Origin of the sequence: Mesorhizobium sp. CA5 (assembly GCF_020165105.1) — a bacterium.
GTDB lineage: Bacteria > Pseudomonadota > Alphaproteobacteria > Rhizobiales > Rhizobiaceae > Mesorhizobium.
Map to the genome: position 1 here is coordinate 56678 of NZ_JAIUHJ010000003.1, position 111459 is coordinate 168136.

At 63.0% G+C, this 111459-nt stretch carries 117 protein-coding genes and 1 tRNA gene (2 of these 118 only partly in view); 84 read left to right on the plus strand and 34 right to left on the minus strand.

Annotated features, from left to right (window positions below):
- The 6 genes in view from LB529_RS05115 to LB529_RS05140 are tightly spaced (at most 60 nt apart) and all read left to right on the plus strand, a layout consistent with a single transcriptional unit that may run on beyond the window.
- Positions 1 to 136, plus strand: the 3' end of a protein-coding gene (locus tag LB529_RS05115; protein ID WP_095765263.1) for a proline iminopeptidase-family hydrolase. The gene continues 782 nt to the left of window position 1, outside the view; only the last 136 of its 918 coding nucleotides appear in the window; the start codon falls outside the window, past its left edge; the stop codon is at positions 134 to 136.
- Positions 137 to 140: 4 nt separating this feature from the next.
- Positions 141 to 1802: an ABC transporter substrate-binding protein gene (locus LB529_RS05120; protein WP_224710439.1), complete on the plus strand. Its 1662-nt coding sequence runs from the start codon at positions 141 to 143 to the stop codon at positions 1800 to 1802.
- Positions 1803 to 1862: 60 nt separating this feature from the next.
- Positions 1863 to 2858 (plus strand): ABC transporter permease, encoded by a 996-nt coding sequence (locus tag LB529_RS05125; protein WP_224532057.1) that lies wholly within the window; start codon positions 1863 to 1865, stop codon positions 2856 to 2858.
- Positions 2858 to 3829, plus strand: coding sequence for an ABC transporter permease (locus LB529_RS05130; protein WP_095765266.1), 972 nt, complete (start codon positions 2858 to 2860; stop codon positions 3827 to 3829). The genes LB529_RS05125 and LB529_RS05130 overlap by 1 nt, the downstream gene beginning before the upstream one ends.
- The gene (locus LB529_RS05135; RefSeq protein ID WP_224706546.1) at positions 3826 to 4785 is read left to right on the plus strand and encodes an ABC transporter ATP-binding protein; all 960 of its coding nucleotides are present in this window, start codon (positions 3826 to 3828) and stop codon (positions 4783 to 4785) included. Before LB529_RS05130 ends, LB529_RS05135 begins: the two co-directional genes overlap by 4 nt.
- Before the next feature lie 8 nt (positions 4786 to 4793).
- Positions 4794 to 5783, plus strand: a complete 990-nt coding sequence (locus LB529_RS05140) for an ABC transporter ATP-binding protein (RefSeq protein WP_224710440.1) — start codon at positions 4794 to 4796, stop codon at positions 5781 to 5783.
- 48 nt (positions 5784 to 5831) lie between these two features.
- Here LB529_RS05140 and LB529_RS05145 read toward each other — a convergent pair whose 3' ends face one another.
- The 4 genes from LB529_RS05145 to LB529_RS05160 all read right to left on the minus strand — a co-directional run bounded on the left by LB529_RS05145 (position 5832) and on the right by LB529_RS05160 (position 9601).
- Complete coding sequence (locus tag LB529_RS05145; protein WP_176476910.1) at positions 5832 to 6386, minus strand: hypothetical protein; 555 nt, start codon at positions 6384 to 6386, stop codon at positions 5832 to 5834.
- 99 nt (positions 6387 to 6485) lie between these two features.
- Positions 6486 to 7565 (minus strand): YcjF family protein, encoded by a 1080-nt coding sequence (locus LB529_RS05150; protein WP_224710441.1) that lies wholly within the window; start codon positions 7563 to 7565, stop codon positions 6486 to 6488.
- On the minus strand, positions 7562 to 9034 hold the full coding sequence (locus LB529_RS05155; RefSeq protein ID WP_224710442.1) for a YcjX family protein: 1473 nt from the start codon (positions 9032 to 9034) through the stop codon (positions 7562 to 7564). Before LB529_RS05155 ends, LB529_RS05150 begins: the two co-directional genes overlap by 4 nt.
- Positions 9035 to 9097: 63 nt before the next feature.
- Positions 9098 to 9601 (minus strand): SixA phosphatase family protein, encoded by a 504-nt coding sequence (locus LB529_RS05160; protein WP_095765607.1) that lies wholly within the window; start codon positions 9599 to 9601, stop codon positions 9098 to 9100.
- Between the two features lie 245 nt (positions 9602 to 9846).
- Here LB529_RS05160 and dksA point away from each other — a divergent pair, with 245 nt between their 5' ends.
- Entirely contained in the window at positions 9847 to 10263 is a 417-nt protein-coding gene (gene dksA / locus LB529_RS05165) for an RNA polymerase-binding protein DksA (protein ID WP_095765270.1), read from the plus strand.
- A gap of 116 nt (positions 10264 to 10379) precedes the next feature.
- Here the strand turns inward: dksA and LB529_RS05170 are convergent, their stop codons facing one another.
- The gene (locus LB529_RS05170; RefSeq protein WP_224602465.1) at positions 10380 to 11096 is read right to left on the minus strand and encodes a flagellar biosynthetic protein FliO; all 717 of its coding nucleotides are present in this window, start codon (positions 11094 to 11096) and stop codon (positions 10380 to 10382) included.
- Positions 11097 to 11307: 211 nt separating this feature from the next.
- Between LB529_RS05170 and cckA the strand changes: the two genes are divergently transcribed.
- Together cckA and LB529_RS05180 are read left to right on the plus strand one after the other, a co-directional pair.
- Positions 11308 to 13893, plus strand: coding sequence for a cell cycle histidine kinase CckA (gene cckA / locus LB529_RS05175; RefSeq protein ID WP_140841155.1), 2586 nt, complete (start codon positions 11308 to 11310; stop codon positions 13891 to 13893).
- 104 nt (positions 13894 to 13997) lie between these two features.
- The gene (locus LB529_RS05180; RefSeq protein WP_224710443.1) at positions 13998 to 14708 is read left to right on the plus strand and encodes a DeoD-type purine-nucleoside phosphorylase; all 711 of its coding nucleotides are present in this window, start codon (positions 13998 to 14000) and stop codon (positions 14706 to 14708) included.
- Here the strand turns inward: LB529_RS05180 and LB529_RS05185 are convergent.
- Entirely contained in the window at positions 14705 to 15010 is a 306-nt protein-coding gene (locus tag LB529_RS05185; RefSeq protein ID WP_224532021.1) for a ribbon-helix-helix domain-containing protein, read from the minus strand. The genes LB529_RS05180 and LB529_RS05185 overlap by 4 nt on opposite strands.
- A gap of 239 nt (positions 15011 to 15249) precedes the next feature.
- On the opposite strand from LB529_RS05185, the gene LB529_RS05190 reads away from it, so the two are divergent.
- The 3 genes from LB529_RS05190 (at position 15250) to LB529_RS05200 (ending at position 17889) form a co-directional block, all read left to right on the plus strand.
- A complete protein-coding gene (locus LB529_RS05190; protein WP_224532020.1) occupies positions 15250 to 15645 on the plus strand; it encodes a VOC family protein in 396 nt (131 codons plus the stop codon).
- A 75-nt stretch (positions 15646 to 15720) separates the two neighbouring features.
- On the plus strand, positions 15721 to 16269 hold the full coding sequence (locus LB529_RS05195; RefSeq protein WP_224710444.1) for a gluconate 2-dehydrogenase subunit 3 family protein: 549 nt from the start codon (positions 15721 to 15723) through the stop codon (positions 16267 to 16269).
- A gap of 48 nt (positions 16270 to 16317) precedes the next feature.
- Positions 16318 to 17889: a GMC family oxidoreductase gene (locus tag LB529_RS05200; RefSeq protein ID WP_224710445.1), complete on the plus strand. Its 1572-nt coding sequence runs from the start codon at positions 16318 to 16320 to the stop codon at positions 17887 to 17889.
- Between the two features lie 58 nt (positions 17890 to 17947).
- Here the strand turns inward: LB529_RS05200 and LB529_RS05205 are convergent, their stop codons facing one another.
- Positions 17948 to 18337, minus strand: coding sequence for a hypothetical protein (locus tag LB529_RS05205; protein ID WP_224710446.1), 390 nt, complete (start codon positions 18335 to 18337; stop codon positions 17948 to 17950).
- Between the two features lie 307 nt (positions 18338 to 18644).
- Here LB529_RS05205 and urtA point away from each other — a divergent pair, with 307 nt between their 5' ends.
- The 6 genes from urtA (at position 18645) to LB529_RS05235 (ending at position 24938) form a co-directional block, all read left to right on the plus strand.
- A complete protein-coding gene (gene urtA, locus LB529_RS05210) occupies positions 18645 to 19955 on the plus strand; it encodes an urea ABC transporter substrate-binding protein (protein WP_224710447.1) in 1311 nt (436 codons plus the stop codon).
- Positions 19956 to 20137: 182 nt separating this feature from the next.
- The gene (urtB, locus tag LB529_RS05215) at positions 20138 to 21754 is read left to right on the plus strand and encodes an urea ABC transporter permease subunit UrtB (protein ID WP_224710448.1); all 1617 of its coding nucleotides are present in this window, start codon (positions 20138 to 20140) and stop codon (positions 21752 to 21754) included.
- Positions 21751 to 22977, plus strand: a complete 1227-nt coding sequence (urtC, locus tag LB529_RS05220; RefSeq protein ID WP_224710449.1) for an urea ABC transporter permease subunit UrtC — start codon at positions 21751 to 21753, stop codon at positions 22975 to 22977. Before urtB ends, urtC begins: the two co-directional genes overlap by 4 nt.
- A 6-nt stretch (positions 22978 to 22983) precedes the next feature.
- Positions 22984 to 23730 carry an urea ABC transporter ATP-binding protein UrtD gene (urtD, locus tag LB529_RS05225; RefSeq protein WP_224710450.1) on the plus strand — a complete coding sequence of 249 codons (747 nt, stop codon included), beginning with the start codon at positions 22984 to 22986 and terminating at the stop codon, positions 23728 to 23730.
- Between the two features lie 70 nt (positions 23731 to 23800).
- The gene (gene urtE / locus LB529_RS05230; RefSeq protein ID WP_224710451.1) at positions 23801 to 24496 is read left to right on the plus strand and encodes an urea ABC transporter ATP-binding subunit UrtE; all 696 of its coding nucleotides are present in this window, start codon (positions 23801 to 23803) and stop codon (positions 24494 to 24496) included.
- 265 nt (positions 24497 to 24761) lie between these two features.
- Positions 24762 to 24938, plus strand: a complete 177-nt coding sequence (locus LB529_RS05235) for a hypothetical protein (RefSeq protein ID WP_095765283.1) — start codon at positions 24762 to 24764, stop codon at positions 24936 to 24938.
- Positions 24939 to 24961: 23 nt separating this feature from the next.
- Here LB529_RS05235 and LB529_RS05240 read toward each other — a convergent pair whose 3' ends face one another.
- From LB529_RS05240 to LB529_RS05280, 9 genes are all read right to left on the minus strand, one after another.
- A complete protein-coding gene (locus tag LB529_RS05240) occupies positions 24962 to 26107 on the minus strand; it encodes a GGDEF domain-containing protein (protein ID WP_224710452.1) in 1146 nt (381 codons plus the stop codon).
- A 113-nt stretch (positions 26108 to 26220) separates the two neighbouring features.
- Positions 26221 to 26478 (minus strand): hypothetical protein, encoded by a 258-nt coding sequence (locus tag LB529_RS05245; protein WP_095765284.1) that lies wholly within the window; start codon positions 26476 to 26478, stop codon positions 26221 to 26223.
- A 141-nt stretch (positions 26479 to 26619) separates the two neighbouring features.
- Positions 26620 to 27423: a DUF72 domain-containing protein gene (locus tag LB529_RS05250; RefSeq protein WP_263497126.1), complete on the minus strand. Its 804-nt coding sequence runs from the start codon at positions 27421 to 27423 to the stop codon at positions 26620 to 26622.
- Positions 27424 to 27449: 26 nt separating this feature from the next.
- Positions 27450 to 27914, minus strand: a complete 465-nt coding sequence (locus LB529_RS05255; protein ID WP_224601288.1) for a GNAT family N-acetyltransferase — start codon at positions 27912 to 27914, stop codon at positions 27450 to 27452.
- Positions 27915 to 27942: 28 nt separating this feature from the next.
- Entirely contained in the window at positions 27943 to 30864 is a 2922-nt protein-coding gene (gene uvrA, locus LB529_RS05260) for an excinuclease ABC subunit UvrA (protein WP_095765286.1), read from the minus strand.
- A gap of 799 nt (positions 30865 to 31663) precedes the next feature.
- Positions 31664 to 31942, minus strand: coding sequence for a hypothetical protein (locus LB529_RS05265; protein ID WP_224710453.1), 279 nt, complete (start codon positions 31940 to 31942; stop codon positions 31664 to 31666).
- Positions 31943 to 32017: 75 nt separating this feature from the next.
- Positions 32018 to 32620 carry an ATP-dependent Clp protease proteolytic subunit gene (locus tag LB529_RS05270; RefSeq protein ID WP_095765288.1) on the minus strand — a complete coding sequence of 201 codons (603 nt, stop codon included), beginning with the start codon at positions 32618 to 32620 and terminating at the stop codon, positions 32018 to 32020.
- A 27-nt stretch (positions 32621 to 32647) separates the two neighbouring features.
- Complete coding sequence (locus LB529_RS05275; RefSeq protein ID WP_224710454.1) at positions 32648 to 33124, minus strand: SRPBCC family protein; 477 nt, start codon at positions 33122 to 33124, stop codon at positions 32648 to 32650.
- Entirely contained in the window at positions 33121 to 33435 is a 315-nt protein-coding gene (locus LB529_RS05280; protein WP_224602448.1) for an ArsR/SmtB family transcription factor, read from the minus strand. The genes LB529_RS05275 and LB529_RS05280 overlap by 4 nt, the downstream gene beginning before the upstream one ends.
- Positions 33436 to 33671: 236 nt before the next feature.
- On the opposite strand from LB529_RS05280, the gene LB529_RS05285 reads away from it, so the two are divergent.
- The 3 genes from LB529_RS05285 to LB529_RS05295 are packed head-to-tail and all read left to right on the plus strand — an operon-like array spanning position 33672 to position 35065.
- The gene (locus LB529_RS05285) at positions 33672 to 34184 is read left to right on the plus strand and encodes a single-stranded DNA-binding protein (protein ID WP_224710455.1); all 513 of its coding nucleotides are present in this window, start codon (positions 33672 to 33674) and stop codon (positions 34182 to 34184) included.
- Between the two features lie 34 nt (positions 34185 to 34218).
- Positions 34219 to 34617 carry a DUF2306 domain-containing protein gene (locus LB529_RS05290; RefSeq protein ID WP_224710456.1) on the plus strand — a complete coding sequence of 133 codons (399 nt, stop codon included), beginning with the start codon at positions 34219 to 34221 and terminating at the stop codon, positions 34615 to 34617.
- Positions 34618 to 34639: 22 nt separating this feature from the next.
- Positions 34640 to 35065 (plus strand): OsmC family protein, encoded by a 426-nt coding sequence (locus LB529_RS05295; protein WP_140841187.1) that lies wholly within the window; start codon positions 34640 to 34642, stop codon positions 35063 to 35065.
- 22 nt (positions 35066 to 35087) lie between these two features.
- Here the strand turns inward: LB529_RS05295 and LB529_RS05300 are convergent, their stop codons facing one another.
- Positions 35088 to 35717 carry a MarC family protein gene (locus LB529_RS05300; protein WP_140546758.1) on the minus strand — a complete coding sequence of 210 codons (630 nt, stop codon included), beginning with the start codon at positions 35715 to 35717 and terminating at the stop codon, positions 35088 to 35090.
- A gap of 148 nt (positions 35718 to 35865) precedes the next feature.
- Complete coding sequence (locus LB529_RS05305) at positions 35866 to 36399, minus strand: hypothetical protein (protein WP_224710457.1); 534 nt, start codon at positions 36397 to 36399, stop codon at positions 35866 to 35868.
- Positions 36400 to 36484: 85 nt separating this feature from the next.
- Between LB529_RS05305 and LB529_RS05310 the strand changes: the two genes are divergently transcribed.
- Together LB529_RS05310 and gyrA are read left to right on the plus strand one after the other, a co-directional pair.
- Positions 36485 to 37315 carry an AraC family transcriptional regulator gene (locus LB529_RS05310; protein WP_224710458.1) on the plus strand — a complete coding sequence of 277 codons (831 nt, stop codon included), beginning with the start codon at positions 36485 to 36487 and terminating at the stop codon, positions 37313 to 37315.
- A 163-nt stretch (positions 37316 to 37478) separates the two neighbouring features.
- Positions 37479 to 40265 (plus strand): DNA gyrase subunit A, encoded by a 2787-nt coding sequence (gene gyrA, locus LB529_RS05315; protein ID WP_224528955.1) that lies wholly within the window; start codon positions 37479 to 37481, stop codon positions 40263 to 40265.
- Positions 40266 to 40306: 41 nt separating this feature from the next.
- Here the strand turns inward: gyrA and LB529_RS05320 are convergent, their stop codons facing one another.
- Positions 40307 to 40459 carry a hypothetical protein gene (locus LB529_RS05320; RefSeq protein ID WP_095765297.1) on the minus strand — a complete coding sequence of 51 codons (153 nt, stop codon included), beginning with the start codon at positions 40457 to 40459 and terminating at the stop codon, positions 40307 to 40309.
- Between the two features lie 191 nt (positions 40460 to 40650).
- Between LB529_RS05320 and coaD the strand changes: the two genes are divergently transcribed.
- The 8 genes from coaD (at position 40651) to LB529_RS05360 (ending at position 46872) form a co-directional block, all read left to right on the plus strand.
- Positions 40651 to 41151 carry a pantetheine-phosphate adenylyltransferase gene (gene coaD / locus LB529_RS05325; protein WP_095765298.1) on the plus strand — a complete coding sequence of 167 codons (501 nt, stop codon included), beginning with the start codon at positions 40651 to 40653 and terminating at the stop codon, positions 41149 to 41151.
- 17 nt (positions 41152 to 41168) lie between these two features.
- Positions 41169 to 41759 (plus strand): peptidylprolyl isomerase, encoded by a 591-nt coding sequence (locus LB529_RS05330; RefSeq protein ID WP_411962438.1) that lies wholly within the window; start codon positions 41169 to 41171, stop codon positions 41757 to 41759.
- Positions 41760 to 41788: 29 nt separating this feature from the next.
- On the plus strand, positions 41789 to 42301 hold the full coding sequence (locus LB529_RS05335; RefSeq protein ID WP_095765300.1) for a peptidylprolyl isomerase: 513 nt from the start codon (positions 41789 to 41791) through the stop codon (positions 42299 to 42301).
- 10 nt (positions 42302 to 42311) lie between these two features.
- The gene (locus LB529_RS05340; protein ID WP_095765301.1) at positions 42312 to 42761 is read left to right on the plus strand and encodes a DMT family transporter; all 450 of its coding nucleotides are present in this window, start codon (positions 42312 to 42314) and stop codon (positions 42759 to 42761) included.
- A gap of 90 nt (positions 42762 to 42851) precedes the next feature.
- Positions 42852 to 43940 (plus strand): tRNA preQ1(34) S-adenosylmethionine ribosyltransferase-isomerase QueA, encoded by a 1089-nt coding sequence (gene queA / locus LB529_RS05345; protein WP_224710459.1) that lies wholly within the window; start codon positions 42852 to 42854, stop codon positions 43938 to 43940.
- A complete protein-coding gene (locus LB529_RS05350) occupies positions 43930 to 44199 on the plus strand; it encodes a hypothetical protein (RefSeq protein WP_095765303.1) in 270 nt (89 codons plus the stop codon). The genes queA and LB529_RS05350 overlap by 11 nt, the downstream gene beginning before the upstream one ends.
- Entirely contained in the window at positions 44192 to 45322 is a 1131-nt protein-coding gene (gene tgt, locus LB529_RS05355; RefSeq protein ID WP_224710460.1) for a tRNA guanosine(34) transglycosylase Tgt, read from the plus strand. Before LB529_RS05350 ends, tgt begins: the two co-directional genes overlap by 8 nt.
- Before the next feature lie 92 nt (positions 45323 to 45414).
- Entirely contained in the window at positions 45415 to 46872 is a 1458-nt protein-coding gene (locus LB529_RS05360; protein ID WP_224710461.1) for a hypothetical protein, read from the plus strand.
- A 19-nt stretch (positions 46873 to 46891) separates the two neighbouring features.
- Here LB529_RS05360 and LB529_RS05365 read toward each other — a convergent pair whose 3' ends face one another.
- Positions 46892 to 47311 (minus strand): DUF4864 domain-containing protein, encoded by a 420-nt coding sequence (locus tag LB529_RS05365; RefSeq protein WP_224706529.1) that lies wholly within the window; start codon positions 47309 to 47311, stop codon positions 46892 to 46894.
- A 214-nt stretch (positions 47312 to 47525) separates the two neighbouring features.
- On the opposite strand from LB529_RS05365, the gene LB529_RS05370 reads away from it, so the two are divergent.
- The 17 genes from LB529_RS05370 (at position 47526) to LB529_RS05450 (ending at position 64516) form a co-directional block, all read left to right on the plus strand.
- Positions 47526 to 47762 (plus strand): Lrp/AsnC ligand binding domain-containing protein, encoded by a 237-nt coding sequence (locus tag LB529_RS05370; protein ID WP_040995065.1) that lies wholly within the window; start codon positions 47526 to 47528, stop codon positions 47760 to 47762.
- A 169-nt stretch (positions 47763 to 47931) separates the two neighbouring features.
- Positions 47932 to 49344, plus strand: a complete 1413-nt coding sequence (locus LB529_RS05375) for a circularly permuted type 2 ATP-grasp protein (protein ID WP_224710462.1) — start codon at positions 47932 to 47934, stop codon at positions 49342 to 49344.
- Positions 49345 to 49397: 53 nt separating this feature from the next.
- Positions 49398 to 49757: a four helix bundle protein gene (locus tag LB529_RS05380; RefSeq protein ID WP_224710594.1), complete on the plus strand. Its 360-nt coding sequence runs from the start codon at positions 49398 to 49400 to the stop codon at positions 49755 to 49757.
- Positions 49758 to 49820: 63 nt separating this feature from the next.
- A complete protein-coding gene (locus tag LB529_RS05385) occupies positions 49821 to 50762 on the plus strand; it encodes an alpha-E domain-containing protein (protein WP_224710463.1) in 942 nt (313 codons plus the stop codon).
- 20 nt (positions 50763 to 50782) lie between these two features.
- Positions 50783 to 51577: a transglutaminase domain-containing protein gene (locus tag LB529_RS05390; protein ID WP_224710464.1), complete on the plus strand. Its 795-nt coding sequence runs from the start codon at positions 50783 to 50785 to the stop codon at positions 51575 to 51577.
- A 32-nt stretch (positions 51578 to 51609) separates the two neighbouring features.
- Positions 51610 to 52341, plus strand: coding sequence for a peptidase (locus LB529_RS05395; RefSeq protein WP_095765311.1), 732 nt, complete (start codon positions 51610 to 51612; stop codon positions 52339 to 52341).
- A 58-nt stretch (positions 52342 to 52399) separates the two neighbouring features.
- Positions 52400 to 53812, plus strand: a complete 1413-nt coding sequence (locus LB529_RS05400; RefSeq protein ID WP_224710465.1) for a pyridoxal phosphate-dependent decarboxylase family protein — start codon at positions 52400 to 52402, stop codon at positions 53810 to 53812.
- 126 nt (positions 53813 to 53938) lie between these two features.
- The gene (locus LB529_RS05405) at positions 53939 to 54706 is read left to right on the plus strand and encodes a DeoR/GlpR family DNA-binding transcription regulator (protein ID WP_224706524.1); all 768 of its coding nucleotides are present in this window, start codon (positions 53939 to 53941) and stop codon (positions 54704 to 54706) included.
- Positions 54707 to 54833: 127 nt separating this feature from the next.
- On the plus strand, positions 54834 to 56360 hold the full coding sequence (gene glpD / locus LB529_RS05410) for a glycerol-3-phosphate dehydrogenase (RefSeq protein ID WP_224710466.1): 1527 nt from the start codon (positions 54834 to 54836) through the stop codon (positions 56358 to 56360).
- Between the two features lie 39 nt (positions 56361 to 56399).
- Entirely contained in the window at positions 56400 to 57479 is a 1080-nt protein-coding gene (locus LB529_RS05415) for an ABC transporter ATP-binding protein (protein ID WP_224710467.1), read from the plus strand.
- A 10-nt stretch (positions 57480 to 57489) separates the two neighbouring features.
- Positions 57490 to 58557: an ABC transporter ATP-binding protein gene (locus tag LB529_RS05420; protein WP_224710468.1), complete on the plus strand. Its 1068-nt coding sequence runs from the start codon at positions 57490 to 57492 to the stop codon at positions 58555 to 58557.
- Complete coding sequence (locus tag LB529_RS05425; protein ID WP_095765316.1) at positions 58558 to 59424, plus strand: carbohydrate ABC transporter permease; 867 nt, start codon at positions 58558 to 58560, stop codon at positions 59422 to 59424.
- A gap of 1 nt (position 59425) precedes the next feature.
- On the plus strand, positions 59426 to 60334 hold the full coding sequence (locus tag LB529_RS05430; RefSeq protein WP_140841221.1) for a carbohydrate ABC transporter permease: 909 nt from the start codon (positions 59426 to 59428) through the stop codon (positions 60332 to 60334).
- A gap of 4 nt (positions 60335 to 60338) precedes the next feature.
- Positions 60339 to 60626 carry a DUF2160 domain-containing protein gene (locus tag LB529_RS05435; protein WP_095765318.1) on the plus strand — a complete coding sequence of 96 codons (288 nt, stop codon included), beginning with the start codon at positions 60339 to 60341 and terminating at the stop codon, positions 60624 to 60626.
- Between the two features lie 76 nt (positions 60627 to 60702).
- Positions 60703 to 62433, plus strand: a complete 1731-nt coding sequence (locus LB529_RS05440; protein ID WP_140841223.1) for an ABC transporter substrate-binding protein — start codon at positions 60703 to 60705, stop codon at positions 62431 to 62433.
- Positions 62434 to 62525: 92 nt separating this feature from the next.
- Positions 62526 to 64016, plus strand: a complete 1491-nt coding sequence (gene glpK, locus LB529_RS05445; protein ID WP_224710469.1) for a glycerol kinase GlpK — start codon at positions 62526 to 62528, stop codon at positions 64014 to 64016.
- Positions 64017 to 64045: 29 nt separating this feature from the next.
- Entirely contained in the window at positions 64046 to 64516 is a 471-nt protein-coding gene (locus tag LB529_RS05450) for a DUF6882 domain-containing protein (RefSeq protein WP_224710470.1), read from the plus strand.
- Between the two features lie 81 nt (positions 64517 to 64597).
- On the opposite strand, the gene LB529_RS05455 is transcribed toward LB529_RS05450, so the two are convergent.
- The gene (locus tag LB529_RS05455; protein WP_224544455.1) at positions 64598 to 65053 is read right to left on the minus strand and encodes a BA14K family protein; all 456 of its coding nucleotides are present in this window, start codon (positions 65051 to 65053) and stop codon (positions 64598 to 64600) included.
- 292 nt (positions 65054 to 65345) lie between these two features.
- Between LB529_RS05455 and LB529_RS05460 the strand changes: the two genes are divergently transcribed.
- The 4 genes from LB529_RS05460 (at position 65346) to LB529_RS05475 (ending at position 68686) form a co-directional block, all read left to right on the plus strand.
- Positions 65346 to 65421: transfer RNA gene (locus LB529_RS05460), tRNA-Lys, on the plus strand.
- 160 nt (positions 65422 to 65581) lie between these two features.
- Complete coding sequence (locus LB529_RS05465) at positions 65582 to 66526, plus strand: hypothetical protein (protein WP_224710471.1); 945 nt, start codon at positions 65582 to 65584, stop codon at positions 66524 to 66526.
- 709 nt (positions 66527 to 67235) lie between these two features.
- The gene (locus tag LB529_RS05470; RefSeq protein WP_224528907.1) at positions 67236 to 67442 is read left to right on the plus strand and encodes a hypothetical protein; all 207 of its coding nucleotides are present in this window, start codon (positions 67236 to 67238) and stop codon (positions 67440 to 67442) included.
- A 98-nt stretch (positions 67443 to 67540) separates the two neighbouring features.
- A complete protein-coding gene (locus tag LB529_RS05475) occupies positions 67541 to 68686 on the plus strand; it encodes a hypothetical protein (RefSeq protein WP_224710472.1) in 1146 nt (381 codons plus the stop codon).
- A gap of 32 nt (positions 68687 to 68718) precedes the next feature.
- Here LB529_RS05475 and dprA read toward each other — a convergent pair whose 3' ends face one another.
- From dprA to LB529_RS05495, 4 genes are all read right to left on the minus strand, one after another.
- Positions 68719 to 69846, minus strand: coding sequence for a DNA-processing protein DprA (gene dprA / locus LB529_RS05480; RefSeq protein WP_224710473.1), 1128 nt, complete (start codon positions 69844 to 69846; stop codon positions 68719 to 68721).
- On the minus strand, positions 69843 to 70424 hold the full coding sequence (gene plsY, locus LB529_RS05485; protein WP_224710474.1) for a glycerol-3-phosphate 1-O-acyltransferase PlsY: 582 nt from the start codon (positions 70422 to 70424) through the stop codon (positions 69843 to 69845). Before plsY ends, dprA begins: the two co-directional genes overlap by 4 nt.
- Positions 70425 to 70610: 186 nt before the next feature.
- Positions 70611 to 71897, minus strand: a complete 1287-nt coding sequence (locus LB529_RS05490; RefSeq protein WP_224710475.1) for a dihydroorotase — start codon at positions 71895 to 71897, stop codon at positions 70611 to 70613.
- Entirely contained in the window at positions 71894 to 72859 is a 966-nt protein-coding gene (locus LB529_RS05495; protein ID WP_140545769.1) for an aspartate carbamoyltransferase catalytic subunit, read from the minus strand. The genes LB529_RS05490 and LB529_RS05495 overlap by 4 nt, the downstream gene beginning before the upstream one ends.
- A gap of 200 nt (positions 72860 to 73059) precedes the next feature.
- Here LB529_RS05495 and LB529_RS05500 point away from each other — a divergent pair, with 200 nt between their 5' ends.
- The 3 genes from LB529_RS05500 to LB529_RS05510 all read left to right on the plus strand — a co-directional run bounded on the left by LB529_RS05500 (position 73060) and on the right by LB529_RS05510 (position 75916).
- The gene (locus LB529_RS05500) at positions 73060 to 74688 is read left to right on the plus strand and encodes a DNA alkylation response protein (protein ID WP_224632012.1); all 1629 of its coding nucleotides are present in this window, start codon (positions 73060 to 73062) and stop codon (positions 74686 to 74688) included.
- A gap of 329 nt (positions 74689 to 75017) precedes the next feature.
- The gene (locus LB529_RS05505; protein WP_224710595.1) at positions 75018 to 75575 is read left to right on the plus strand and encodes a hypothetical protein; all 558 of its coding nucleotides are present in this window, start codon (positions 75018 to 75020) and stop codon (positions 75573 to 75575) included.
- Positions 75575 to 75916 (plus strand): DUF6105 family protein, encoded by a 342-nt coding sequence (locus tag LB529_RS05510; RefSeq protein ID WP_224710476.1) that lies wholly within the window; start codon positions 75575 to 75577, stop codon positions 75914 to 75916. The genes LB529_RS05505 and LB529_RS05510 overlap by 1 nt, the downstream gene beginning before the upstream one ends.
- Here LB529_RS05510 and ruvX read toward each other — a convergent pair.
- On the minus strand, positions 75858 to 76340 hold the full coding sequence (gene ruvX / locus LB529_RS05515; protein WP_224710477.1) for a Holliday junction resolvase RuvX: 483 nt from the start codon (positions 76338 to 76340) through the stop codon (positions 75858 to 75860). The two genes, LB529_RS05510 and ruvX, sit on opposite strands and share 59 nt — an antisense overlap.
- Before the next feature lie 116 nt (positions 76341 to 76456).
- Between ruvX and LB529_RS05520 the strand changes: the two genes are divergently transcribed.
- The 5 genes from LB529_RS05520 (at position 76457) to LB529_RS05540 (ending at position 80523) form a co-directional block, all read left to right on the plus strand.
- Positions 76457 to 77164 (plus strand): metal-dependent hydrolase, encoded by a 708-nt coding sequence (locus tag LB529_RS05520; RefSeq protein ID WP_224710478.1) that lies wholly within the window; start codon positions 76457 to 76459, stop codon positions 77162 to 77164.
- Positions 77165 to 77380: 216 nt separating this feature from the next.
- Entirely contained in the window at positions 77381 to 77668 is a 288-nt protein-coding gene (gatC, locus tag LB529_RS05525) for an Asp-tRNA(Asn)/Glu-tRNA(Gln) amidotransferase subunit GatC (RefSeq protein WP_095765337.1), read from the plus strand.
- A 3-nt stretch (positions 77669 to 77671) separates the two neighbouring features.
- Positions 77672 to 78130 (plus strand): GNAT family N-acetyltransferase, encoded by a 459-nt coding sequence (locus LB529_RS05530; RefSeq protein ID WP_224710479.1) that lies wholly within the window; start codon positions 77672 to 77674, stop codon positions 78128 to 78130.
- Positions 78130 to 79695 carry an amidase gene (locus LB529_RS05535; RefSeq protein ID WP_224710480.1) on the plus strand — a complete coding sequence of 522 codons (1566 nt, stop codon included), beginning with the start codon at positions 78130 to 78132 and terminating at the stop codon, positions 79693 to 79695. The genes LB529_RS05530 and LB529_RS05535 overlap by 1 nt, the downstream gene beginning before the upstream one ends.
- A gap of 30 nt (positions 79696 to 79725) precedes the next feature.
- A complete protein-coding gene (locus LB529_RS05540) occupies positions 79726 to 80523 on the plus strand; it encodes a YdcF family protein (protein ID WP_224710481.1) in 798 nt (265 codons plus the stop codon).
- On the opposite strand, the gene LB529_RS05545 is transcribed toward LB529_RS05540, so the two are convergent.
- On the minus strand, positions 80496 to 81212 hold the full coding sequence (locus tag LB529_RS05545; RefSeq protein ID WP_224710482.1) for a DUF599 domain-containing protein: 717 nt from the start codon (positions 81210 to 81212) through the stop codon (positions 80496 to 80498). The two genes, LB529_RS05540 and LB529_RS05545, sit on opposite strands and share 28 nt — an antisense overlap.
- 168 nt (positions 81213 to 81380) lie before the next feature.
- Here LB529_RS05545 and LB529_RS05550 point away from each other — a divergent pair, with 168 nt between their 5' ends.
- The 3 genes from LB529_RS05550 to LB529_RS05560 all read left to right on the plus strand — a co-directional run bounded on the left by LB529_RS05550 (position 81381) and on the right by LB529_RS05560 (position 84129).
- Complete coding sequence (locus tag LB529_RS05550; RefSeq protein ID WP_224710483.1) at positions 81381 to 82784, plus strand: L-serine ammonia-lyase; 1404 nt, start codon at positions 81381 to 81383, stop codon at positions 82782 to 82784.
- An 85-nt stretch (positions 82785 to 82869) separates the two neighbouring features.
- The gene (locus LB529_RS05555; protein WP_095765343.1) at positions 82870 to 83307 is read left to right on the plus strand and encodes a DUF1489 family protein; all 438 of its coding nucleotides are present in this window, start codon (positions 82870 to 82872) and stop codon (positions 83305 to 83307) included.
- 123 nt (positions 83308 to 83430) lie between these two features.
- Positions 83431 to 84129: a molecular chaperone DnaJ gene (locus LB529_RS05560; protein WP_224706511.1), complete on the plus strand. Its 699-nt coding sequence runs from the start codon at positions 83431 to 83433 to the stop codon at positions 84127 to 84129.
- A gap of 43 nt (positions 84130 to 84172) precedes the next feature.
- On the opposite strand, the gene LB529_RS05565 is transcribed toward LB529_RS05560, so the two are convergent.
- A complete protein-coding gene (locus LB529_RS05565) occupies positions 84173 to 85597 on the minus strand; it encodes an SPOR domain-containing protein (protein ID WP_224710484.1) in 1425 nt (474 codons plus the stop codon).
- A 288-nt stretch (positions 85598 to 85885) separates the two neighbouring features.
- Here LB529_RS05565 and LB529_RS05570 point away from each other — a divergent pair, with 288 nt between their 5' ends.
- The 3 genes from LB529_RS05570 to clpA all read left to right on the plus strand — a co-directional run bounded on the left by LB529_RS05570 (position 85886) and on the right by clpA (position 89291).
- Positions 85886 to 86215, plus strand: a complete 330-nt coding sequence (locus LB529_RS05570) for a phasin family protein (protein ID WP_095765346.1) — start codon at positions 85886 to 85888, stop codon at positions 86213 to 86215.
- 277 nt (positions 86216 to 86492) lie between these two features.
- Positions 86493 to 86819, plus strand: coding sequence for an ATP-dependent Clp protease adapter ClpS (clpS, locus tag LB529_RS05575; protein WP_036258315.1), 327 nt, complete (start codon positions 86493 to 86495; stop codon positions 86817 to 86819).
- Between the two features lie 6 nt (positions 86820 to 86825).
- Positions 86826 to 89291 (plus strand): ATP-dependent Clp protease ATP-binding subunit ClpA, encoded by a 2466-nt coding sequence (gene clpA / locus LB529_RS05580; protein ID WP_140841263.1) that lies wholly within the window; start codon positions 86826 to 86828, stop codon positions 89289 to 89291.
- Between the two features lie 90 nt (positions 89292 to 89381).
- Here the strand turns inward: clpA and LB529_RS05585 are convergent, their stop codons facing one another.
- The 4 genes from LB529_RS05585 to LB529_RS05600 all read right to left on the minus strand — a co-directional run bounded on the left by LB529_RS05585 (position 89382) and on the right by LB529_RS05600 (position 92453).
- Positions 89382 to 89810, minus strand: coding sequence for an HIT family protein (locus tag LB529_RS05585; RefSeq protein ID WP_095765348.1), 429 nt, complete (start codon positions 89808 to 89810; stop codon positions 89382 to 89384).
- 171 nt (positions 89811 to 89981) lie between these two features.
- A complete protein-coding gene (locus LB529_RS05590) occupies positions 89982 to 91196 on the minus strand; it encodes a GNAT family N-acetyltransferase (RefSeq protein WP_224710485.1) in 1215 nt (404 codons plus the stop codon).
- 55 nt (positions 91197 to 91251) lie between these two features.
- Positions 91252 to 91980 carry a glycerophosphodiester phosphodiesterase gene (locus LB529_RS05595; RefSeq protein ID WP_224632024.1) on the minus strand — a complete coding sequence of 243 codons (729 nt, stop codon included), beginning with the start codon at positions 91978 to 91980 and terminating at the stop codon, positions 91252 to 91254.
- A gap of 8 nt (positions 91981 to 91988) precedes the next feature.
- Positions 91989 to 92453: a RidA family protein gene (locus tag LB529_RS05600; RefSeq protein WP_224544466.1), complete on the minus strand. Its 465-nt coding sequence runs from the start codon at positions 92451 to 92453 to the stop codon at positions 91989 to 91991.
- 139 nt (positions 92454 to 92592) lie between these two features.
- On the opposite strand from LB529_RS05600, the gene LB529_RS05605 reads away from it, so the two are divergent.
- The 5 genes from LB529_RS05605 (at position 92593) to tsf (ending at position 96389) form a co-directional block, all read left to right on the plus strand.
- Complete coding sequence (locus LB529_RS05605; protein ID WP_095765616.1) at positions 92593 to 93423, plus strand: cell envelope integrity EipB family protein; 831 nt, start codon at positions 92593 to 92595, stop codon at positions 93421 to 93423.
- A gap of 82 nt (positions 93424 to 93505) precedes the next feature.
- Positions 93506 to 93784, plus strand: a complete 279-nt coding sequence (locus tag LB529_RS05610) for a DUF4031 domain-containing protein (protein ID WP_224710486.1) — start codon at positions 93506 to 93508, stop codon at positions 93782 to 93784.
- Positions 93781 to 94392: a LysE family translocator gene (locus LB529_RS05615; protein WP_224710487.1), complete on the plus strand. Its 612-nt coding sequence runs from the start codon at positions 93781 to 93783 to the stop codon at positions 94390 to 94392. The genes LB529_RS05610 and LB529_RS05615 overlap by 4 nt, the downstream gene beginning before the upstream one ends.
- A 175-nt stretch (positions 94393 to 94567) precedes the next feature.
- Positions 94568 to 95347, plus strand: coding sequence for a 30S ribosomal protein S2 (rpsB, locus tag LB529_RS05620; RefSeq protein ID WP_095765354.1), 780 nt, complete (start codon positions 94568 to 94570; stop codon positions 95345 to 95347).
- 121 nt (positions 95348 to 95468) lie between these two features.
- Positions 95469 to 96389 carry a translation elongation factor Ts gene (gene tsf / locus LB529_RS05625; RefSeq protein ID WP_224632026.1) on the plus strand — a complete coding sequence of 307 codons (921 nt, stop codon included), beginning with the start codon at positions 95469 to 95471 and terminating at the stop codon, positions 96387 to 96389.
- Between the two features lie 53 nt (positions 96390 to 96442).
- Here the strand turns inward: tsf and LB529_RS05630 are convergent, their stop codons facing one another.
- The gene (locus LB529_RS05630; RefSeq protein ID WP_224632027.1) at positions 96443 to 97369 is read right to left on the minus strand and encodes a LysR family transcriptional regulator; all 927 of its coding nucleotides are present in this window, start codon (positions 97367 to 97369) and stop codon (positions 96443 to 96445) included.
- Between the two features lie 114 nt (positions 97370 to 97483).
- On the opposite strand from LB529_RS05630, the gene LB529_RS05635 reads away from it, so the two are divergent.
- The 13 genes from LB529_RS05635 to lpxB all read left to right on the plus strand — a co-directional run bounded on the left by LB529_RS05635 (position 97484) and on the right by lpxB (position 110610).
- Positions 97484 to 98011 carry a nuclear transport factor 2 family protein gene (locus LB529_RS05635; protein ID WP_224544469.1) on the plus strand — a complete coding sequence of 176 codons (528 nt, stop codon included), beginning with the start codon at positions 97484 to 97486 and terminating at the stop codon, positions 98009 to 98011.
- Between the two features lie 36 nt (positions 98012 to 98047).
- On the plus strand, positions 98048 to 99157 hold the full coding sequence (locus tag LB529_RS05640; RefSeq protein WP_224632028.1) for an aldo/keto reductase: 1110 nt from the start codon (positions 98048 to 98050) through the stop codon (positions 99155 to 99157).
- Between the two features lie 168 nt (positions 99158 to 99325).
- Positions 99326 to 100048 carry a UMP kinase gene (gene pyrH, locus LB529_RS05645; RefSeq protein WP_095765617.1) on the plus strand — a complete coding sequence of 241 codons (723 nt, stop codon included), beginning with the start codon at positions 99326 to 99328 and terminating at the stop codon, positions 100046 to 100048.
- Positions 100049 to 100132: 84 nt separating this feature from the next.
- On the plus strand, positions 100133 to 100687 hold the full coding sequence (gene frr / locus LB529_RS05650) for a ribosome recycling factor (RefSeq protein WP_095765618.1): 555 nt from the start codon (positions 100133 to 100135) through the stop codon (positions 100685 to 100687).
- A gap of 31 nt (positions 100688 to 100718) precedes the next feature.
- Positions 100719 to 101438, plus strand: a complete 720-nt coding sequence (locus tag LB529_RS05655; protein WP_224710488.1) for an isoprenyl transferase — start codon at positions 100719 to 100721, stop codon at positions 101436 to 101438.
- 12 nt (positions 101439 to 101450) lie between these two features.
- On the plus strand, positions 101451 to 102266 hold the full coding sequence (locus tag LB529_RS05660) for a phosphatidate cytidylyltransferase (RefSeq protein WP_224544472.1): 816 nt from the start codon (positions 101451 to 101453) through the stop codon (positions 102264 to 102266).
- A gap of 104 nt (positions 102267 to 102370) precedes the next feature.
- On the plus strand, positions 102371 to 103513 hold the full coding sequence (gene rseP, locus LB529_RS05665; protein ID WP_140841291.1) for an RIP metalloprotease RseP: 1143 nt from the start codon (positions 102371 to 102373) through the stop codon (positions 103511 to 103513).
- A 218-nt stretch (positions 103514 to 103731) separates the two neighbouring features.
- On the plus strand, positions 103732 to 106095 hold the full coding sequence (gene bamA / locus LB529_RS05670) for an outer membrane protein assembly factor BamA (protein WP_224544473.1): 2364 nt from the start codon (positions 103732 to 103734) through the stop codon (positions 106093 to 106095).
- A 78-nt stretch (positions 106096 to 106173) separates the two neighbouring features.
- Positions 106174 to 107229 (plus strand): UDP-3-O-(3-hydroxymyristoyl)glucosamine N-acyltransferase, encoded by a 1056-nt coding sequence (gene lpxD, locus LB529_RS05675; protein WP_224528731.1) that lies wholly within the window; start codon positions 106174 to 106176, stop codon positions 107227 to 107229.
- Positions 107222 to 107683: a 3-hydroxyacyl-ACP dehydratase FabZ gene (gene fabZ / locus LB529_RS05680; protein WP_095765364.1), complete on the plus strand. Its 462-nt coding sequence runs from the start codon at positions 107222 to 107224 to the stop codon at positions 107681 to 107683. The genes lpxD and fabZ overlap by 8 nt, the downstream gene beginning before the upstream one ends.
- A gap of 15 nt (positions 107684 to 107698) precedes the next feature.
- The gene (gene lpxA / locus LB529_RS05685) at positions 107699 to 108535 is read left to right on the plus strand and encodes an acyl-ACP--UDP-N-acetylglucosamine O-acyltransferase (RefSeq protein ID WP_224710489.1); all 837 of its coding nucleotides are present in this window, start codon (positions 107699 to 107701) and stop codon (positions 108533 to 108535) included.
- On the plus strand, positions 108522 to 109439 hold the full coding sequence (locus LB529_RS05690; RefSeq protein ID WP_224710490.1) for an LpxI family protein: 918 nt from the start codon (positions 108522 to 108524) through the stop codon (positions 109437 to 109439). The genes lpxA and LB529_RS05690 overlap by 14 nt, the downstream gene beginning before the upstream one ends.
- On the plus strand, positions 109429 to 110610 hold the full coding sequence (gene lpxB / locus LB529_RS05695) for a lipid-A-disaccharide synthase (protein WP_224710491.1): 1182 nt from the start codon (positions 109429 to 109431) through the stop codon (positions 110608 to 110610). The genes LB529_RS05690 and lpxB overlap by 11 nt, the downstream gene beginning before the upstream one ends.
- Before the next feature lie 74 nt (positions 110611 to 110684).
- Here the strand turns inward: lpxB and gltA are convergent, their stop codons facing one another.
- A protein-coding gene (gene gltA, locus LB529_RS05700) for a citrate synthase (protein WP_224528714.1) crosses the window boundary here: on the minus strand, positions 110685 to 111459 show its 3' portion. The gene runs 554 nt beyond the window's last position; only the last 775 of its 1329 coding nucleotides appear in the window; its start codon lies off the right edge, out of view; its stop codon occupies positions 110685 to 110687.

Here is a 111459-nt window from a genome sequence, read left to right on the forward strand (position 1 = left end):
CAAGGACGGCATCAAGGGATCGCGCTGGCAGATATTCGAGCATTCCAGCCACATGCCGCATGTCGAGGAGCAGGAACTCTGCATGCGTGTGGTGGGAGACTTCCTGGACGACAACGACAACAGAAAAGGGGAATGACGACATGAAGAAACTGCTTTTGGCGGCGTCGGCCGCCGCATTGCTGGCCGGCTCGTGGCTGGCTCCGGCACAGGCCGAATATCTCAAGGAGCACCGCGGCGGCACCATTCGCCTTCTCGCCCGATCGGCGGCCGGAACGCTCGATCCGCATATCAACTACACGGACCAGGGCTGGCAGATGTACCAGCCGATCTATGACGGCCTGGTCGCCTTCCGCAAAGCCGAGGGCGTCGACGGCTTTTCCATCGTTCCCGATCTCGCCGAGGCGCTGCCCACGGTCAGCAATGACGGCAAGACCTTCACCTTCAAGCTGCGCAAGGGCATCAAGTTCTCCAACGGCCAGGATCTTGGCGTGAAGGACGTCGTCGCCTCCTTCCAGCGCATCTTCAAGATTTCCGGGCCGACCTCGGGCACCTTCTATGCCGGCATCGTTGGCGCCGACAAATGCCTGGCCGACACCAAGAGCTGCACGCTGGAAGGCGGTGTCGTCGCCGACGAGACGGCCGGCACGATCACCCTCAATCTCACCAAGCCGGACGCCGAGATCCTCTACAAGCTTGCCTTGCCGCATGCCGTGATCCTGCCGGCGGACACGCCGGCGGAAGATATGGGCTCCAAGCCGATCCCCAGCACCGGCCCGTACATGATCTCGGCCTTCGATCCGAACAAGGGCATGACGGTTTCCCGCAACCCCAATTTCAAGCAGTGGAGCGAGGAAGCCCAGCCGGACGGCTATCCGGACGTCGTGCAGTATGATTTCGGCCTGTCGGAAGAGGCGGCCGTGACGGCGATCCAGAATGGCGAAGCCGACTGGATGTTCGACGCGCTGCCCAGCGACCGCCTCGGCGAGCTCGGCAGCAAGTCCATGGACCAGCTGCACATCTCGCCGCTTTCGGCCTGGTGGTACGCACCGCTTAACACCCGCATGGCGCCATTCGACAATGAAAAGGCCCGCCAGGCCGTCGCTTATGCGGTCGATCGCAACACGCTGGTCAAGCTGTTCGGCGGCAAGGTGCTGGCTTCGCCGGTCTGCCAGGTCCTGCCGCCGGACTTCCCCGGACATGAGGACTATTGCCCCTTCACCAAGAACCCGGGCGCCAAATGGTCGGCTCCTGATGTCGAGAAGGCCAAGCAACTCGTCGAGCAATCGGGCACCAAGGGCCAGAAGGTGACCATCATTGTCGAGGACACCGCCATCTCGCGGTCGATCGGGGTCTATCTGCAGAGCGTGCTGACCAACATCGGCTACGTCGCCGACGTCAAGCCGATCTCGTCCAACCTGCAGTTCACCTATATCCAGAACACCAACAACAAAGTGCAGATGTCCGTCACCCAGTGGTACAAGGACTATCCGGCAGCGTCGGACTTCCTGAACATCCTGTTCAGCTGCGCTTCCTATCGCGAAGGTTCGGACGCCTCGATCAACATTTCCGGCTTCTGCGACAAGGATATCGACGCCCAGATGCAGAAGGCGCTGGACCTCGGCGTGACCGATCAGAAGGCGGCCGACAAATTGTGGGCGGCGATCGACAAGCAGGTCACCGACAAGGCGCCGGCGGTCGGGCTGTTCACGCCGAAGCGGCTTGATTTCGTCAGCAAGCGCATCGGCAATTTCAAGTTCAACCCGCAGTTCAACTGGATTATCACCCAGTCCTGGGTGCAGTAAGGGGCCTGGGTCCCGTAACGAACCGCGGAATCACATATCGTGTCCAGCCAAGTCGCCGCCATGCCGCGCAAGACGCGAGGGCCTTGGGCCGTCGCGTTTGCGAGGCTGGCAACGGACAGGGCCGCCATGGCGTCCCTGGCTGTGTTCCTCATCATCGTTCTCGCCTGTTTCAGCGCGCCGCTTTATGCAAAATGGGCGGGCACGGACCCGTTCGCCTCGACGCTCGACGCCGTCATCCAGATCGACGGCGCCGACGTTCCGGTGATGGAACAGTCGACCGAGGGACTGGGGCTTGGCTACACGCCGATCGGTCCGACCTGGCGGCTCGGCAATTATTTCCTCGGCGCCGACAGCCAGGGGCGCGACGTCATGGCAAGGTTGCTCTATGGCGGCCTGAACTCGCTTTTGATCTCCGGTGCAGCCACCATCTTCACGCTGATCGTCGGCACGATGGCAGGACTGATCGCGGGTTACTTCGGCGGCATCACCGACACGGTGCTGTCGCGCTTGCTCGACGTGCTCTGGGCGTTCCCGATCTATCTGCTGGCGATCTCGCTATCCATCGTCACCATCGCGCAAGGCATCGCGATCGGACCGATCGAGATCCAATCAGGTAGCCTATGGCTGCCGATCATCATCATAGGCATCGTCTATATACCCTATGTGGCGCGGCCGATCCGCGGCCAGGTCCTGGCGCTGCGCCACAGCGAGTTCGTGTTCGCCGCGATCAATCTCGGCGTGCCGGGCTGGCGCATCCTGTGGCGCGACATCCTGCCCAACATCACCACCACCCTCATCGTGTTCGTGCCGCTGATGATGGCGCTGAACATGCTGACGGAATCGGCGCTGTCGTTCCTGTCGATCGGCGTGCAGCCGCCGGCCGCGAGCTGGGGCACCATCATCCAGGACGGGCAGGCGCTGCTCTACACAAGGCCACTGGTGGCGCTGGTGCCCGGTCTGGCGATCGCCGTTTCCGTCATGGCGCTCAACGTCTTCGGCGACGGCCTGCGCGATGCGCTCGACCCGCGCTCCAAGGTCCGGCTGGGGCGCGACTGATGTTTTATGCGATCCTTCGCCGTTTCGGTCAGATGCTGTTCGTGATGTTCGGCATCTCGGTCATCGTCTTCCTGATCTTCTTCGCCACGCCCGGCGCCGATCCCGCGGCGCGCATCGCCGGCCGCAACGCTTCGCCGGAAGTGCTGGCCGCGGTTCGCCACAGCTTCGGCTTCGACCAGCCGCTCTACGTGCAATACACGCGCATGATGGAGAAGATCTTCGTCACCGGCGACCTGACCTCCTTCGTCAACCGCGGCTGGAAGGTTGTGCCGGCCGTCATGGATTCCATCCCCGTCACGCTTTCGCTGGTGTTCGGCGCCGCGGTCCTGTGGGTGGTCGTCTCCATCATCATCGGCATCGTCGCCGCGGCCACCCGAGACAGCTGGCTGGACAAGCTTTTGATGGCGCTGGGCCTGCTCGGCATTTCCATGCCGGTCTACTGGCTGGGCGAGGTGATGAACCTAATGACCCAGAGCCGCTATCACGACAGCTGGGCATTCTCCTGGGTGCCGCCGCTTGGCTATAAGAATTTTTCCGACGATCCCAAGGGCTGGTTCCTGACGCTGGTCATCCCATGGATCACGCTGGCCATCCTCTATATCGGCATTTACGGGCGCGTGCTGCGCGCGGCCATCATCGAATCCATGCAGGAAGATTATATCCGCACCGCCCGGGCCAAGGGCCTGTCGGAGACCCGCATCCTGTTTCGCCATGCGCTGCGCACCTCGCTCATCGCCTTCGTCACCCTGTTCGGCCTCGACTTCGGCGCGCTGGTGGGCGGCTCGGCCTTGCTGACCGAAGTCGTGTTCGGCCTGCATGGCATCGGCAAGCTCACCTATGACGCGCTGCAGAATCTCGATCTGCCGATGATCATGGCGACGGTCATGTATGCGTCCATGTTCGTGGTGATCGCCAACGCGGTCGTCGATTTCGTCTACATCCTTCTCGATCCGCGCCTGAGGGCATCATGATATTGTCGGTGCGCGATCTCAAAGTGTCCTTCCGCACCCATGACGGGCCGGTACGGGCCATCGACGGCGTTTCCTTCGATCTCGAGGAAAGCGAGATCCTCGGCGTCGTCGGCGAATCCGGCTCCGGCAAGACGGTGTCGCTGCTTGCCGTGATGGGGCTTATCACCGACCCGAACGCCACCATCGAAGGCTCGATCCGTTACAAAGGCCGCGAATTGGTGGGCCTGCCGCCGCGCGAGCTTCGTCGTTTGCGCGGCAACGAGATCGCCATGATCTTCCAGGACCCGATGACGGCGCTGACGCCGGTCTACACCATCGGCTGGCAGATCGCCGAGCAGATCCGGGCGCATCGCGGTGTTAGCAAGTCCAAGGCGATGGAGCGCGTCGAGCAGCTGCTGGCGGAGGTGAACTTCCCCAACCCGCACGAGGCGATGTCGCGCTATCCGCACCAGCTTTCCGGCGGCATGCGGCAGCGGGCGGTGATCGCGATGGCCTTGTCCTGCGATCCGGCGCTGCTGGTGGCCGACGAGCCGACCACCGCGCTCGACGTCACCGTGCAGGCCGGCATTCTCGACCTCGTGCGCAAATTGCGGGCGAAGCACAAGTCGGCGGTGGTCTTCATAACGCACGACATGGGCGTGGTCTCCGAGCTCGCCGACCGAGTGATGGTCATGTATGCCGGCCGCGTTGTCGAGCGCGGCACCCGCACTGAGCTGTTTTCCGATCCGCGACACCCTTACACGCGCGCGCTGCTCGGCTCGATCCCGCCGCTGACCGGCCAGAAACCGCGCCGCCTGCCTGCGATCCCCGGTTCGCCGCCTTCCTTGCTGCGGCTGCCGCAAGGCTGCGCCTTCGGCCCGCGCTGTCCGGTCCGCTACGAGCCTTGCGAGGCTGGCAAGCCAGGTCTCGGCGCGAGCGCGCACGCCGCCGCGTGCTTTCGGGTGGCGCAGGCATGAGCGAGTTGATGACAAACACAGACCGACCGATCCTCGAGACGCGTTCGCTGGCAAAACGCTTTTCGATCGGCAGCCGCTTTTCCGCCGAGGGCAGGCGGACGGTCCATGCGGTGGACAACGTCTCGCTGAGCGTGCGGCGCGGCGAGACTGTCGGCCTTGTCGGCGAATCCGGATGCGGCAAGTCCACGCTGGCGCGCTGCCTGGTTCGGCTCTACGACATCACCGACGGCAAACTTCTGTTCGAAGGCGACGACATCACCTCGAAATCGCTATCCGAGCTCAGGCCGCTGCGGCGGCGTTTGCAAATGGTCTTCCAGGATCCCTCGGCCTCGCTCAATCCGCGCCGGCGCGTCGGCGATCTCGTCGCCGAGCCGCTGCGCATCCACGGCAAGGTTTCGGCACGTGAGATCACCGCGCGGGTGGCGGAGCTGTTTGAGCTGGTCGGGCTGTTGCCGGACCATATGATGCGCTATCCGCACGAATTCTCCGGCGGGCAGCGCCAGCGCGTCGGCATCGCCCGGGCGATCGCGCTGAATCCCGACCTTGTCGTGCTGGACGAGCCGGTCTCCGCGCTCGACGTGTCGGTGCAGGCCCAGATCGTCAACCTGCTCGCCGATCTGCAGGAGAAGCTGAAGCTCACCTATATCTTCATCGCCCACGATCTCTCTGTGGTGCGTCAGGTCTCGACGCGCATCGCGGTCATGTATCTCGGCTCTATCGTCGAGGAGGGCCCGGCGGAAGAGATCTTTGGGACACCCGCCCATCCCTACAGCCAGGCACTGATCTCGGCGGTTCCCATCGTCGAGACGACGCGTGCGGGCGCGCGCAAGCGCATCATCCTCACCGGCGACGTGCCGAGCCCGCTGGAGCCTCCGTCCGGATGCCGCTTCCATCCGCGATGCCCGATCGCGGCGGACCGGTGCCGTTCCGAGCGGCCGGAACTGAAGGAATATCGTCCGGGCCGCAAAGTGGCCTGCCACTTCCCGACTTTGACCTGAACCGTCTTGTAACGGATGGCGGACGCGGACTGCGGGAACCGCGCCGGATCAGTTCTTGGCGATGGCGCCGACTTCGACCGAATCGACCCGCTTCAGGCTCATGCCGATCACCGGCACCAGCTGATTGTCGACGCGCACGGCCACCGTCACGGTCATCGAATTGCCGTCGGGGACACGCGCCTGCATGACGCCGTTCAACTGCTTGCGGTTGATGGTGAAAACGACCTTCTGAGCGTCGACGACATTGCCGCCGACAATGTCCATGCCGCTTTCGGTCGAGCCGCCCATGAAGGTGCCCCGATAGCCGTCGCGGCCCTTGCGCTCGACGCTGGCCGACATCTTTTGCGTGAACACGCCGACCCTGCAGCCGCCGTCAAGCGTCATGCCGAGCTTGCTGGCGGGCGTCGAGCCATTGAAATCGCAAGTGAATTTGGTGCCTTTGTACTTGCCGGCGATGATCTCGCCGGGGCCGACCCATCTGCCTTCGACGGAGCGGAAAAACTGCTTGTCCGGCTCTGCGCCAAGGGCCTTTTCGACGAGGCCGAGCGGCGCGACGATCGCAATGGCGGCAGGCAGGACGCAGGACAGGATCACGCTTCTCATCGACGACACCCGGCACGAAAGAGTCTATTCTTGGGACCGGACCGACCATGCAGAAGATTGGTTAATGCTTCGTCACCCGCGATGGGTCGCGCATTTACCTTATCGGTCGTCCTGGCCGTTCTTTCGTGCCGCGAACGACGTCAGCGCCGAGAGGAAATCGCCGAGGCCCGGGCGCTTCACGGCGATGAACGGCAAGGGGCGTGCCGTTTCCATCGCCGCGATGCCGATGCGCGCCGTCATCATGCCGTTGACGACGCCTTCGCCGAGTTTTGCCGAGAGTTTTGCGGCAAGCCCATGGCCGACGATCTGCTGCACGAAACTGTCGCCAACCGCGATCGAGCCGGTCACCGCCAGATGCGCGAGCACGCCGCGCGCCAGCCGGAAGAAGCCGAGCGTGCCTGGGCGGCCGCCATAGAGCTCGGACAGGCGCCGGATCAGCCGCCCGGCCTCGAACACGACATAGGCAATGGCGACCAGCGCGCGCGGGCTGACCGCCGTTATGAGGGACACGCGTTTCGCCGCCTCCAGAATCATGACTTTGGCGCGGGCATCGAGAGGCGACAGGATCTCGGTCTCGGCCAGCCGCACCAGATTGGCGCCATCGATGATCTCGCCACGCAATTCGGCCAGCGAACGGCGGCCGGCGGCGGTCTCGGGTTTTGCGGCGACGAAAGCCGAGAGCTCGTCGACCAAGGCGCGCGCCGCCTTGGGGTCGTCGCGCGCCACGGCATCCAGGGCCCGTTTCTGCATCTTTTCGACTTCGGCAAGGCGGGCGATGGCGAGGAATTCGCGGATCAGGATGACGATCAGCGAGAGCAGCGCGATCGCCGCCATGCCGGCCGCCAGCCAGCCGAGCCATTCGGCGCGCGCGAACAGGTCACGGATCAGCTGGTCGGCCCAAAGGCCGACCGCCAGGGTGACGAGCACGCCGAGAGCGCCGAAGAACAGCCGGGAAAGCAGCGAACGCTTTCTCGGCGCCGTCGCCGGCGGCGGAACCGCGGCCTCGATATCCGGCTCGTCGAAGACGTCGACTTCCGAGGGGATCACGACCGCTACATCGGCCCTCGCACGTGGTCTGCGCGCCGGCGGCTCCTTGGCGGCGCTATTTCGCTGTGGTTGCGGCGGCGCTTCGGTCTCAGGCTCGATGCGGAAGGCCGCCGGTTTGCGGGGCGCGGTCATGCCAGATGATCTCCGATCAGGAACTGCAGCGCTCGGTCGAGCCGGATATGCGGCAAGGACAGCGTGACGCCTTCGGCGGTGCGTTCAAGCTTCGGCGGGCGGAAACGCACGAAGCGGATCGCCGGTTCGGCGCTGTCCGCCGGCGATCCGGAAACGTCGAACACCGCGTTGACCTTTTCCGGCAAATCGCCCGGGAAAATGGCGGTTTCGGCCTTTCCGTCGAATGTCTCGCCGTTGATCGTCTCGCTTTTCAGCGGCGTGCCGATGATGACGGGGAGCGTCTCTCGCCCCTGCTTCACCGTGCCTACGCGGGTCGAGCGAACCGCTGCCATGGCGACGACATCGACGGCGGCGCCGCTGAAATTCGCCCGCGCGACGGCCCGGTCGGTCAGCCGGCGCACGATCGCTTGCAGCCGGTCATGGCTTTCGTGGTGCAAATGGTCCGCCTTGGTCGCGGCCACCAGGATGCGGTCGATGCGGCGCGAGAAGAAGTCGGTCAGGAAATTGCCCCGTCCGGGCCGGAAGCAGGACAGGATCTCGGTCACCGCGCGCTCCAGATCGGCCATGGCGGCCGGGCCGGCATTGAGCGCCTGCATGGCGTCGATCAGCACGATCTGCCGGTCGAGGCGGGCGATGTGCTCGCGAAAGAACGGTTTGACGACATGCGTCTTATAGGCCTCGTAGCGGCGCTCCATCATCGCCCGCAGCGATCCGGAGCGCGGCCGGCCTTGCGACAGCGTCATCAGCGGCGCGAAGGTGAGCGCCGGCGAGCCTTCGAGATCGCCCGGCATCAGGAAACGGCCTGGCGGCAGCGTCGACAGCGCGCGGTCGTCGAGCTTGCACGCATTGAGATAGGCGGCAAAGCTTTCGGCCAATCGCCGGGCGGTCATCTCGTCGGCTTCGGCATCGGGATCGATGGTGGAGGCCAACTCACGCCAGGCCTGCGACAGGTCGCAGCGGACGGGCAGGGCGGCCAACTCGACCGCCTCGCGCGAAAAATCGGCGAAGGATTTGCCGAGCAGCGGCAGGTCGAGCAGCCATTCGCCGGGATAGTCGACGATGTCGACAGATAGTTTTCCGGCTGAAAACAAGCGGTTCCAGCCGGAAGCCGACTCATATTCGATGGTGAGCCGGAGCTCGGAGATAGCGCGGGTCGAGTCCGGCCAGACGCGCTCGTTCACCAAAGCCGCGACATGGTCTTCATATTGGAAACGCGGAACGGCATCGTCCGGCTGCTCCTCGAGGAAGGCGCGGGCGATGCGGCCGGATTTCTGCGCCTCGAACAGCGGCAGGCGACCGCCATGAATGAGATTGTGGACGAGGGCGGAGATGAACACCGTCTTGCCGGCGCGCGACAGGCCGGTGACGCCAAGGCGCATTGACGGAGAGAAGAGCCCGGCGGCGCGGCCCGACAACGTGTCGAGCGCAATCCTCGCCTCGTCGGTAAAACTGGTCAGCGATGATGCCAAATCAGGTCTCTGGTTGCGCGTCAGCGCCCGATATAGGCCCTGCACCGCGCGTTTGAAATGGCCTCAGAGGTCGGCCGGCGTGAGAAAAGCTTCGAGATAGCCATTGCCCTGGGCCGCTTCGGCAAGGTTGCCGGGAAAGCGAACCACGGCAAGGCCGGAGGTCGGAAAACCGTGATTCATCATGCCGCGCGCCGTCTGCTCGCCATTTCCGGACACCGCCATGGCCAGATCTTCGGTCATGGGGTTGTGGCCGATCACCAGAAGCTGGCCGGCGTCCCGATTTTTGCGGATGATCTCCAGATAGCCGGCCGCATCCTCGCTGTAGAGCGTGTCGAAGAACAGCACCCGGCCGGTGTCGGTGCGCCCCGCCAGGCCTTCCAGCGTCTGCCTGGCCCGCTTGGCGCTGGAGCAAAGAGTGACGTCCGGCACATAGTTGCGGGCCCGCATGGCCTCTCCGATCGCTTCGGCATCGGCCATGCCCGATTCGTCGAGCGGGCGGTCGAAATCGCGCATGCCGGGCAGCGCCCAGCCGGCTTTGGCATGCCGCAACAGATAAAGTCTGCTCAACCGGACCCCCATGGCCTGCCTTCGTGACAAAGCGCGATTAGTCACCAGAACGATGTCATGCACAATGGTCGGCCCGCAACTGCAACGAATCAGGTGCGAATTCGTTTTCTGCCGTTGAACAACATTGTTGCCGGAGTTGCCGATGCAAGACTAACAATTGCGTGAAACTGTTGCCGATAGCGCTTGTGCAGGCTCTTTTCCCCGAATATATAGGCGCCAAATTTTGGGGTTGTTGGGTGAGTCGAATGAACGATATCGTTACCGCCAATTACGTACCCTCCGAAGACGAGCCGTTCATGAACGAACGGCAAAAATCGTACTTCCGTCAAAAGCTTATCACCTGGAAGAACGACATTCTGCGCGAAGCGCGCGAAACCCTAGAAATCCTGCAGCAGGAAAACGCCAATCATCCCGACCTAGCCGATCGCGCCTCTTCCGAAACCGATCGTGCCATCGAATTGCGCGCCCGCGATCGCCAACGCAAGCTCATCTCGAAAATCGACTCCGCGCTCCAGCGTATCGACGAAGGCACCTACGGCTATTGCGAGGAGACCGGGGAGCCGATCGCGCTGAAGCGGCTCGATGCGCGTCCGATCGCGACGTTGTCGATCGAAGCCCAGGAGCGCCATGAACGCCGCGAGAAGGTCTATCGCGACGACTGACGCGATCCGACAGGCAGGAACATCAAAAATGGCCGGAATTCCGGCCATTTTTGTTTTCAGCGCCCCATTATCTTTGCCGACAAAGGCGCGAAAGGCTCGTTTGCGCCGGTGGCCGGTCAGCGCTTGTGGCTACCCAACTCGCCAAGCAGCTTGGTCATCTCGTCATCGAGCGAAGGCTTGGCCGCCGGCTTGCTGGGTGCCGGCTGGGAATGCGTCTCGTCGAGAGAGGTCTCGAGCTCGTGCATCAGCGTGTCGTCGATGGAATCGTTTGAGGGCGGCGGCGTGGATCGGGTGCTGCCGTTCGTCGTTCCGTAGCTCGGCAGCGGCATAACCTTCGCCGTCGGCTGGCTCGGCGCCGCCGGCTTGGGCGCGGGTGTGGGCGCCGGCGCGCGCGGACGTGCGACGGCAGGCTGGGCGGCAGGCGGCGGCGCCGGCCGGGCGGGAGAGGGTGCGGGCGCCGGTTGCGGCGCGCGCGGCCGCGCGGCGGCGGTTGTCTGCTGCTGACCGGCGTCGCCCGTCAATGCCGGGCGGCGCAGCGCCGCCAGCCTGATGTCGCGCTCGACCACGACATCGGTCGGCCCGCCGATCAGGATCAGATGCTCGATGTCGTCGCGGCGCACCAGGACAAGCCGGCGATGGCTGTCGACAGCGGTAGCATCCATCACGGCAAGCCGCGTCTTGCGGTTCCTGCCGCCGGCGACGAAGGTGCCGAACGTCAGGTTGCGGACCACCTTGATGGCGAGCAGGACGACAACCAGCATGATGAGAGCCGCTACCGTCCACAGGATTGCAGCGACATAACCCGGGCCCGCTACATTATCCAGCCACTGCATCGGTGCACCCCAATCGCCATCTTTGAAGTCAGGGAACACTAGACCGTTGGGACCAGCGACCGCAAGTTCACATCACCCATCGTGAACAGTTTGAAACATGAATCGTTGATTTTATCGGACATTTGCCGCCGAGGCCTTTTCCGCTACAGGAGAATGTGATTCAACCGGCCGTCCGTGCCCATCGGACACCGGAATCACGAGCAGGGGGAACATGGCCAAGGAAGCGCGCGGCGATTTCTATCCGGTACCGATCGTCGACCAGAACACGCGTCCGGGCGCCGTCACCAGGCTCATCGTCTTCATCGTCGTCTTGACCGGCGCCGCGATCGTCTTCGGACTTTTCCGCGAGCGCCTCGGCGATCCTTTCCTGCTCGGCATGCTCGGCGTGCTCGCCATGATCGGCGTCGGCTTCCTGTTCGCGACCGCGATCGGCTTCGTGCAGATCGCACCGCGTTCAACCGGCGACGAATTGTCAAAAGCCTTCGTTGACTCCATGTCGCAGGGCCTGCTGGTCACCGACACAAAGGGCCGCGTCGTCTACGCCAATCGCGCCTATGCAGACATGACGGGTGCTGCCTCGGCCGCCGATCTCAAGACCGTCGAAGGGCTGTTGTCGGATGTCCCGGAGGCCTCGATGACAATCTACCGGCTGGCGTCGGGCCTGCGCGACGGCCAGGCCGGCGACGGCGAGTTCCGGCTGGCGCAGTCGATCAAACCAGGCGCTGAGCCGGGCGCGCGATGGTACCGCGCTCGCGCTCGCGCCTTCAGCATGCCCGGGCAAAGGCTGCCGATGCTGGCCTGGCAGCTGGCCGACATCTCGCAGGAACGGGCGGAGCAGGAGCGTTTCTTCCTCGACCTGCAGAAAGCCATAGACCATCTGGACCATGCCCCGGCCGGATTCTTCTCGGCCGACCAGGAAGGCCGCGTCACCTATATCAACGCCACGCTCGCCGAGTGGCTGGGCATCGACCTTGCCTCCTTCACGCCGGGCGCCATCACGCTGCCGGAAATCATCGCCGGCGACGGCATGGCGCTGGTCCGTTCTGTCAAGGCCGATCCGGGCACCACACGCAACGCCGTCATCGACCTCGACCTCACCACGATGAGCGGCCAGGCGCTGCCGGTGCGCTTCATGCACCGGGTTTCAGCAAGCCGCGAAGGCGTGAACGGCCCGACCCGCACGATCGTGCTCAACCGCACCCAGGGCGAGGACGCTTCCGCGGAGCTGCGGGCCTCCGAGGTTCGCTTCACCCGCTTCTTCAACTCGACGCCGATGGCCATTGCCGGCGTCGATGCGAACGGACGCATCCTGCGCACCAACGCGCCGTTCCTGCAGCTGTTTTCGTCCGTGGTCGACCGCGACGCCGTCGACCGGCGGGTGCGCTTCGAAACGATCGTTCACGAACGCGACCGGCCGGCATTCGCCGCCGCCTTCGAGAAGGCGCGGCAGCGGCAGGCCAATATCGAGCCGATCGATTCCGTCCTGCCCGGCAATGAGGAGCGCCACATCCGCTTCTACGTCAATGCCGTCGCCGACAGCGCGGGCAGCGAAGGCGCCGAGGAGGCGGCGATCGTCTACGCGGTCGAGACCACCGAGCAGAAGGCGCTCGAGGGCCAGATGGCGCAGAGCCAGAAGATGCAGGCAGTCGGCCAGCTCGCCGGCGGTATCGCGCACGACTTCAACAACGTGCTGACCGCCATCATCATGGCGTCCGACCTTCTCTTGACCAACCACCGGCCGTCGGACCCGTCCTTCCCCGACATCATGAACATCAAGCAGAACGCCAACCGGGCGGCCTCGCTCGTGCGGCAATTGCTCGCCTTCTCGCGCAAGCAGACGCTGCGGCCGGAAGTGCTCAACCTGACCGATGTTCTGGCCGATCTCAGGATGCTGCTCGCGCGCCTCGTCGGCAACGACATTAAGCTGAAGATCGACCACGGCCGCGACCTGTGGCCGGTCAAGGTCGATATCGGCCAGTTCGAGCAGGTGGTGGTCAATCTCGCCGTCAATGCGCGCGATGCCATGCCGAGCGGCGGCGATCTCACCGTGCGCACCCGCAACGTCACCGCCGACGAGTGCAAATCCTTCGCCTACCGCGAATTGACGCCGGCCGACTATGTGCTCGTCGACGTCGAGGACACCGGCAGCGGCATTGAGCCAGAGGTGCTGAAAAAGATCTTCGAGCCCTTCTTCACAACCAAAGAAGTGGGCAAGGGCACCGGCCTCGGCCTGTCCATGGTCTACGGCATCATCAAGCAGACCGGCGGCTTCATCTTCTGCGATTCCGAAGTCGGCAAGGGCACGGTGTTCCGTATCTTCCTGCCGCGCCACATCGCCGAGGTGAAGAAGCAGGCCGAGCCTGGCGAGGCGCCATCGACAGCGGCGACTGCTCCGGCCAAGACCGCCGATACCGCAAAAGATCTTTCCGGCTCCGCCACGGTGCTTCTGGTCGAGGACGAAGATGCCGTGCGCATGGGCGGCGTCAGGGCGCTGACCTCGCGCGGCTATACCGTGCACGAGGCGTCGTCCGGCGTCGAGGCGCTTGAAGTGTTCGAGGCGCTCGGCGGCAAGGTCGATATCGTCGTGTCCGACGTGGTGATGCCGGAGATGGACGGGCCGACATTGCTCGGCGAGCTGCGCAAACGCCAGCCGGACATCAAGTTCGTGTTCGTTTCGGGCTATGCCGAGGACGCGTTTGCGAAGAACCTGCCGGCCGAGGCGCATTTCGGTTTCCTGCCGAAACCGTTTTCGCTCAAGCAACTGGCGACGATCGTCAAGGACGTGCTGGAATCCTAGGGCGTTCAGCGCTTCCTTGGATTGCTCTAAATAAGCCAGAGCTTGCGCATTGCGGCAGTCCTGCCATGATGGTCGCCGGATGGGTCTATCAGGGGTGGTAGCGCGTGACGCCGCATATCGAGGCGGGCCGGGGGGACTATGCCGAAACGGTGCTGTTGCCGGGCGATCCCGAGCGCGCGCAATGGATGGCGGAGATGTTTCTCGAGGCGCCGCGCTGCGTGAACCGCCGAAGGGGCGCGCTGGGCTTCACCGGCCGGTTCCGCGGCAAGCCGGTCAGCATCCAGGCGACCGGGATAGGGGCGCCGTCTTTCCTGATTTATGCCTTTGAGCTGATGGAGTATTACGGTGTCAAAACGCTGATCCGCACCGGCACATGCGGCGGCTTGTCGGAAAACGTGCCTTTGCGCGGCGTCGTCATCTCCAGCGAGGTGCGGGCCGAGAGTGCAATCAGCGGGCAAGTGTTCGGGCTTTACCAGCCGGCGGGGCCGGACCCGGCGCTGCATGCGCGGGTGCTGCAATGCGCCGCCGATCTCGGTATCGCCTGCAGCGCCGGACTGACGATCTGCAGCGACGTCTTCCACCATCCCGATGGCCGCGCTCGGTTTGACGAGCCGATGGCGCTGGGGGCGTTGGCCGTCGATATGGAAACCAGCGCGCTCTATCGGATTGCGGCACAGTTCGGCGCTCGAGCGCTGTCGCTGCTGACCGTCGTCGACCATGTCGCCACCGGCGAGCTGATCGACGATTCGGAGCGCCAGGCGCTTTTCACCGACATGACCCGGCTGGCGCTCGAAGTCGCAGTTGAGAGCAGTTAGGCGGCTTCCTGCTTCAATGCAGCCTGGTCTTCGGCGCTGGGCCGATGGCCGCGCAAATAGAGCGCGCAGGTCGTGCGCAGCATGGAAGCGAAGTTCGGGATCTCGCCGTTGATCTCGATCGCCTCGTCATAGAGCTTCGAGATGAATTTCGGCGTCGTCAGTCCCTGGCTGTCGGCGATCTCGTCAAGAAGACCCCAGAATGTCGCTTCGAGCTGGATGCTGGTCGAATGGCCGTCGATGCGGATCGACCTGTTGATCTGCCGGTAGCCTTCCGGGTCCTGCCCGGCGAAGACTCTGCACATCGGTACCTCCCGTTGTTGTTTGTCTTGGGCGCCGATTCAGTTGGCTGGCGCCTTTTTGAACACTGCCTGCGTTGGTCATTTTCGATCCGATAGCCGCCGACGGCAATCGGACTTTCGTCCTTAAAATTGGAGCGACACTAGCCGTTTTCCTGCTCCACGCGTGGTAATCGGCTGCCACCACCATTTTTCGCCGGCGCGCATAATCGGCTTCGAAAGCATGAGAGCTCACGGAGTCCGATTTGGCGAAGACGATCCATTCCATGATCAGGGTTCTCGACGAAGCGCGCTCCGTCGACTTCTACAACAAAGCCTTCGGCCTCGAGGTCGCCCAGCGGCTCGATTTCGAGACCTTCACGCTCGTCTATCTCAGCAATGAGAGTTCGCCTTTCGAGGTGGAGCTGACCGTGAACAAGGGACGTACCGAGCCCTACGCGCTTGGCGACGGCTACGGCCATCTCGCCGTCTCGGTCGCCGATCTCGACAGCGAGCACGACCGGATCGGCGCGCTCGGTCTCAACCCGAAGAAGATCGTCGAGTTCAATCACGACGGGGCGCTGATCGCCCGCTTCTTCTTCATCGAGGATCCCGACGGCTACAAGATCGAGGTCCTGCAGCGGGGAGGGCGCTTCCAATAGGGGATACGCCGCGGAGAGGCGCGGCGCCAGCAACGGCACTCTCAGGGGTGCGAACAGCAAGCAGGGAGGAAAATCATGGTTACAGTCTACGAGAAGAAACCGGGTTACGAGAGGAAAGCCGGACTATCCAGGCGCGAGCTTCTGAAACGTGGCGGCGCGGGCGCGCTGCTCATCATCTCCGGCAGAGCCGTCATCAGCCCTGAACACGCCTGGGGTCTCGAAACCTCGGCACTGAAGCCCGAAACGATGGCGACGCTGATCCAGGTGGCGCGCGACATCTACCCGCATGACCAGGTGCCGGACAAATATTACGCCATTGCCGTCAAGGGCCATGACGAGACGGCCGCCAAGGACCCTGCCCACAAGGAGCTGATCGAGAAAGGCATTGCCGAGCTCGATAAGAAGGCTGGCAAGGGCGGCTATCGCGGGCTTGGCTGGGAAGAGCAGCGGGTGGCGCTCCTCACCGGTATCGAGAAGACGCCGTTCTTCCAGGCGGTGCGCGGCGGGCTTGTCGTCAGCCTCTATAACCAGAAGGAGGTGTGGCCGATCTTCGGTTACGAAGGCGAGTCCTACTCCAAGGGCGGCTACATCGCGCGCGGCTTCAACGACATCGAGTGGCTCTGAGCCGCTCTTTCACGAACCGCTTTTCGACAGATTTCATGGGAGGAAACCATGGCAGCACAATTTGATCTGAACAATGACGGCGTGGTCGTCATCATCGGCTCGGGCGCGGGCGGCGGCACGCTCGGCAACGAGCTCGCCCAGAAAGGCATCGACGTCGTCATCCTCGAGGCGGGCGCACGCCATGAATATGAGGACTTCATCAACGACGAATGGGAGTCGTTCGCCCAGCTCGCCTGGAAGGACAAGCGCACCACTTCGGGCGACTGGCGCGTGGCCAAGGATTTCCCGAACTTGCCGGCCTGGATCGTCAAGTCGGTCGGCGGCTCGACCACGCACTGGGCGGGCGCCTCGCTGCGCTTCCAGGAGCACGAGTTCAAGGCGGCCACGACCTACGGCAAGGTCAAGGGCGCCAACCTCCTCGACTGGCCGGTGACGCTGGCCGAGATGGCACCCTATTACGCCAAGGCCGAAGCCAAGATGGGTGTCACCGGCACCAACAATTGGCCGCGGCTGCCGGGCAACAACAATTTCAAGGTGCTCAAGGCCGGCGCCGACAAGCTCGGCTACAAGGAATGCCACACCGGCAACATGGCCATCAATTCGGTGGAGCGCGACGACCGCAATTCCTGCCAGCAGACCGGCTTCTGCTTCCAGGGCTGCAAATGGGGCGCCAAATGGTCGACGCTCTACACCGAGATCCCGAAGGGCGAGGCGACCGGGCATCTGGAGGTGCGGCCGAACTCGATGGTAATCAAGATCAATCATGACGCTTCAGGCAAGGTGACCGGCGTCGTCTATGCCGACAAGGACGGCAAGCTGCAGGAGCAGAAAGCCCGCATCGTCGCCGTCGCCGGCAATTCGATCGAGAGCCCGCGCCTGCTGCTCAACTCGGAATCATCGAAATTCCCGCACGGGCTCGCCAACTCGTCGGGACAGGTGGGCAAGAACTACATGCGCCACACCACCGGCTCGGTCTATGCCATCTTCGACAAGCCGGTGCATATGTACCGCGGCACCACCATGGCCGGCATCATCCGCGACGAGGCGCGCCACGATCCGTCGCGGGGCTTCGTCGGCGGCTATGAGATGGAGACGCTGTCGCTCGGCCTGCCATTCATGGCGGCCTTTCTCAACCCCGGCGGCTGGGGCCGCTCCTTCACCACGGCGCTCGACCATTACGACCATATGGCGGGCCTGTGGATCGTCGGCGAGGATATGCCGCGCGAAGAGAACCGCATCACGCTGCACAAGGACGAGAAGGACGAGCACGGCATGCCGATCGCCGACGTCCATTTCGATGACCATCCGAACGACGAGGCCATGCGCAACCATGCCTACAGCCAAGGCCAGGCGCTCTACGCCGCGGTCGGCGCGACGCGGACCTTCCCGACGCCGCCTTATCCTTCGACCCACAATCTCGGCACCAACCGGATGAGCGAAAAGCCGGAGGACGGCGTCGTCAACAAGCACGGCCAGTCGCACGATATCAAGAACCTGTTCATCTCAGACGGCAGCCAGTTCACCACGGGTGCGGCGGAGAACCCGACGCTGACCATCGTGACGCTGGCGATCCGTCAGGCTGACTACATCGCCGCCCAGATGTCGGCGAAAACGATCTGACCTCCCGACTGCCTGCTGGCGCGGGACCCAAACGGGTTCCGCGCCTTTTTTATGCGGGCTATCTTTTGGTGCAGGTCGAGGCTGTGAAGGCGCCGTCCTGCTGTTTCATGATGATGTCGAACGAGGGACCGCTCGGGTCATCCAAGGTCGCCTGGGTCATCGAGACCGAATTGCCGCCGCTGGTGTAGCCGCCGAGCGGACCGAGCCAGGTGATCTCGCCATTGGGATTCATCTGGTAATCGTAAGGCGGCGGCGCGGCGCCGAAGGTCACCGGGCCGCTATAGAGGCTGCCCTTGATGGTGATGTCGCCCAGGTTGAGGAACAGGCCGAGCAGGTAGACCTCGCAGTGATAGACGCCGTCCGGCAGCTTGCCTTCGGCAAAATCGGCGCGGGCGCCGCCGGCGGCGGACACAAGAAGCAGGAAAGCCGGGATTGTTCGCAGGGCCATGACGTCGCTCGTTTGCACGGCGACCTTGCCCCATTTCGCCATGAGCCCGCAACAGGGCCGACAAAGCTATCCTTGCCTTTGTGGTGAAATCATAGGCATTTTCACAATTTGGGCAAAATCTAGGCAGAGGTGCGTAAACTTTTCTCAATCCTGCCGCGTTGCAGTCGAGGCGACAGTTGCGCGGCTATCATGTAACCGACTGTAATCACTGCATTATCGCGAAAACCAGTTCAGCGCATTCCTATCTGGCACGTCGCTTGCACCGCTAATATTGCGATGCAAAACAACCAGCTTGGGAGCGTGTCATATGAGGGGTAACTTCGCGAAAATAACAAAAATCCTGTCCGCCGGCGTCGTCGCGGCTGGTCTGCTGGCTTCAACTTCCGCCAAGGCGGCTGAAGACACGATCAAGGTCGGTATTCTCCATTCGCTGTCGGGGACCATGGCAATTTCGGAGACGACGCTGAAAGACGTCATGCTGATGCTGATCGACGAGCAAAACGCCAAGGGCGGCCTGCTCGGCAAGAAACTGGAAGCCGTGGTGGTCGATCCGGCGTCCAACTGGCCGCTCTTCGCCGAAAAGGCGCGCGAGCTGATCTCGAAGGACAAGGTCGCGGCCGTGTTCGGCTGCTGGACCTCGGTGTCGCGCAAATCGGTGCTACCGGTGTTCTCGGAACTCGACAATATCCTCTTCTATCCCGTCCAGTATGAGGGCGAGGAGAGCGAGCGCAACGTCTTCTACACCGGTGCGGCGCCGAACCAGCAGGCCATTCCGGCCGTCGATTACCTGATGAGCGCCGACGGCGGCTCGGTGAAGCGCTGGGTGCTTGAAGGCACCGACTATGTCTATCCGCGCACCACCAACAAGATCCTCGAAGCCTATCTCAAGTCGAAGGGCGTGCCGGCCGAGGACATCATGGTCAACTACACGCCGTTCGGCTTCTCCGACTGGCAGACCGAGGTCTCGGCGATCAAGAAATTCGGCTCGGCCGGCAAGAAGACGGCCGTGGTGTCGACCGTCAACGGCGACGCCAACGTGCCGTTCTACAAGGAGCTCGGCAACCAGGGCGTCAAGGCCGAGGACATTCCGGTCATGGCCTTCTCGGTCGGCGAGGAAGAATTGGCCGGTCTCGACACCGGGCCGCTGGTCGGCCATCTCGCCGCCTGGAACTACTTCGAAAGCATCGACACGCCGGCGAACAAGAAGTTCATCGACGACTGGCACAAGTTCATCAAGAACGACAAGCGCACCACCAACGACCCGATGGAAGCCCACTATATCGGCTTCAACATGTGGGTGAAGGCGGTGGAGAAGGCCGGCACCACCGATCCGGACAAGGTCATCGACGCCATGGTCGGCGTTTCGGTGCCGAACCTGACCGGCGGCTATTCGACGATGATGCCCAACCACCACATCACCAAGCCGGTGCTGATCGGCGAGATCCAGGCCGACGGCCAGTTCGAGACCGTTTCGCAAACGCCCGGCCTCGTCATGGGCGACGAATGGTCCGACTACCTGCCGGATTCCAAGGACCTGATCTCCGATTGGCGCGCGCCTCTGTCCTGCGGCAACTTCAACGTCGCCACCGGAAAGTGCGGCGGCAAGGGCACCAACTAATCCCGGTCCGTGATCCCAGGTCTGTCGGATCGCGGAGTGGCCCCGCGATCCGAGACCGCCGCCCGGGCAGGTTCCTGACCCGCCCGGGCAAGATCCCTGAAACCTAGTTTTGCGCAATTCCGGACGGAAAACCGCTTCACACTTTTCCTGGAATTGCTTGAGAAAGCTGCTTGAAAACGACGATGCTGCTGCTGCGCGCAATCGGTCTGATGTTGCTGCTGACGATGGCTGGACTGACGCCGTCGAAGGCGGCTGAGGCCGACCTTCGCGCATCGATCGGCAAATTCGCAGCTGCAACCGGCTTCTCGGCTACCGAGGCCGTCGTGCGCGAGCTTGCCGCGAGCGGCGATCCCGCCGTCGAGCGGCCGCTTTCGGCGCTGGCCGACGGCAATCTCTACATCCGCAAGGCCGATTCCCAGGTTTTTGTCGGCAAGGAGAGCGGCGACAGCATCGAGCTGCTCGATCCGCTGAGCGGCGAGAACGCCGCCGAAGCGGCCAAGGCCGACCTCACCAAGATCAAGGTCAATAACGGGCTGCGTCGTGTCATCCGCGACGCGCTGGGCACGCTGACCTTGCGCGCCAAGGACGCAAGCGTGCGTCTTGCCGCGGCAATGACGATGTTCAAGACGCCCGATGCGGCGAACATCGGGCCGCTGGATGCCGCAATCGCCGCCGAAATCGATCCCGGCGTCAAGGCCCTGTTCGAGCAGGCGCGCGCGGCATCGGTTCTGGTTTCCGACAAGCCCGAAGCCGATAAGCTCGCGGCGATCTCGGTCGTCGCCGCTCGCGGCGACCGCGACGCGCTCTCGCTGCTCACCTCAGTTGAGGCGAACGCCCAGGGCGCGGTCAAGGAGGCGGCAGCCGCCGCGATCGGCAAGATCAACTCCAAGCTGGTTTTGTGGGATGCGGGCCAGAACATCTGGTACGGCATTTCGCTGGGATCGGTGCTGCTGCTTGCGGCGATCGGGCTTGCCATCACCTTCGGCGTCATGGGCGTCATCAACATGGCGCATGGCGAGATGGTGATGCTCGGCGCCTACACCACCTTCGTCGTCCAGCAAGTTATCCGCACCTCGTTTCCGGGCCTGTTCGACTGGTCGCTGGTGATCGCGCTGCCGCTCGCCTTCCTTGTCGCGGGGCTGGTCGGCCTTGCAATCGAACGCGGCATCATCCGCCTCCTCTATGGCCGCCCGCTGGAAACGCTTCTGGCCACCTGGGGCGTCTCGCTGGTCCTGCAGCAGGCGGTGCGCACCATCTTCGGGCCGACCAACCAGGAGGTCGGCAATCCGTCCTGGATGTCGGGTTCGTTCGATGTCGGCCAGCTGGCCATCACCTGGAACCGGCTGTGGATCCTGGTGTTCGCGCTCGCCGTGTTCGGTGTGCTGCTCTACGTCATGAAGCGCACGCCCTGGGGGCTGCAGATGCGCGCCGTCACCGCCAACCGCCGCATGGCCGCCTCGATGGGCATCAGGACGCCTTGGGTCGACGCGCTGACCTTTGCGTTGGGCTCGGGCATCGCCGGGATCGCGGGCGTGGCGCTCAGCCAGATCGACAATGTCTCGCCCAATCTCGGCCGCGGCTACATCATCGACAGTTTCATGGTCGTGGTCTTCGGCGGCGTCGGCAATCTGTGGGGGACGCTGGTCGGCGCCTTCTCGCTCGGCATCATCAACAAGTTCCTCGAGCCCTATGCCGGCGCGGTGCTCGGCAAGATCGTCGTTCTGGTGCTGATCATCCTGTTCATCCAGAAGCGCCCGCGCGGCCTGTTCGCGCTGAAGGGCAGGGCGGTGGAAGCATGATCACGCAACGCTTCTTCGGCGCCGATCGCCGCATCGGAATTGCCATCTTCGTCCTGCTGGCCGCCGCCATCATCGTGCCCCTGCTCGACCTGGCGGTCTCGCCGCAAAGCGCCTTCTACATCCCGCCTTACATCGTGGCGCTGATTGGCAAATATCTCTGCTACGCGCTGCTGGCGCTGGCGCTCGACCTGGTCTGGGGCTATTGCGGCATCCTTTCGCTCGGCCACGGCGCCTTCTTCGCGCTTGGCGGCTATGCGATGGGCATGTATCTGATGCGCCAGATCGGCTCGCGCGGCGTCTACGGCAATCCCATCCTGCCGGACTTCATGGTGTTCCTGAACTACAAGCAGTTGCCCTGGTTCTGGTACGGCTTCGATCATTTCTGGTTCGCGGCGCTCATGGTGCTGGCCGTGCCCGGCCTGCTCGCCTTCGTCTTCGGCTGGTTCGCCTTCCGCAGCCGCGTCACCGGCGTCTATCTTTCGATCATCACCCAGGCGATGACCTATGCGCTGCTGCTCGCCTTCTTCCGCAACGACATGGGCTTCGGCGGCAACAACGGCCTGACCGATTTCAAGGATATACTCGGCTTCAGCGTCCAGGCCGACGCCACGCGCTCGGCCCTGTTTGCGGCCAGCGCCGTTACGCTGGCGCTCGCCGTTTTCGTTACCGCCGCGATCGTGCGCTCAAAATACGGCAAGCTCCTGATGGCGGTGCGCGACGCCGAAAGCCGCACCCGTTTCCTCGGCTGGCGGGCGGAGAACGTCAAGCTGTTCGCCTTCACGATCTCGGCTATCATGGCCGGAATCGCCGGCGCGCTTTACGTGCCGCAGGTCGGCATCATCAATCCCGGCGAATTCGAGCCGCCCAACTCGATCGAGGTGGTGATCTGGACTGCTGTCGGCGGGCGCGGCACCATTGTCGGCCCGATCGTCGGCGCGCTGCTGGTCAACGCCGGCAAGTCCTGGTTCACCGGCGTGCTGCCGGAATTCTGGCTGTTCGCCCTGGGCGGCCTGTTCGTCGCCGTCACGCTGCTTTTGCCCAAAGGCATCGTCGGCATGTGGGATGCCTGGCGCAGTCAGGCCAAGGCGCTGCGGTCAGCTTCGCTTGCGGCGGAAGCCGGCTTCGATCCCGAGGAGCCGCCGCAGCTGAAGATCATGCGCTCGGCGGCGACGACGCCCGGCGCCTGGTCTGCCACCGGCGCCGAGCCGCAGCCGGCGGAGTGAACGATCATGAGCAAGTCGAACACCATCCTTTATCTCGACGGCGTCTCGGTTTCCTTCGACGGCTTTCGCGCTATCAACAAGCTGTCGCTGGTGCTCGACAAGGGCGAAATGCGCGCGATCATCGGGCCCAACGGCGCCGGCAAGACAACGATGATGGACATCGTCACCGGCAAGACGCGGCCGGACGAGGGCGAGGTGTTCTTCGACGGTGAGGTGGATCTCACCCGCCACGACGAAGCCGAGATCGCCATGATGGGCATCGGGCGCAAGTTCCAGAAGCCGACGGTCTTCGAGAGCCACAGCGTCGAGGACAATCTCATGCTGGCGCTAAAAGGGCCGCGCTCGATCTTTCCCGCGCTGTTCCATCGCCGTTCGGCGGCCGAGTCGCGGCGCATCGACGACATCCTCGGCATCATCCGTCTCGGCGACAAGCGCGGCGAGCTCGCCGCCAATCTCAGCCATGGCCAGAAGCAGTGGCTGGAGATCGGGATGCTCCTGGCGCAGGACCCAAAGCTTTTGCTCGTCGATGAGCCGGTCGCCGGCATGACCGATGCCGAGACCGAGGAGACCGCGCGTCTGCTCAAGGACATCGCCCGCGACCATTCGGTGATCGTCGTCGAGCACGACATGCATTTCGTGCGCGAGCTCGGCGTCAAGGTCACCTGCCTGCACGAGGGCTCGGTGCTGTCGGAAGGCACGCTCGATTTCGTTTCGGCCGACGAGCGCGTCGTCGAAGTCTATCTGGGGCGGTGAGCATGGTCTGGCGGGTTCCCTTCCACCGTTTCGATTTCACTTTCCTGAAGCACTGGAGAAGGGGCTGATCATGCTCGAGGTCTCCAATGCCACCCTGCATTACGGCGCCGCCCAGGCGCTGCGCGGCGTTTCGCTAAAGGCGGGTGCCGGCAAGATCACTTGCGTGCTCGGCCGCAACGGCGTCGGCAAAACCAGTTTGATGAGATCGATCGTTGGCCATCACCGGCTGACGAGCGGAAGCGTTGCCTTCGAGGGGAAGGCGCTCGACCGGAGCGCGGCGTATGATCGCGCCCGGTCGGGCATCGCATTCGTGCCGCAGGGCAGGGAAGTCTTTCCGCTGCTCACGGTGCGCGAAAATCTGGAGTCCGGCTTCGCGCCGCTGCGGCGATCCGACCGCAACATTCCGGCCTATGTCTTCGAGCTGTTTCCGGTTTTGAAGCAGATGCTCGGCCGCCGCGGCGGTGATCTCTCCGGCGGCCAGCAGCAGCAACTTGCCATTGGGCGAGCGCTGGTGATGCGACCCAAGCTCCTGGTGCTCGACGAGCCGACCGAAGGCATCCAGCCCTCCATCATCAAGGATATCGGCCGCGCCATCCGCTATCTGCGCGACCAGGCGGGGATCGCCGTGCTTCTGGTCGAGCAGTATCTCGACTTCTGCCGGGAACTTGCCGACGAGGTCAACATCATGGATCGCGGCCAGATCGTGCATACCGGCCCCGCCGAAGACCTGGACCAGGCGGATGTGCGGAAGTTTCTGACAGTCTAGAATCGTTTGCTCGACTTCGGTCGACATCGCGAGGCGGCAGCAACCCCAGTATTTCTCTCCGCTGGCCAGGCAGAGCTCTGGCGCGTTGAATACCGCATGCTAGTCTTTTCTTGGCCCTGGTGAGTCGGCCGCTTTCCGTATCAGTTGCGAATGAGGGGGAAGGCGCGGACTCCGTCCGCAAGTTCCACGCAAGCCAATCCACCTAGCTTTCCCCGCAGTGATTGTCGGTCAATGCGTCCAAAAAGAATTTTGCCAGGGGACGGCGATGGAACGTTTTGTCGAGGACTACCAAAAGCGGCGCCTCACCGAGCGCGTCGACATCATGACCGCGATCAACATCCTGATGTCGCAAGGCTATGACGAAGATCATCTCCTGGATGAGATCACCAAGGTTTTCTACGTCGATCTCGACGCCTTCAACGAAGTAATCTCACACCATTGAGAGTTTGCACGCGGCGGTAAAACTCAGCCGGCGCGGCGAAAATCCAGGACGCGGTTGCGGCCGCCGCGCTTGGCGGCATAGAGCGCCTTGTCGGCGGCGCTGAGCACCTTGTCGAAGCTCATGCCATCCCTGCTGCCAAATGCGAAGCCCGCGCTGACCGTGCAGCGCAGCGGTCCGGTCTCGGTCTCGACCGTGCGCGCGGCGAACGCGGCCCGGACGCGTTCGGCCGTCGCCTCGGCTGTCTCGGGCAAAGTCCGCTTCAACACCATGGCAAATTCCTCGCCACCCATGCGGGCGACGGAGTCGTTCGGGCGCAGGTCGGCGGAAAGCACTTGGGCAAAGACCTTGAGCACCTCGTCGCCGGCGGCGTGGCCGAATTGGTCGTTGATCGCCTTGAAGCCGTCGAGGTCGAACACCACCACCGCCGTGAAAGCGCTGACGGGCGTCTTGCCGTGCAGGTCGAACAACGCGCGGCGGTTGAGCAGCCCCGTCAGCACGTCGGTCTCTGCCTCATGCTTGTGGTGGCGCGCGAGCCGCCCCTGGTTGAGCGCCAGCGACAGCGCGCCGATGCCGGTCATCGAGGCGATGACGATGACCAAGCTCAGATCCTCCGCCCAGTTGCTCGGCGCGTGGCCGAGGATGAGCTTGCCGTCCCAAGCCAGCACGGCCGCGCAAAGCACGAAGGAAACAGCGGTCAATGAATAGAGCAGCGCCACGCCCACGAGTTGCGCCGGTGCCTCTTCGCGACCCTTCCAATATTCATGCGCGGTGCCGAATAGGAGCAGCGCGGCAAGGAAATTCTCAAGCATGAAGCCCAGACCGTCATAGCCGAGCGCCATTGGCGGTAACGCCAGCGCCAAAGAGATGGCAGTGCCAAGCGTGATGCGCGGCAGCGGCGAGCGGCCGGTCCGGAACTGGTGGGCGGCGCCCAACATCACCGAGAAGCCGAACAGCAGCAGCCCCAGCGCCAGGATGCCGAGGACTGTTCCGGGCGCATCGATATAGGCGTCATAGACAAAAACCTCCGCCACCACCACCAGCACGCTGGTCGCCCATGTCAGCAGGAATCTGTCGGAACGGGCGGTCAGCCACGTCCCGAACAGGGTGAGGCTGAGGCAGGCTGCGGAGAAGCCGACGGCCAGAAGCAATGAGTTGTAGTCGAGCAGCATGCACCCGTCCTTGCCGCCGCCGGGCTTCCGCAACCTGACGTAGGTCCATTAGTGCAGCAAGGAAGTATCGATTACGTTACGATAGGCAGTGAAGATGCCATAATTCCGCGGCGTCAGAGGACCGCCACCAACAACAGCAGGATGATGCCGACTCCCATCATCAGCAGACCCGGCCAGTTCTGCGACAGGCCGAGGAAACCGAGGCCGCGCCGGCGTGGCTCAAGCGTCGGGCCAGGCGTTGTAAGATTTGGCACCGGGCGATCCGAGGCTGCAGCTGCCGGATCGCTAAGTTTCCCGCGCCTGAGGACCGCGCCGGCCATGTACACGATACCGGCGACGATGAGCAATGCCCCGATGAGGATGACAGCCATATCACCTCGCTTTCTTCGGGCTCTCCCGATGCCGGAGCCCGGGCCATTGTTCCGCGACGCTCAACCGCTATGGAAACCCGCTCCCGGCGAGAAAGGCAAAACGGTCGAGATGCCCCGTAAGTTCCGGCGGAGCTCGCCCCTTCAATCGGTCATCCGCTTCATCAGTGCCATGGCGCCGAACGGCGCGCGCACCTTGCCCTCGGTGATGAAGTAGACGAACACGTCGCGCGGCTTGACCGGCGCATCGGTCTTGGGATCGGCGCGCGGCAGGTCGGCGGGCTGCTTGCCTTGCGCCCAGGTCTTCACCCGTCCCGCCCATTCGTCGAGGCCTTTCGGCGTGTAGCAATCGGGGTTGTCGTCGCTGCCGGTCTGCAGCCGCGCATAGACGAAGTCGCCGGTTACATCGGCGATCGCCGGATATTTTGCGTGGTCGGCATAGACGATCGCGGCGTTGTATTTTCGGGCGAGCGCTGGAAACTCCGGCACGACGAAGCTGTCGTGGCGCACCTCCAGCGCGTGACGCAGAGGCACACCGTCCTGCTTCTCGGGCAGCAGCTTCAGGAAGGCTTCGAAATCGTCCGCGTCGAATTTCTTGGTCGGCGCGAACTGCCACAGAATCGGGCCGAGCTTCTCGCCGAGCGCGGCAACGCCGGAGCCCAGGAAGCGCATCATCGATTCGCCGGCCTCGCCGAGCACCCTCCGGTTGGTGACGAAGCGGTTGCCTTTGAGCGAGAAGACGAAACCCTCCGGCGCTTCGTTGGCCCACTTGGCGAAAGTCGGTTCCTTGAAGCTGGAATAATAAGTGCCGTTGACCTCGATGGTCGGGACCTGCCGGCTGGCGTAGTGGAGTTGCTTGGCCTTGGCGAGCTTGTCCGGGTAGAAGGAGGTGTCCCAAGGCTCGAAAGTCCAGCCGCCCATGCCGGAGCGGATTTTTCCTTGGCTCATTATCGTCCTCCTCTGTTCAAATGTGATCAGGCGGCTCGGTCGACCGACTTCATCATGTCGACCAGGGTCCATCCTGGCCGGTGTGGGTTGGCGCGGCGACCCGTTTCCCGATAGCCGTAGGCGGAATAGAGCGCGATGTTCCGCTCCATCCGCGAATTGGTGTAAAGCCGCACCTCCGGCACGGCCCACAACCGCGCCTGCTCGTCGGCGAAGTTGAGCAGTTTGATGCCGAGTTTTTTACCTTGGAAGGCCGGCGCGACGGCGACGCTGAAGATCATGGCGTGGTCGGGATGCCGTTCGAGGACGATCAGCCCGGCCAGTCCTCCGTCCTCTTCGAGCAGCCAGACCTCGCCGCGCTCGATGCGCGGCGCGTAGTCTTCCGTCACCGGAATCGGCGGGGCGCCGAACAGAGCGGTGTAGGACGCATAGGCAGCCGTCGTCACCGCGGCAACGGCCGGAAGATCACCGGAAAGCGCTCTTCTAATTGTCATTCAAGCGCCCTTCCGACGAAATGCGCGCTCACTCCGCCGCTTCGCGTTTGCCTCCGGGGCGCCGCTCCAGCAGCTCCTTGAGGAACTGGCCTGTGTAGCTGCGCTTCTCGCGCACGATCGCTTCCGGCGTGCCGGACGCCACCAGCTCGCCGCCGCCGTCGCCGCCTTCGGGGCCGAGGTCCAGCACCCAGTCGGCGGTCTTGATCACTTCGAGATTGTGCTCGATCACCACCACCGTGTTGCCCTGGTCGACCAGCTCGTGCAGCACTTCGAGCAGCTTGGCGACGTCGTGGAAATGCAGGCCGGTGGTCGGCTCGTCGAGGATGTAGAGCGTCTTGCCGGTCGCCTTGCGCGACAATTCCTTGGCAAGCTTGATGCGCTGCGCCTCGCCGCCCGAGAGCGTCGTCGCCTGCTGGCCAATATGGATATAGCCGAGGCCGACCTGCTTCAGCGTCTCCAGCTTGTCGCGTACACCGGGCACCGCCGAGAAGAAGTCGACGCCTTCCTCGACCGTCATGTCGAGCACGTCGGCGATCGACTTGCCCTTGAACAGCACGTCGAGCGTCTCGCGGTTGTAGCGCTTGCCGTGGCAGACGTCGCAGGTAACATAGACATCGGGCAGGAAGTGCATCTCGATCTTGATGACGCCGTCGCCCTGGCAGGCCTCGCAGCGGCCGCCCTTGACGTTGAAGGAGAAGCGGCCCGGCTGATAGCCGCGCGCCTTGGCTTCGGGGAGGCCGGCGAACCAGTCGCGGATCGGCGTGAAGGCGCCGGTATAAGTCGCGGGGTTGGAGCGCGGCGTGCGGCCGATCGGCGACTGGTCGATGTCGATGACCTTGTCGAGGAATTCCAGGCCCTCGATGCGGTCGTGCTCGGCCGGATGCTCGCGCGAGCCCATGATGCGGCGCGAGGCCGCCTTGAACAGCGTCTCGATCAGGAAGGTCGATTTGCCGCCGCCGGACACGCCGGTGACCGCGGTGAAGGTGCCAAGCGGGATTTCCGCCGTCACATTCTTCAGATTGTTGCCGCGCGCGCCGACCACCTTGATGCGCCGGTTCTTCTTCGCCTCGCGCCGCACTGCGGGCGTTGCCACTTCGAGCTCGCCCGACAAATATTTGCCGGTGATCGAGGCAGGTGTGGCCATGATCTGCTGCGGCGTGCCTTGCGCGATGATCTGGCCGCCATGGATGCCGGCCGCCGGGCCGATGTCGACGACATAGTCGGCATGCAGGATGGCGTCCTCGTCATGCTCGACGACGATCACCGTGTTGCCGATGTCGCGCAGGTGCTTGAGCGTATCGAGCAGGCGCGCATTGTCGCGCTGATGCAAGCCGATCGACGGCTCGTCCAGCACATAGAGCACGCCGGTGAGGCCGGAGCCGATCTGCGAAGCGAGCCGGATGCGCTGGCTCTCGCCGCCCGACAGCGTGCCGGAATTGCGCGACAAGGTCAGATAGTCGAGGCCGACATCGTTGAGGAAGCGCAGCCGCTCGCGGATTTCCTTCAGCACGCGGACCGCGATCTCGTTCTGCTTGTCGTTCAACTGCGCCGGCAGGTCGGTGAACCACTGGTCGGCCTTGCGGATCGACATCTCCGTGACTTCACCGATATGCTTGCCGCCGATCTTCACCGCCAGCGCTTCCGGCTTCAGGCGGTAGCCGTTGCAGGCGGGGCAGGGGGTGGCCGACATGAAGCGCTCGATCTCCTCGCGCATCCAGGCGGATTCAGTTTCCTTCCAGCGCCGGTCGAGATTGGGGATGACGCCCTCGAAGGTCTTGGTCGTCTTGTAGGAGCGCAGGCCGTCATCATACTGGAAGGTGATCTCGCGCTCGCCCGTGCCGCGCAACACGGCTTCTTTGGCCTCGGCGCTCAAATCCTTGAACTTGTCGCCGAGCTTGAAACCATAGACCTTGCCCAGCGCTTCCAGCGTCTGCGCGTAATAGGGCGAGGTCGATTTCGCCCACGGGCTGATGGCGCCGTCGCGCAGCGACACGTTCTCGTCCGGCACGACGAGGTTGGGATCGATGGCGCGCTGGCTGCCGAGGCCGTCGCAGGTCGGGCAGGCGCCGAACGGGTTGTTGAAGGAGAACAGCCTGGGCTCGATCTCCGGAATGGTGAAGCCAGACACCGGGCAGGCGAATTTCTCCGAGAACAGGATGCGCTCATGCGTCTCGTTTTTCGACTTGTTGACCGAATCCTCGCCGGTCTGGCTGGCGTCGAGCGGCTTGTCGGCGAATTCGGCCACGGCAAGACCTTCGGCAAGCTTCAGCGCGGTCTCGATCGAGTCCGCGAGCCGCGTGGCCAGGTCGCCGCGCACGACGATGCGGTCGACGACGACGTCGATGTCGTGCTTGTATTTCTTGTCGAGCGCCGGCACGTCGGCGATCTCGTAGAAGACGCCGTCGACCTTGACGCGCTGGAAGCCCTTCTTCTGCAGTTCCAGCAGTTCCTTGCGGTACTCGCCCTTGCGGCCGCGCACGATCGGCGCCAGCAGGAACAGGCGCGTGCCCTCGTCCAGCGCCAGCACGCGGTCGACCATCTGCGAAACCGTCTGGCTTTCGATCGGCAGGCCGGTGGCCGGCGAATAGGGGATGCCGACACGCGCGAACAGCAGGCGCATGTAGTCGTAGATTTCCGTGACGGTGCCGACGGTCGAGCGCGGGTTGCGCGAGGTGGTCTTCTGCTCGATCGAGATGGCGGGCGACAGGCCGTCGATCTGGTCGACGTCCGGCTTCTGCATCATCTCGAGGAACTGGCGGGCATAGGCCGACAGGCTTTCGACATAGCGGCGCTGGCCCTCGGCATAGATGGTGTCGAAGGCAAGCGACGACTTGCCGGATCCCGACAATCCGGTCATGACGATCAGGCTGTCGCGCGGCAGGTCGAGATCGACGTTCTTGAGATTGTGTTCGCGCGCCCCGCGAATGGAAAGGTATTTATGGTCGGCCATCGCCGGTCGCCGCCTCAGATCTGGAATTTGCTGGATTGGCGGGATTGTCCCGGCCATCCCCTATGTAGGTATTTTCACCGCCACGTCGAGAGACGCCACAATCTCGACGGGACAAGCCGATCATGGGTTTAACCGTCTTTCGCGCGACCGGGCAAGCGGAAAGAACAAAGGTCGAACACGCTCCTGACAAAGCGTTGTGGAAACAATCGCTCAAACGTTGTGAGAACAATCGCCCACGCGTTGTGGAAACAATCGCGGCCGAGATACCGCGCCGTTGGGTGTGTCGAAGCACTCGACTTACCTGCACGTAACCTCCAGGCGATCACATTTTTTGGTAACCGACTATTCAACGGTTGACGTCCCGGGCCCAGGGGAGCAGTCTCAAACGCGTCAACGAAGCCGGCCGTCTATCGATGGCCTCGCCGCCCAATAGGCGGTCTGCGAGACGCCGCAGGCGACAGCGATTTGCGCTTCGAACGACATTGTCGCAACGGACCCAGGAGCGGAGCATGACGCCACCGGACAGTCCCTTGAGGCTCCACACTGAGATGGAGCCGCGGCGGGCATAAGTGCCAGGGCAGACTTGAAACGCCGGCCCGACAAACCGTGACTTGCCGATTCTTAACAATTAGAGACGATAGTCGGATCGTCGGCTGAACGCCGCGTTGCATCCGAAACAGAACGCCGGCAGTCCACTCCCGGCTAAAATTGGATTATCAGATCCATGAAAGCCCCGTCCACCTGCGGAAGCAGTGGCGGGGCTTACATTTTGTGGTGTTCGCGTTTGACCCGCTCGCGATCAATGGTTCGGGATCCGAGCGCCGCCCGTGGCCATATCGATCGTTATGCTGCCACCGATCCTGACATCGGTGTCGCCGATCTTGAAGGAACCGTCGCTGCCGGCCGGTAGCGCGTCTGGTTCCGGCTGCGGCGCCGGCTTGGCGATGTGGTAGTCGCCGCTGACGCCAGGCAGTTTCTGCGCCGAATTGTCGTCGGCAAGGGCGGCGCCGGCCACCAGCGCGCCGGCAAGCGCGGCGAAGGCAACGCACAAGTGCCTGGATTGGAACGGATCGATCATGCGCGGACTATAGGGACGCGGCTAGGGCAATGCCAGACGCGCGACGATCAATTTGCCGCGCGCCTGCCCGCAACGTCAGGCCGCTTTCTTGCGCGTGTCGTAGACGTGGTCGACAAGGCCCCAAGTCTTGGCTTCCGCGGCGCTCATGAAGTAATCGCGATCGAGCGTGCGCTCGACCTCCTCGTAGGTCCGGCCGCAATGCTTGGCGTAGAGCTCGGTCATATGCTGCTTGGTACGCACGATGTCCTCGGCATGGCGCTGGATGTCTGAGGCCTGGCCCTGAAAGCCGCCCAGCGGCTGATGCAGCACGATCCTTGTGTTGGGCAGCGCGATCCGCCGCCCCGGCGCGCCGGCCATCAGCAGGAAGGAGCCCATCGAGGCGGCAAAGCCCATGCAGACCGTCGACACCGGGCAGGAGATGTACTGCATCGTGTCGTAGATGGCGAAGCCGCTGGTCACCATGCCGCCCGGCGAGTTGATGTAAAGCGAGATCTCCTTGTCGGGGTGGTCCGATTCCAGCGACAGGAGCTGTGCGCAGACCAGCGCCGAGACGTTGTCGTTGATCTCGCCATTGATAAAGACGATGCGCTCGCGCAGCAGCCGCGAAAAGATATCGAAGGAACGCTCGCCGCGGCTCGATTGCTCGATGACCATCGGCACCAGATTGGCAATGCTCATGACGGGTTTCCTCGGTCCTCTTTTTGATCAGGCCGCGCGCAGCATCATGCAGGGCGCATTGGCGGCGGTCGGGTTCTTGCGCGCGTCGAGCGAAAGCCCGCAGCTGGCGCCGGCAATGGCGAGGACAGATTCCGCCACCGGCACGAAGCCGTCATGGACGATGCTGAGATGCGTGCCGCCTGAGGCGGTGCGCGCCAGCGTGAAGGTGACGATGCTGTCGAAGGCCGGAAACCGGTCGCGGTCGTTCGCCTCGGGCCGCTGATGCCAGGAATAGCGCAGCAGCTTGCCGGGCTCGGCCTCGATCACCTCGCATTCGATCGATTCATCCGGTCCGGCAAAGGCAAAGCGGGCGCCGGCTTGCGCCTTCATGTCGTTCGGCATCATCCAGGCCGCCAGCAGTTCCGGCTCGGTCAATGCCCGCCAGACTTTTTCCGGCGGCTCGGGAAGCTCGCATTCGAAGTTGAGCGCCGCGTCGGTCGCCGTCGGCTTCTCTGCTTTGGTCATTGGTCCATTCCCTTCAGAACCGTCTTCAACTTCTCGATGCGTTCCGGCCAGAAGGCGCGGTAGCGTTCGATCCAGCCGAGCAGCGGGTCGAGCCCCTGCGGATCGGCGCGGTAATAGGCGTTACGGCCGGCACGCCGCTCGACCACCAGGCCGGCGCCGCGCAGCACGGCAAGGTGCTGCGAGACCGCCGGCTGCGACACGCTCATGCCGGCGCGCAGCTCGCTCACGCTCATCTCGCCAGCGGCCAGCCGCTCGTAAACTGCGCGTCGCGTCGGGTCGGCCAGAGCGCGGAAAATCTCTGCTTCGATCATGGCAGAAGCATAAGTCGATACTTATCGATTTGGCAAGCTTCTATTTGATCGCCATATCAGAATGCACGTCCACTCCTGCCTTTGCTGACATTCCTTGACAGAAAGTGCAGCTATGACTAGAACGAAAAGAGAACAAAAACCTTGTGGGAAAAGCCAGCCTTTTGCGGGCGGCGACGACCCGCAGGCTATAAGGTGAGCGACTTGAAATTTGTTTCGGATGAGCGCGGAGAAGTAAGATGGCGGGTAGCGTCAACAAGGTCATTCTGGTCGGCAATCTCGGAGCGGATCCTGAAATCCGCCGCCTGAATTCCGGTGATCCGGTCGTCAACATTCGCATCGCCACGTCGGAAAGCTGGCGCGACAAGAACTCGGGCGAGCGCAAGGAAAAGACCGAGTGGCATAACGTCGTCATTTTCAACGACCAGCTCGCCAAGGTGGCCGAGCAGTATTTGAAGAAGGGCATGAAGGTCTATGTCGAGGGTCAGCTGCAGACCCGCAAATGGCAGGACCAGACCGGTGCCGACAAATACACCACCGAGGTCGTGCTGCAGAAATTCCGAGGCGAGTTGCAGATGCTCGACGCGCGCGGCGAGGGCGGCGGCCAGGTCGGCAATTATTCCGGCGGCGGCAACAGCCGAGGCTCGGATTTCGGCCAGTCCAGCCCGAATGAAAGCTTCAACCGCGGCGGCAGTGGCGGCTCCAGGGGCGGCGGCTCGTCACGCGAGCTGGACGACGAGATCCCGTTCTAAGCGTCTCGAAACGGCCGTCTGAGGGGAAGGCGTGATGTCGCTCGGACCGCTTCTGTCGGCGTCGCCTCCCATTCCGTGGCATGCATTCGCGGCCTTCGCCGCTTTGGCCATCGGCGGCGCCCAGTTGGCGCTGCCGAAAGGTACTGTGCGTCATCGTGTGCTGGGCTACACCTGCGTGGCGTTGATGCTGGTCATCGCCATATCGAGTTTCTGGATCCAGCAGATCCGGCTCGTCGCTCCGTTCAGCCCGATCCATCTGTTGTCGATCCTGGTGCTGGTCACCATGCCGCTGGCGGCTTGGTATGCGCACTCGCATAAGGTAACAGCGCATCGCGGCGCCATGATCAAGCTCTATCTGTTCGCGCTGGTCGGCGCCGGCATCTTCACGCTGCTGCCCGGCCGGATCATGCATGCCGTCGTGTTCGGCCAGTAAGAATTTCTCAAGGAAGGTCAACGTGAAAGCACGCATCAAATGGGTCGAGGAACGCACCTTCGTCGGCGAGTCCGGCAGCGGCCACAAGGTCGTGCTGGGCACGGCGCACAGGCCGGAAGGCAAGACGCCGGGACCGAGCCCGATGGAACTGGTGCTGATCGGCACCGGCGGCTGCTCGGCCTATGATGTCGTGCACATCCTCGAGAAGGGCCGGGAGGCGGTCGAGGATTGCGTGGTCGAGCTCGACGCCGACCGAGCCGAAGCCGATCCAAAGGTGTTCACCCGCATCCACATGCATTTCATTGTAAAGGGCAGAGCCCTGTCGCACGACAAAGTGAAACGCGCGATCGATCTGTCGATCGAGAAATACTGCTCGGCCAGTGCCATGATGGCAAAGACCGCGACGATCACGCATGATTTCGAGGTGGTCGAGACGGCGGCGAAGTGAGGCAGTAGGCAGTAGGATACCGTTAAGCGGCCATCAGCGCCTTGATGCCGTCCGCCACGAACTGCACGGCAAGCGCCGCGAGGATGACGCCGAGCAGACGGGTCAGGATCGAGCGGCCGGTCTGGCCGAGGATGCGGTCGATGCGCTCGGACAGCACGAAAACCAGAAAGGTGATCACCAGGCAGATCGCTATGATGCCGACCAGCGCCGCCTGTGCGCCAAAACCCTGGAAGGAGCCCGACAGCAGCACGGTTGCCGAGATGGCGCCCGGACCGGCGATCAGCGGGATTGCCAGCGGGAAGGCGGCGATGTTGTGGATCATGTCCTTGGTGATGGCGACGTCGCCGATCTTCTCCTTACGGTCCTGGCGGCGCTCGAACACCATTTCGAAGGCGATGAAGAACAAGAGGAAGCCGCCAGCGACGCGGAAGGCCGGCAGCGTTATGCCGAACACCGACAAGATCGAGGCGCCGGCAATCGCAAACAGCGCCATGACCAGGAAGCCGATCACCGAGGCGCGGACCGAAACCTGCTGGCGCTCGTCACGGTTCATGCCGCGCGTCACGGCAAGGAACAGCGGCGCCAGTCCCGGCGGGTCGATGGTCACCAGGATGGTGACGAAGGCGTTGAACAGGCTGTCGAAACTCGGCATCGCTGGTCCCCTCCCGCCGGGCGAAGCCCAGGTTTTGCAATTGGTAGAGCAAAGCCGTGGCGCTGGAAAGCGGGAAGGAAATGGTGTGCGAAGCTGCGAAAGCAGGCGCGAAGGATCGCTACTTTCAATTCCTTGCGGCTTTCGATCGCTATTGAGGTTCATTTAGGCGACGAGCCAGAAACTCGACCTCCATGCGCCAGGTCGCGCCGCCATCATGCGAGCGCTCGCCGAGCCAGCGAAACGAGTTTTCGGTAATGCGTGAAAAGCTCCAGCGCACAGACGCGCCGGTGCCGTCGGTACCGACCTGGACGATCGTGCCGTCCTCGGCGTGGCCGAGTTGGCGGCTGTAATACTGGTTGCGCGGATCGCTCCAGAAGATGTGCCAGGCGTCGGCGCCCGGATCGTAGACACGCAATGTGGTGCCGTAGAAGGTCCATGCGCCAAGCGAAGTCTGGGCCCCGGTGTTCCGCGCGGGCAAGATCCAGACGTCCTGCACGGCGCGGCCTTCGAGAACCCAGCCGAAATGCACTTCGCCGCGACCCGTGAGCCTTGTGCCATCCTCGGGAATGCGTGTGGCATCGAACGTCCATGCGCCGATGAAGCGGCCATAGAGCTTCAGCTTTTCGGCAAGGTCCGGTTTTGGGCCGTCGCTGTGCAGGGCCTCGGCAAAGGGATCGGTCATTGTTGCTGCCTCGCTTGTCAGGAGAGGGCCAGCAATAGCGGTATGGCAGGGTTCTGCGCTTGGGAAAAATTGCTATCTTTCAGCCATGACGACCGCGCAGAAAACTCTGGCTTCCGGACATGGCTGGCAGGTGTCCGACGTGGTGTGCACGGCCATCGCCGGCGACAAGCCATTCGAGGAAGAGCATTGCAGCTTTTGCGTCGCCGCCGTGACCAGGGGCACGTTCCGCTATCGCACGCGCCAGGGGACGGCGATGCTGGCGCCGGGCGCCATCCTGCTCGGCAATCCCGGCGCCTGCTATGAATGCGGGCATGAGCACGGCGCCGGCGACCGCTGCCTCTCCTTCCATTTTTCGCCGGCCTATCTGGAGCGCGTCCTGGCCGACCTGCCGGATGTGAAACGGCTCGGCTTTACCCATCCACGCCTGCCGCCCTTGCCGGCGCTGGCGCCTCTGCTGGCCGAGGCGGAGGCGGCACGGGAAGCGGGCGACGGCGACGCATTCGAGGAACTGAGCCTGCGCATGGCCGGGGCGGTCGCCACGGCTGCGGCCGACACTTCCACAGCTGGCCGGGCGCCCAGCCGCCGCGACCAGAAACGCGTTGCCGAGGCGGTGCGGCTGATCGAGCTCAACGCCGATCGACCATTGTCGCTTGCCAAGCTCGCTGCCGGCGTGGCGACAAGCCCGTTTCACTTCCTGCGCACGTTCCGGCAGGTTGCCGGCATGACGCCCTATCAATTCCTGCTGAGGACGAGGCTGCACCGCGCCGCGGTGCGTCTGCGCAGCTCGGGCGCGGCGATCTCGACGATCGCCTTCGATGCCGGCTTTAACGATCTGTCGACCTTCAACCGCCGGTTCCGGCGCGAGATGGGACAAGCTCCCGGCGCGTATCGCGCCAGACGGACCAGAGGGCGCTAACGCCGGCTGAAGCGAAATCGACCTTGGCCATATCGTCGCAATCAGCGATATCCATTTGAAATTGCCATCAAAATTGTCTCTGGAAAAGTCCGGCCGACATTGGAGTTTCGGCGAGGCTTCCTATATAAGCGGTGAGTGATTCCCGACTGGATTGTGACCTGATTTGACCGACCAGAAGACACCGCGCGGGCCGGACGGCGGCCCCACCGGCATCGAGCCGATTTCGATCATCGAGGAGATGCAGCGCTCCTATCTCGATTACGCCATGAGCGTGATCGTCAGCCGTGCGCTGCCCGACGTGCGCGACGGCCTGAAGCCGGTGCATCGCCGCATCCTCTATGCCTCGCATGAGAGCGGCTACCACTGGAACCGCAAATATGTGAAATCGGCCCGCCCGGTCGCCGACGTGATGGGTAAATACCATCCGCATGGCGACGCCTCGATCTATGACGCGCTGGTGCGCATGGCGCAGGACTGGTCGCTGCGCGTGCCGCTGATCGACGGTCAGGGCAATTTCGGCTCGATCGACGGCGATCCGCCGGCGGCGATGCGCTACACCGAGTCCAGGCTCACCAAGGTCGCGCATGAGCTCTTGGAGGACATCGACAAGGAAACCGTCGATTTTCAGGATACTTACGATGCCTCCGGCAGCGAGCCCAAGGTACTGCCGGCCCGTTTCCCGAACCTTCTGGTCAACGGCTCCGGCGGTATCGCCGTCGGCATGGCCACCAACATTCCACCCCACAATCTCGTCGAAGTCTGTAACGGCGCCATCGCTCTTATCGACAATCCGGCGATCGACCTGACGGCGCTGATGGAGATCGTGCCCGGTCCGGATTTCCCAACCGGCGGCATCGTGCTTGGCCGTTCGGGCATCTACAATGCCTATTCGACGGGCCGCGGCTCGATCGTCATGCGCGGCCGCGTCGAGATCGAGCAGCGCGGCAATGACCGCGAATCCATCGTCGTCACCGAGATTCCCTATCAGGTGAACAAGGCCTCGATGATCGAGAAGATGGCCGAGCTGGTGCGCGACAAGCGCATCGAGGGCATTTCCGACATCCGCGACGAGAGCGACCGCCAGGGCTACCGCGTCGTCGTGGAGTTGAAGCGCGACGCCGTAGCCGACGTTGTTCTCAACCAGCTCTACCGTTTCACGCCGCTGCAAACCTCGTTCGGCGCCAATATGGTGGCGCTCAACGGCGGCAAGCCGGAAGTGCTGACGCTGATCGACATGCTGAAGGCCTTTGTCGGCTTCCGCGAGGAAGTCGTCAGCCGTCGCACGAAATATCTGCTGCGCAAGGCGCGCGAGCGGGCGCATGTGTTGGTCGGGCTGGCGATTGCGGTCGCTAATATCGACGAGGTGATCAAGCTGATCCGCACCGCGCCGGATCCGCAGACGGCGCGCGAGCAGTTGATGGAGCGGCGCTGGCCGTCACACGACGTCGCTCCGCTGATCCAGCTGATCGACGATCCGCGCCATCGCATCAACGAGGACGGCACCTATAATCTGTCCGAGGAACAGGCGCGCGCCATTCTTGACCTGCGCCTGCAGCGCCTGACCGCGCTAGGCCGCGACGAGATCGCCGACGAATTGAACCAGATCGGGGCTGAAATCGTCGATTTCCTTGATATTTTGTCATCGCGCGCGCGTATCCAGCAGATCGTCAAGCACGAGCTGGTCGCGGTCCGCGACGAGTTCGGCACACCGCGCCGCACCGAGCTGACCGACGGCGGTTCGGATATGGAAGACGAGGACCTGATCCAGCGCGAGGACATGGTCGTCACCGTCAGCCATTCCGGCTACATCAAGCGCGTGCCGCTTTCACTCTACCGGGCGCAGCGCCGCGGCGGCAAGGGCCGCTCCGGCATGTCGACCAAGGAAGAGGATTTCGTCACCCGCCTGTTCGTCGCCAACACGCACACGCCGGTGCTGTTCTTTTCATCGCGCGGCATCGTCTACAAGGAAAAGGTCTGGCGGCTGCCGATCGGCAACCCGCAATCGCGCGGCAAGGCGCTGATCAACATGCTGCCGCTCGAGCAGGGCGAGCGCATTACGACGATCATGCCGCTGCCGGAGGACGAAACCAGCTGGGGCGAGCTCGATGTGATGTTCGCGACCACGCGCGGCACCGTGCGCCGCAACAAGCTGTCCGACTTCGTCCAGGTCAACCGCAACGGCAAGATCGCCATGAAGCTGGAGGAAGAGGGCGACGAGATCCTCGGCGTCGAGACCTGCACCGACAATGACGATGTGCTTCTGACCGCGAATTCCGGCCAGTGCATCCGTTTCCGGGTCTCCGATGTGCGGGTGTTCCAGAGCCGCAATTCCGTCGGCGTGCGCGGCATAACCATGGCCGAGACCGACCGCATCATTTCGATGTCCATCATCGAGAACGTCGATGCGTCGCCCGCAGAGCGCGCGGCCTATCTGAAGCGCGCCGCGGCGGAGCGCAGGCTTGCCGCCGGCGGAGCCGGCGAGGAAGAGGAGATCGCGCTCACCAATGAGGAAATCGGCGAGGAAGCCGAGCTTTCCGAGGAGCGCTACGAGTTCCTCAAGGCGCATGAGAAGCTTGTGCTCACGGTGACCGAATATGGCTACGGCAAGCGCTCGTCGTCCTATGATTTCCGGCTGACGGGCCGCGGCGGCAAAGGTATCCGCGCCACCGATGTGTCGAAGGTAGCCGAGATCGGCCGGCTGGTCGCGACTTTCCCGGTCGGCAATGACGATCAGATCATGCTGGTTTCGGACGGCGGCACGGTCATCCGCGTGCCGGTCAACGGCATACGCTTCGCCAGCCGGGCCACTAAGGGCGTGACGATCTTCAACACGGCCGAAGGCGAGAAGGTTGTATCGGTGGAGCGGATTTCGGAACCGCAGTCGGACGAAGAGGCCGAAGACGTGGCTTCAAGCGAGACCGGCACCGACGACATGGGCGAAGGCGAATAGGTTCAAGCTTCACCGGCCTCTCTGGGCCGGTGCGATCATGATCAGTGGCGACGGTAGACGTTGCGATGGGCGAAACCATCGAGCCGCTTGGTATTGGCCTTGACGCGCACTCGCGCTGCTTCCTGATGCAACCCGAATGCAGTCGCGATCAGCATCACAATGGTCATTGCAGTGGCAAGCATGTAGATCAACATTTGCGTGTTCTCCTGGGCGTACAACGATGAGGTGGGGATTTGGTTTCACCTCTTGAAGCGGCAACCTAGTGAACGCTGCGTGAAATGTTCGTGATTGCCGCATTCATCTGTCGTTCATCGGCGCGAAAAGGTTCACGGCAATGCAATTAATGAGATTTGCCTTTGTCCGAGAGGGTCGCTAGAAGCCTGCCATGACGGAACGCACCGCCCTTTACGCCGGCTCTTTCGACCCGCTGACCAATGGCCATCTCGATGTGCTGAAAGCGTCGCTGGCGGTGGCCGACACCGTCTACGCGGCGATCGGCATTCATCCGGGCAAGAAGCCGTTGTTTTCCTTCGAGGAACGCGTTGAGTTGATCGAGGCCGCAACCAAGGTCGAATTCGGTCGCGACAGCGATCGTATCAAGGTCGTGTCCTTCGACGGGCTGGTCATCGACGCGGCCCGCAAGCACGGCGCCTCGATCATGATCCGGGGGCTGCGCGACGGCACCGACCTCGATTACGAAATGCAGATGGCCGGCATGAACGAGACGATGGCGCCCGAATTGCAGACGGTTTTTCTGCCCGCCAGCCCTTCGGTGCGCACCATTACCGCCACACTTGTGCGCCAGATTGCGTCGATGGGCGGCGATATCCGCCCGTTCGTGCCTGCGGCCGTTGCCGGCGCGCTCGCCGCCAAGTTCACCAAATAGGTTTCCCGGAGATACCCATGCAGCTGAAGAAGCTCGCTTCGTTCCTTGTCGTGGTTGCCGGCCTTTTCGCGGCGTCCTTGCCGGCCGTCGCCGCCGACAAGGAAAACACCATGATCATCACGCTCAAGAACGGCGACGTGACCATCGCGTTGCGTCCCGATCTGGCGCCCAAGCATGTCGCGCAGATCAAGAAACTGGTGCGCGACGGCGCCTACGACAACGTCGCCTTCCACCGCGTTATCGACGGCTTCATGGCGCAGACCGGCGACGTCAAATTCGGCAACATGAAGAAGGGGTTCAACCCCGAAGCCGTCGGCACCGGCGGCTCCGATCTTCCCGACCTGCCGGCCGAGTTCTCGCAGAGCGAGCAGTTCGCGCGCGGCGTGGTCGGCATGGCCCGCTCGCAGGACCCGAACTCGGCCAACTCGCAATTCTTCATCATGTTCGCGCCGGCGCCGAACCTCGACGGCCAGTACACCATCGTCGGCAAGGTGGTCGGCGGCATGGATCTCGTCGACAAGATCAAGAAGGGCGATGAGGCCGACAACGGCACGGTCACCGACCCCGACCGCATGATCAAGGTTCGCATCGCCGCCGACAGCAAGTAACTCCCTCAATTTTCAAAGGAATTTCCGACATGGCTGAGATCAAGGATCGCGAGAACGCGCTCATCATGGAAACGACCAAGGGCCCGGTCGTCATCGAAATGTATCCCGAGCTGGCGCCCGGGCACGTCGCCCGCATCAAGGAACTGGCGCGCGAAGGCGCCTATGACGGCGTGGTGTTCCACCGCGTCATTGACGGCTTCATGGCGCAGACCGGCGACGTCAAGTTCGGCAATTCGAGCAAGCCCACTTATGCGCCGTCGCGCGCGGGCATGGGCGGCTCCGACAAGCCAGACCTCAAGGCCGAGTTCTCCAACGCCAATCACGGCCGCGGCGCCTGCTCCATGGCTAGGGCCCAGAACCCGAACTCGGCGAACTCGCAGTTCTTCATCTGCTTCGACGACGCCGCCTTCCTCAACCGTCAGTACACGGTTTGGGGCCAGGTCATCGAAGGCATGGAGAATGTCGACAAGATCAAGCGCGGCGAGCCGGTGCAGGATCCCGACAAGATCGTGTCGCTGAAAGTCGCGGCAGACGTCAAGTAAAGGCGGAACGATGATGGGCGCTGTCTGGTCTCTGCTCGGCATCCTGTCCGGCGCCTTCATCGCCATCCAGGCGCCGATCAATTCGCAATTGGCTAAGGGCCTCGGCCTTCCGGTCGCGGCCGCCGCCTTTTCCTTCCTGTCCGGTGCCATCGTGCTCGGCATCATCTCGATCTCGGTGGTGAAGCTGCAGGGCATCTCGCTCGACTGGAAGGCGCCGGCGCCCTGGCTGTTCGTCGCCGGCGGCATGCTCGGCGGCTTCTATGTGACGCTGTCGACGATCCTCACGCCACGCATCGGCGCGGCGGCGCTGATGGCCTTCCTGGTCGCCGGCCAACTGATCGCCGGCATGCTGATCGACCGCGCCGGCTTCCTTGGCGTGGCGGTGCGCGAAATCTCGCTTGGCCGTGTCGCCGGCGCTGTGCTGCTCTTGGCCGGAGCGCTGCTGGTGCGGCTGACCTGAGCGTCGGCTGTTTCGTTCGACGGCAATTGCTAGCAAGGCGCGGCAACAAGACGGTGGCGAGAGCGCGACGATCGGGTTATTGCCGCAGGCATGAAAGTGGACCTCTTCGATTTCGATCTTCCCGAAGACCGCATCGCGCTCAGACCGGCCGAGCCGCGCGACAGCGCTCGGCTGCTGGTGGTGAAGCCGGACACCGGTTTCGAGGACGGGACAGTCCGGGACCTGCCGTCGCTGCTCAGGGCCGGGGACGTGCTGGTGTTCAACGACACCAAGGTCATCCCGGCGCAATTGAAGGGCATCAGGCTGCGCGGCGAAGCGGCGGCGCAGGTCGAGGCGACGCTGCACATGCGCACCGGCCCCGACCGCTGGCTGGCCTTCATGCGACCGGGAAAGCGCATCGCCGCCGGCGACCGCATCCAGTTCGGCCATGACGGCAGTTCCTGCTTTCTGGGCCGGCTCGACGCCACGGTGCTTGAAAAAGGCGAGGGCGGCGAAGCGCTGCTCGGCTTCGATCTGTCGGGCGCCTTTCTCGACGAGGCGCTGCATGCCGTCGGGCATATCCCGCTGCCGCCCTACATTGCGTCGAAGCGCGAGGACGACGAGCGCGACCGCGCCGATTATCAGACGATCTATGCGCGCGAGGAAGGCGCGGTGGCCGCGCCTACGGCCGGCCTCCATTTCACCCCGGAGCTGTTCGCGGCGCTCGACGCCAACGGCATCGAGCGCCGCTTCGTCACGCTGCATGTCGGCGCCGGCACTTTTTTACCGGTGAAGGCCGACGACACGACCGACCACAAGATGCATGCCGAGACCGGCTCGGTAAGCCCGGAGACGGCGGCGGCGCTCAACGCGGCCAAGGCGCGGGGAGGGCGGATCATCTGCGTCGGCACGACATCGCTGCGGCTCTTGGAGAGCGCGGCGCGCGACGACGGCAGGATCGAGCCCTGGTCCGGACCCACCGACATCTTCATCACGCCCGGCTATCGCTTCCGTACGGCCGACATGCTGATGACCAATTTCCATCTGCCGCGCTCGACGCTGTTCATGCTGGTCTCGGCCTTCAGCGGGCTGGAGACGATGCGCTCGGCCTATGCGCATGCCATCGCGAACCGCTACAGGTTCTACTCCTATGGAGACGCAAGCCTGCTTTTTCGTGCGGAGACGAGCAATGGACGATGACCTCGACAGCATGGACCGCGATACGCTGATCGCGCAGGTGAAGAAACTGCGCGCCGGTATCCGCGCGCATCGCGACGCGACAGGGCATGATCTGTGCTGGCATCATCCTGACCTCTGGGAGCTTTTGCCGGAAAGGACCGAGCCGGCGATTGCCGTGCCGCCATGGCCGAAATTCATGCGCGGCTGCATCCGCTACCGGCAGTCGCTCGACGAGCAGGCGCCCGGCGCGCCGGAGCACGACAAGGAATTCAATGGCTGAGACTTTTTCATTCGAGGTGCTTGCCACCGATGGCAAGGCGCGGCGCGGCCTGGTCTCGATGCCGCGCGGCGAGATCCGCACGCCGGCCTTCATGCCGGTCGGCACCGGCGGCACCGTCAAGACCATGTATATGGACCAGGTGCGCGGGGTCGGCGCCGACATCATCCTCGGCAACACCTACCATCTGATGCTGCGACCAGGCGCCGAGCGCGTGGCCAGACTCGGCGGCCTGCATGAGTTCGCGCGCTGGCCGCATCCGATCCTGACCGACAGCGGCGGCTTTCAGGTCATGTCGCTGTCGAAGCTCAGGAAGCTGACCGAACAGGGCGTCACCTTCCGCTCGCATATCGACGGCGCGCCCTACGAGATGTCGCCGGAGCGATCGATCGAAATCCAGGGACTGCTCGATTCCGACATCCAGATGCAGCTCGACGAATGCACGGCGCTGCCGGCCAAGCCCGAGGAGATCGAGCGCGCCATGGAATTGTCGCTGCGGTGGGCAGAGCGCTGCAAGGCGGCGTTCGGCGACCAGCCGGGCAAGGCGATGTTCGGCATCGTCCAGGGCGGCGACAGCGCAGCCTTGCGCGTGCGCTCCGCCCAGGCGCTGAAAGCGATGGATCTGAAAGGCTATGCGGTCGGCGGGCTCGCGGTCGGCGAGCCGCAGCCGGTGATGCTGGAGATGCTCGACATCACCTGCCCGGAGCTGCCGGCCGACAGACCGCGCTACCTGATGGGCGTCGGCACGCCGGACGATATCCTGAAATCGGTGGCGCGCGGCATCGACATGTTCGACTGCGTGATGCCGACCCGCGCCGGCCGCCATGGCCTTGCCTACACGCGCCGCGGCAAGGTCAATCTCAGGAACGCCCGCCATGCCGACGATCCGCGCCCGCTCGACGAGGAAAGCGACTGCCCGGCCGCGCGCGATTATTCGCGCGCCTACCTGCATCACCTGGTGCGCTCGCAGGAAGCGCTCGGCGCCATGCTGCTCACCTGGAACAACCTGTCTTATTATCAGAGGCTGATGCAGAACGTCCGAGCAGCCATCGAGGCGCAGGCTTTCGAAGCGCGCGCCGCCGAGATTACCGAAGGCTGGGCGCGGGGCGATATCCCGGTCCTTTGATCGGGGAAGCGTCGGAAAACCTTTCATAAATCAGATCAAGAGTAAGTATGCCTTGCCATATCGAGGCAAGGGGCGGCACGACTTTGGTAAAGATGGACGCGTCGATCGTCGACCATAAAGTAGCAAGCGCTGATGTTTACCGGTCGGGTTCGGCGGCGACCCAGCAATGGAGTTACAGTTTATTACTTGTAATTTCAGGGGTCGTGCTTGTCGGCCTTATCTTGCGCCTGCTCGGCGCGCGCGGGGATCTCTGGCACGACGAGATCTGGAGCATCACGCTGCTGAAGCCGCTGACGTCGATCGACCAGATATTCTGGCGTGTGAACCACGACAACAATCACTTTCTCAACTCGATATACCAGTATGTCGTCGGGCCCGATGCCGCGCCGCTGGTCCAGCGCGGCTTGTCGATAACGCTCGGCGGATGCACCGTCATTGCAGCCGCGGCGATATCGCGCGGACGTTGGGCAATGATTGGGTCGGCGCTGCTGTTTGCGTTGAGCTATCCGATGGTTCACTACGGCTCGGAGGCGCGTGGCTATGCCGGCCTGGCGTTGTTCACACTCGTTGCGGTGGCTCTTCTGGAGCGCTGGTTCGACAAGCGGGGTGCGTACGGCGTCGCTCTTGCTGTCGCAATTCTGCTTGGCTTCCTTTCTCACCTGACAATGGTCGAAACGGTGGTGGTGCTAACGGCCTGGACGGCGTGGCTGAGCTGGCGAGGCAGCCGCAGTCTGATTGTCGTCAACAAGGAGGTCGTCCAGGCCTTTCTGCCTGCTTTCCTTGCCGTGCTTCCGCTTGCCGCAGCAATGCTTGTAGGCGCGCGATGGTTCAGCTTCAATATCGGCGGTTTTTCCTCTTTCTCGCTCGAGAAATTCGCCGCCGGCTATGGCGGAATGATCCGCTATCTTTTCGGCCTGCCGGACTGGATCGGCGACTGGACGTGCGTCGCGGTGACCTGCATCCTGGTCTTGGCACATGCAGGCGTCTCGCGCGATCGCCGGGCCAGCCTTTATGCCATCGGCATCGTCGGGCTGCCCGCCCTGATGGCGGCGGCGCATCTGCCGAATGTTGAATTCCCGCGCTATTTCATTGTCAGCGGAACCTTGTTGCTGCTTTGGGCCGGAGACTTGATCGGACGCGGCTTCGACGTCGGCGGTAAGAGAAGGCTTTTTGCCGCCGGGATGCTCGTTCTTGTGGCGGGCGGCAACGCGGCGTTGCTGGCCCATTTCTATGAGCATGGGCGCGGTTCCTATTCCGAGATGGTGGACGAGATGACAAAGAGCGGCGCCGCCACATATGCCACCAACGCCGATTTCCGCACCGGCATGGTGGTCGATTATTTCGCCGCGCGCATCGGCCGCCAGGCATCGCTCGTCACCCAGGACAAGATTTGCGCCGGACGCGCGGACTGGCTGATTCTCGAAGGCGACACCCAAAAACAGCCGGAGCGCGTGGATTTCGATTGCGCGCTTGCCTACGAACGAGCCGGAGCCTCGACCTTCTGGGGCCTCTCCGGTATGGGCTGGACACTGTATAGCCGTCGAGATTGAGCGGTCATGCCGGTCGGGCTCAGGTACTGACCGAAGTCGAGGCGCGCAGGCTGCAGCCGGTGATCTTGAAGCTGCCGTCCGCTTGTTGCTGCAGCGTATAGACCGCCTCATAATCCTTGCCGTCGGGCCCGACGATCAGCACCTGCTGGATGATCGAGCCGGGTCCGGTCTGCTCGACCTTGCCGAAGGAATAGGATCGGGGCTTGCGCACCGGCGCGTAGCCGTTCGTCACCATGTTCATGAAGGTGTCGACGGTCGGAAAGATCTGCTTCACGTTCGGCGCGGCGAAGCTGTAGGCGGTGGCGCCGTCATCGGCGACGAAGGCCTTCAACTGGCTGTCGATGACCGTCTGCGCGGCCTTGATCTCGGCCTCGCCGGCAAAAGCAAGCGAGGCTATCAACATCGGAACAAGAGCAAGTGCGAACAAAGCGCGGCGCATGGCCTGCCTCCCCGGAATTCGCTTTGGCGAATGCAATCTAACATACGCATCGCGCCATGGCGTGGTTTCACCGGGATGCGAAGATTTCACCATTTCAGCGTCGGGAAGCGGGATCAGGTACTCTTCGAGGTGCGCGGCGCGGGAAGCTTGAAAGCCGGGCAGCAGTCTGCCACAAGGGCCGCTTATTCATGAAGCAGGCTGGCAGGACCGGGCAATGAAGGCATTTTTCGTGCAGATCAAGTGCGACCTGGGCAAGTCCTATGAGGTCGCCAGCGCGCTCGCCGATGCCGAGATCGCCTCCGAGATCTACTCGACCGCGGGCAATTACGACCTGCTTGCCAAATTTTATATCGACGACGAGGAAGACGTCGGCCATTTCGTCAACGAGCGGGTGCAGATTCTGCCTGGAATCAAGGACACCTTCACCATTGTGACCTTCCGGGCGTTCTGACCGGGCCTGTCTATGCCCCGCCGGGAAGCAGGAGCTGACCCAGCCTTGCTGTCCGTGCCTTGATTTTAGGCAATTTGCATAGAGTGGCCGTCGCGGCTTCCTAAATCATCGATTGCGCTTGATTTTCTCCGGCGAGGCCAGTGAAATGGTCTCAGAGGGGAGTACGCGATTGGCAGCGTTCGACGAAATGCTTCCGGAAGTTTCCGGACTGAGAAGACCTTATGAGGCTTACGATCGCTGGCTGAAGGAGCAGGACCCAGCCAGGCTTACCCAGAAAATGCAGGACGCCGAGCGCGTCTTCCGCAAGACCGGCATTACCTTTGCCGTCTATGGCGAGCAGGAAGCTTCCGAGCGGCTGATCCCTTTCGACATCGTCCCGCGCATCCTCTCCGGCCAGGAATGGCGCCGGCTGACGCAAGGCATCGAGCAGCGCGTGCAAGCGCTGAACGCCTTTCTCGACGATATCTACCACCGCCAGGAGATCCTGCGCGCCGGGCGCGTGCCGAGGGAGCTTGTCGCGAAGAACGAGGCCTTCCTGCCGGAGATGATCGGGGTCAGGCCGCCGGCCGGCGTCTACACCCACATTATCGGCGTCGACATCGTCCGCATCTCTGAGAACGAGTTCTACGTGCTGGAGGACAATGCCCGCACGCCGTCCGGCGTCTCCTACATGCTGGAGAACCGCGAGACGATGATGCAGCTCTTTCCGGAGCTGTTCCAGAAGATCAAGGTGCGGCCGGTCGAGAACTACCCGCAACTCCTGCGCCAGTCGCTGGCCGCGGTGCGACCGCAAAGCAGCAAGGGCGTGCCGACCATCGCGGTGCTGACGCCGGGTTCGTATAACTCGGCCTATTTCGAGCATGCGTTCCTTGCCGACCAGATGGGCGTGCAACTCGTCGAAGGGCAGGATCTGCGCGTCGTCGACGGCCATGTGGCGATGCGCACGACCGAAGGCTACAAGCAGATCGACGTGCTCTACCGGCGCGTCGACGACAACTTCCTCGATCCGCTGACCTTTCAGCCGGATTCCGCGCTCGGCGTGCCCGGCATCATGGATGTCTACCGCGCCGGCAACATCACCATCGCCAACGCGCCGGGAACCGGCATCGCCGACGACAAGGCGATCTATTCCTACATGCCGGAGATCGTCGAGTTCTACACCGGCCGCAAGGCGATCCTCGGCAACATCCCGACCTGGCGCTGCTCGGAACCGGACAGCCTGAAATATGTGCTGGAGCACATCCACGAGCTCGTCATCAAGGAAGTGCACGGCTCCGGCGGCTACGGCATGCTGGTCGGCCCGGCGGCGACCAAGAAGGAATGCCAGGACTTTGCAAAAAAGCTGCAGGCGAAGCCCTCGAACTACATCGCCCAGCCGACCCTGGCGCTGTCGACCTGCCCGATCCTGACCGAGAAGGGCCTGTCGCCGCGCCATGTCGATCTCAGGCCTTACGTGCTTGTATCCGACCGCATCCAGATCGTGCCGGGCGGCTTGACGCGCGTCGCGCTCAAAGAGGGGTCCTTGGTGGTCAATTCCTCACAGGGGGGCGGGACGAAGGATACGTGGGTGCTGGATGATTAAGAGCGAATAGAGAGTAGCGAATAGCGAGTAGGGAAAAGGGGGATACGACGGCAATCAATTCCTACAGAGATCTGATTGTTTGGAGGGCGGCTTTGAGGTTGGCCGTGGATTGCTATTCGGCCACGAAAGCTTTTCCAAACAGCGAAGCGTACGGAATGACCTCTCAGATAAGACGCTCGGCGGCTTCCATCGCAGCGAATGTTGCGGAAGGTCACGGAAGAGAAAATACGGGAGCTTTCATTCAATTTCTTCGGGTAGCGCAGGGCTCTCTGAAAGAGTTGGAGACACATCTCATCCTGTGCGGAGAGGTTGGGCTGATGGTCGAAGCGAAGGTCGCCAGCTTGCTTGGCCAAACTGACGAAATAGGAAAGATGCTACGTTCGATGATCCGGAGCCTGCAGCAAAAGTCATGAAGTCTTTTTCTCCCTATTCGCTACTCGCTATTCGCTATTCGCTCGATACCGGAGCAAGCTGATATGCTTTTGGGCCGCACCGCAAACGGTCTCTACTGGATGAACCGCTATATCGAGCGGGCCGAAAACATGGCGCGCCTGGTCGATGCGGGATTGCGCATGGCGCTGACGCGCACGCAGAGCGCTTCGGAGGAATGGAACTCGGTCCTGCTCAGCGCCGGCTCGGACGTCGCCTTCAGCCAGAAGTACCAGGACTATACCGCCGCCAACGTCTCGGACTTCCTGCTACGCGACACCTCGAACCCGTCGAGCACGATGTCGTCGATCGAGACGGCGCGCAACAATGCCCGCATGGTGCGCACGGCGCTGACCCGCGAGACCTGGGAAAGCATCAACGAAGCCTGGATGTCGCTGAAGCGCATGCTGGCAAGGCCGATCGACGAACGCGACCTGCCGACGGTGCTCGATGCAATCAAGCGCGAGACGGCGCTGATCCGCGGTTCATTCTACGGCACCATGCTGCGCAATGAGATTTTCGATTTCTCGCAGCTCGGCACTTATGTCGAACGCGCCGACAACACGGCGCGCATCCTCGACGTGAAATATTATGTGCTGCTGCCGTCGCTGTCCTGGGTCGGCTCGACGCTCGACAACTATCAGTGGGAATCGATCCTGCGCTCGGTGTCGGCGCACCGCTCCTACCGCTGGGTTTATGAAGCCGACTACAAGCCGACGAATATCGCCGACTATCTGATCCTCAACGTGCGCATGCCGCGCTCGCTGACTTTCTGCTACCGCTTCCTCGGCGAGCATTTGAAATTCCTCGCCGACGATTACGGTGAACGCCATGCCTGCCATGGCACGGCCGAGAAGATCCAGGCGCTGCTCAAAAGGGGTTCGATCAAGGACATATTCGATCATGGCCTGCACGAGTTCCTGGCCGAGTTCATTCGCGACAACACCAGGCTGGGCGACGAGATCGCCCAGGACTACCGGTTCTATTGAGCACAGCCGAGGCGAGCGTTATGCGGCTCAAGATCACCCATCGTACCGAGTACCGCTACGATCAGCCGGTGCAGTATCTGCTGCAGCGGCTGCGCCTTTGGCCTTCCAGCGGGCGCACGCAGACCGTCGGCTCCTGGGCGGTCAAGGTCGAAGGCGCGCGCGAGGAGGTGCGCTTCACCGACCATTTCGGCAACGAGACGCGGCTGGTGAGCGCCGAGAGCGGCCAGAATTCGATCACCGTCGAGGCAGCCGGAGACGTGACCACGCATGATACGGCGGGCGTGACGGGTCCGCATCAAGGCTTTGCCCCGCTCTGGCTATTCGGACAGCAGACGCCACTCACCGCCGCCGGCGAGGGCATACGTGAACTGGCCGGCACGCTGGGCCAGGGCACCGAGATCGAGCGACTGCACCGGCTGATGGGCGCTATCGGCGAACGCGTCGCCTACAGGCCGGGCACGACCAGTGTCGTGACGCCGGCGGAGGAGGCGCTCGCATTGAAGTCCGGCGTCTGCCAGGACCACTCCCACATCTTCATCGCCGCTGCCGTCGCCCTCGGCTTTCCCGCACGCTATGTCAGCGGCTACCTGATGATGGATACGGCCGTCGAGCAGGCGGCAAGCCATGCCTGGGCCGAGGCCTATGTCGTGGGACTCGGATGGGTTGCCTTCGACCCGGCGAACGGTATCTCTCCCGACGAACGCTATGTGCGGGTGGCGACGGGGCGTGACTATCGCGATGCCTCGCCGGTGTCGGGGATACTGCTGGGGCAGGCGCAAGAGAAGCTTGCCGTCACCGTTACGGTAGAGCAGTAATCTGCGCCGGAATCGCTAGCAGAAGAGCAATCATGACCTATTGCGTCGGCCTCAAGATCGATAGCGGGCTCGTGTTCATGTCGGACACGCGCACCAATGCCGGCATGGATTCGATCTCGACCTTCAAGAAGATGCATGTGTGGGAACAGCCCGGCGAGCGCGTCATCGTGCTGATGTCGGCGGGCAACCTTGCCACGACGCAGGCCGTTGTCAGCCTGCTCGACGAGCGTAACAAGGCGGTCAGCGACCGTCATCCGAAGCTGCTCGAAACTCCCTCTATGTACCAGACGGTGCGGCTGGTCGGCGATACAGTGAAGGAAGTGATAGAGCATGCCTCGCCGAATGGCGACAAGGCGGATTCTTACTTTAATGCCTCCTTCATCCTCGGCGGCCAGATCAAGGGCAGCCCGCCCAGACTGTTCATGATCTATCCGGAAGGCAATTTCATCGAGTCGACCGACGACACGCCTTTCTTCCAGATCGGCGAGACGAAATACGGCAAGCCGATCATCATCCGTGCCTATGATCGGGCAATGAGCCTGGCCGAAACGGTGAAGCTGCTTCTGGTGTCGTTCGACTCGACGCTGAAATCCAACCTCTCGGTCGGGCTGCCGCTCGATCTGCTGTTCCTGGAACAGGATGCGCTCAGTGTGGGGCTGAACCGGCGGATCGGCCATGATGATCCTTACTACCGCACCATATCGGACGGCTGGTCCAACGCGCTGAAAATCGCTTTTTCAAATCTGCCGGATTTTCCGGGATAGGCTTTGCGAGAGCGGTTCGACCGGCCGGTATCTTCGACGGCCGCTGGGGAGGGAAAATATGGACAGCGACGAATTCCGCGATTGGTCGAGGCGCGCCGCCGACTGGGGCGCCGACTATCGCGCCAACCTGCGCGACCGTCCGGTGCGGCCGGCGATCGCGCCGGGCGAGATTTTCAGAAGCATCGAGGCGTCGCCGCCGGAAATGCCGGAGCCGATGGACAGGATCTTCGCCGACTTCGAAGAAAAGATCGTGCCGGGCATGACGCATTGGCAGCATCCGCGCTTCTTCGCCTATTTTCCCGCCAATGCAGCGCCGGTTTCGGTGGTGGCCGAATATCTGGTCTCGGCGATAGCCGCGCAATGCATGCTGTGGCAGACCTCGCCGGCGGCGACCGAACTCGAAACGCGCATCGTCGACTGGATGCGCCAGGCCCTCGGCCTGCCCGTGGGCTTTTCCGGCGTCATCCAGGATTCGGCTTCCTCGGCGACGCTTGCAGCGGTGCTCACCATGCGCGAGCGGGCGCTTGACTGGCAGGGCAACAAGAAGGGGCTGGCCGGGCAGGCGAAGCTACGCGTCTATTCCTCCGACCAGGTCCATACCTCGATCGACCGAGCCATCTGGGTCTCCGGCATCGGCGAGGACAACCTTGTCCGCATCCCGGTCGCCGGACGTTTTCGCGCCATGGATACGCACGCGCTCGAGGCCGCGATCGTTGCCGATCGCAAGGCCGGCCTGCTGCCAGCCGGCATCATCGCCTGCGTCGGCGGCACCAGCACCGGCGGCACGGACGACATCGCGGCGGTGGCCGCGGTCGCTCAGCGGCACGGGCTTTACCTCCATGTCGACGCCGCCTGGGCAGGCTCGGCGATGATCTGCCCGGAATACCGGCATTTCTGGGCCGGCGTCGATGGCGCCGATTCCATTGTCTTCAATCCGCACAAGTGGCTCGGTGCGCAGTTCGATTGCTCGATCCAGTTCGTGCGCCAGCCGGAAGATCTGGTGCGCACGCTGGCCATCAAGCCGGAGTTTCTGAAGACGCTGGGTCATGACGGCATCATCAACTATTCGGAATGGTCGGTGCCGCTCGGTCGCCGCTTCCGCGCCCTGAAACTTTGGTTCCTGCTGCGCGCCCATGGCCTCGAGGGCCTGCGCACCATGATCCGCAACCATGTCGCCTGGAGCGCAGGGCTTGCCGCGCGCCTTGCCGGGGAAGAGGATTTCGAGCTCGTCAGCGAGCCAATGCTTTCGCTGTTCTCGTTCCGGCACCGCACGGTGGCAGGCGCCGACCCTGACGAGCACAACCTCGGCCTCGTCGACGCCATCAATACCGACGGCCGCATTTACCTGACTCAAACGCGGGTCGATGGGCGCGTGGCGATCCGCTTTCAGGCGGGGCAGTTCGAGTCGACGGCCGCAGATGTCGATGCGGCGTTCGACGTCATAACCGAGATTGCGCGGCGCTTATCCTGAGGCAGCAGACCTGTTCCACACTGGTTTGCCTTTTTCAATCAGGTGATTTTCGTTAGCCGGCTTATACCTTTTCTTCGCTTTCGTTTTCCGATATAGACGGGAAAAAACGAAAATGGAGGACGCGCAATGTTTCTTTCGCCACGCCATGCCGAGATCATCCAGAGGGCGAAAGACCATGGCCGGGTGCTGGTCGATGACCTGGCGACGCATTTCAACGTGACGCCGCAGACCATCCGCAAGGACCTCAACGATCTGTGCGATCAGCGCCTGCTGACCCGTATCCATGGCGGTGCGCTGTTCCCGTCCGGCATCGAGAACATGGAGTACGAGGCACGCCGCAAGATTGCCGCCGACGAGAAGGAGGCGATCGGCAGCGCGGCGGCGCGGCTGATTCCTGACAATGCTTCGCTGTTCATCAATATCGGCACCACCACCGAGGCCGTCAGCAAGGCGCTGCTCGACCATAACGGGCTTATGGTCATCACTAATAATATCAATGTTGCCAATAGGATGCGCATCTACCCCACGATCGAGGTGGTGATTGCCGGCGGCGTTGTGCGCGGTTCCGACGGCGGCATTGTCGGCGAGGCAGCCGTCGATTTCATCCGCCAGTTTAAGGTCGATTACGCCGTCATCGGTGCCTCGGCGATCGATCATGACGGCGCGCTGCTCGACTTCGATTTCCGGGAGGTGAAGGTTGCGCAGGCCATCATCGCAAATGCCCGCCACGTCATTCTGGTTTCCGACCGGACGAAATTCGAACGCACGGCGCCGGTCCGGATTGGCCATCTTTCGCAGGTGAATACCTTCATCACGGATCGTTGCGAGATCGCGTCGATTCGCAGGATTTGCGAGGAAACCGAAGTCCGGCTGATCGAGACAGCGTTCGAATAGGTGCGCCTCGACCGCTTGCTCAGCCGACTGCGATATTTCGTTTGACATTCGCTTTGAGTTCGAAATAATTCCGTCACGGTTTCGTAAAACACAAAAATGGTGCAATGCGAAATCGTCGGAGGAATCTTTGGACGCATATCCGATCCATGACATTTTCGTCATCGGCGGCGGCATCAACGGCTGCGGCATAGCCCGCGATGCCGTTGGCCGCGGATTTTCAGTTTACCTTGCCGAAATGAACGATCTCGCCAGCGGGACCTCCTCCGGTTCGACCAAGCTCATCCATGGCGGCCTGCGTTATCTCGAATTCTATGAATTCCGGCTGGTGCGCGAAGCGCTGATGGAGCGCGAGGTTCTGTGGAAGAACGCGCCGCACATCATCTGGCCGATGCGCTTCGTGCTGCCCTATGCCAAGGGCCTCAGGCCCGCCTGGCTGATCCGGTTGGGATTGTTCCTTTACGATCATATCGGCGGGCGCAAGCTGCTGCCGGCGACGAAGACGCTGGACATGGCCCGCGATCCGGCAGGCAAGCCGCTCAAGCCATTGTTCCGCAAGGCTTTCGAGTATTCGGACGGTTGGGTCAACGACGCGCGCCTGGTGGCGCTGAACGCGCGTGACGCCGCCGACCGGGGTGCCATTATCCGCACCCGCACAAAAGTCGTCAGCGCGCGGCGCGACGGCGCGCTTTGGACCGTGAAGGTGCAGAATGTGCTTACCGGGGAGACCGAAGAGGTCCGCGCGCGGCTTCTCGTCAACGCTGCCGGCCCCTGGGTCGATCACGTGCTCTCGACCGCCGTCGGCCAGAACGACGTCCACAATGTCCGCCTCGTCCAGGGCAGCCATATCGTAGTCGGAAAGAAGTTCGACGATCCGCGCGCCTATTTCTTCCAGAACAAGGATGGCCGCATCATCTTCGCCATTCCTTACGAGGAAGAATTCACGCTGATCGGCACCACCGATCGCGACTATCCGGGCGATCCGCATGAGGTGAAGATCTCCGACGCCGAGATCGACTATCTGTGCGCGGCGGCAAGCGAATATTTCGCGCAGCCGGTGAAGCGGTCGGATATCGTCTGGACCTATTCGGCGGTGCGCCCGCTCTATGACGACGGCGCTTCGAAGGCGCAGGAAGCAACGCGCGATTATGTGCTGAAGGCCGATGGCGGGGAGGGTTCTGCCCCCTTGCTCAACGCCTTCGGCGGCAAGATCACCACCTTCCGCCGGCTGGCCGAATCGATGTTGGAGAAGATCGAAGGTTTTCTCGGCAAGCGCGGCAGGCCGTGGACGCATGATGCGCCGCTGCCCGGCGGCGATTTCGCGGCGACCGGCTTCGATGCCCAGGTTGCCAGGCTGAAGAGCGCCTATCCGTTCCTCGACCAGCGGCTGGCGCGCCGCTTCACCCGGCTCTACGGCACGCGGGCGGAAAGGCTGCTCGGGCTCGCCAAGTCGAATGCCGATCTCGGCCGCAATTTCGGCGCCGACCTTTTCGAGGCGGAAGTTCGCTATCTGGCCGAAAACGAATGGGCGGTCACCGCCGAGGACGTGTTGTGGCGCCGCACCAAGCGCGGCCTGCATTTCAGCCGCGAGCAGACGGCGGCATTGGAAGAATTCATGCGAGGACTGAGCAGCCGCCATGTCGCGGCGGCGGAATAAGGATCGGCCGCTGATACGCAAGGCCTGGGAGGAGGCGTGATGCTGGAATTGAGGAACGTGACGAAGACCGTCGGCGCGCAGGAACATATCCGCGACGTGTCGCTGACGCTTCAGCACGGCTCGCTGAACGTCCTGCTTGGGCCGACGCTCTCCGGCAAGACCAGCCTGATGCGGCTGATGGCTGGCCTCGACGCGCCGACTTCGGGCTCGGTCTGGTTCGACGGCAAGGACGTTACCGGACAGAAGGTGCAGAAGCGCAACGTCGCCATGGTCTACCAGCAGTTCATCAATTACCCGGCGATGACCGTCTACGAGAACATCGCCTCGCCGCTGCGGGTCGCCGGCGTCGAGCAGGCCATGATCGACAAGGAGGTGCGCAACGCCGCGGCGCTCTTGAAGCTGACGCCCTATCTCGAGCGCACGCCGCTCAGCCTGTCCGGCGGACAGCAGCAACGTACCGCGCTTGCCCGCGCCATCGTCAAGAATGCCAGTCTGGTGTTGCTCGACGAGCCTTTGGCCAATCTCGACTACAAGCTGCGCGAGGAATTGCGCGCCGAATTGCCGAAGATCTTCGCCGCGGCCGGCACGATCTTCGTTTATGCCACGACCGAGCCGCACGAGGCGCTTTTGCTCGGCGGCAACACGGCAACGCTTTCGGAAGGCCGCGTCACGCAATTTGGCCCGACGGTCGAAGTGTTCCGCAAGCCCGTCGACCTGGTGACGGCCCGGACCTTCGCCGATCCGCCGCTCAATACCATCGTGCTCTCCAAGAAGGGACCGGATTTCTTGCTCGAAGGCGGCGTCAAGCTGCCAGTGCCGACGGAACTCGCCGGCATTGCGGACGCCAGCTACACGATCGGCTTCCAGCCGCATCATTTGTCGCTGGAGCGGCCGAACGCCGGCGCCGTGCCGGTGCGGGCCAAGGTCACCATCACGGAGATCACCGGCTCGGAAAGCTTCGTCCATCTCGATTTCGCCGATGCGCGCTGGGTGATGCTTGCGCATGGTATTCTCGATTTCGAGACGGACGACGAGGTCGAGGTGTTCATCGACCCGCGCCACATCATGGTGTTCGACCATAACGGCCGCGCCGTGACGGCGTCGAAGCTGGCGGCCTGAGGAGAAAACGATGGCGCGCATCGAGGTCAACCACATCCGTCATTCCTACATGCCCAACCCGCAGAAGGATTCCGACTTCGCTCTGAAGGAAGTGCACCACATTTTCGAGGATGGCGGCGCCTACGCGCTGCTCGGGCCTTCGGGCTGCGGCAAGACCACCTTGCTCAACATCATTTCGGGACTGCTGCACCCCTCGCACGGCAAGTTGCTGTTCAATGGCCGGGACGTGACCAGGCTGTCGACGCAGGAGCGCAATATCGCGCAGGTGTTCCAGTTCCCGGTCATTTACGACACCATGACCGTCTACGACAATCTGGCCTTCCCGCTGCGCAACCGGCGCGTGCCGGAAGCCGATGTCGACCGCAAGGTGCGCGAGACGCTCGACATGATCGATCTCGCTTCGATGGCGAACAGGAAGGCGCGCCGGCTCACCGCAGACCAGAAGCAGAAGATCTCGCTTGGACGCGGCCTGGTGCGCTCCGACGTCAACGCCATCCTGTTCGACGAACCGCTGACGGTCATCGACCCGCATATGAAGTGGGTGCTGCGCTCGCAGTTGAAGCAACTGCACCGCCGCTTCGGCTACACCATGGTCTATGTCACACACGACCAGACCGAAGCGCTGACTTTCGCCGACCGCGTCGTGGTCATGTATGACGGCGAGATCGTGCAGATCGGCACGCCTGCCGAACTTTTCGAGCGTCCGCGCCACACCTTCGTCGGTTATTTCATCGGCTCGCCGGGCATGAACGTGCTGCCGGTTGCGCTGGAAGGCAGGACGGCGAAGCTCGGCGCGCAGCACATCGAGTTACCCGGCGTGCCCAAGGCTGAAGGCGGCGCCGTCGAGCTCGGCATTCGTCCCGAATATGTGCGGCTCGGCCGCGAGGGCATGACGGTGCAGGTCAGCAAGGTCGAGGACGTCGGTCGCCACAAGGTCGTGCGCGCCAACCTTGAAGGCAGGGAAATTGCCGCTGTAATCGGCGAGGACGACGAGGTGCCGGCCGAACCGAAAGTCCGCTTCGATCCGGCCGGCATCAACATCTATGCCGATTCCTGGCGCGTCGAGATGGGGGCATAGATGGACAAGACCTGGAACAACAAGGCCTGGTTCCTTGTCCTGCCGGTGCTGGTGCTGGTGGCGTTCTCGGCCGTCATCCCGCTGATGACGGTCGTCAACTATTCGGTGCAGGACACGTTCGGCAACAACGTCTTCTTCTGGGCCGGCACCGAATGGTTCGAGGACCTGCTGCACTCCGACCGCTTCTGGGAAGCGATGGTGCGCAACCTGATCTTCTCCTTCATCATCCTGGCGATCGAGGTGCCGCTCGGCATCTTCATCGCGCTCAACATGCCGAAGAAGGGCTGGGGCGTGCCGGTCTGCCTGGTGCTGATGGCGCTGCCGCTGCTTATTCCGTGGAACGTCGTCGGCACGATCTGGCAGGTGTTCGGCCGCAACGACATTGGCCTGCTCGGCTATTACATCAATGCGCTCGGCATCGACTACAACTACGTCCAGGATCCGATCGATGCCTGGGTAACCGTCATCATCATGGATGTCTGGCACTGGACCAGCCTGGTCGTGCTGCTTTGCTATGCCGGCTTGGTCTCGATTCCCGACGCCTTCTACCAGGCGGCCAAGATCGACGGCGCGTCGCGCTGGGCTGTGTTCCGCTACATCCAGCTGCCCAAGATGCAGCGCGTGTTGCTGATCGCCGTGCTGTTGCGTTTCATGGACAGTTTCATGATCTATACCGAGCCCTTCGTCGTCACCGGCGGCGGTCCCGGCAATTCGACCACCTTTCTGTCGATTGACCTGGTCAAGACGGCGCTCGGCCAGTTCGACCTCGGCCCGGCGGCGGCGATGTCGCTGGTCTACTTCCTGATCATCCTGTTGTTGTCATGGGTGTTCTACACCGTGATGACCAACTACGACGCGGAGCGCTGAGATGGCGGGCGCCAACGAAACGACGCGCGTGAGCGAGACGGCGGTCACCGAAGTGGGCAGCACGCTGTCGCAGGACGAGGTGGCGAAGCTGATGCGCCGCCGCGGCGAGGAATCGCGCTGGTGGTGGATCGTGCCGACGGTCTACATCATCGTTATCCTGCTGCCGATCTACTGGCTCATCAACATGAGCTTCAAGACCAATGCGGAGATCGTGTCGTCGCTGACGCTATTCCCGCATAATCCGACATTGGCGAACTATCGCACCATCTTCACCGACCCTTCGTGGTATTCGGGCTATATCAATTCGATCACCTATGTGGTGATGAACATGGTGATATCGGTGGCGGTGGCGCTGCCGGCGGCCTATGCCTTCTCGCGTTACCGCTTCCTCGGCGACAAGCATTTGTTCTTCTGGCTTTTGACCAACCGCATGGCGCCGCCCGCGGTGTTCGCGCTGCCGTTCTTCCAGCTCTATTCGGCGTTCGGCTTGATCGACACCCATATCGCCGTGGCGCTGGCGCACTGCCTGTTCAACGTGCCGCTCGCGGTGTGGATCCTCGAAGGCTTCATGTCCGGCGTGCCGAAGGAGATCGACGAGACCGCCTATATTGACGGCTATTCCTTCCCGCGCTTCTTTCTGAAGATTTTCATGCCGCTGATCGCGAGCGGCATCGGCGTCGCCTGCTTCTTCTGCTTCATGTTCTCGTGGGTGGAGCTCTTGATCGCGCGCACGCTGACCACGACGGACGCCAAGCCGATCGCCGCCACCATGACCCGCACAGTCTCTGCCGCCGGCATGGATTGGGGTCTGCTCGCCGCCGCCGGCGTGCTGACGCTGATCCCCGGCGCCTTGGTTATCTGGTTCGTGCGAAATTATATCGCCAAGGGCTTTGCCCTGGGGAGGGTCTAAAGCCATGAATCTCGACTTCTCCTGGATGGCGTGGACGTGGCCGACGGCCGCCTTCTTCATCGTCATTGTGCTGATGCTCTTTGGCATGGGCGTCTGGGAATATGCCTCGCCCGGCGGTCATCCGCGCATCGGGGTGCTGCGCTTCGAGACGACGCGCGGCGATCGTTTGTTCCTGTCGCTGCTTGGCAGCGCATTTATCCATCTCGCTTGGCTGGGTCTGGTTGGACCCAACCTGTGGTGGGCTCTCGCTCTCTCCGTGGTCTACGCCGTTGGCGTGTTCCGATACGTATAGAGGGGGAATAGCCGGAGCGGTCGCGTGCTGGCGGCCGCCCCGGATCGCACTTGCAACTTAAGACTGGAGGAGACACATGCGACGGCAATTTCTAACATCGACGACAGCCCTTGTCCTTTTGGTGGGAGCGGGCCATGCCTATGCCGGTATGGACGAGGCAAAAGCCTTTCTCGACAAGGAGATAGGCGACCTGTCGACGCTTTCACGCGCCGACCAGGAAAAGGAAATGCAGTGGTTCATCGACGCAGCCAAGCCGTTCGCCGGCATGGACATCAAGGTCGTTTCGGAAACCATCGCCACGCACCAATACGAGTCACAGGTGCTGGCACCGGCCTTCTCTGCCATCACCGGCATCAAGGTCACACATGACGTCATCCAGGAAGGCGACGTCGTCGAGAAGATCCAGACCCAGATGCAGACCGGCCAGAACCTCTATGACGGCTGGGTCAACGATTCCGACCTGATCGGCACGCATTGGCGCTACCAGCAGGTGCGCAACCTGACCGACTGGATGGCGAATGAGGGCAAGGACGTCACCAATCCGAACCTCGACCTGAAGGACTTCATCGGCACCTCGTTCACGACGGCGCCCGACAAGAAGCTTTATCAACTCCCCGACCAGCAGTTCGCGAACCTCTACTGGTTCCGCTACGACTGGTTCAACGACGAGAAGAACAAAGCCGACTTCAAGGCCAAATACGGCTACGACCTAGGCGTTCCCGTCAACTGGTCGGCTTATGAGGACATCGCCCAGTTCTTCACCGGCCGCGAGATCGACGGCAAGAAGGTCTACGGCCATATGGACTACGGCAAGAAGGACCCGTCGCTCGGCTGGCGGTTCACGGACGCCTGGCTGTCCATGGCCGGCAATGGCGACAAGGGCATTCCGAACGGCCTGCCCGTCGACGAATGGGGCATCAAGGTCGACGAGAAATCGCGTCCTGTCGGCTCCTGCACGGCGCGTGGCGGCGATACCAACGGCCCGGCCGCGGTCTACTCGATCCAGAAATATCTCGACTGGCTGAAGGCCTACGCTCCGGCGGAAGCCCAGGGCATGACCTTCTCCGAATCCGGCCCGGTGCCGGCGCAGGGCGGGGTCGCGCAGCAGATCTTCTGGTACACCGCCTTCACCGCTTCGATGGTCGACGCCGGCGCCAAAGCGGTGCTGAACGACGACGGCACGCCGAAGTGGCGCATGGCGCCGTCGCCGCACGGCGTCTACTGGAAGGACGGCATGAAGCTCGGTTACCAGGACGTGGGTTCCTGGACACTGATGAAGTCGACGCCTGACGATCGCGCCAAGGCCGCCTGGCTCTACGCGCAGTTCGTCACCTCGAAGACGGTCGACGTGAAGAAGAGCCATGTCGGCTTGACCTTCATCCGCGAGAGCACGATCCACGACAAGAGCTTCACCGAGCGCGCTCCGAAGCTCGGCGGCCTGATCGAGTTCTATCGCTCGCCGGCCCGCGTCCAGTGGTCGCCGACCGGCACCAACGTGCCTGACTATCCGAAGCTGGCGCAGCTCTGGTGGCAAGCGATCGGCGATGCCTCTTCCGGCGCCAAGTCGGCCCAGGAAGCGATGGACTCGCTCTGCGCCGAGCAGGAAAAGGTCATGAGCCGCATCGAGAAGTCGGGCGTCCAGGGCGACATCGGCCCGAAGATGGCCGAAGAGCACGATCTTGCCTACTGGAACGCCGACGCGGTCAAGAAAGGCAATCTCGCTCCTCAGCTGAAGATCGAGAACGAAAAGGAAAAGCCGGTCACCATCAACTACGACGAACTGGTGAAGAGCTGGCAGCAGCAGTAACTGCATGACGCGGGCGTGCTTGCCCATGTCGGAACTGCAGGGGAGGCGGCTTTGCCGTCTCCCCTGTTGCATGAAAAGCGGAGGGATGCGGAATGAGCGGTTTTGTGCTGGCCATCGATCAGGGAACGACCTCGACCAGGGCGATACTGTTCGACGACAAGATGAAAGTCGCCGGCACCGGCCAGCAGGAATTCGCGCAGCATTATCCGGCTTCCGGCTGGGTCGAACATGACCCGGAAGACATCTGGGCAAGCGTTCTCGCCACGGTGAAAGCGGCTTTGAAGGCCGCCGCCCGCACGGCATCGGATGTGGCCGCGATCGGCATCACCAACCAGCGCGAGACGGTCGTGATCTGGGACAAGGCAACCGGCAAGCCGATCCATAACGCGATCGTCTGGCAGGACAGGCGCACCGCGCCGCTCTGCCAGAAGCTGAAGAAGCAGGGACTGGAGAAGACATTCACGAAGAAGACCGGCCTGCTGCTCGATCCGTATTTCTCCGGCACCAAGATCGCCTGGATGCTGGACAAGGTGAAGGGTGCCAGAAGGCGCGCCGAGAGGGGCGAACTGCTTGCCGGTACCATCGACAGCTTTCTCATCTGGCGGCTGACCGGCGGCCAAATGCACGCCACCGACGCGACAAATGCCTCGCGCACGCTGGTCTACAACATCGAGAAGAATATCTGGGACGACGAGCTGCTTTCGATCCTGAAGATTCCGGCCGCGATCCTGCCGCAGGTGAAGGACTGCGCCGACGATTTCGGCGTCACCGAGAAGAGCCTTTTCGGGGCCGAGATGCGGATCCTCGGGGTGGCCGGCGACCAGCATGCGGCGACCATCGGCCAGGCCTGCTTCGAGCCCGGCATGATGAAATCCACCTACGGCACCGGCTGCTTCGCGCTGCTCAACACCGGCGCCGATCTGGTGCGTTCGAAGAACCGGCTTTTGACCACCATCGCCTATCGGCTCAACGGCAAGACAACCTACGCGCTGGAAGGCTCGATCTTCATCGCGGGCGCAGCCGTGCAGTGGCTGCGCGACGGCATCAAGGTGATCGGCAAGGCCGAGCAGAGCGGAGTATTGGCTGCGGCCGCCGACCCTGCGCAACAGGTCTATCTGGTGCCGGCCTTCGTCGGCCTCGGCGCGCCGCATTGGGACGCGGATGCGCGCGGCGCGATCTTCGGGTTGACGCGCAATTCGGGCCCGGCCGAGTTCGCGCGCGCGGCACTCGAATCGGTCGCCTTCCAGACGCGCGACCTGCTCGACGCCATGCGCAAGGACTGGAAAGGCGCTTCGGCCAAGACGGTGCTTCGCGTCGACGGCGGCATGGTGGCATCCGACTGGACCATGCAGCGGCTCGCCGACATTCTCGACGCACCGGTCGACCGTCCGACGATACTGGAGACGACGGCGCTGGGCGCGGCCTGGCTTGCCGGGTCAAAGGCCGGTGTCTGGCCGAAAGCGAAAGAATTCGCCAAGAGCTGGGCGCTGGAGCGGTGCTTCGAGCCGCAGATGGACGCCGCAACGCGCGGTGCGAAACTGGCCGGATGGCGCGACGCGGTGCGCAGGACGCTGAGTGTGTGAAGCGGTTTACGGGACCGGGCGAACGGGAAATGCAGCCGGATTGGTATCCTGCCTGGCGCGATGAGGCCTTTGAACAGCTCATCGCCAAGAATGCGCGCCTGGCGAAAGATTTCCGCCTCGGCAGTTGGTCGCGTTACGACTACGACTTGACGGCAGGAAAGCTGTTGTTCTCCGACCGGAGTGGAGTCAAGGTCGTTTCGGAAATCCAGGTTGCGGGCTCTACCAGCGCCAAGGCTGGCAATTGGCTCTGGGCTTGGGCCAATTCGATTTGGCCTTCGGAGTTCATAACTGACGCCCAGTCAGCTCGATCTTTCGGTGAGAAGCACGGCATCGGCGAGCTAACTCAAGACTATGTGACGGACGAAGATCTTAATGCACTCGGTTGGGAATTGACCTCGGCAGCGGCTCGGATTTGCAACGCCTGCGGAGCCTATCGCTCTCCTTCTGATGAAGGCGTAGGTCTGTATCTGATTTTGAAGAACATTAGCTGGGCCAGTTGAATTCGGCTGAAGGGCAACGAGAGAGCCCGTGCCTCTCGCGGCACGGGCTCAGTCAACGACCCGGGTACTGACTGGAGGCTGTCAGTAGGGCGAAACGCACTGCTGACGCGGGCCGTTGTTAGGCTGGAAGGTGTTGTCCGAGGCGCGATAGGAGCGGTAGCGGTCGTAGCACCACTGCACGTGCGCGTTGCCGCGATAGAGGCGGTTGTTCTCGCTGTTGACGATGGCGCCGGTGATCAGCGCGCCGGTCGCGAAAGCTGCCAGCGGAAACCAATAGTCGCCATGCCGGCGATAGCCGCGGCGATACTCACGATAGCCGCGATGGCCGTTCCAGTATACGGCGTCACCACGACGCGAGAAATCCCGGTTGAAGCTGCGGTGCCTTCTCCAGTCCCGATACTGCACGGTCTGAAGATCTGACGACAGGCCCTGGGGTTGCGGTACATAAGCTGGCTGAGCGTTGACCGGCACCATCTCCGCCGCGAGGAACGACGCCGAGAGAGCGGTTGCCAACAGGCCGGATGCGATCTTGTTCATTGATCTTCTCCTCGATGGTTGATGGGGACGTCCTGTTTTGCGAAACGGGCCCGAATTGCAATGGTTCCCGTTCCAGCATCAGCCCATTGTGTCAGCCCATTGTTATTGTAGGGCTTTCTGAAGCAGCCCCAGGCCGGGCCATTGGCGCAGGCATCGAAAGCCGTTCACCCGCGGCGTCCCTTCGAATCCGTTCAAGAAATCCGCCTTGGAAGCCCGTCTTTTTCCGGTTGACCGGCCGCGGCACTCTCCCTATGTTCCGCGCAATTTCGAGGGCGGCGTTCCGAGCCCACGGGAGCGCGTAGCTCAGCCGGTAGAGCAACTGACTTTTAATCAGTAGGTCATGGGTTCGAATCCCATCGCGCTCACCAATAAACCCAATAAAATCAGATATTTGTGTAGGGATCGAGCGTTTAAACGCTTTGATTGGCGGTGAATTTAGGTAGCGGGTTGGGTAACAAAATTCTGCCTGCCCAATGAGTCCGCAAGTTTGTCACCGGACAGTTGTAGGCGTGCGATGACCATCCCTATATGTCGCATCGGGCTATTCGGGGGATTTCTGCCATTAGCGTTCTTCATGAGATACAGGCGGCGGTGCTGAGCGACGAAGCGGACCTGAGCACCATACTATTGAAGCTGCGGTTCTTGGCGTCTCGCCTTGGAAGCGAGCCGCTTGAGGATTGGGTAAAATATGAAACCTCCGGGTATCCGCCTGAAGTGGACGTCCCGGAGTATCGAATCGTTGGGGTGACCTACAGGGGAACTTGGTCAGGGCCGTTTGGAAGAATGATCCAAGACGCCCCGATTCCGCCGCATCTAATTGAGCAATTTGCCGGAGAGAGTTGGACGTCTTACAAAGTCCGAGAAAGTATCGCTGGCGTTGAGCAGCTTGCAAAATCCGAAACGCTTGGCATCAACGCCTCGAACCTTATTTTGCTGCTCCAGGGCAACCTGTATCCTGGTTGGGCCTGCAATTCGGTTTCGGGGCGTATCTCCCCGGTCGCCATGAAAGAGATCAAGCAGGCAGTACGCAGCCGCGTGCTAGAGCTCACAATCGAACTTGAGAAGCAAGTGCCAGAGGCTGCGGCGGTCACGTTGACGAAGCCGATACCGCAAGAAGCAGCAAGCGAGGCAGCGGTAACACAAATCTTCAATCAAACCATCCTCGGCAACGTCACTCACATCACTGCAACGGATGGCGCTCAAATAACTTTGTCAATCACGGCGGGCGACATAGGCTCAATGAGGACTGCTCTGATAAAGGCAGGGTTGCCAGAAGAGGCGGCCAAGGAATTCACTGAGATTGTCGCCGCTGAGCCGCCCAAGGCTATAGACAACCCACTTGGAAGCAAGGCGCTGGCTTGGATCAAAAAGAATGGTCCGAAGGCAGCGAGTGGAGCTTGGAAAATTGGCTCAGAAGTCTTAACGGACGTTCTCACAGAAGCCGCGATGAAGTTCGCCGGCCTGAAACCCTGACCGGTCAGCGTTTACACAGCTTCGGGCTGACTACAACTTGGCTATGACCGGCGTAATAAACGCCATTGCTTGTTGCCAATGGGCATTTTTGGGCGGGGGTCTTTCATTCCCGCTTTCGAAATTCTTATCGCTCCCCTTGCATACGAATGCCCGAGCTGCCGGGTCGCGGACTATGTACGCGATCAAATCGGCCTGTAATGCGAGATAGACCGGCCGTCTTGGGTGACGGATCCCAGGTTTAGACAAGGCGTCATCCATGATAAACTTAGAGTAGGATCGCGCTGACATTATTACCGACGCCTGCTGATAAGTGAGATTCCAAGTGGCGGTCCACAGACTAGGCGTTCAATCGCATCTATTTGGTTTTTGGTAGCGGGCGTGCCGTCATCGCCAGCGATCGGGACAGCAATGTCCGATAGTAGTGGGCGCCCCATGCGAGTTTTCGCTGCGCCGCCGAAGAGGCAGTCAAAAAGGCCCATTTGGCTCCGCCCTCCCAAGCACAGAATTTCAATCACAAAACCGGAGGGCTCGCAAATCGGAGCGTTTGCTGCGGCCCATATCACCGTGCCGCTTAGCAGGCACCTGGCGGCCGACCAAACATCGCCGGTGAAGGACTCGCCGGCGCCGGGGCGAGACCCTGGCAATCGGAACGAAAGCCACGCGCAACTATTACCCCATTGAAGGGACCGCAATCTGGGATGCGGATACAGTGGACGTACTGAACTTGGAACTGGCCAGGGCCAGGCTGCGCGTCAAGCGCGCAGAAACTTCGCTCAATCATGCAAAAGAAATGCTGGATGAAGAATGTGGCGTCGGGATCAATCTCGCGCTGTGCGACCGCATAAGGTCGGAGAAGAAGCGAGTGGCGGAGGCCAGAAAGCGGCTGATGAAGATCGCTTCGAACGCCTCAGCGTAACGGGGTGACTTGCCCGAAGGCAAGAGAGATCCTGCCGCGTTGCCTTGTCCCTGGATGGGGTCGTGGTTAAACTCGGCGCCTCCGAGGGAGGCTCCAGGATGGCACTTGACCTTTCGGTAGATTCACAGGCGCCCAAGGCGGCGACGCCGCCGGGCAGATATCTTTTCGGCCCGGTCGCCGATTTCCTGATGCTCGGCGGCAGCGCGTTTCTGATCCTGCCACTGCTGTTCCTGGTGCCGCGCGAGTATGAAGGCTCATTGGCCGCGACGATGGTCGTCGTGGCCTATCTGGTGAACTATCCGCATTTCGCCCACTCCTACCAGATTTTCTACCGCAATTTCGGCCGCAAGGCGCGTGGCGAGGGCTACGACAGAAGCCTGCAGCTCCGCTACATTTTCGCCGGCGTCATCGTGCCAGTGGTCATGACCCTGTTCTTTGCCTATGGCGCGGCGACGTCGAACACGCGGCTGCTCGGCTTTGCGGCCAACGCAATGTTCTTCTTCGTCGGCTGGCACTACGTCAAGCAAGGCTACGGCATGCTGATGGTCGACGCCGTCCTGAAGCGCAAATTCTTCGACGACCGGGACAAGAAGGTGCTGCTCGTCAACAGCTATGCGGTGTGGATCCTGGCCTGGCTGCAGACGAATACGGCCGTGACGCAGGGGCAATATTACGGCCTTCAATATTACACCTTCGCGGCGCCGTCATGGATCACCGACATTGCCGTGCTGGCGGCCGTTGGATCGACGGCGGCCACGCTTTTCATGCTGGTCAGCCGCTGGCGAAGGAATGGCGGCGGACTGCCTTACAACGGCATCGTGGCCTATGTCGCCTCGCTCTATCTCTGGATCCTGATCGCCAGGATTAACCCGCTCTGGCTGCTCGTGGTGCCGGCGCTGCACTCGCTGCAATATCTGGCCGTGGTGTGGCGCTATCAAACCAATGTCGAGCGTGACGTCTCGGATGCCGCGCGGGATCCGGAGCCGAAGATATTATCCGTGCTCGGGCCCCGCTACAGGCTGCGGGTGCTGGGATTCATCATCGGGGGCGGCGCCCTCGGCTATCTCGGCTTCTGGCTGATCCCCTTCGTGCTGACCGCCCTGGTTCCCTACGACAAGCAGGTGCTCGGTTCGTCGCTGTTCTTCTTCATCGTGCTGATCTTCATCAACGTGCACCACTATTTCCTCGACAATGTGATGTGGCGCCGCGGCAATCCGGAAGTGTCGAAATATTTGTTCCGGTAGGAGGATCCAAACCCGGCACTGAAGGCCGCCGGTCACGCGATCAGCGACACATTCCCGCCGGCGTGACGCTCAAGTCGTCCCGCGAGGTCGAGTTCAAGCAGCACCATCGATATCTGCGCTGCACTCATGCCGGTGTGGCGGATAATGTCGTCCACCGCGATCGGCGTGGGCCCGAGCGCTTCCAGCACATCGGCGCGGTCGTTTTCGCCGGGCGGCGGCATGGCCGACATGTCGGGCGCTTCGGCAAGCGGGAGGGTTCTTGGAAGCCGGGCACCGGCAAGCGGCGCCAGCGCGCCAAGCACGTCGGCGGCTTCGGTGACCAGCGTGACGCCGTCCTTGAGCAGCGCGTTGCAGCCGGCGGCGCGCGGATCGAGCGGCGAGCCCGGCACGGCGAAGACCAGCCGGCCCATTTCATTGGCCAGGCGCGCGCTGATCAGCGAGCCGGAGCGCTGCGCCGCCTCGACCACCACCAGTCCAAGCGCCATGCCGGCCACCAGGCGGTTGCGACGTGGGAAATCCTGGGCGCGCGGCTGCCAGCCGAAGGGCATCTCGGAAACGATGGCGCCGCCTCGATCGGCGATCTCATCGCAAAGGCCGGCATTCTCGGGCGGGTAGGGTACATCGAGCCCGCCGGCCAGCACGCCGACTGTGCCGGTCGAAACGCTGCCTTTGTGCGCGGCCGTATCGATGCCGCGCGCCAGGCCGGAAACGATGGCGTAGCCGTCTCGGCCGAGATCGGCCGCCAGCATGCGCGCCATCTTGATGCCGGCCAGCGAGGCATTGCGAGCGCCGACAATCGCCACCGCCGGCAAGCGGAAGACCGCGCCTTCGCCTTTTACCGCCAGCAACGGCGGCGGGTTGTCGAGAGTCTTCAGTAGGGGCGGATAATCGGCCTCGCCGATGCCGACGAAGCGGGCGCCGGCGCGCCGCGCGGCCTCCAGCTCGGCTTCGGCCTCGGCGACGGAGGGGATGCGGACGATGCGATTGGCGCCGCCGGAGATCATCAGCTCCGGCAGCATTTCAAGCGCGGCTTCGGCCGAGCCGAAGCGGTTGATCAGCTCGCGAAACGAGGTCGGGCCGACATTGGGCGTGCGGATCAGGCGAAGCCAGGCAAGCCGCTGCCGATCGCTGAGACGCGGGCCGGCAGCCAGGGCGCTCATCCCTTCGCCCCGATCTTGCCCTCGGTCCCGGCGAGCAGCCGCGAGATGTTTGCTCGATGCTTGACGATGACGATCAGGCTCATCAGCGCGAACAGGCCCGCGATCTGCGGCGTGTTTGTGACATAGAGCGCGACCGGCACGACCACCGCGGCCGCCAATGCCGCCAACGAGGAATAGCGGAACAGGAAGGCCATCGCGAGCCAGACGACGGCGAAGACAAGCATGCCTTGCCAGGCAAGGCCAAGCAGCACGCCCAGATAGGTGGCGACACCCTTGCCGCCCTTGAAGCCGAGCCAGACCGGGAAGAGGTGGCCGAGAAAGGCACCGAAACCGGCCAACAGTCCGAAGTCCGGCGAAAAATGTCCGGCGATCAGCACCGCGGCAGTGCCTTTCAGCGCATCGAGCAGCAGAGTGGCGGCAGCAAGGCCCTTGTTACCCGTCCTCAGCACATTGGTCGCGCCGATGTTGCCGGAGCCGATCTGGCGCACGTCGCCGAGCCCGGCCGCACGGGTGATCAGGAGCCCGAACGGGATCGAGCCGAGCAGATAGCCGAAGACGAGCGCGATCACGTAACCCATTGTTTCCCCCATATTTCCTGCCGCCCGGTTGCTCTTCCTATGATTGATACACTGTGCGCGATGCAACCATAGTTTGCAAGTGCTGGCCCTGCTTGGGCGTGAATTTATCATAATGGTAGAGTCGGGAGGGTTCGCCAAGCAAGTCTATGCCGGGCAGGCTGAGCAGGGCTTAAGCGATGCGGTGGCTTATGCGGAAAACACCGTGCGGCCCGCCACCACCGTTTGCAGGACCGTGCCCTGCAGACGCGCGCCCTCGAAACAGGTGTTCTTCGAGCGCGAGCGCAGACCGCTTTCGCTGACGATCCACGGCTCGTCCAGATCGACGACCGCGAGATCGGCCGGCGCCCCCGGCTTCAGCGTGCCGCCCGGCAGGCCGAACAGTCTGGCCGGCGCCGTGGACAGCGTCTCGATCAGCCTCAACAGCGGCACGTCGCCATTGTGGTAAAGCCGAAGCGCCGCGCCCAGCAACGTCTCCAGCCCGATGGCGCCGGCAGCGGCGTCGGCGAAGGGCAGGCGCTTGGTGTCGACGTCCTGCGGATCGTGCGAGGAGACGACGATGTCGATCGTGCCGTCCTTGATCGCCTCGATCATCGCCAGCCGGTCGTCCTCGGCGCGCAAGGGCGGAGTCAGCCGGAAGAAGGTGCGGTATTCGCCGACGTCGTTCTCGTTGAGCGACAGATTGTGGATGGCGACGCCGGCCGTGACGTTGGCGCCATCGGTCTTTGCCCGGTTCACCGCGCCGGCCGCCATCGCCGACGAGATTTTTGCCGCGTGATAGGCGCCGCCGGTCAGCCGGGCCAGCGCCAGGTCGCGTTCGAGCGGGATCAGCTCCGCCTCGCGCGGAATGCCGGACAGGCCGAGCCAGCTCGCATAGAGCCCTTCGTTCATCACGCCGGACGAGGCGAGATTGGCATCTTGCGTTTCGTGCGCGATGACGCCGCCGAAATCGCGCGCATAGGTCAGCGCCCGGCGCATCACCAGCGCATTGGCGATCGTGTGGCGGCCGTCGGTGTAGGCGACGGCGCCGGCCTCGCGCAGCAGGCCGAACTCGGTCATCTCGCGGCCTTCGAGGCCCTTGGTGATCGCTGCCGACGGGAAGATGTTGACGCTAGCGGTGTCGCGTGCCGTGCGCAGCACGAATTCGACCAGCGCGACATTGTCGATCACCGGATCGGTGTCCGGCATCATGACGATGGAGGTGACGCCGCCCGCCGCCGCGGCGACGCTTGCCGAAGCGATGGTTTCGCGATGCTCGCCGCCTGGTTCGCCGATGAAGACGCGCGCGTCGACAAGGCCTGGAATGATCGTCTTGCCGGCGCAGTCGACGACGGCGGCGCCTTCCGGCACGCCCTGGTTCAACGCGGCTTTCCCGGCAGCGACGATTCTGCGGCCGTCGACGATGACGCTGCCGATCTCGTCCACGCCGCGCGAGGGGTCGACAATGTGCGCCTTGCTGAAGACGGTCATGCTCATGCGCCGCGCCCCTCATGGTTGCGGCGCGGATCAAGCAGGGCTTCCATCACCGCCATGCGCACGGCGACCCCCATCTCCACCTGTTCCTGGATGACGCTTTGCGGTCCGTCGGCGATCTCGGAGGCGATCTCGACGCCGCGGTTCATCGGGCCGGGATGCATGACCAGCGCATCGTCCTTGGCAGCTTTCAGCTTCTCGGCATCAAGGCCGAAATAGCGGAAATATTCGCGGACCGACGGCACGAAAGCGCCTTCCATGCGCTCGCGCTGCAGGCGCAGCATCATGACCACGTCGGCGTCCTTCAGCCCCTCGGCCATCGAGCGCGACACGATCACGCCCATCCTGTCGATGCCGGACGGCAGCAATGTCGAGGGCGCGACGACGCGCACCTGCGCGCCAAGCGCGTTCAGAAGCATGATGTTGGAGCGGGCGACGCGCGAATGCAGGATGTCGCCGCAGATCGCCACGATCAGCTTCGACAGCGGCCCCTTGGCGCGGCGGATGGTCAGCGCGTCGAGCAGCGCCTGCGTCGGGTGCTCGTGCGCGCCGTCGCCGGCATTGACCACCGAGCAGCCGACCTTCTGGGCGAGCAGGGCAGCCGCGCCCGCTGATTGGTGGCGGATGATCAGGATGTCTGGGCGCATGGCGTTGAGGGTCATGGCCGTATCGATCAGCGTCTCGCCCTTCTTCACCGAGGAGCTTGCCACCGACATGTTCATGACGTCGGCTCCGAGACGCTTGCCGGCGAGCTCGAAGGACGACTGCGTGCGAGTCGATGCCTCGTAGAACAGGTTGATTTGGGTGCGGCCGCGCAGCGTCGAGGTCTTCTTTTCCGATTGCCGCGAGATTGCCACGGCCTGGTCGGCCCGATCGAGCAACAGCTCGATATCGGCGGGGGAAAGATCGCGGATGCCCAGAAGATGGCGGTGAGGGAAGAGCGGCAGGGACGAAGCGTCGGTCATCTCAAGGCGCTGCTATAGGGTGCGGTCCGGCCTGCCGCAAGCGCCAGCTTTGGATTGCGGGCGTTCTCCCCGGTATTTTCGTCGCGCGCCTTCCGTGGCTTGGGCTATAAGGCCCAGTGGCTTCGGATTCGCGACCGCGGGCTTGGAAATGGTAAGAACCTCTCGGCCAACTGAAGGATTGGGCAACTGAAGGATTGGGCGTGACCGACGAGGTGATCAACCAGCCGCCGCCATTGGCAGGCGGCAATGCATGGCGGGGCGATCCGTTGCTCATCCAGCTAGCCGAGCGTTTTTCCGATCCCGTGCGCAAGGATCTCGACGGGCTTGGCCGGTTCGTGATGACGCAGGAAGCGCAGGAGCTTGCCCGGCTTGCCAACACCGACACGCCGAAATTGCGCACCCATGACCGCCAGGGCCGTCGCCTCGACCTGATCGAATATCATCCGGCCTATCATGCCTTGATGCGCCGCGCGATCGCCGGCGGCCTGCATTCTTCGGTATGGGAAAACGGCGATGCCGAGATTGGCCGCCGCCATCAGGTGAGGGCGGCACGCTTCTACCTGACCGCTGAGCTCGAGACGGGGCATCTTTGCCCCATTACCATGACCAGCGCTTCGCTGGCGGCCTTGATGGCAAGCCCGAAGCTTTTCCGCGAATGGGCGCCGCGCGTGACGACGCGCAAATACGACCAGGCGCAGAAGCCGCCGGTGCAAAAGACCGGGCTGACGCTCGGCATGGGCATGACCGAGAAGCAGGGCGGCACCGATGTGCGCGCCAACACCACCAGGGCGGAGCGCACCGGCAGTGGTTTTTACCGGTTGACCGGCCACAAGTGGTTCATGTCGGCGCCGATGTCGGATGCCTTCCTGGTGCTCGGCCAGGTGCCGGAGGGGCTGTCCTGCTTTCTCGTGCCGCGCATCCTGGGCGACGGCTCCGGCAACGGGTTCCGTTTCCAGCGGCTGAAGGACAAGCTTGGCAACCGCTCGAACGCCTCGTCGGAGGTGGAGTTTGTCAACGCGATCGGCGAGATGGTCGGCGACCCGGGCGCAGGCGTGAAGACGATCATGGACATGGTGACGCTGACCAGGCTCGACTGCGCGGTCGCTTCGTCGGCGCTGATGCGGGCGGGCCTCGCTGAGGCTGTTCATCACACGCGCCATCGCCAGGTGTTCGGCTCCAACCTGATTGACCAGCCGCTGATGCAGCGGGTTCTGGCCGACATGGCGCTCGACGTCGCCGCGGCCACGGCGCTGTCGTTCCGGCTGGCGCGCTCTTTCGACGAGGCGGCAAGCGATCGCGGCGAGGCGGCCTTTGCCCGAGCCATGACGCCAGTCGTCAAATACTGGGTCTGCAAGATCGCGCCGCAGCTGCTTTACGAGGCGATGGAATGCCTTGGCGGCAACGGCTATGTCGAGGAAGCGCCGCTTGCCCGCTATTACCGAGAGGCGCCGGTCAACGCGATCTGGGAGGGCTCTGGCAATGTCATGGCGCTCGACGTGCTGCGCGTGCTCGGCCGCGCGCCCGGCCTGTTCGAGGAGGTGCTGACCGGCATCGACCGCGATCTAGGCACCGGCGGGCGCGGCACCATCGGCGTGCTGAAGGCCGCCATGCAGGTCGCCGCGACCGACCAGGGCTCGGCGCGCCTGCTCACCGAACAGCTGGCGCTTTCGGCCGCGGCGGCGGAGCTGCGCAGGCTGGGGGCAGGGCGGATCGCCGATGCTTTCGTCGAAACGCGGCTCGGCGGCCAGTGGCGCACCACCTACGGCATGCTCGATTCGCGCCACGACGCGCGCATGATCATCGACACGCTCTATCCACCGGTGACCTGATCCGCCTCTAAATCTCTAAACCAAGAGATTGAGCATCACGTCATCCGAAAACCGCTTCACACTTTTTCGGCATCATACCGTAGAGCGCATCGCGCCGAAACGGATTCGGGCGACGCGCCTAAGTCGTTGTTGTGATGAATGTCGTTATCCCAGAACCGCTGCGCACTTCTGGGCGACATGCATTAAAGGCAGATTGCCGATCTGTGGACAGCTGTTAACCTTAACAAATGGTTTCCGTTGCAGCGAGCCGATGCAAAGCCCACTCTCCGCTTTGCTGGAGTAGGGAAGGGTTAACCATGACCTCCCCGAACTCCGCCAGCGGGAAACGTATGCGGCACGTGTTGAGCTCAGTTCTGGCCTTGCATTGGGCGGTGGTTTTCGCCCTGCTTGCCTATGTCTGCATGGACGGCAGCCGCGGCATAGCGACGGCTCTCGGCGTGCTCGGCCTTTCCGTCCGGGGCAACCGGTTTCCGCAGTTTGAAAATGCGGCCGTGGTCGCGCCGCTTTCGATCGCGTTGTTGATCGTCGCGGTGTTGTTCTGCTGGGCCTTCGTCGAAACGCTGCTGAACGCGGCGGCAAGGCCGGACGCGGGCGAGAGCGTGGCCCGGATCGCCTTCATCTCGGCATCTTTCCTGCTTTCGCTGATCCTCATCGGCGGCGTGGTTCAAGGCATAGATGGCCTGTTCATGATCGTCGCCATCCAGATGACGGCACTGCTTGCCTCCTACATCGCCGTGCTGGCTGAACGCCGCTCCAGCTTTGCAGCAATGCACTTGCCCGAGGGTGATATCCGCGCCGCCTCGCGCATGGCGATGGGAGCCGCGCACAGCTCGCTTCTTTCCCGCATATCCGGCCGCCCGGAAAACAAGCCTGGAGGCAGGCGCTGATGCGCACGATATTCACGCTCTGGGCTGCTCCGATGGCCATCTTTTGGGGATGGTTCTTCCTGTCGGCCAACGACATGAATTTCGGCTATGCGATGCTGAGCCGACAGGTGCACGATTTTGCTTTCCAGCTCTACGGCCAGATGCTCGGCGTCGATCCGGCGATCATTCCGGGCATGGTGGCGCGGACCTGCGTTTTCGACTTTTTCCTGCTCATAGGGCTTTGGGCCTTCCGCCGCCGGCACAACATCGGCGAATGGATCAGGCAGCGCCGGCAGGGCGATATCAGTTCCGATCGGCTCGGCCGAGCGACTGAAGCCGGTCCAACGCTCCCTGCAGAATAAAGGCGGCGGCCGCCGAATCGATCTTGCCGGCGCGCTTCTTGCGCGAGAAATCCATCTCGATCAGCGTCCGTTCGGCCGCAACCGTCGATAGCCGCTCGTCCCACAGCACGAAGGGCAGGTCGGAAAGCGGCGCCATGTTGCGGACGAAGGCGCGGGATTTTTGTGCTCGGGGCCCTTCCGAGCCGTCCATGTTGACCGGGAGGCCGAGTACGACGGCGCCGACATTGTCCTTCTGGAGCTGAGCGAGAAGCTGGGCGGCATCCAGCGAAAATTTCTTGCGCAGGATCACCGGGCGCGGATGGGCGAAGGACAGCCCGCGGTCGGAAACCGCGACGCCGATCGTCTTGTCGCCGAGATCGAGCCCGGCGAGCGTCTTGCTGCCGGCAAGCCGCGGCGGCAGTTCCTCGATTGAAATAATGCCCAACGGCTTCCTCTGACATCCAGGCGTCACATCCTTTTGACGTGTAGAAGGAGGGCGCCACTTTCAATTTGCGACTAGCGTTCTATCTTCCGGCAACGGAGAAATCGAGGAAAGCGTTCATGAAACTGACCTGGTACGGACATTCGGCATTCCGCGTCGAGACCAAGGACGCCACCATTCTCATCGACCCCTATCTGGTCGGCAATCCGTCCTGGACGGGCGGCTGGGAAGGGCCGGCGGAAGGCGTGACCCATGTTCTCCTGACTCATGGCCACAACGACCATGTCAGCGGCGCGGTCGAAGTGCTGAAGAAAAGCGGCGCCATGCTGGTCGCCAATTTCGAGATCTGCATGTACCTCGTCGGCCAGGGCGTCAGCGGCGACAAGATCAATCCGGGCAATATCGGCGGCACCGTCGATTGCGGCCCTTTCACCACGACCTTCGTCCAGGCGCTGCACTCGTCCTCCTTCGGCGGCGAAGGCGGCACGAACACCTATCTCGGCAATCCGGGCGGGCTTGTCCTGCACTTCCCCGAGGACAAGACGCTCTACCACATGGGCGACACCGACATCTTCTCCGACATGGGGCTGATCAACGAATTGCACGAACCGAAGATCGGCATCGTGCCGATCGGCGACCGCTTCACCATGGGCGGCGCCGTGGCGGCCCTTGCCTGCCGCCGCTTCTTCGGTTTCGAGACGGTCGTTCCCTGCCATTTCGGCACCTTCTCGATGATCGACCAGACCGCCGACAAGTTCGTCGCCGGCATGGAAGGCTCGGGCGTAAACGTGACGCTGCCGGACATCGGCAAGGCGATCACGATCTAGATTTCTCTGCGTCGCAAGAGCTCTGCTCCCAAGCCAGGAAAAGATGCGCTGCAGACAGGCCGGCAAACCATGGCAGCCATTATCACTGCGAGGGCGTGGCATTGCCGCGTAAGCGCCCGGGGAGCGACCGCGTGGCGATCGAACCGGCATGATCCATGTTGCACGCTGAGCGCCGCGCCGCTATAGCCCGAACTGGTTTTCCCGAGGCGATAGAACATGTCCGTTGATCTTCAGACCGTGAAGCGCGTCGCGCACCTTGCCCGCATAGCGGTGAGCGAGGAGGACGCCGAGCGCATGACCGGCGAATTGAACGCCATCCTCGGCTTCGTCGAGCAGTTGAACGAGGTCGATGTTTCGGGCGTCGAGCCGATGACCTCGGTCACGCCGATGGAGATGAAGAAGCGCCAGGATGCCGTCACCGACGGCAACAAGGCCGCCGACATCGTCGCCAACGCGCCGGCGACGGACGAGAATTTCTTCCTCGTTCCGAAGGTGGTGGAGTAGAGCGTGGCTGTCGAGATCGCCGTCGAGACGCCTTTGCAGGACGACGTGCGCGCGCTGGTCGCCGAACTCAACGCCGCGCTGCTCGAACTGACGCCGCCCGAGCACTGCTATCATCTCACCGTCGAGCAGATGGCCGACGAGCATACGACGGTGTTCATCGCTCGCGACAACGGCCTTGCCGTCGGCTGCGGCGCGCTCAAGCGCCATGACGATACGGTCGGCGAGGTCAAGCGTATGTACACGCGGCCTTCGCATCGCGGCCGCAAGATCGGCGCCGAGATTGTCGCACGTGTCGAGGCGCTTGCCCGGCAGGAAGGGCTGAAGCGCCTGGTCCTTGAAACCGGCGATCGGCACCCCGCCGCCTGGACCGTCTATGAGCGCGCCGGATTCTCGCGTTGCGGACCGGTGCTGGATTATCCCGATTCCGAGTGGTCGGTGTTTTACGAAAAGAGCCTTGCTTGATGAGCGATCTCACACATCTCACCATTTCCGAGGCCCGCGCCAAGCTGCGCGGCAAGGAGATCACCGCGGCCGAGATCACCGAGGCCTATCTCGCGGCGATCGAGCGCGCCAATCCGGTGCTCAATGCCTATGTGACTGTGACCGCCGACAAGGCGCGCGACATGGCCAAGGCTTCCGATGCCAAGTTGGCCACGGGCGAGGGCGGCGCGCTGGAAGGCATTCCGCTCGGCATCAAGGATCTGTTCGCCACCGAAGGCATCCACACCCAGGCCTGCAGTCACGTGCTGGACGGCTTCAAGCCGCGCTACGAGTCGACCGTGACCAGCAATCTGTGGGCCGACGGCGCCGTCATGCTCGGCAAGCTCAACATGGACGAGTTCGCCATGGGCTCGTCCAACGAGACCTCCTATTACGGCCCGGTGATCAATCCGTGGCGACGCTCGCGCGTCGATACGGTCGTCATGCCGACGACGCATCAGGGCGATGGCGGCTTTGTGTCCGCCGGCGGCACGAAGACGGCGCGGACCTTGGACAACGCCCAGCTGGTACCGGGCGGCTCGTCGGGCGGGTCGGCTTCGTCGGTGGCCGCCTTCCTTTGCGCCGGCGCCACCGCCACCGATACCGGTGGCTCGATCCGCCAGCCAGCCGCCTTGACCGGCACCGTCGGCATCAAACCGACTTACGGCCGCTGCTCCCGCTGGGGCATCGTCGCCTTCGCTTCCTCGCTCGACCAGGCTGGGCCGATCGCGCGCGATGTGCGCGACGCCGCGATCCTGCTGAAGTCGATGGCCTCCGTCGACCCGAAGGACACGACCTCGGTCGACCGTCCGGTGCCGGACTATGAGGCGGCGATTGGCAAGCCGATCAAGGGCATGAAGGTCGGCATTCCGAAGGAGTATCGTGTCGACGGCATGCCGGAAGACATCGAGGCGCTCTGGCAGCAAGGTATTGCCTGGCTGAAGGACGCCGGCGCGGAAATCGTCGACATCTCCCTGCCGCACACCAAATATGCCTTGCCGGCCTACTATATCGTGGCTCCTGCCGAGGCTTCGTCGAACCTCGCCCGCTATGACGGCGTGCGCTACGGCCTGCGAGTGCCCGGCAAGGATATCGTCGACATGTATGAGAAGACCCGCGCCGCCGGTTTCGGCCGCGAGGTCAAGCGCCGCATCATGATCGGCACCTATGTGCTGTCGGCGGGCTATTACGACGCCTACTACCTGCAGGCGCAGAAGGTGCGCACGCTGATCAAGCGCGACTTCGAGAACGTCTTTGCCGCCGGCGTCGATGTGATCCTGACGCCAGCGACGCCGTCGGCCGCCTTCGGCATCGCCGACGAGGACATGGCCTCCGATCCGGTCAAGATGTATCTCAATGACATCTTCACCGTGACGGTGAACATGGCCGGCCTTCCCGGCATTTCGGTGCCGGCCGGCCTCGACGGCAAGGGCCTGCCGCTCGGCCTGCAGCTGATCGGCCGCCCGTTCGACGAGGAAACGCTGTTCCAGACGGCCAACGTCATCGAGCAGGCCGCGGGCAGGTTCCAGCCGGAGAAGTGGTGGTAGCGTCGCCCCTCATCTGACAAGGGGCGATGCATGTTCTACTATCTTTCCAAGATTCTCTGGTTCTTCATCCAACCGATTAACCTGGCGATCTTCCTGCTGTTCGCCGGCCTTTTGGCCGCGCTGTTTGGGCGCCGGCGGCTGGCGGCGACGGGCAGCGTGCTCGGCATCGCGATCCTGGTCCTTTCGGCCTGGACGTCGGTCGGCGCGATGATGCTCAATCCGCTCGAAGAACGCTTCCCCAAGCCGTCCTTGCCCGAGAAGGTCGACGGCATCGTCGTGCTTGGCGGCGGCTTCGAGGGCGCCATCAATCTGTCGCGCGGCGGTTACGAGCTGAACAGCAGCGGCGACCGCATGGTGGAGACAGCGATCCTTGCGAGGCGCTTTCCCCAAGCGAAGATCGTCGTATCGGGCGGCAATGGCTCGCTTTTTCTCGATGGCGAGGGCGACGCCGACACGGCGCCGCGGCTGCTCGGCGCTTTAGGCGTTTCCGCCGATCGCCTGATCCTAGAGGATAAATCCCGCAACACTTACGAGAATGCGGTGTTCTCGCGAAAACTGGTCGAGCCGAAGCCGGGCGAGACCTGGCTGCTGGTAACCTCGGCTTTCCACATGCCGCGCGCCAAGGCGCTGTTCGACAAGGCGGGTTTTGCGACCGTTCCGCGGCCGGTCGACTATCGCACCTCGGGCAGGGAAGGCGTCGGCCTCTACCGCGACAATCCGGTCGATTCGATGCAGGTAACCACCATCGCAGTGCGCGAGTGGATCGGGCTTTTCGCCTACCGGCTGTCCGGCAAGATCGATCAGTTCTTTCCCGGGCCGGGCGGCTGACCGAGCACGGCTTGCCGCGCCGCCGAGAAGAACTGGCGGCGCACCAGCACGGCCAGAAGCACCAGCGTCGATATCACGAAGACCACCGGGTCGACGAACCAGCCGAGATAGCCGATCGAGAAGAAGACGGCGCGCAGTCCGGAGTTGAAGTGCTTGCCGGCAAGCACATTCATGCGCGTCGCCCGCCACACCGCCGTTTCGCTGACCGGGTTGCGCGAAGCCGGGCCATGCGGAGTCGGCACCGCGCCGATCAGGATCGAGCAATAGTTGAACAGGCGGTAAGCCCAGCCGAATTTGAAGAAGGCGAAGGCCAGGACAAGCACCAGGCCGAACACCTTGGTCTGGAAGGCTTCGCGTGACGAGGCCGCGCCGAAGGGCAGGTCGGCCAGAACCTCAAGCACCCGGTCAGAGGCGCCGAGCAGGGCAAAGCAGCCGCCGAGCGCGATCAAAGAAGAAGCGAAGAAGGCGGTGCCTTGCTGCAGGCCGCCCATGATGGCGGTGTCAACGATGCGGATTTCACGCTCGGCCATATTGCGCATCCAGGCCTCGCGCTGGGCATTCATCGCCGTGGTCAGCGACATGCGACGGACCAGCTTGCCGTCCGAGGCGAGCGTGTGCGCAACCCAGACGACCAGGAAGAAAGCCAGCGCCGCCAGATCGGCCACCGAAAGATGAAGTGAGTCGCCCATTCATTGCTTTTAACACAAGGGGTGCCGGCACTTCGACAGGCGGCAAGCGATGTCGCTGGCGGAGCAAACAAGGTCGGCAGCCGCCGCGCCGCGCCATGCAAAACAGCGGAAACATCCCAGGAATTCCTATATGTAAGCTTTGAGCGGTCCTCAGGAGACGACGCCCCAGTGTTCCTTTCGGTTTTCGACCTGTTCAAGATCGGCATCGGCCCATCGAGCTCGCACACGATGGGGCCGATGACGGCCGCGCGTCGCTTTCTCGACGAGATCCTGGCCGGCGACTGGCCCCGGCCCGGCGGCGTCAAGGTTGACCGCATCGGCGCCAGCCTGCACGGCTCGCTTGCCTATACCGGCATCGGCCACGGCTCGGACCGTGCCGTGATCCTCGGCTTGGCCGGCCAGACGCCGCAGACGGTCGATCCGGACGAGGCCGACGGCATCGTCGCCCGTATCGGCGCGGAGAAGCGAGTTTCGCCGCCCGGGCATCCGACATATCGCTTCGATCCCGCCAAGGACCTCGTGCTCGACCGCAAGACGCCGCTGGCCGGCCATGCCAACGGCATGGCCTTCTATGCCTATGATGCGTCCGACCGGCTGCTGCTCAAGCGCATCTATTATTCGATCGGCGGCGGCTTCGTCGTTTCCGAGGAAGAGCTGCAGCGCATGAAGGCAAAGGGCTCGGTGACGACCGAAGGCAAGAAGGTACCGTACCCCTTCAAGAACGCCGCCGAAATGCTGGCCATGGCGGCCAAAAGCGGGCTTTCGATCGCCGAGATGAAGCGCGCCAACGAGGAAATGCATATGTCGCGCGAGGAGCTCGACGAAGGCCTCGACGCGATCTGGGGCGCGATGAAGGGCTGCATCGATCGCGGCCTGTCGCAGGACGGCATCATGCCGGGCGGGTTGAAGGTGCGCCGCCGCGCGCGGCAGCTGCACGACAAATTGCAGGAACAGTGGCAGCAGAATAGGCCAAATCCCTTGCTCGCCAATGATTGGCTGTCGATCTACGCCATGGCTGTCAACGAGGAGAATGCCGCCGGCGGTCGCGTGGTGACGGCGCCGACCAATGGCGCCGCCGGCACACTGCCGGCAGTGCTGCGCTACTGGTTGCATTTCCATCCCGAAGCCGACCAGCCGAGCATCCGCGATTTCTTGCTGACGGCCGCCGCCGTCGGCGGCATCATCAAATCCAACGCCTCGATCTCGGGCGCCGAAGTCGGTTGCCAGGGCGAGGTGGGTTCCGCTTCGGCGATGGCCGCCGCCGGGCTGTGCGCCGTCATGGGCGGCACGCCCGAGCAGGTGGAGAACGCCGCCGAGATCGCGCTCGAGCATCATCTCGGCATGACATGCGATCCGGTCGGCGGCCTGGTGCAGGTGCCCTGCATCGAGCGCAACGCGCTGGGGGCGGTGAAGGCAGTGACGGCCGCATCCTTGGCCATCAAGGGCGACGGCACGCATTTCGTGCCGCTCGACGCCGCGATCGAGACCATGCGCCAGACCGGCCTCGACATGAACGAGAAATACAAGGAAACCAGCCTCGGCGGCCTCGCGGTCAATGTGGTGGAGTGCTGAGGTCTTATCGAGACCCCAGGCTTGGCCCTGTGGAGAAGTCGCTCAAGGCGTTGACGCGTCAACCCTCGCGGCTAAATCTTGGGGCATGTCACTCAATCTCATCAAACTGTGCGTCGGTTGCGACAGCGTCGAGGACCTCGAAGAGTGGATCGCCTTCCGCCTCGACGAGCGGCGCCGTGCGGGCGAGCCGGCCGAGCACTGGCACACCACCCGCATGGTGCCGACGCGCGGCGATGAGATCACCGACGGCGGCTCGCTCTATTGGGTGATCAAGGGCAGCGTGCAGTGCCGGCAACTGATCACCGAGATCCGGCCCTTCGTCGACGGCGAGGGCATCGGCCGTTGTCATCTGGTGCTCGATCCTGAGGTGGTGCGCACCGACTGGCAGCCGCGCCGCGCCTTCCAGGGCTGGCGTTATCTGAAGCCCGCCGACGCACCGGCCGATCTCGGCAAGGGCAGGGCGGCACTCGCCGAAATGCCGCCGAAGCTCAGGCTCGAACTCGCCGAACTCGGCCTGCTGTAGCGCCGCGCCGGCCGGCAAACCCACCGCTGGCCCTTCGGCTCGTCCGATGTGGGACTTGCAAGCGCTGGACCTTGGTCCCATCCTATTTGTTATGCTCGGTCATCCGTATGGCGGTGCTAATCGATGGGTGTGATCCTCGCTTTGGCAGCGGTGCTTGTGGTGCTTTTCGGCGCCGCCATGCTCTTTGTGCGCGCTGATCCCGCAAGGATGGCCGATAGTCTGAGATCGCTTGGACCGGCTTTTCTGGGACTGGTCGGGGCGCCCATGCTGGTCTTCGGCCGCAGCCTTATCGGCGGACTGCTTTTGCTCGCGGCGCTGGCCTGGGTCGGCTGGATACGCACGAGGCGGCCTCCGGCGCGCGCCGCCGCTTCCAAACATTCGACGGTGCGCACTGCCGCGCTCGAAATGGACCTCGACCACGACAGCGGCAAGCTCGAGGGGCTCGTCCTGGCCGGGCGTTATGAAGGCAAGATGCTGGGCGCAATGGGGCTGACGGACCTGCGCCAGCTTCATGGCGAGCTCAGCCCGGATATGGAGAGCCGCCAGCTCCTAGAGACGTATCTTGACGGCCGTTTTCCCGTCTGGCGCAAGGACGCGCAGCCGCACGGTGGCGAAGGGCTGGGTGTTGCGCCAGGTGCGGGCTCCATGACTAAGGAGGAGGCCTACAAGGTCCTTGGTCTTGAAGCGGGGGCTGCCGCGGCGGATATCCGCAAGGCGCACCGCCGCCTGATGCAGCGCCTGAACGCCGATGTCGGCGGCACGTCTGTCCTGGCGGCGCGGATCAATGAAGCCAAGGACGTCCTGCTCTCCAATCACGATTAGTCTCCTTCGACGCGGGTACTTTCCCGGAGATTTCAACAGCCGCCTATTGCTCGACGGCGTAGCACGAGATTTTCTTGCGCTTCAGGGCGTCGCAGGCCTTCCAGGCGGCGTCCTTCGAGTCGAAGCCGCCGAAACGGGCGCGGTAATAGGTGGTGCCGTCCTTGTCGAAAGCGACCGTGAAGCCCGATGCGTCCGCCAAGACCCTCGGCGCCTGCTTGCTCGTCTTTTCGAGCAGCGCCTGGGCTCCGGTTTTCGTCGGCGACGATGCAACCTGAACGACCCAGCCGGAGGGCACCGACGATGTCTTGACCGGATCGATCGCCGGTGTTGCGGGCGATGGGTCGGTATAAGCGGTGACGACCTGGGCCGAGGCTTCCTCGGTTTTGGCGGGCGGCGCCATCGCGGCCACGGCAACCGTCTTCACCTTCTTGATCTGGATCACCGGTTTCGTCTCTTCGGCGACCTGCTGGCTGTCGTGCTGGACGTCATCGTCGGCTGAGGCGACGACAGCGTCATCCGTAGCCGGCTTGGCGTCCGGAGTCGGCGCGTCATGCTTGGGCAAAAAGACCTTGGCCAAGGTCTTGATCGGATTGTCGTTGCCCTTGGCGATCAGATCGCCGCCGCCGCGCGTCGAGGCGCGCGGCAGATAGGTGTTGATCAGCGCGGCCATCTGGTTGTCGCGGCTGCGCCCGGAAGCGCCGCCCATCACCACCGCGACGAGGCGGCGGTCGCCATCGGCAACGGAGGAGACGAGGTTGTAGCCCGAAGCGCGGGTGTAGCCGGTCTTGATGCCGTCGACGCCCTTGATGCGGCCGAGCAGACGATTGTGGCCGTTGATGCGCTGACGGCCATATAGAAACGAGCGCTGCGAGAAATAACCGTAATATTGCGGATAATGCTCGCGCAGCGCGATGCCCAGCATCGCCATGTCGCGAGCCGTGGTGAACTGGCCGGGGTCGGGCAGGCCGTTGGCGTTGCGGAAGACGGTGCCGTTCATGCCCAGCTGGCGCGCCTTGGCCGTCATCATGCGGGCGAAATTGTCTTCGCTGCCGCCAAGCATCTCACCAAGCGCGGTCGCCGAGTCGTTGGCTGATTTCGTCACGATCGACAGAATTGCGGTCTCGACCGGAACCGAGCCGCCGGCGCGCACGCCGAGCTTGGTCGGCGCCTCGGCGGCGGCATGAGCGGAAAACGGAACCGGGGTGTTCTTGCTGATCCTGCCCTTCGCCAGCGCTTCGAAGGTGAGGTAAAGCGTCATCATCTTGGTAAGCGAGGCGGGATAGCGCCGGCCATTGGCGTCAGCGGAGTAGAGCACCTTGCCGGTCTTGGCGTCCACGACAATGGCCGAGGCTCTCGCTGCCATTGCCGACGCCACATCGGCGACGACAACCGTCATCGCGAGCGCGGCGATCATGATTGCCTTGAGGGAGAAAGATTTGGAGACTAGCCCCGACAACGCCTGACGCACCGTTACTTACCCTGAATTTTCGTTGCCCCGGAGGCGGCAAAGGGAGTGCCGGCCTCACTTCCAGCCAAGCTATCGCGCCCAGCGTTACCAATCCGTTTATGGTAACCGCGGCGTTCACCATTTTTCGGCAAATCGAGCTTCTCTTTAATCGAATTTTACCGGCCGCCGGCGCTGGACCCCGTGCATACAAAGGGATTCTTGACTTTTGTGCATCGCACAATATATTGAGGTGCATTGCACAAGGGCGCCCGGGGCAAAAAGGGCGTTTCAACCAAAGGGAAGTATGAAATGACCCAGACCTATGAGGACTTCACGAAATACGGCAAGGAATTTGCCGACACCGGGCTGAAGAGCTTCGCCTCGCTCACCAAGGGCGCGCAGGCGATCGCCACCGAAGCCGGCGAATACACCAAGAAGAGCTTCGAAGCCGGCACCGCCGCCTTCGAGAAGCTGTTCGCGGCCAAGTCGATCGAGAAGGCCGTCGAGATCCAGACCGATTACGCTAAGCAGAGCTATGAGAGCTTCGTGGCTGAGGCCAGCAAGATCGGCAATCTCTATGCCGAGCTCGCCAAGGAAGCGTACAAGCCCTTCGAATCGGTGGTCGCCAAGGCGAAGTAATTTCGCCCGATCACGCCGGACACGGGCAGCGGGCCAATCAAAAGGACCCGGTCGCGGAGACGCGGCCGGGTTTTTTCATGCGCGAGCGCAACCTGACGCACCTTGCCGCATTCACGATTGAGAAATTCGCTGCGGTTTGCCCACCTAGCCATATTGTCAGCTAAACAGAAGGGCTTAAAATCGTCCATCGAGAACCTACATGTTGAACTCGCATGAGGATTCGAAAAGGCTGGACTACGTGACGATCGGTTTGACTGCCACGGCAGACGTGGTGCGAATGCAAAGTGACGGAGACCGCAACGATCCCGGTCGCGGCACCGCTGTCATCACGCGCACCAAAACAAAGACCAAGAAGCCCAGTCTCTACCGGGTCCTCATTCTGAACGACGACTACACCCCGATGGAGTTCGTCGTTCACGTCCTGGAACGATTTTTCCAAAAGGACCGCGAAGCCGCCACACGCATCATGCTTCATGTTCACAATCATGGAGTGGGCGAGTGCGGCATCTACACATTCGAGGTGGCCGAGACCAAAGTGTCCCAGGTCATGGATTTCGCCCGACAGAATCAGCATCCGCTGCAATGCGTGATGGAGAAGAAGTGAGGTAACATGCCGGCTTTCTCCCAAGGCCTGGAAAAGGCGCTACATCAGGCGCTGACATTCGCCAACGAGCGGCATCATGAGTATGCAACGCTCGAACATTTGCTGCTCGCCCTGATCGACGATACCGAGGCGGCCGCCGTCATGCGCGCCTGCAACGTCGATCTCGACGAGCTCAAGCACACCGTTCTCACCTATATCGACACCGAGCTCGACAACCTCGTCACCGGTTATGACGAGGATTCGAAGCCGACGGCAGGTTTCCAGCGCGTCATCCAGCGCGCCGTGATCCATGTGCAATCGTCCGGCCGCGAGGAAGTGTCCGGCGCCAACGTGCTCGTCGCCATCTTCGCCGAGCGCGAGAGCCATGCTGCCTATTTCCTGCAGGAACAGCAGATGACACGCTACGACGCGGTCAATTACATCTCGCATGGCATTGCCAAGCGCCCGGGCGCTTCGGAATCGCGCACGCCGCGCGGCGCCGAGGACGAGCAGGGCGGCCAGAACGGCGCCGAACCGCAGGAAGAGGGTGGCAAGAAGAAGCAGCAGGACGCGCTGACGGCCTACTGCGTCAACCTCAACAACAAGGCGCGCGCCGGCAAGATCGATCCGCTGATCGGTCGCGACAGCGAGATCAACCGCACCATCCAGGTGCTGTGCCGCCGTTCCAAGAACAACCCGCTCTATGTCGGCGATCCGGGCGTCGGCAAGACGGCGATCGCCGAAGGCCTCGCCAAGCGCATCGTCGAAGGCGATGTGCCGGAAGTGCTGCAGGACGCAACCATCTTCGCGCTCGACATGGGCACGCTGTTGGCCGGCACCCGCTATCGCGGCGACTTCGAGGAGCGGCTGAAGCAGGTCGTCAAGGAGCTCGAGGACTATCCGGGCGCGGTGCTGTTCATCGACGAGATCCACACGGTGATCGGGGCCGGCGCCACCTCGGGCGGCGCCATGGATGCATCGAACCTTCTGAAGCCGGCGCTGTCGTCCGGCGCCATCCGCTGCATCGGCTCGACCACCTACAAGGAGTTCCGCCAGTTCTTCGAGAAGGACCGCGCGCTGGTGCGGCGCTTCCAGAAGATCGATGTCAACGAGCCGACCATCGAGGACGCCATCGAGATCATGAAGGGCCTGAAGCCTTATTTCGAGGAGTTCCACAAGGTCCGCTACACGAGCGAAGCGATCAAGGCCTCGGTCGAGCTGTCGGCGCGCTACATCAACGACCGCAAGCTGCCGGACAAGGCGATCGACGTGATCGACGAAACCGGCGCCTCGCAGATGCTGGTGCCGGAAGCCAAGCGCAAGAAGACGATCGGCATCAAGGAGATCGAGGCGACGATCGCCACCATGGCGCGCATCCCGCCGAAGACGGTCTCGGCCGACGACGAGAAGGTGCTGCAGGGGCTCGATATCGAGCTGAAGCGCGTCGTATACGGCCAGGATACGGCCATCACGGCGCTGACCTCGGCGATCAAGCTGGCGCGCGCCGGCCTGCGCGAACCGGAGAAGCCGATCGGCTCCTACCTGTTCTCAGGCCCGACCGGCGTCGGCAAGACGGAAGTCGCCAAGCAACTTGCCGCCTCGCTCGGCGTCGAGCTGATCCGCTTCGACATGTCGGAATACATGGAACGCCACACCGTCTCGCGGCTGATCGGCGCGCCTCCCGGCTATGTCGGCTTCGACCAGGGCGGCCTGCTCACCGACGGCGTCGACCAGCATCCGCATTGCGTGCTGCTGCTCGATGAGGTCGAAAAGGCGCATCCGGACCTGTTCAACATCCTGTTGCAGGTGATGGACCATGGCAAGCTGACCGACCACAACGGCAAGCAGATCGACTTCCGCAACGTGATCTTGATCATGACCACCAATGCGGGCGCCTCGGACGCGCAGCGTGCGGCGATCGGCTTCGGCTCGACCAAGCGCGAGGGCGACGACGTCGAGGCGATCAACCGGCTGTTCACGCCGGAGTTCCGCAACCGCCTGGACGCGATCATCCCGTTCGGTTCGCTGCCGGTGCCGGTCATCCATCAGGTGGTGCAGAAGTTCGTCATGCAGCTTGAGGCCCAGCTCTCCGAGCGGGGCGTCACCTTCGACCTGTCGCCGGACGCGATCGCCTGGCTGGCCGACAAGGGCTATGACGAGCGCATGGGCGCGCGTCCGCTCGGCCGCGTCATCCAGGAGCACATCAAGAAGCCCCTGGCCGACGAGGTGCTGTTCGGCAAACTCAAGAAGGGCGGCACGGTGCGTGTCACCGTCGAGAAGAAGGAAACCGGCGAGTCCGGCCTGAAGCTCGAATCGCTCGCCGACGAGTCGCCCGTGCAGCCGAAGAAGGAAGAGCCGGAAGACGCGCCGAAGCCGAAGAAGGCGGTGGCCAAGAAGCCGGCGCCCAAGAAGGCCGTGGCGCAGAAGCCGGAGCCGAAGGGCAAGGACGGCAACAAACGCAGCCTTGTGCCGCAACTGCCGCGCAAGGGCTGATCGGCCTTCATTTGAAATGCAAAAGAGCCCCGGCAATGGGGCTCTTTTCTTTTGAGCGGTCAGCTCGCAGTCACCGGGTCGAAGGCTGGGTCAGCTTCCCAGCGCCGCGCGGATCTTGCCGGCGTGCTCGGCCAGCACCTCAGGCTTCTCCATCTGGCCGGAATGCGGCTTCAACGGCACGCCTTCGAAGCGCGGCACGACGTGGACATGGAGATGGTAGACGGTCTGCCCGGAGGCCGGTTCGTTGAACTGCATGAGGGTGACGCCGTCGGCGTCGAATGCCTTTTTCACTGCCACGGCCACTTTCTGGACGACCGCGAACAGCGGACCGAGCGTTGCCGGATCGGCGTCGAGCATGTTGCGCGACGGCGCCTTGGGCATCACCAGCGTGTGGCCCATGCCTTGCGGCATCACATCCATGAAGGCGACGACTGCATCGTCCTCGTAGACGCGGTGCGACGGAATCTCGCCGCGCAGGATTTTCGCAAAGATATTGCCGGGATCATAGGCTTCGGCCATGGGGTGACACTCCCAATTGCATTCACCGTCCGGTGTAGCGAAGCCGCGGACGGGCGGCAAGGCGCTCAGGCGGGATCGCTGAAGCGCGTCGTAAGGAATGGATTCGGGCGAAGCGCTTTAAGTCTCTGTTTTCATGTTTCATCGCAGCGGCATGGCGCGCGGTGAAGCCGGCTATTCCCCAAGATCCTTGCGGAAGGGCGTGTGCTCTTCGAGATATTCGCCCATGCGCTCGACCTCGCGTCGCTCGCGCCTGAGATAGTCGGCGACGGCGTTGCGCAAGCCGGGATGCGAGAAGTAGTGCGCCGAATGCATGGTCACCGGCCGGTAGCCGCGCGCCAGCTTGTGCTCGCCCTGCGCGCCTGCCTCCACCACCTTGAGCTTGCGCTCGATGGCGAAATCGATCGCCTGATGGTAGCAGACCTCGAAATGCAGGAAGGGGTGATCCTCGATGCAGCCCCAGTTGCGTCCGTAGAGCGCGTCGGAACCGATGAAGTTGATGGCGCCGGCGATATAGCGGCCGTTCCGCTTTGCCATCACCAGGAGGATGTCGTCGGCCATGCGCTCGCCGATCAGCGAGAAGAACTGTCGGTTGAGATAGGGCCGCCCCCATTTCCTTCCGCCGGTATCCATGTAGAAGGCGAAGAAATCGTCCCAGGCGCTTTCGGTGATGTCCTTGCCGGTCAGCCAGTCGATCGAGATGCCGTCGGCAAGCGCTTCCCGGCGCTCCTTCTTCATTGCCTTGCGCTTGCGCGAGGCAAGCGTGGCGAGGAAGTCGTCATAGGTCGAAAAGCCTTCGTTGAAGAAATGGAACTGCTGGTCGGTGCGATGCAGGAAGCCCGCCGCCTCGAGGCTCGCCACATCCGGCTCGGTTGCGAAAGTGACATGCGCGGACGAGACGCCGAGCTTGTCGGTCACCAGCTTCAGGCCTTCCGCCAGTCCTGCCTTCACCGCACTTTCATTCTCGCCTTTGCCGACCAGCAGGCGAGGGCCGGTGACTGGTGAAAACGGCACCGAGCATTGCAACTTGGGATAATAGCGGCCGCCGGCGCGTTCGAAGGCGTCCGACCAGCCGTGGTCGAAGACATATTCGCCCTGGCTGTGCGATTTGAGGTAACAAGGGACGGCGCCGAGAAGCCTGCCTTGCGCGGTTTCCAGCCGCAAGTGATGACCCTGCCAGCCAGTGCGCCGGACGGCGCAGCCGGAATCTTCCAGAGCGCTTAGAAAAGCGAATGAAACCAGCGGGTTGTAGCCGTTTTCTTGATCGTCGCGCGTGGTTCCGGCAAAGCCGTTCCATTCTTCGCAGGTGAAGGCGCCGATACCCGCCGCGATGCGGATCGCATAATCCGCGTTCGCTGCCCGTCCATCGTCTTCGTCGCCCTGATCCATGGGGCTTATTTAAGCTTCGCAGGGGCAGCTACAAGTCACGTTTGAGGCACTCGGCTCAGCCAACTCTCACCAGGCCGGGCTCGAAACCCTCGAAAGTCATCTGGTCGGCATATTTGAAGGTGAGGTCGACAGCCGGCTGGTCATGCACGGTCCAGGTGATGACCGGCATCTTCAGCTTTTCGCGCACGAAGCTGACGAAGGGGTTGGGCAGATCGCCGGCAGCGTAGGAGGTGAAGGCGAGATCGTGCGCGAGCATGGCGAAATGCGCCTCGATCAACTGGTTGTCCCTGCCATAGGCGGTCAGCCCGCCGGGGATGCCGGGGGCGTCCTTGGCGAAGTCGCGGATCAGCCAGTGATCGAACGACATGATCGCCACCTTGCCGTTGTAGCGCTTGAGCAGCCGGCCGACGCTTGCCACCAGCCCGGCATCATGGCCGGGAACGCCTTTCAACTCGACCACCAGCGGCACACGGCCGTCGATCAGGTCGAGCGCCTCCTCGAGCGTCGGCACGTGGTCCTTGGTGCCGCCGACCTTGAGCGTCGCCAGTTCGGCCGCGGTGCGTTGCCACACGAAGCCATCCTGGCCGGTGAGGCGTTTCAGCTCGCCGTCATGGATGATGACCGGGACGCCGTCGGACGAGACATGCACGTCGCATTCGATGGCGTAGCCGCGCTCGGCCGCCGCGGCGAAAGCCGACAGCGTGTTTTCCCAGCGCGTCTTGTTCATGTCGTGGAAGCCGCGATGCGCGACGGGCTGCGCAATCAGCCAGGACAGATCGGTCATGTTGAGCCTCACTCGACTTCGAAGATCGCTTCGATCTCGACCGCGGCGTTGAGCGGTAGCGAGGCGGTGCCGACGGCGGAGCGGGCATGCTTGCCGCGCTCGCCGAGTGCGGCGACCAGGAAGTCGGAGGCGCCGTTGGCGACAAGATGCTGCTCGACGAAATCCGGCGCGGAGGCGACGAAGACTGTGATCTTGACCAGGCGCCGGACCTTTTCGAGATCGCCCAGCGCGGCCTTGGCCTGCGCCAGGAGGTTGATGGCGCAGAATTTCGCGCCTTCCTTGCCTGCAGCGGTGTCGATGTCGCGGCCGAGCAACCCGCTTGCCTGCAGCTTGCCGTCCTTCAGCGGCAACTGGCCGGCGGTGAACAGCGTGTTGCCGGTGCGGCAATAGGGCACGTAGTTGGCGGCGGGCGCGGCGGCGGCCGGGAGGGTGACGCCAAGATCGCTTAGCCGCTTTTCGATTGTTTCGCTCATTGGTTTTCCCTATTGCTGGAAGACGCCGCGTTGGCCGGGCCGAAATTGCTATTTTTGCCTCGCTTCCGCCACGACTTTTTTTAAGCTGGACCATCTTTCCCTGCGGTCTGCCTCGCAGCCGCGACGATCGGAGCAACGCATGCGCGCAACGCGCCTTTTTCTCGCCGCCGCCTGTTTCTCGGCGATGCTCCCGATGGCGCCGGCCCTTGCGGTGCCCGCGCTGCAGGCGCATCGCGCCGTCTACGATCTCACGCTCAACAAGGCTTCCGATCGCTCAGGCATTACCGGCATCACCGGCCGCATGGTCTATGAGTTCAATGGTTCCGCCTGCGAAGGCTATACGGTGAAATTTCGCTTCGTCACCCAGATTGCCACCGCCGACGGCACGAAGCTGACGGACCAGCAGACGACCACGTTCGAGGATGCCGAAGGCAAAACTTTTTCGTTCGTGACGAAATCCTTCACCGACCAGAACCTCGACAAGGAAGTGAAAGGCACCGCGACCCGGGAGCAGAAGGGCCTGAAAGTCGAGATCGACAAGCCTGAGAAGAACAGCCTCGAGCTTGCAGCGACGCAGTTCCCGACCCAGCATCTGGTCGAGCTGATCGGCAAGGCCGAAAAGGGCGAGAATTTCTACCAGACCAATCTGTTCGACGGCTCTGAGGACGCCAACAAGGTGATGACCACCACCGTCATCGTCGGCAAGAAGACCGATGTCCAGAAATCCGACCCGGAGGCGCCGGCGCTGGCCAAGCTCGCGACCGACAAATACTGGCCGGTCGACATCGCCTATTTCGACGATACCGACAACAAAGGCGAAGAGGTGCCGGAATACCGGATCAGCTTCAAGCTGCACGAGAACGGCATCACCCGCGACCTCGTCATGGACTATGGCGAATTCTCGATGACCGGCAAGCTGGTGAACCTGTCGCTGTTCGATCAGACCAAGCCTTGCCCGGCGTCGAAATAGCAATTGCTGACGGCAGCCGGCCCGGCTTGCAGGCTTGGCCTCCGAATACCATGCGTGAGGCTCACCGAATGCGGTGGGCCTGATGGCAGTCTATGTCGATGCGGCGATCTGGAAATGGGCCGGCCACCGCTGGTGCCATCTGCTCGCCGACAATACCGACGAACTCCATCGCTTTGCAGCCGAGGTGGGCCTTAAGCGTTCGTCCTATCAGGGGCCGCCCAAGACATCGGCGCCGCATTACGATATCACTGGCTTCGAGCGTGATCGCGCGGTCAGGCTTGGGGCGATCGAATGCAGCCGCGAGGACATCGTGGCGATCTTCCGCCGCGTGCGGGTTCCGAACGGGAAGGTAAGACGATGACGGTGACGGCGTTCCTGGCTTATTGCGTCGCGATCTCGTTGGCCGCCGCCACGCCTGGACCGGCGATGTTCGCGGTCATCACCAATGGTCTGTCGCGTGGGTTCTTGCGGGCTTTCATAGCCGGCATGGGGGTCGCCGCGGGCGACGCCGTCCTGGTCACCCTGGCGTTGCTCGGGTTGGTGGCGTTGGCCCAGACCTTCGAGTGGATTTTTCTTTTGGTGAAATACGCCGGCGCCGCTTACCTGGTCTTTCTCGGCATCAGGATGTGGCGGGCGGCCGCCCAGAAACCGGACGACTCTCGCCAAACACAGGCGCGGCTGTCGCAGTCCTTCTTTCTCGGCGCGTCCATTGCGCTCGGCAATCCGAAGGCCATTCTGTTCCACGCCTCCATCATGCCGCTGATCCTCAACCTTGACACCATGACCTTCGCCGATGGCCTGCTCGTGGTCCTTGTCGTGGTCTGCGTCAATATCATCACCATGGGCCTCTATGCCGCGATGGCGGGGCGGGCAGCCGGGTGGTTCAAGACCCCGAAGCGCATGCGCCTCATGAACAGGCTCGCTGGCGGCGCGATGATCGGTACCGGTGCGCTGATTGCCGCACGTTGATGCGCGAAGTGACACCCAGCTTGCGTTTGTGACGCTTCCCCTCTATATGCGCGCTCATTCCACACACGGACTTTGGTGTCTGCCCGGGAGAAATCCGGCTGAGACCTCCGGTGGCATCAGGACATAAGTCCGAAATGCCTGTGTCCGTGGAGGCCAACCGGAAAGGAACTAAAGAATGGCTCTGCCAGATTTCAGCATGCGCCAGCTTTTGGAAGCTGGTGTTCACTTCGGCCACCAGACCCACCGCTGGAACCCGAAGATGGCGCCTTATATCTATGGCGCCCGCAACAACATCCACATCATCGACCTGTCGCAGACGGTGCCGCTGCTGCACCAGGCCCTGAAGCAGGTATCCGACACCGTCGCCAAGGGCGGCCGCGTGCTGTTCGTCGGCACCAAGCGCCAGGCGTCCGACATCGTCGCCGACGCGGCGCAGCGTTCGGCCCAGTATTATGTCAACTCGCGTTGGCTGGGCGGCATGCTCACCAACTGGAAGACGATCTCGAACTCGATCCAGCGCCTGCGCAAGCTCGACGAGACGCTCTCCGGCGAGGCCCAGGGCCTCACCAAGAAGGAGCGCCTGAACCTCGACCGCGAGCGCGAGAAGCTCAACAAGGCTCTCGGCGGCATCAAGGACATGGGCTCGACGCCGGACCTGATGTTCGTCATCGACACCAACAAGGAAGCGATCGCCATCCTTGAGGCCAAGCGCCTCGGCATTCCGGTCGTGGCCATCATCGATTCGAACTGCGACCCGGACAAGATCGACTTCCCGATCCCCGGCAATGACGACGCGGCCCGCGCGATCCAGCTCTATTGCGACCTGATCGCCAAGGCCGCCATCGACGGCATCGCCCGTCAGCAGGGCGCGCTCGGCGTCGACATCGGCGCTTCGGCGGAGGCTCCGGTCGAGCCGGCGCTCGACGCTCCGGCCGCAGAAGCTCCGGAAGCTTGATAAGGAAGGCCGGATCCCGGCCTTCATCTTTCCAATAAGTTGGCGCGCTAAAGCGCTTTTGCCGAGCGCATCACCCGAGTCCCGGTTGGTGCGTCGGCGCATTTGAGACAAAGAGGCGACAATGAGCATTTCGGCTGCACAGGTCAAAGAACTCCGCGACTTGACCGGCGCGGGCATGATGGACTGCAAGGCGGCGTTGAACGAGACCAACGGCGACATGGAAGCGGCCGTCGACTGGCTGCGCAAGAAGGGTATCTCCAAGGCCGACAAGAAGGCCGGGCGCACTGCCGCCGAGGGCCTGATCGGCGTCGACGCCGGCTTGCGTGAAGCGGCCATCGTCGAGGTCAATTCCGAGACCGACTTCGTCGCCCGCAACGAGCAGTTCCAGCAACTGGTCCGCAATGTCGCGAAGGTCGCGCTCGCCTATGGCGCAACCGAAGCGGTTGCCGCCGCCAAGTATCCGGGCTCCGACAAGACGGTCACCGAGACCGTCAAGGACGCGGTCGGCACCATCGGCGAGAACATCAATTTCCGCCGTTCGGCCAAGCTCACCGTGCCGCAGGGCGTGGTGGCGACCTATGTCCACAATGCGGTTGCCGATGGGCTGGGCAAGCTCGGCGTGCTGGTTGCGATCGAGACCACCGGCAACGAGCATGCCGCGAACGCCTTTGCCCGCCAGGTTGCCATGCACGTCGCCGCCACCAACCCGGTGGCGCTGACGGCCGAAGAGGTCGACCCGGCGCTGATCGAGCGCGAGAAGGCGATCTTCTCCGACCAGGCGCGCCAGTCGGGCAAGCCGGAAGCCATCATCGAGAAGATGGTCGAGGGCCGCCTGCGCAAGTTCTACGAAGAAGTGGTGCTTTTGAAGCAGGCCTTCGTGCTCAATCCCGACATCACCGTCGAGAGGGCGCTGAAGGATGCCGAGAAGGAGATCGGCGCTCCGGCGAAGATCACCTCCTATCTGCGCTTTGCTCTCGGCGAAGGCATCGAGAAGGAAACGACCGATTTCGCGGCGGAAGTCGCGGCCGCGGTCAAGAAATAGCTCCGATCCGAGGGGAGCGCGCGGCGTTTCCTTAAGGTGACGAGCTCACGAGCTCAGGCGACTCGGCCGGGTGTCCGCATGGACGCCCGGCCGATTTCTTGTGCGGTATCGATAAAGGCCCTGAGCTTCGGCGCCATCGACGCGCGGCGCGGGAAATAAAGGAAGAGCCCGGGCTCTTCGATCGCTGTCTTCGGCAGGATCTGGACGAGGCGGCCGGCTGCCAGGTCGGCGCGCACCAGCGGCTCGAAGACGTAGGCGAGCCCGACGCCGGCCAGCGCCAGATCGACGGCGCCAAGCGAATCCGTGACGACGGTCGTGCCGCGCGTCTCGACAACGACATCCTTGCCGTTGTCGTTCAGGTCCCAGCGGTAAAGCGCGCCTGACCGAACCAGCCGGTAGCCGATGCAGTTGTGATTGGCGAGATCGGCCACGTCGCGCGGACGGCCGTGCTTTGCGACATAGGCGGGAGAAGCAACGATCACGGCTTTGAACGGTGGCGTCATCCTGACGGTGACCATGTCCTGCGCGATCATTTCACCCAGCCGGATGCCGGCGTCAAACCCTTCCCCGACGATATCGATAAGTCCCTGATCGGCAACGATCTCGACCGTCACGTCGGGATAGCGTTCCGCCATCGCCGCGACCACCGGCGTCACCGCCAGGGGGATCGCTATGTTGGAGGCGTTGATCCTGAGCAGGCCGGCGGGCCTTCCCTTCACGCCTCGAATGCGGTCCATCCGCTCGGCGATGTCCTGCAGGGCAGGGCCCGCAGTCTCCACCAGCGCTTTGCCTGCCTCGGTCAGCGAGACGCTGCGCGTCGTGCGCGCAAAGAGCGGCTGGCCGATACGCTCCTCCACCAGCCGCACCGCATGGCTGACGGCAGACGGGCTCATGCCCAGCTCAGCCGCGGCAAGCGCGAAGCCGCCGCGTCGGGCCACGGCGACAATGACCGGAAGGTGTGTGAGCAGATCGCGATCCATTCATGAATGATATCGCACAGTCTTTGCGAACAATGCAATCTTATCGATGCCCCCGAGCCGGCTCATATTGGCTTCAACACATCGGCGGCGGGCTGATGGCCAAGGAGAGACCAAATGAACGCGTTGAGACATGTAACTTTTGCCGCAGGAATGGTGCTGGCGCCGGTCGATGCCGGCGGTGCCGAACCGGCCGGCTGGCAGGCCCTTGCCGACGAGCGCGCCGTCATCCGCATCGCCGACGCCATCGACCGCGCGGTGGATGCACAGGACTGGAAGCTGGCGCGCAGCTATTTCGCCGAGCGTGTCACCGCCGATTTCAGCAGCCTGTCCGGCCAGCCCGCAGCCAACATCGCGTCCGACGACCTGATCGGCGCCTGGGCGGGCAACCTCAAGGGCAGCAAGACCAGCCTGCATCTGCGCACCAACCATCAGGTCGTGCTCGAAGCCGATGCCGCGACTGTCCGCTCCAATGGCTATGCCTGGAACCGGATGGAAGGCAATGGCGATCCACTCTGGGAAGTCTGGGGCACCTATGAGCACCACCTGACACGCTCGGCCTCCGGCTGGAAGGTCGACGGCTTCACCTTCCGCATGACGCATGAGCGCGGCAATCCCTGGGTCAAGGCCACCCCCGGCCAGTGACCGGCAGGAATTCAGTTCAGAATCGGGAGACCACCCATGGCCATGACCTACTACACGATTGGCAACAGCGGCCTGCGCGTTAGCCGGCTGGCGCTCGGCACCATGACCTTCGGCACCGAATGGGGCTGGGGCGCGGACAGGGACACAGCTCGCGCGATGTTCGATGCCTATGTCGAAGCGGGCGGCAACTTCTTCGACACGGCCGACCTCTATACCGGCGGTACCGCCGAGACCTGGCTCGGCGAGTTCGTCGCCGAGCGCGGCCTGCGCGACAAGGCTGTGATCGCCACAAAATTCACCATGAATTCCGAGGCCGGCAATCCGAATGCCGGCGGCAACGGCCGCAAGAACATCATGCGGGCCCTGGACGCCTCGCTGAAACGGCTCGGCACCGACTATATCGACCTTTATCTTCTGCATGTCTGGGACAGGATTACTCCGGCCGAGGAGGTGCTGCGCACGCTGGACGACCTCGTTCGCGCCGGCAAGGTGCGCCATATCGGCCTCTCCGACGTGCCGGCCTGGTATGCCGGCCGCGCCCAGGCGATCGCCGAACTGCGCGGCTACGAGCCGGTCTCGGCGCTGCAGCTCGAATATTCGCTCGCCGAGCGCGCCATCGAACATGAATATGTGCCTTTCGGCACCCGTCATGGCGCCGGCATCATGGTGTGGAGCCCTTTGGCCAGCGGGCTCCTCAGCGGCAAATACAAGCCGACGCAAGCCGGAAGGGCCGGGCGGCTCGACGGTTTCCGCAACACCACGCATCCCGGCTTCCAGAAGTTCAGCGACCGCAACTGGGCGATCGTGGCGGAACTCGAGAAGGTGGCGGCCGAGCTCGGCCGCAGCATGGCCCAGGTTGCGCTCAACTGGGTGGCGACGCAGCCAGGCATCGCTTCCGTCATCCTTGGAGCGACGAAGCTCACTCAGCTGCAGGACAATCTCGGCGCGCTCGATTTTTCGATTCCCGCCGAGCTTCGCGCGCGGCTGGAAAAGGTCAGCGCCATGCCGGCGCCGTTCCCGCATTCCTATTTCGGCTCCGAGATCCAGGTCCGGGTGACCGGCGGCGCCGTGACCGGCGACAAGCCGGCCGGTTATTCGCCCGCGGTCATGATCGAAGGCGAGGCAGTCAGCGTCTCCAGCCGTTGATCAAAAGGGCGGCAACTGACCGAAAAAGCCTGGAATTTTGCACGAGGGCGCGGCGTGACATCGCCGCGCCCTTCGTGTATCGGGTCAACCCGTCATGACAGCATCGCCGGATGAAGCGGGGGCGGTTTTGCCTCCAAAATTGCCGCGCCGAGATATTCGAGGAATGAGATGACGGTGAAGCCCCTCTATCGACGTGTCGTGCTGAAGGCTTCCGGCGAAGCGTTGATGGGCGAGCAGCATTTCGGCATCGATGTCTCCGTTGTCGACCGCATCGCCGCCGACATTGCCGAGGCGCGCGCGCTGGGCGTCGAAGTGGGTGTCGTCATCGGCGGCGGCAATATTTTTCGCGGCGTGGCTGTGGCCTCCAAAGGCGGCGACCGGGTCACCGGCGATCACATGGGCATGCTCGCCACCGTCATCAACTCGCTGGCACTGCGCACCTCGCTCAACAAGATCGGCGTCGATGCCGTCGTGCTTTCGGCGATCGCCATGCCGGAACTTTGCGAGAGTTTTTCCCAACGCCAGGCGACCGCCTATATGAACCAGGGCAAGGTGGTCATTTTCGCCGGCGGCACCGGCAATCCGTTCTTCACCACCGATTCGGCCGCGGCCCTGCGCGCCGCCGAGATCGGCGCCGATGCGCTGTTCAAAGGCACGCAGGTCGACGGGGTCTATTCAGCCGACCCCAAGAAGGACCCGAACGCGGTCCGTTTCGACCGCATCAGCCACGCCGAAGTCATCAAACGCGGGCTCGCGATCATGGACACAGCCGCGATTGCACTTGCGCGTGAAAACAACATTCCGATAATCGTCTATTCGATCCACGAAAAAGGTGGTTTCGGCGATATTCTAAGGGGCGGCGGCCATTGCACGGTCGTCGCGGACAAATAGGCGAGGCCGGGATCCGTTGAACGGTACCGCGGACGGCACGACGGCATAAGCAGTGAACCCGGCGAACGGGTCGAGGAGATGATCATGAGTGGCGAGTTCGAAGACCTGAAGCGACGCATGGACGGGGCGATCGCCGCCTTCAAGCACGACCTGGCGTCGCTGCGCACCGGCCGAGCCTCCAGCAACCTGCTCGACGCCGTCCAGGTCCAGGCCTACGGCACGACGATGCCGATCAACCAGGTGGCCAACGTGACGGTGCCGGAGCCGCGCATGATTTCGGTCTCGGTCTGGGACAAGTCGATGGTCAGCGCGGTCGACCGCGCTATCCGCGAAGCCAATCTGGGCTTCAATCCGATCGTCGACGGCACCAATCTCAGGATCCCGCTGCCGGAGCTCAACGAGCAGCGCCGCAAGGAACTGGTCAAGATCTCGCATGGCTATGCCGAGAACGCACGCGTCGCGGTGCGCCATGTCCGCCGCGACGGCATGGATTTCCTCAAGAAGGCTGAGAAGGACGGCACCATCAGCGAGGACGATCAGCGCAAGCGGTCCGACCAGGTCCAGAAGCTGACCGACGAGATGATCAGCACCATCGATCACCTGCTTTCCGATAAGGAAGCTGAAATCATGCAGGTTTAGGGTCGGGGTTTTCCGGCTCGAAAGCGAGACCATGGCAACCCCCGCGCATGTCGCGATCATCATGGATGGAAACGGACGCTGGGCCAAGGCGCGCGGCCTGCCGCGCCTTGCCGGACACCGCGCCGGCGTCGAGGCCTTGCGCAAGACGGTGCGCGCCGCACCCGAGCTCGGCATCTCCTACCTGACCGTTTACGCCTTTTCCTCCGAGAACTGGTCGCGGCCGAAATCCGAGGTCAGCGACCTCATGGGACTTTTGAAGCTGTTCATCCGCCGCGATCTTGCCGAACTGCATCAGAACGGCGTGCGGGTGAGGGTGATCGGCGACAATGAGGGGCTGCAGCCCGATATCCGGGGGCTGCTGCAGGAGGCCGAATCGCTGACTGCCGGCAATGAGGCGCTGACACTGGTCATCGCCTTCAATTACGGCGGCCGCGACGAGATCGTGCGCACAGCGCGCAAGCTGGCGGAGGCCGTCGCACGCGGCGACATGACGAGCGAGGCGATCACGGCCGAAAGCTTTGCCGCATCGCTCGACACAAAGGGCATTCCCGATCCCGAGCTGGTGATCAGGACCAGCGGCGAGCTCAGGCTGTCGAACTTCCTTCTCTGGCAGGCTGCCTATAGCGAGCTCGTTTTCCTGCCTTGCTATTGGCCGGACTTCAGCCGCGAGCACCTGGCCGACGCCTTGCGCGACTTTGCCGGCCGCGAACGACGCTTTGGCGGGCTCGCCGCCCGCGATGTCGCGCTTTAGGCGCCGCCACGCATGAGCAACCTCCAGCAGCGCGTCATCTCGGCAATCGTGATGGCGGCTCTGACGCTTGGGCTCACCTGGCTCGGCGGATTGCCGTTCCGGCTGTTCTGCGCCGCAATAGCGGCGCTGATCTTCTATGAATGGACGCGCATGGCGCGCGCCGGGAGCGGCGCGGCGCTCGGCTTCCTGCCCGAAGCACTGATTCTGATCTTCGTCGGCGCCCTGATCGCCGGCCTGCCGGCCTTGTGGCTGCTGCTCCTCGTCGCGATCCTGGTGGCGGTCGCGGCCATTGTCGCTCGGACCAAGGGGGCCGCGCCGTGGGAAGCCTCGGGGGTGGCCTACGCAGCACTATCCGGCTTTTCGCTCGCCTATCTCCGTGACGACAATCATTCCGGGCTGATTGCGATTCTCTTCCTGTTCGCCGTGGTCTGGGCAACCGACATAGCTGCCTATTTCGTCGGCCGCGCGGTCGGCGGCCCGAAGCTCGCGCCGTCAATCTCGCCCGGCAAGACGCAGAGCGGCGCGCTGGGCGGCGCCGTCGGCGGCGTTATCGCCGGAGTTTTGCTCTCAATCGCAGCCGGCGCCGGCAATCTCGTTCAGCTTGGCCTGGTGGCGCTTGCTCTGTCGATCGTTTCGCAAGCCGGCGACCTGTTCGAATCATGGGTCAAGCGCCGGCACGGCGCCAAGGATTCGAGCAATCTCATTCCCGGCCATGGCGGGGTCATGGACAGGGTGGACGGGCTTGTCGCGGCCGCGTTCGCACTGTACGTCATGGGCTGGGTCGCGGCGGGCGCCGAGCATCCGGCATTGGGGCTTTTTCCAAACTGAACGACACAGCAGTAAGGCGAAAAATGGCGCGCGCCACCGATTCGCCCGGATTGATGCCACAGTCGCGGTGGAATGTCGTGTGCGGGCGAATTTGAGGGCATGACTTGAACGACATCTTTCACGCGGTTTTCAGCACGCAAGGCTTCGTCCTTGGCACGCTCGTGCCGTTTTTGTTCGTGCTGACCGTCGTCGTGTTCGTCCACGAGATGGGCCACTATCTGATCGGCCGCTGGTGCGGCATCGGCGTGAAGGCTTTTTCCATCGGCTTCGGCCCCGAGCTCTTCGGCTTTTACGACCGCCGCGGCACGCGCTGGAAGCTTTGCGCCATTCCGCTTGGCGGCTACGTCAAATTCGTCGGCGACATGAATGCGACGTCGAGCCAGCCGAGCACGGAGGAGATCGAATCGCTGACGGATGCCGAGCGCGAGGTCGCCTTCCACACGCAACCGATTTGGAAGCGCGCCGCTACCGTCGTTGCGGGGCCGCTGTTCAATTTCCTGCTGACGATCGCCGTATTCGCGGTGCTGTTTTCCCTCTATGGCCGTCCGGTCCTGGAGCCGATGGTGGCCGAGGTGACCGCCGGCAGCCCGGCGGAAAAAGCCGGAATCCGGCCGGGCGACCGATTCGTCAAAGTCGATGGCAGCAAGGTAGAGACCTTCGCCGACGTGCAGCGGCTGGTTTCAGGCCGGGCTGGCGACGCCATCACCTTCACCATGCTGCGCGACGGCAAGGAAATCGACGTTACGGCCGCGCCGGAGCCCATGGAGCAACAGGATGCGCTGGGCAACAAGGTCAAGGTCGCGGTCATCGGCGTCGTCAACAACGCCGAGCTCGGCCAGCCGCGGCTGATCTCCTACACGCCGGCCGGCGCCGTGGTGGCGGCGGTCGAGGAAACCGGGCACGTGATCGAGCGCACCGGCCAGTTCCTGCAACGCTTTGCGCTTGGACGCGAGGACAAATGCCAGTTGGGCGGTCCGATCAAGATCGCGAAGATGTCGGGCCAGGCAGCCAAGCTCGGCTTCGAGTGGCTGGTGCAGCTTGTTGCATTTCTGTCAGTCGGAATAGGATTTCTCAATCTGCTGCCGATTCCCCCCCTCGACGGCGGCCACCTGTTGTTCTACGGCGTGGAGGCCGTCATCAGGCGGCCCGTTTCGGAGCGAACGATGGAGATGGCCTACCGGACCGGGTTGTTCCTGGTGCTCGGATTCATGGGCTTCGTATTTTGGAACGATCTGTTTGGATGCTGAAATCATGAAGAAATTTGGCTTCAGCTTCGGTCATATTGAGATGCCGTTTACCATGCGTGGGGATATGCGTGACGCGAAAGCCACGCGGTACGGTTAAGTAAATACAAATTAACCGGGAGCCTTGCGTGTAGGGAAAATCCGGTTAATACGGTAAGGGAAAATACCGCACGTCCGGTTTTCTCGCCGTGGGGACTACGAGAAAAAGGTACAAAAGCCCGATGAAGGCAGCATCCAAGTTTCTGAGCGCCGCTTCCGCGGCGGCTTTGTCCGCCGCTCTGGTCGTGCCAGGCGCGCTCGCAGTGCAGTTCGCCGCCACGTCGGTGGCCGAGGCCGCGGTCATTTCGCGTGTCGAGGTCAGCGGCAACCAGCGCGTCGATGCGGAAACCATCCGCAATTACATTTCGATCAAGCCGGGCAAGCCTTTCTCCAGCTCCGATATCGACGACGCCGTCAAGGCGCTGTTCGGCACAGGTCTGTTCTCGGACGTTCAGATCAACCAGGTCGGTTCGAGCCTGGTCGTCAAGGTTTCCGAATACAAGGTCGTCAACCAGGTCCTGTTCCAGGGCAACAAGAAGATCAAGGACAACGCGCTTCAGATGGGTATCCAGCTGAAGCCGCGTGCAACCTTCTCGCAGCAGGCGCTGGACGCCGATGTCGAGGCGATCAAGACGGCTTACAAGCGCATTGGCCGCGACGACGCCGCGGTGACCACGCAGGTCATGGATCTCGGCGACAATCGCGTGAACGTTGTCTTCAACATCAACGAAGGCGGCCGCACCCAGATCGCGGCGATCAACTTCGTCGGCAACCACGCTTATTCCAGCCGCCGCCTGTCGGACGTCATCAACACCAAGCGCTCGTCCTGGCTGTCCTTCGTGCTGCGCGACGACGTCTATGACGAGGACAAGCTGCGCGCCGACCAGGAGCTGCTGCGCCGCTTCTACTACAATCACGGCTATGCCGACTTCCAGGTCGTCTCGGCCGTCGGCGAGCTTGACGACGCCACCAACAAATACACGGTCACCATCACCGTGCAGGAAGGCGATCGCTATACGTTCGGCGACGTCAGCGTGGAAAGCACTATCCCGGAAGTCGATTCGAAGTCGCTGGAATCGGCGGTCGAAACCCACAAGGGCGACGTCTACAATGCCAAGGACGTCGAGGATTCGATCGTCGCGTTGACCGAGAAGGTCGCGGGTTCGGGCTACGCCTTCGCCCAGGTGACGCCGCGCGGCGACCGCAATTTCGAGAACCACACCATTTCGGTCGTCTACACCATCGACCAGGGCACCAAGGCCTATGTCGAGCGCATCGAAATCCGCGGCAACGACCGCACGCGCGACTATGTCATCCGTCGCGAATTCGACGTCAGTGAAGGCGATGCCTTCAACCAGGTTCTCATCCAGCGCGCGAAGAAGCGGCTGGAAGCCCTTGATTATTTCCAGTCTGTCGACATTTCGACCGTCCCCGGCTCGGCGCCGGACCAGGTCGTGCTGGTGGTCACCGTGGTCGAGAAGTCGACCGGCGAATTCTCAGTCGGCGCTGGTTATTCCACTGGCGGCGACACGCCCGGCCCGTCGATCGAAGGTTCGATCACGGAGCGTAACTTCCTCGGGCGCGGCCAGTACATCAAGCTGTCGGCTGGCGGCGGCAAGCATTCGCGCGACTTTGCTGTTTCCTTCACTGAGCCGTATTTTCTCGGACGGCGCATCGCGGCCGGCTTCGACATCTACAAGTCGACCCGGGAATACAGCCACTACGATACAGACGTTACTGGGGCGACCGTCCGCTTCGGCCTGCCGATCACTGGCAGCGTCTCGACGCAGCTGGCTTATAACATCTCCCAGGAAAAGTATTCCTATCCGGACAATTGCTTAACCGGCGGCGCGCTGGACCCTGCAAAATGCGACGTGTCTCCGGCAATCCAGGCTGGCATTGCCGAGAGTCCGTGGCTCAAGTCCTCGGTCAGCCTTGGATTGGTTTACAACACCATCGACGACATGAAAAACCCGCATGAGGGTCTGTACGTCACCGGCACGACCGAGTTTGCCGGTCTTGGCGGCGATGCCAAGTGGGTGAAGGTGACCGGGCGCGCCAGTGTTTACCAGACCTTGTCAGAGCAGCTTGATCTGGTCGGTCTGGTTTCGGGCGGCGCGGGCTATCTTGCGGCCTATGGCAGCAACGATCTGCGTGTCTTTGACTATTTCCAGAGCAACGACCGCATGATCCGTGGTTTCGAGTATGGCGGTATTGGCCCCGTGGCTAGCGGAGGCAGCGGCGACCATCTCGGTGGCACGACCTACTTCAATGCCTCGGCTGAAGCGCAGTTCCCGCTGCCCGTAATTCCGGAGAGCTTCGGCCTGCGGGGCGCTGTCTTTGCGGATGCAGCGACGCTTTATGGCAACAAGCTTGTCGGTGTCGACTCGTCCTCAACCGGCATGAAGCTTCGTGCTTCTGTCGGTCTCGGCCTAATGTGGGCTTCGCCGTTCGGCCCGATTCGTATCGACTATGCGATCCCGGTCAAGAAAGAGTCGACTGACAACGTTCAGGAATTCAACTTCGGTATCGCGACCCGCTTCTAACTTTGTGGTTGCGATGGTTCCGGGCCGGATGACGGCCCGGAGTGGACCGATCCAACCCAGCTGGATATTACTTCTGGAATGACCGATCCGGTGTTCTTCGCGCCTTCACGCCGGTACACGGCTGGCGAGGTCGCGAATCTGACCGGCGCCAGCCTGTTCGATTCCGATCAGGCCGAAATTGCCATCGAGGCGCTGGCTCCCGCCAACGAGGGTGGCAACGGCGCGCTCGTCTTTGTCGACGGCAAGCGCAATTTCGCCTTGATGCCGTCGCTCAGGGCGGCCGCGGTGCTATGCCCCGCCGATTTCGCTAGCAAGGCGCCGCCGGGCATCGCGGTGCTGATGCATCCGCGCCCGCAACAAGCTTTCGCGATGGTCGGGCGCCTGTTGTTTCCGCAGGCTGCGACTCCGGGGCCATTGACCGGAGAAACCGGCATATCGCCCCATGCGTTTATCGATCCATCCGCGCATATCGAGGACGGGGCGATCGTAGAGGCAGGCGCCGTGATCGGTGCCGGCGTATCCATCGGCAGCGGCACGGTCGTTGCGCCCCACGCCGTTGTCGGCCGTTCCTGCCAGATCGGCCGCGACGGCTTCATCGGCCCCGGCGTCAGCATTCAATATGCGCTTATCGGCAACCGCGTCATCATCCATGGCGGCGCCAGGATCGGCCAGGATGGTTTCGGCTTTGTCGGCGGCGCCAAAGGGCCTGAACGCGTGCCGCAGATCGGCCGCGTCATCATCCAGGACGATGTCGAGATCGGCTCCAATTCGACTGTCGACCGCGGCGCGATGTCCGACACCGTCATCGGCCAGGGCACCAAGATCGACAATCTGGTGCAGATCGCCCACAATGTTCGCATCGGCCGCAATTGCATTATAGCTGGGCTTTCGGGTATTTCCGGTTCCGTCGTCGTCGGCGACAATGTCACCATGGGCGGCGGTGTCGGCCTCGCCGATCATCTGACCATCGGGCCAGGAGCCAAGCTTGCTGCGAGAAGTGGATTCATGAACAACGTGCCGGCAGGCGAGGTCTGGGGAGGTTACCCGGCGCAACCCATGGCGGAAGCCATGCGCGAGATAGCGATGCTGCGCAGGATGGCCAGGACGCGCAAGCAAGGCGACGGAAATGGCTGATACGGTGGCAACTTCACTCGACGCGGTCGACATCATGGGGCTTATGAAGCTCCTGCCGCACCGCTATCCGTTCCTGCTGATCGATCGCATCGTCGACATAGACGGCGACGAGTCCGCAGTCGGCATCAAGAACGTGACCATCAACGAGCCGCATTTCCAGGGCCACTTTCCCCAGCAGCCAGTCATGCCCGGCGTGCTCATCATCGAGGCGATGGCCCAGACCGCAGGCGCGATCTGCATTCGCAGCCTCAACACCGAGAAGCCGTCGCTGGTTTATTTCATGACCATCGACAACGCGAAATTCCGCAAGCCGGTCGTTCCAGGCGATCAGCTCAGGATCCACGTCAAGAAGATCAAAAAACGCGGCAACCTGCTGAAATTCGCCTGCGAGGCGATGGTTGACGGCGCGAAAGCCGCCGAAGCCGAGGTTTCGGCCATGATGGTTACCGGCTGACGGTTCGAAATGCTCATGAAAGTCGCGACATCCATCCATCCTTCCTCGGCCGTCGAAGAAGGAGCCAAGCTCGGCGAAGGCGTCCGTATCGGACCCTTCTGCCATGTCAGCGCCGATTCGATCCTCGGCGACCGCGTCGAACTGGTCAGCCATGTGTCGGTGATGGGCGCCACGTCCATCGGGGCGGGGACAAAGGTCTATCCGATGGCGACGCTCGGCGCGCCGCCGCAAAACACCAAGCACAAGGGCGGTCGCACTACTCTGGTCATCGGAGCGAACTGCACCATTCGTGAAGGCGTCACAATGCATGTCGGCACCGACACCAGCCGTGGCGAGACGACTGTCGGCGACAACGGCAACTTCCTCGCCTATGCCCACATCGCCCATGATTGCGTCGTCGGCAAGAACGCCACCTTCGCCAATGGCGCGACGCTGGGCGGACATTGCGAGATCGGCGACAACGTCTATATCGGCGGCCTGACCGCCGTTCATCAATTCGTGCGCCTCGGCGACAATGTGTTCATCGGCGGCTGCGCGGCGGTCGTTGGCGACGTCATTCCTTATGCCATCGCCGCCGGCAACCGCGCCAAGCTGCGTGGGCTGAACATCATAGGTCTCAAGCGCTCCGGCCTGCCGCGTTCCGAAATCTACCTGCTGCGCAAGGCTTATAGGACGATCTTCGATCGTTCCCGCACCGTCGGTGAGAATGTGGAGCTCGCGAAGGCCGAGTTCGCGGGGTCGCCAACGGCCATGAAGATCATCGATTTCATCACAAGTCGCGGCAAACGGCACTTTGCCGTCCCATCGCTCAAGGGCGACGGCGACGATGACAGCGGCGATGACGAGGGCTGAGCCTGCCAAGGCAGGGCTCGTACTCGCGCCAGGCTCCAGGGTCGGCATCATCGCCGGTGGGGGCAGCCTGCCCGTCGAAGTTGCCGACGGCCTGGTCAAGCAAGGTTTTGTGCCCTTCGTGATCATCGCCGAGGGTGAGGTCGACCGCGAGGCGGACTTTTCCGCCTACGAGCGGCAGACACTGGCACTGGAAGATATCGGCCTGCTGCTTCCTTTGTTGAAGCGCAATGAGATCACGCATCTCGTTCTTGCCGGCGAAATCAAGCGCAGGCCGCGTTTGAGCAAGATTCGACCGACATTTGGTTTGCTGGCCATAATACCTTCCGTGATCAGAGCGCTGAGACGTGGCGACGACGGCTTGCTGAAAGTGTTGACCCGAAGCCTGGAAGATCGGGGCATTGCGGTGGTCGGCGCGCATGAGGTCGTTCCCGAACTGACGGCTGGCGAAGGCACGTTGACGGCGGCTCATCCAAACCAATCGGACTGGCGCGACATCAAAGCCGGGCGCGCCGCCGCCAAAGCCATTGGCGCGCTCGATATCGGCCAGGCGGCGATTGCGATCGGAGGTCGAGCCATCGCGCTGGAAGGCATTGAGGGCACTGCCGGCCTGCTCGACAGAACGCGGGAATTGCGCGGCCACGGCAGGCTGGCCGGCAAGGCGCGCGGCGTACTGGTCAAATGCGCCAAGCCTAGGCAGGAGCTGCGCGCCGACTTGCCCTCCATCGGCCCGCAGACGATCGAAGCCGCACACGCCGCCGGGCTGGCCGGCATTGCGCTGGAAGCCGGCCACGCCCTAATTCTCGAAGGTCCGGAAACGCTGGCGCGCGCCAATGCTCTCGGCCTGTTCATCATCGGCCTGCCCGCCATGGAGGCGTCCAATGGGGAGCCGGCTAATGGTCGCTGACAAGCCGCTCAAGCTCGCGATCGTCGCCGGCGAGGAATCCGGCGATCTGCTTGGCGCCGACATCGTGCGGGCGCTCGAGCGCACGACGGGCCGCAAGGTGCAGCTCGTCGGCATTGGTGGCCGCCACCTGCAGCAACTGGGGCTGACCCCACTCTTCGATGGCGGCGAGATCGCGCTGATGGGCTTCAGCGCGGTGCTGCGCGACCTGCCGCGGCTGATGCGCCGCATCAGCCAGACGGCGGCGATGATCGCGGCCGAGCGGCCCGATTGCCTGATCACCATCGACAGTCCGGACTTTTCGCTGCGTGTCGCAAAGAAGATCCGCGCAACGGCACCGGCCATTCCGATCGTCCATTATGTCTGCCCGAGCGTATGGGCCTGGCGGCCGGGCAGGGCGGTGGCGATGAAGCCCTATGTCGATCACATCCTCTGTATCCTTCCGTTCGAGGTGAAGGCGCTCGCTCGTCTTGGCGGACCGCCGGGCACTTATGTCGGCCACCGGTTGACGCAGGATCCGGGCGTGCTTGGCGCCGCCAAGGCGCAGAGCCAGCCGCGCGATCTCGCCGACGACCGCGTCAAGACGGTGCTGGTGCTGCCCGGCTCGCGCCGCGGCGAGGTGCGGCGGCTGATCGAACCCTTCGGCAAGGCGATGTCGGCGCTGCGCCAGCGCGGCCACCGCCTGCGCTTGCTGTTGCCGACGGTGCCGCATGTCGCCGAGCTGGTGAAGGCCTCGATCGCGAGTTGGGACGACAAGCCGGAAATCATCACCGAGCCGGAGCGCAAATGGCAGGCCTTCGGCAAGGCCGATGCAGCGTTGATCGCCTCTGGGACGGTTTCGCTGGAACTGGCGCTCGCGGGCGTTCCGATGGTTTCCTGCTACAAGCTCGACCCGATCGCGCGCCAGCTTCTGCAGCATTTGGTGACGACGTGGTCGGCGCTGCTGCCCAATTTGATATCCGACCGCGCGCTGGTGCCGGAATTCTACGATCAGTATGTCCGGCCGGAGAACCTGGCGCGGCAGCTGGAAGCCCTGTTTGCCGACACCGGCATGCGCGCCTGGCAAAAGGCGGGCTTTGCCGAGATTGCCCGGCGCATGGCGACCGAGCGACCCTCGGGCGAGATCGCCGCCGAGGTGGTGATGGGGTGCATAAAGAGAGCGAATAGGGAGTAGCGAATAGCGAATAGGGCTGTGTCGGCTTCGCCCGTTTCCCCTATTCGCTACTCGCTATTTCGATATTCGCTCAATTACCTTTTGGCAATCGGCACGTAATCGCGTTCCGTGGCGCCGGTGTAGAGCTGGCGCGGGCGGCCGATCTTCTGGTGCGGATCCTCGATCATTTCCTTCCACTGCGCGATCCAGCCGACGGTGCGGGCGACCGCGAACAGCACGGTGAACATGGTGGTGGGGAAGCCCAGCGCCTTCAGCGTGATGCCGGAATAGAAGTCGACATTCGGATAAAGCTTCTTTTCGATGAAGTACTCGTCGGTCAGCGCGATCTTTTCCAGCTCCATCGCGATGTCGAGCAGAGGATCGTCCTTGATGCCGAGCTCGCCCAGCACCTCATGCGCGGTCTTCTGCATGATCTTGGCGCGCGGATCATAGTTCTTGTAGACGCGGTGGCCGAAGCCCATCAACCGGAACGGGTCGTTCTTGTCCTTGGCGCGGGCGATGAACTCGGGGATGTGATCGACATGGCCGATCTCGCCCAGCATGTTGAGGGCCGCTTCGTTGGCGCCGCCGTGCGCCGGACCCCACAGGCAGGCGATGCCGGCGGCGATGCAGGCGAACGGGTTGGCGCCCGAAGAGCCGGCCAGGCGCACGGTCGAGGTCGAAGCGTTCTGCTCGTGGTCGGCGTGCAGGATGAAAATGCGGTCCATGGCGCGCGCCAGCACCGGATTGATCTTGTATTCCTCGCATGGCACGGCAAAGCACATGTGCAGGAAGTTGGCCGCGAAGCCGAGATCGTTCTTCGGGTAAATGAAGGGTTGGCCGATATGGTACTTATAGGCCATCGCCGCG

What these genes read in the sequence shown, in the direction of transcription:
- LB529_RS05120 (WP_224710439.1), top strand. Translation starts at nt 141, where the DNA reads ATGAAGAAACTGCTTTTGGCGGCGTCGGCCGCCGCATTGCTGGCCGGC.
- LB529_RS05125 (WP_224532057.1), top strand. Translation starts at nt 1,863, where the DNA reads ATGCCGCGCAAGACGCGAGGGCCTTGGGCCGTCGCGTTTGCGAGGCTG.
- LB529_RS05130 (WP_095765266.1), top strand. Translation starts at nt 2,858, where the DNA reads ATGTTTTATGCGATCCTTCGCCGTTTCGGTCAGATGCTGTTCGTGATG.
- LB529_RS05135 (WP_224706546.1), top strand. Translation starts at nt 3,826, where the DNA reads ATGATATTGTCGGTGCGCGATCTCAAAGTGTCCTTCCGCACCCATGAC.
- LB529_RS05140 (WP_224710440.1), top strand. Translation starts at nt 4,794, where the DNA reads ATGACAAACACAGACCGACCGATCCTCGAGACGCGTTCGCTGGCAAAA.
- LB529_RS05145 (WP_176476910.1), bottom strand. Translation starts at nt 6,386, where the DNA reads ATGAGAAGCGTGATCCTGTCCTGCGTCCTGCCTGCCGCCATTGCGATC.
- LB529_RS05150 (WP_224710441.1), bottom strand. Translation starts at nt 7,565, where the DNA reads ATGACCGCGCCCCGCAAACCGGCGGCCTTCCGCATCGAGCCTGAGACC.
- dksA (WP_095765270.1), top strand. Translation starts at nt 9,847, where the DNA reads ATGAACGATATCGTTACCGCCAATTACGTACCCTCCGAAGACGAGCCG.
- LB529_RS05170 (WP_224602465.1), bottom strand. Translation starts at nt 11,096, where the DNA reads ATGCAGTGGCTGGATAATGTAGCGGGCCCGGGTTATGTCGCTGCAATC.
- cckA (WP_140841155.1), top strand. Translation starts at nt 11,308, where the DNA reads ATGGCCAAGGAAGCGCGCGGCGATTTCTATCCGGTACCGATCGTCGAC.
- LB529_RS05185 (WP_224532021.1), bottom strand. Translation starts at nt 15,010, where the DNA reads ATGTGCAGAGTCTTCGCCGGGCAGGACCCGGAAGGCTACCGGCAGATC.
- LB529_RS05195 (WP_224710444.1), top strand. Translation starts at nt 15,721, where the DNA reads ATGGTTACAGTCTACGAGAAGAAACCGGGTTACGAGAGGAAAGCCGGA.
- LB529_RS05200 (WP_224710445.1), top strand. Translation starts at nt 16,318, where the DNA reads ATGGCAGCACAATTTGATCTGAACAATGACGGCGTGGTCGTCATCATC.
- LB529_RS05205 (WP_224710446.1), bottom strand. Translation starts at nt 18,337, where the DNA reads ATGGCCCTGCGAACAATCCCGGCTTTCCTGCTTCTTGTGTCCGCCGCC.
- urtA (WP_224710447.1), top strand. Translation starts at nt 18,645, where the DNA reads ATGAGGGGTAACTTCGCGAAAATAACAAAAATCCTGTCCGCCGGCGTC.
- urtB (WP_224710448.1), top strand. Translation starts at nt 20,138, where the DNA reads ATGCTGCTGCTGCGCGCAATCGGTCTGATGTTGCTGCTGACGATGGCT.
- urtC (WP_224710449.1), top strand. Translation starts at nt 21,751, where the DNA reads ATGATCACGCAACGCTTCTTCGGCGCCGATCGCCGCATCGGAATTGCC.
- urtD (WP_224710450.1), top strand. Translation starts at nt 22,984, where the DNA reads ATGAGCAAGTCGAACACCATCCTTTATCTCGACGGCGTCTCGGTTTCC.
- urtE (WP_224710451.1), top strand. Translation starts at nt 23,801, where the DNA reads ATGCTCGAGGTCTCCAATGCCACCCTGCATTACGGCGCCGCCCAGGCG.
- LB529_RS05235 (WP_095765283.1), top strand. Translation starts at nt 24,762, where the DNA reads ATGGAACGTTTTGTCGAGGACTACCAAAAGCGGCGCCTCACCGAGCGC.
- LB529_RS05240 (WP_224710452.1), bottom strand. Translation starts at nt 26,107, where the DNA reads ATGCTGCTCGACTACAACTCATTGCTTCTGGCCGTCGGCTTCTCCGCA.
- LB529_RS05245 (WP_095765284.1), bottom strand. Translation starts at nt 26,478, where the DNA reads ATGGCTGTCATCCTCATCGGGGCATTGCTCATCGTCGCCGGTATCGTG.
- LB529_RS05250 (WP_263497126.1), bottom strand. Translation starts at nt 27,423, where the DNA reads ATGAGCCAAGGAAAAATCCGCTCCGGCATGGGCGGCTGGACTTTCGAG.
- LB529_RS05255 (WP_224601288.1), bottom strand. Translation starts at nt 27,914, where the DNA reads ATGACAATTAGAAGAGCGCTTTCCGGTGATCTTCCGGCCGTTGCCGCG.
- uvrA (WP_095765286.1), bottom strand. Translation starts at nt 30,864, where the DNA reads ATGGCCGACCATAAATACCTTTCCATTCGCGGGGCGCGCGAACACAAT.
- LB529_RS05265 (WP_224710453.1), bottom strand. Translation starts at nt 31,942, where the DNA reads ATGATCGATCCGTTCCAATCCAGGCACTTGTGCGTTGCCTTCGCCGCG.
- LB529_RS05270 (WP_095765288.1), bottom strand. Translation starts at nt 32,620, where the DNA reads ATGAGCATTGCCAATCTGGTGCCGATGGTCATCGAGCAATCGAGCCGC.
- LB529_RS05275 (WP_224710454.1), bottom strand. Translation starts at nt 33,124, where the DNA reads ATGACCAAAGCAGAGAAGCCGACGGCGACCGACGCGGCGCTCAACTTC.
- LB529_RS05280 (WP_224602448.1), bottom strand. Translation starts at nt 33,435, where the DNA reads ATGATCGAAGCAGAGATTTTCCGCGCTCTGGCCGACCCGACGCGACGC.
- LB529_RS05285 (WP_224710455.1), top strand. Translation starts at nt 33,672, where the DNA reads ATGGCGGGTAGCGTCAACAAGGTCATTCTGGTCGGCAATCTCGGAGCG.
- LB529_RS05290 (WP_224710456.1), top strand. Translation starts at nt 34,219, where the DNA reads ATGTCGCTCGGACCGCTTCTGTCGGCGTCGCCTCCCATTCCGTGGCAT.
- LB529_RS05300 (WP_140546758.1), bottom strand. Translation starts at nt 35,717, where the DNA reads ATGCCGAGTTTCGACAGCCTGTTCAACGCCTTCGTCACCATCCTGGTG.
- LB529_RS05305 (WP_224710457.1), bottom strand. Translation starts at nt 36,399, where the DNA reads ATGACCGATCCCTTTGCCGAGGCCCTGCACAGCGACGGCCCAAAACCG.
- LB529_RS05310 (WP_224710458.1), top strand. Translation starts at nt 36,485, where the DNA reads ATGACGACCGCGCAGAAAACTCTGGCTTCCGGACATGGCTGGCAGGTG.
- LB529_RS05320 (WP_095765297.1), bottom strand. Translation starts at nt 40,459, where the DNA reads ATGTTGATCTACATGCTTGCCACTGCAATGACCATTGTGATGCTGATC.
- coaD (WP_095765298.1), top strand. Translation starts at nt 40,651, where the DNA reads ATGACGGAACGCACCGCCCTTTACGCCGGCTCTTTCGACCCGCTGACC.
- LB529_RS05330 (WP_411962438.1), top strand. Translation starts at nt 41,169, where the DNA reads ATGCAGCTGAAGAAGCTCGCTTCGTTCCTTGTCGTGGTTGCCGGCCTT.
- LB529_RS05335 (WP_095765300.1), top strand. Translation starts at nt 41,789, where the DNA reads ATGGCTGAGATCAAGGATCGCGAGAACGCGCTCATCATGGAAACGACC.
- LB529_RS05340 (WP_095765301.1), top strand. Translation starts at nt 42,312, where the DNA reads ATGATGGGCGCTGTCTGGTCTCTGCTCGGCATCCTGTCCGGCGCCTTC.
- queA (WP_224710459.1), top strand. Translation starts at nt 42,852, where the DNA reads ATGAAAGTGGACCTCTTCGATTTCGATCTTCCCGAAGACCGCATCGCG.
- LB529_RS05350 (WP_095765303.1), top strand. Translation starts at nt 43,930, where the DNA reads ATGGACGATGACCTCGACAGCATGGACCGCGATACGCTGATCGCGCAG.
- tgt (WP_224710460.1), top strand. Translation starts at nt 44,192, where the DNA reads ATGGCTGAGACTTTTTCATTCGAGGTGCTTGCCACCGATGGCAAGGCG.
- LB529_RS05360 (WP_224710461.1), top strand. Translation starts at nt 45,415, where the DNA reads ATGGACGCGTCGATCGTCGACCATAAAGTAGCAAGCGCTGATGTTTAC.
- LB529_RS05365 (WP_224706529.1), bottom strand. Translation starts at nt 47,311, where the DNA reads ATGCGCCGCGCTTTGTTCGCACTTGCTCTTGTTCCGATGTTGATAGCC.
- LB529_RS05370 (WP_040995065.1), top strand. Translation starts at nt 47,526, where the DNA reads ATGAAGGCATTTTTCGTGCAGATCAAGTGCGACCTGGGCAAGTCCTAT.
- LB529_RS05385 (WP_224710463.1), top strand. Translation starts at nt 49,821, where the DNA reads ATGCTTTTGGGCCGCACCGCAAACGGTCTCTACTGGATGAACCGCTAT.
- LB529_RS05390 (WP_224710464.1), top strand. Translation starts at nt 50,783, where the DNA reads ATGCGGCTCAAGATCACCCATCGTACCGAGTACCGCTACGATCAGCCG.
- LB529_RS05395 (WP_095765311.1), top strand. Translation starts at nt 51,610, where the DNA reads ATGACCTATTGCGTCGGCCTCAAGATCGATAGCGGGCTCGTGTTCATG.
- LB529_RS05400 (WP_224710465.1), top strand. Translation starts at nt 52,400, where the DNA reads ATGGACAGCGACGAATTCCGCGATTGGTCGAGGCGCGCCGCCGACTGG.
- LB529_RS05405 (WP_224706524.1), top strand. Translation starts at nt 53,939, where the DNA reads ATGTTTCTTTCGCCACGCCATGCCGAGATCATCCAGAGGGCGAAAGAC.
- LB529_RS05415 (WP_224710467.1), top strand. Translation starts at nt 56,400, where the DNA reads ATGCTGGAATTGAGGAACGTGACGAAGACCGTCGGCGCGCAGGAACAT.
- LB529_RS05420 (WP_224710468.1), top strand. Translation starts at nt 57,490, where the DNA reads ATGGCGCGCATCGAGGTCAACCACATCCGTCATTCCTACATGCCCAAC.
- LB529_RS05425 (WP_095765316.1), top strand. Translation starts at nt 58,558, where the DNA reads ATGGACAAGACCTGGAACAACAAGGCCTGGTTCCTTGTCCTGCCGGTG.
- LB529_RS05430 (WP_140841221.1), top strand. Translation starts at nt 59,426, where the DNA reads ATGGCGGGCGCCAACGAAACGACGCGCGTGAGCGAGACGGCGGTCACC.
- LB529_RS05435 (WP_095765318.1), top strand. Translation starts at nt 60,339, where the DNA reads ATGAATCTCGACTTCTCCTGGATGGCGTGGACGTGGCCGACGGCCGCC.
- LB529_RS05440 (WP_140841223.1), top strand. Translation starts at nt 60,703, where the DNA reads ATGCGACGGCAATTTCTAACATCGACGACAGCCCTTGTCCTTTTGGTG.
- glpK (WP_224710469.1), top strand. Translation starts at nt 62,526, where the DNA reads ATGAGCGGTTTTGTGCTGGCCATCGATCAGGGAACGACCTCGACCAGG.
- LB529_RS05450 (WP_224710470.1), top strand. Translation starts at nt 64,046, where the DNA reads ATGCAGCCGGATTGGTATCCTGCCTGGCGCGATGAGGCCTTTGAACAG.
- LB529_RS05455 (WP_224544455.1), bottom strand. Translation starts at nt 65,053, where the DNA reads ATGAACAAGATCGCATCCGGCCTGTTGGCAACCGCTCTCTCGGCGTCG.
- LB529_RS05465 (WP_224710471.1), top strand. Translation starts at nt 65,582, where the DNA reads ATGTCGCATCGGGCTATTCGGGGGATTTCTGCCATTAGCGTTCTTCAT.
- LB529_RS05475 (WP_224710472.1), top strand. Translation starts at nt 67,541, where the DNA reads ATGGCACTTGACCTTTCGGTAGATTCACAGGCGCCCAAGGCGGCGACG.
- dprA (WP_224710473.1), bottom strand. Translation starts at nt 69,846, where the DNA reads ATGAGCGCCCTGGCTGCCGGCCCGCGTCTCAGCGATCGGCAGCGGCTT.
- plsY (WP_224710474.1), bottom strand. Translation starts at nt 70,424, where the DNA reads ATGGGTTACGTGATCGCGCTCGTCTTCGGCTATCTGCTCGGCTCGATC.
- LB529_RS05490 (WP_224710475.1), bottom strand. Translation starts at nt 71,897, where the DNA reads ATGAGCATGACCGTCTTCAGCAAGGCGCACATTGTCGACCCCTCGCGC.
- LB529_RS05495 (WP_140545769.1), bottom strand. Translation starts at nt 72,859, where the DNA reads ATGACCGACGCTTCGTCCCTGCCGCTCTTCCCTCACCGCCATCTTCTG.
- LB529_RS05505 (WP_224710595.1), top strand. Translation starts at nt 75,018, where the DNA reads ATGCGGCACGTGTTGAGCTCAGTTCTGGCCTTGCATTGGGCGGTGGTT.
- LB529_RS05510 (WP_224710476.1), top strand. Translation starts at nt 75,575, where the DNA reads ATGCGCACGATATTCACGCTCTGGGCTGCTCCGATGGCCATCTTTTGG.
- LB529_RS05520 (WP_224710478.1), top strand. Translation starts at nt 76,457, where the DNA reads ATGAAACTGACCTGGTACGGACATTCGGCATTCCGCGTCGAGACCAAG.
- gatC (WP_095765337.1), top strand. Translation starts at nt 77,381, where the DNA reads ATGTCCGTTGATCTTCAGACCGTGAAGCGCGTCGCGCACCTTGCCCGC.
- LB529_RS05535 (WP_224710480.1), top strand. Translation starts at nt 78,130, where the DNA reads ATGAGCGATCTCACACATCTCACCATTTCCGAGGCCCGCGCCAAGCTG.
- LB529_RS05540 (WP_224710481.1), top strand. Translation starts at nt 79,726, where the DNA reads ATGTTCTACTATCTTTCCAAGATTCTCTGGTTCTTCATCCAACCGATT.
- LB529_RS05545 (WP_224710482.1), bottom strand. Translation starts at nt 81,212, where the DNA reads ATGGGCGACTCACTTCATCTTTCGGTGGCCGATCTGGCGGCGCTGGCT.
- LB529_RS05555 (WP_095765343.1), top strand. Translation starts at nt 82,870, where the DNA reads ATGTCACTCAATCTCATCAAACTGTGCGTCGGTTGCGACAGCGTCGAG.
- LB529_RS05560 (WP_224706511.1), top strand. Translation starts at nt 83,431, where the DNA reads ATGGGTGTGATCCTCGCTTTGGCAGCGGTGCTTGTGGTGCTTTTCGGC.
- LB529_RS05570 (WP_095765346.1), top strand. Translation starts at nt 85,886, where the DNA reads ATGACCCAGACCTATGAGGACTTCACGAAATACGGCAAGGAATTTGCC.
- clpS (WP_036258315.1), top strand. Translation starts at nt 86,493, where the DNA reads ATGCAAAGTGACGGAGACCGCAACGATCCCGGTCGCGGCACCGCTGTC.
- clpA (WP_140841263.1), top strand. Translation starts at nt 86,826, where the DNA reads ATGCCGGCTTTCTCCCAAGGCCTGGAAAAGGCGCTACATCAGGCGCTG.
- LB529_RS05585 (WP_095765348.1), bottom strand. Translation starts at nt 89,810, where the DNA reads ATGGCCGAAGCCTATGATCCCGGCAATATCTTTGCGAAAATCCTGCGC.
- LB529_RS05590 (WP_224710485.1), bottom strand. Translation starts at nt 91,196, where the DNA reads ATGGATCAGGGCGACGAAGACGATGGACGGGCAGCGAACGCGGATTAT.
- LB529_RS05595 (WP_224632024.1), bottom strand. Translation starts at nt 91,980, where the DNA reads ATGACCGATCTGTCCTGGCTGATTGCGCAGCCCGTCGCGCATCGCGGC.
- LB529_RS05600 (WP_224544466.1), bottom strand. Translation starts at nt 92,453, where the DNA reads ATGAGCGAAACAATCGAAAAGCGGCTAAGCGATCTTGGCGTCACCCTC.
- LB529_RS05605 (WP_095765616.1), top strand. Translation starts at nt 92,593, where the DNA reads ATGCGCGCAACGCGCCTTTTTCTCGCCGCCGCCTGTTTCTCGGCGATG.
- LB529_RS05610 (WP_224710486.1), top strand. Translation starts at nt 93,506, where the DNA reads ATGGCAGTCTATGTCGATGCGGCGATCTGGAAATGGGCCGGCCACCGC.
- LB529_RS05615 (WP_224710487.1), top strand. Translation starts at nt 93,781, where the DNA reads ATGACGGTGACGGCGTTCCTGGCTTATTGCGTCGCGATCTCGTTGGCC.
- rpsB (WP_095765354.1), top strand. Translation starts at nt 94,568, where the DNA reads ATGGCTCTGCCAGATTTCAGCATGCGCCAGCTTTTGGAAGCTGGTGTT.
- tsf (WP_224632026.1), top strand. Translation starts at nt 95,469, where the DNA reads ATGAGCATTTCGGCTGCACAGGTCAAAGAACTCCGCGACTTGACCGGC.
- LB529_RS05630 (WP_224632027.1), bottom strand. Translation starts at nt 97,369, where the DNA reads ATGGATCGCGATCTGCTCACACACCTTCCGGTCATTGTCGCCGTGGCC.
- LB529_RS05635 (WP_224544469.1), top strand. Translation starts at nt 97,484, where the DNA reads ATGAACGCGTTGAGACATGTAACTTTTGCCGCAGGAATGGTGCTGGCG.
- LB529_RS05640 (WP_224632028.1), top strand. Translation starts at nt 98,048, where the DNA reads ATGGCCATGACCTACTACACGATTGGCAACAGCGGCCTGCGCGTTAGC.
- pyrH (WP_095765617.1), top strand. Translation starts at nt 99,326, where the DNA reads ATGACGGTGAAGCCCCTCTATCGACGTGTCGTGCTGAAGGCTTCCGGC.
- frr (WP_095765618.1), top strand. Translation starts at nt 100,133, where the DNA reads ATGAGTGGCGAGTTCGAAGACCTGAAGCGACGCATGGACGGGGCGATC.
- LB529_RS05655 (WP_224710488.1), top strand. Translation starts at nt 100,719, where the DNA reads ATGGCAACCCCCGCGCATGTCGCGATCATCATGGATGGAAACGGACGC.
- LB529_RS05660 (WP_224544472.1), top strand. Translation starts at nt 101,451, where the DNA reads ATGAGCAACCTCCAGCAGCGCGTCATCTCGGCAATCGTGATGGCGGCT.
- bamA (WP_224544473.1), top strand. Translation starts at nt 103,732, where the DNA reads ATGAAGGCAGCATCCAAGTTTCTGAGCGCCGCTTCCGCGGCGGCTTTG.
- lpxD (WP_224528731.1), top strand. Translation starts at nt 106,174, where the DNA reads ATGACCGATCCGGTGTTCTTCGCGCCTTCACGCCGGTACACGGCTGGC.
- fabZ (WP_095765364.1), top strand. Translation starts at nt 107,222, where the DNA reads ATGGCTGATACGGTGGCAACTTCACTCGACGCGGTCGACATCATGGGG.
- lpxA (WP_224710489.1), top strand. Translation starts at nt 107,699, where the DNA reads ATGAAAGTCGCGACATCCATCCATCCTTCCTCGGCCGTCGAAGAAGGA.
- LB529_RS05690 (WP_224710490.1), top strand. Translation starts at nt 108,522, where the DNA reads ATGACGAGGGCTGAGCCTGCCAAGGCAGGGCTCGTACTCGCGCCAGGC.
- lpxB (WP_224710491.1), top strand. Translation starts at nt 109,429, where the DNA reads ATGGTCGCTGACAAGCCGCTCAAGCTCGCGATCGTCGCCGGCGAGGAA.